Annotated in this window: 120 protein-coding genes and 1 tRNA gene (2 of these 121 cut by a window edge); 4 read left to right on the top strand and 117 right to left on the bottom strand. The window is 51.8% G+C overall.

Annotated features, from left to right (window positions below):
• The 42 genes from K0T92_RS01295 to K0T92_RS01500 all read right to left on the bottom strand — a co-directional run.
• On the bottom strand, positions 1-178 hold the start of the coding sequence (locus K0T92_RS01295) for a TatD family hydrolase (protein ID WP_219870609.1). The gene continues 668 nt to the left of window position 1, outside the view; 178 of the gene's 846 nt are visible here — the first part of the coding sequence; the start codon lies at positions 176-178; the stop codon falls past the left edge of the window.
• Positions 144-977, bottom strand: coding sequence for an ABC transporter ATP-binding protein (locus K0T92_RS01300; protein ID WP_219870610.1), 834 nt, complete (start codon positions 975-977; stop codon positions 144-146). Before K0T92_RS01300 ends, K0T92_RS01295 begins: the two co-directional genes overlap by 35 nt.
• 5 nt (positions 978-982) lie before the next feature.
• Entirely contained in the window at positions 983-1747 is a 765-nt protein-coding gene (locus K0T92_RS01305) for an ABC transporter permease (protein ID WP_219870611.1), read from the bottom strand.
• Positions 1737-2039 carry a thiamine-binding protein gene (locus K0T92_RS01310; protein WP_219870612.1) on the bottom strand — a complete coding sequence of 101 codons (303 nt, stop codon included), beginning with the start codon at positions 2037-2039 and terminating at the stop codon, positions 1737-1739. Before K0T92_RS01310 ends, K0T92_RS01305 begins: the two co-directional genes overlap by 11 nt.
• A gap of 44 nt (positions 2040-2083) precedes the next feature.
• Positions 2084-3124 (bottom strand): ABC transporter substrate-binding protein, encoded by a 1041-nt coding sequence (locus K0T92_RS01315; RefSeq protein ID WP_219871160.1) that lies wholly within the window; start codon positions 3122-3124, stop codon positions 2084-2086.
• A gap of 394 nt (positions 3125-3518) precedes the next feature.
• On the bottom strand, positions 3519-3833 hold the full coding sequence (locus K0T92_RS01320) for a hypothetical protein (RefSeq protein WP_219870613.1): 315 nt from the start codon (positions 3831-3833) through the stop codon (positions 3519-3521).
• A 203-nt stretch (positions 3834-4036) separates the two neighbouring features.
• Positions 4037-5545, bottom strand: a complete 1509-nt coding sequence (locus K0T92_RS01325) for a glycosyltransferase (RefSeq protein WP_219870614.1) — start codon at positions 5543-5545, stop codon at positions 4037-4039.
• A 6-nt stretch (positions 5546-5551) separates the two neighbouring features.
• Positions 5552-6313 carry a TylF/MycF/NovP-related O-methyltransferase gene (locus K0T92_RS01330; RefSeq protein WP_219870615.1) on the bottom strand — a complete coding sequence of 254 codons (762 nt, stop codon included), beginning with the start codon at positions 6311-6313 and terminating at the stop codon, positions 5552-5554.
• Positions 6310-7242 (bottom strand): transketolase family protein, encoded by a 933-nt coding sequence (locus K0T92_RS01335; protein ID WP_219870616.1) that lies wholly within the window; start codon positions 7240-7242, stop codon positions 6310-6312. The genes K0T92_RS01330 and K0T92_RS01335 overlap by 4 nt, the downstream gene beginning before the upstream one ends.
• Positions 7212-8999, bottom strand: a complete 1788-nt coding sequence (locus K0T92_RS24785) for an NAD-dependent epimerase/dehydratase family protein (RefSeq protein WP_246627785.1) — start codon at positions 8997-8999, stop codon at positions 7212-7214. The genes K0T92_RS01335 and K0T92_RS24785 overlap by 31 nt, the downstream gene beginning before the upstream one ends.
• Complete coding sequence (locus K0T92_RS01345; RefSeq protein WP_219870617.1) at positions 8996-10303, bottom strand: class I SAM-dependent methyltransferase; 1308 nt, start codon at positions 10301-10303, stop codon at positions 8996-8998. Before K0T92_RS01345 ends, K0T92_RS24785 begins: the two co-directional genes overlap by 4 nt.
• 1 nt (position 10304) lies before the next feature.
• Positions 10305-11510, bottom strand: coding sequence for a CDP-glucose 4,6-dehydratase (rfbG, locus tag K0T92_RS01350; protein WP_219870618.1), 1206 nt, complete (start codon positions 11508-11510; stop codon positions 10305-10307).
• A 74-nt stretch (positions 11511-11584) separates the two neighbouring features.
• Positions 11585-12376, bottom strand: a complete 792-nt coding sequence (gene rfbF, locus K0T92_RS01355) for a glucose-1-phosphate cytidylyltransferase (RefSeq protein WP_219870619.1) — start codon at positions 12374-12376, stop codon at positions 11585-11587.
• A 3-nt stretch (positions 12377-12379) separates the two neighbouring features.
• Positions 12380-14638: a methyltransferase domain-containing protein gene (locus K0T92_RS01360; protein ID WP_219870620.1), complete on the bottom strand. Its 2259-nt coding sequence runs from the start codon at positions 14636-14638 to the stop codon at positions 12380-12382.
• On the bottom strand, positions 14635-15792 hold the full coding sequence (locus K0T92_RS01365; RefSeq protein WP_246627786.1) for a glycosyltransferase family 2 protein: 1158 nt from the start codon (positions 15790-15792) through the stop codon (positions 14635-14637). The genes K0T92_RS01360 and K0T92_RS01365 overlap by 4 nt, the downstream gene beginning before the upstream one ends.
• A gap of 274 nt (positions 15793-16066) precedes the next feature.
• Positions 16067-16474: a hypothetical protein gene (locus K0T92_RS01370; RefSeq protein ID WP_219870622.1), complete on the bottom strand. Its 408-nt coding sequence runs from the start codon at positions 16472-16474 to the stop codon at positions 16067-16069.
• 182 nt (positions 16475-16656) lie between these two features.
• A complete protein-coding gene (locus K0T92_RS01375) occupies positions 16657-17091 on the bottom strand; it encodes a hypothetical protein (protein ID WP_219870623.1) in 435 nt (144 codons plus the stop codon).
• Positions 17092-17172: 81 nt separating this feature from the next.
• Entirely contained in the window at positions 17173-18288 is a 1116-nt protein-coding gene (locus K0T92_RS01380; protein ID WP_219870624.1) for a GerAB/ArcD/ProY family transporter, read from the bottom strand.
• Positions 18289-18304: 16 nt separating this feature from the next.
• On the bottom strand, positions 18305-19519 hold the full coding sequence (locus tag K0T92_RS01385; protein WP_219870625.1) for a Ger(x)C family spore germination protein: 1215 nt from the start codon (positions 19517-19519) through the stop codon (positions 18305-18307).
• A 14-nt stretch (positions 19520-19533) separates the two neighbouring features.
• A complete protein-coding gene (locus tag K0T92_RS01390) occupies positions 19534-21129 on the bottom strand; it encodes a spore germination protein (RefSeq protein WP_343223609.1) in 1596 nt (531 codons plus the stop codon).
• A 140-nt stretch (positions 21130-21269) separates the two neighbouring features.
• Positions 21270-21953: a DnaD domain-containing protein gene (locus K0T92_RS01395; RefSeq protein WP_219870627.1), complete on the bottom strand. Its 684-nt coding sequence runs from the start codon at positions 21951-21953 to the stop codon at positions 21270-21272.
• Between the two features lie 31 nt (positions 21954-21984).
• The gene (asnS, locus tag K0T92_RS01400) at positions 21985-23280 is read right to left on the bottom strand and encodes an asparagine--tRNA ligase (RefSeq protein WP_219870628.1); all 1296 of its coding nucleotides are present in this window, start codon (positions 23278-23280) and stop codon (positions 21985-21987) included.
• A gap of 22 nt (positions 23281-23302) precedes the next feature.
• Positions 23303-24508, bottom strand: coding sequence for an acetate/propionate family kinase (locus tag K0T92_RS01405; protein ID WP_219870629.1), 1206 nt, complete (start codon positions 24506-24508; stop codon positions 23303-23305).
• Entirely contained in the window at positions 24505-25377 is an 873-nt protein-coding gene (locus K0T92_RS01410) for a 3-hydroxyacyl-CoA dehydrogenase family protein (RefSeq protein ID WP_219870630.1), read from the bottom strand. The genes K0T92_RS01405 and K0T92_RS01410 overlap by 4 nt, the downstream gene beginning before the upstream one ends.
• A gap of 124 nt (positions 25378-25501) precedes the next feature.
• Positions 25502-27016, bottom strand: coding sequence for an AAA family ATPase (locus K0T92_RS01415; RefSeq protein WP_219870631.1), 1515 nt, complete (start codon positions 27014-27016; stop codon positions 25502-25504).
• Positions 27009-27545, bottom strand: coding sequence for a hypothetical protein (locus K0T92_RS01420; protein WP_219870632.1), 537 nt, complete (start codon positions 27543-27545; stop codon positions 27009-27011). The genes K0T92_RS01415 and K0T92_RS01420 overlap by 8 nt, the downstream gene beginning before the upstream one ends.
• A gap of 889 nt (positions 27546-28434) precedes the next feature.
• Positions 28435-28959 (bottom strand): cell wall elongation regulator TseB-like domain-containing protein, encoded by a 525-nt coding sequence (locus K0T92_RS01425; RefSeq protein WP_219870633.1) that lies wholly within the window; start codon positions 28957-28959, stop codon positions 28435-28437.
• The gene (locus K0T92_RS01430) at positions 28959-30260 is read right to left on the bottom strand and encodes an amidohydrolase (RefSeq protein ID WP_219870634.1); all 1302 of its coding nucleotides are present in this window, start codon (positions 30258-30260) and stop codon (positions 28959-28961) included. Before K0T92_RS01430 ends, K0T92_RS01425 begins: the two co-directional genes overlap by 1 nt.
• Entirely contained in the window at positions 30241-30897 is a 657-nt protein-coding gene (locus tag K0T92_RS01435; RefSeq protein ID WP_219870635.1) for a redox-sensing transcriptional repressor Rex, read from the bottom strand. Before K0T92_RS01435 ends, K0T92_RS01430 begins: the two co-directional genes overlap by 20 nt.
• Positions 30894-33776 (bottom strand): ATP-dependent DNA helicase DinG, encoded by a 2883-nt coding sequence (gene dinG / locus K0T92_RS01440; RefSeq protein ID WP_219870636.1) that lies wholly within the window; start codon positions 33774-33776, stop codon positions 30894-30896. Before dinG ends, K0T92_RS01435 begins: the two co-directional genes overlap by 4 nt.
• A 26-nt stretch (positions 33777-33802) precedes the next feature.
• Positions 33803-34555 (bottom strand): tetratricopeptide repeat protein, encoded by a 753-nt coding sequence (locus K0T92_RS01445; RefSeq protein ID WP_219870637.1) that lies wholly within the window; start codon positions 34553-34555, stop codon positions 33803-33805.
• 131 nt (positions 34556-34686) lie between these two features.
• Positions 34687-35070 (bottom strand): aspartate 1-decarboxylase, encoded by a 384-nt coding sequence (gene panD, locus K0T92_RS01450; protein ID WP_219870638.1) that lies wholly within the window; start codon positions 35068-35070, stop codon positions 34687-34689.
• Positions 35063-35953, bottom strand: coding sequence for a pantoate--beta-alanine ligase (gene panC, locus K0T92_RS01455; protein WP_219870639.1), 891 nt, complete (start codon positions 35951-35953; stop codon positions 35063-35065). The genes panD and panC overlap by 8 nt, the downstream gene beginning before the upstream one ends.
• A complete protein-coding gene (panB, locus tag K0T92_RS01460) occupies positions 35950-36870 on the bottom strand; it encodes a 3-methyl-2-oxobutanoate hydroxymethyltransferase (protein WP_219870640.1) in 921 nt (306 codons plus the stop codon). The genes panC and panB overlap by 4 nt, the downstream gene beginning before the upstream one ends.
• Before the next feature lie 297 nt (positions 36871-37167).
• Positions 37168-38157, bottom strand: coding sequence for a biotin--[acetyl-CoA-carboxylase] ligase (locus K0T92_RS01465; protein ID WP_425517601.1), 990 nt, complete (start codon positions 38155-38157; stop codon positions 37168-37170).
• Between the two features lie 2 nt (positions 38158-38159).
• Positions 38160-39539 (bottom strand): CCA tRNA nucleotidyltransferase, encoded by a 1380-nt coding sequence (locus K0T92_RS01470; protein ID WP_219870642.1) that lies wholly within the window; start codon positions 39537-39539, stop codon positions 38160-38162.
• 325 nt (positions 39540-39864) lie between these two features.
• Positions 39865-41025: an N-acetyl-alpha-D-glucosaminyl L-malate synthase BshA gene (gene bshA, locus K0T92_RS01475; protein ID WP_219870643.1), complete on the bottom strand. Its 1161-nt coding sequence runs from the start codon at positions 41023-41025 to the stop codon at positions 39865-39867.
• Between the two features lie 120 nt (positions 41026-41145).
• Complete coding sequence (bshB1, locus tag K0T92_RS01480; protein WP_219870644.1) at positions 41146-41856, bottom strand: bacillithiol biosynthesis deacetylase BshB1; 711 nt, start codon at positions 41854-41856, stop codon at positions 41146-41148.
• A gap of 3 nt (positions 41857-41859) precedes the next feature.
• Positions 41860-42273: a methylglyoxal synthase gene (locus K0T92_RS01485; protein ID WP_219870645.1), complete on the bottom strand. Its 414-nt coding sequence runs from the start codon at positions 42271-42273 to the stop codon at positions 41860-41862.
• Between the two features lie 46 nt (positions 42274-42319).
• A complete protein-coding gene (gene dapB, locus K0T92_RS01490) occupies positions 42320-43120 on the bottom strand; it encodes a 4-hydroxy-tetrahydrodipicolinate reductase (protein ID WP_219870646.1) in 801 nt (266 codons plus the stop codon).
• Positions 43121-43129: 9 nt separating this feature from the next.
• Positions 43130-43675, bottom strand: coding sequence for a tetratricopeptide repeat protein (locus K0T92_RS01495; protein ID WP_219870647.1), 546 nt, complete (start codon positions 43673-43675; stop codon positions 43130-43132).
• 54 nt (positions 43676-43729) lie between these two features.
• Entirely contained in the window at positions 43730-44065 is a 336-nt protein-coding gene (locus K0T92_RS01500; RefSeq protein WP_219870648.1) for a nucleotide pyrophosphohydrolase, read from the bottom strand.
• A 150-nt stretch (positions 44066-44215) separates the two neighbouring features.
• On the opposite strand from K0T92_RS01500, the gene K0T92_RS01505 reads away from it, so the two are divergent.
• Positions 44216-45082 carry a YitT family protein gene (locus K0T92_RS01505; protein ID WP_219870649.1) on the top strand — a complete coding sequence of 289 codons (867 nt, stop codon included), beginning with the start codon at positions 44216-44218 and terminating at the stop codon, positions 45080-45082.
• Positions 45083-45112: 30 nt separating this feature from the next.
• Here K0T92_RS01505 and K0T92_RS01510 read toward each other — a convergent pair whose 3' ends face one another.
• The 62 genes from K0T92_RS01510 to K0T92_RS01815 form a co-directional block, all read right to left on the bottom strand.
• Positions 45113-46045 carry a sporulation protein YpjB gene (locus tag K0T92_RS01510; protein ID WP_219870650.1) on the bottom strand — a complete coding sequence of 311 codons (933 nt, stop codon included), beginning with the start codon at positions 46043-46045 and terminating at the stop codon, positions 45113-45115.
• Between the two features lie 70 nt (positions 46046-46115).
• Complete coding sequence (locus K0T92_RS01515) at positions 46116-46712, bottom strand: DUF1405 domain-containing protein (RefSeq protein ID WP_219871162.1); 597 nt, start codon at positions 46710-46712, stop codon at positions 46116-46118.
• Positions 46713-46849: 137 nt separating this feature from the next.
• Positions 46850-47728 carry a menaquinol-cytochrome c reductase cytochrome b/c subunit gene (locus K0T92_RS01520; protein ID WP_219870651.1) on the bottom strand — a complete coding sequence of 293 codons (879 nt, stop codon included), beginning with the start codon at positions 47726-47728 and terminating at the stop codon, positions 46850-46852.
• Between the two features lie 21 nt (positions 47729-47749).
• Positions 47750-48421, bottom strand: a complete 672-nt coding sequence (qcrB, locus tag K0T92_RS01525) for a menaquinol-cytochrome c reductase cytochrome b subunit (protein ID WP_219870652.1) — start codon at positions 48419-48421, stop codon at positions 47750-47752.
• Positions 48422-48438: 17 nt separating this feature from the next.
• Positions 48439-48972, bottom strand: a complete 534-nt coding sequence (locus tag K0T92_RS01530; RefSeq protein ID WP_219870653.1) for a Rieske (2Fe-2S) protein — start codon at positions 48970-48972, stop codon at positions 48439-48441.
• Between the two features lie 246 nt (positions 48973-49218).
• A complete protein-coding gene (locus tag K0T92_RS01535) occupies positions 49219-49641 on the bottom strand; it encodes a DUF2487 family protein (protein ID WP_219870654.1) in 423 nt (140 codons plus the stop codon).
• A 166-nt stretch (positions 49642-49807) separates the two neighbouring features.
• On the bottom strand, positions 49808-49990 hold the full coding sequence (locus K0T92_RS01540; RefSeq protein WP_219870655.1) for an IDEAL domain-containing protein: 183 nt from the start codon (positions 49988-49990) through the stop codon (positions 49808-49810).
• Between the two features lie 263 nt (positions 49991-50253).
• Positions 50254-51498, bottom strand: a complete 1245-nt coding sequence (locus K0T92_RS01545) for a hypothetical protein (protein ID WP_219870656.1) — start codon at positions 51496-51498, stop codon at positions 50254-50256.
• A gap of 128 nt (positions 51499-51626) precedes the next feature.
• The gene (locus tag K0T92_RS01550; protein ID WP_219870657.1) at positions 51627-52226 is read right to left on the bottom strand and encodes a histidine phosphatase family protein; all 600 of its coding nucleotides are present in this window, start codon (positions 52224-52226) and stop codon (positions 51627-51629) included.
• Between the two features lie 41 nt (positions 52227-52267).
• Positions 52268-52870 carry an anti-sigma factor family protein gene (locus K0T92_RS01555; protein WP_219870658.1) on the bottom strand — a complete coding sequence of 201 codons (603 nt, stop codon included), beginning with the start codon at positions 52868-52870 and terminating at the stop codon, positions 52268-52270.
• Entirely contained in the window at positions 52867-53463 is a 597-nt protein-coding gene (locus K0T92_RS01560) for an RNA polymerase sigma factor (protein ID WP_219870659.1), read from the bottom strand. Before K0T92_RS01560 ends, K0T92_RS01555 begins: the two co-directional genes overlap by 4 nt.
• A gap of 1112 nt (positions 53464-54575) precedes the next feature.
• Positions 54576-55667 carry a prephenate dehydrogenase gene (locus K0T92_RS01565; RefSeq protein ID WP_219870660.1) on the bottom strand — a complete coding sequence of 364 codons (1092 nt, stop codon included), beginning with the start codon at positions 55665-55667 and terminating at the stop codon, positions 54576-54578.
• A 4-nt stretch (positions 55668-55671) separates the two neighbouring features.
• Positions 55672-56769: a histidinol-phosphate transaminase gene (gene hisC, locus K0T92_RS01570; protein ID WP_219870661.1), complete on the bottom strand. Its 1098-nt coding sequence runs from the start codon at positions 56767-56769 to the stop codon at positions 55672-55674.
• 187 nt (positions 56770-56956) lie between these two features.
• Positions 56957-57763, bottom strand: a complete 807-nt coding sequence (trpA, locus tag K0T92_RS01575; RefSeq protein ID WP_219870662.1) for a tryptophan synthase subunit alpha — start codon at positions 57761-57763, stop codon at positions 56957-56959.
• Positions 57750-58955 carry a tryptophan synthase subunit beta gene (gene trpB / locus K0T92_RS01580; RefSeq protein ID WP_219870663.1) on the bottom strand — a complete coding sequence of 402 codons (1206 nt, stop codon included), beginning with the start codon at positions 58953-58955 and terminating at the stop codon, positions 57750-57752. The genes trpA and trpB overlap by 14 nt, the downstream gene beginning before the upstream one ends.
• Positions 58952-59659: a phosphoribosylanthranilate isomerase gene (locus tag K0T92_RS01585; protein WP_219870664.1), complete on the bottom strand. Its 708-nt coding sequence runs from the start codon at positions 59657-59659 to the stop codon at positions 58952-58954. Before K0T92_RS01585 ends, trpB begins: the two co-directional genes overlap by 4 nt.
• Entirely contained in the window at positions 59659-60453 is a 795-nt protein-coding gene (gene trpC, locus K0T92_RS01590; protein ID WP_219870665.1) for an indole-3-glycerol phosphate synthase TrpC, read from the bottom strand. The genes K0T92_RS01585 and trpC overlap by 1 nt, the downstream gene beginning before the upstream one ends.
• The gene (trpD, locus tag K0T92_RS01595; RefSeq protein WP_219870666.1) at positions 60443-61489 is read right to left on the bottom strand and encodes an anthranilate phosphoribosyltransferase; all 1047 of its coding nucleotides are present in this window, start codon (positions 61487-61489) and stop codon (positions 60443-60445) included. The genes trpC and trpD overlap by 11 nt, the downstream gene beginning before the upstream one ends.
• Positions 61490-61495: 6 nt before the next feature.
• Positions 61496-63046 (bottom strand): anthranilate synthase component I, encoded by a 1551-nt coding sequence (gene trpE / locus K0T92_RS01600; protein ID WP_219870667.1) that lies wholly within the window; start codon positions 63044-63046, stop codon positions 61496-61498.
• 316 nt (positions 63047-63362) lie between these two features.
• Positions 63363-63731 (bottom strand): chorismate mutase, encoded by a 369-nt coding sequence (aroH, locus tag K0T92_RS01605; RefSeq protein ID WP_219870668.1) that lies wholly within the window; start codon positions 63729-63731, stop codon positions 63363-63365.
• A gap of 1 nt (position 63732) precedes the next feature.
• The gene (aroB, locus tag K0T92_RS01610; RefSeq protein ID WP_219870669.1) at positions 63733-64830 is read right to left on the bottom strand and encodes a 3-dehydroquinate synthase; all 1098 of its coding nucleotides are present in this window, start codon (positions 64828-64830) and stop codon (positions 63733-63735) included.
• Positions 64830-65999: a chorismate synthase gene (gene aroC / locus K0T92_RS01615; RefSeq protein WP_219870670.1), complete on the bottom strand. Its 1170-nt coding sequence runs from the start codon at positions 65997-65999 to the stop codon at positions 64830-64832. The genes aroB and aroC overlap by 1 nt, the downstream gene beginning before the upstream one ends.
• Positions 66000-66297: 298 nt before the next feature.
• A complete protein-coding gene (locus K0T92_RS01620; RefSeq protein ID WP_219870671.1) occupies positions 66298-66465 on the bottom strand; it encodes a hypothetical protein in 168 nt (55 codons plus the stop codon).
• A 67-nt stretch (positions 66466-66532) separates the two neighbouring features.
• Positions 66533-67315: a CheR family methyltransferase gene (locus K0T92_RS01625; protein WP_219870672.1), complete on the bottom strand. Its 783-nt coding sequence runs from the start codon at positions 67313-67315 to the stop codon at positions 66533-66535.
• 235 nt (positions 67316-67550) lie between these two features.
• The gene (ndk, locus tag K0T92_RS01630; RefSeq protein ID WP_219870673.1) at positions 67551-67994 is read right to left on the bottom strand and encodes a nucleoside-diphosphate kinase; all 444 of its coding nucleotides are present in this window, start codon (positions 67992-67994) and stop codon (positions 67551-67553) included.
• A 495-nt stretch (positions 67995-68489) separates the two neighbouring features.
• Positions 68490-69464 (bottom strand): heptaprenyl diphosphate synthase component II, encoded by a 975-nt coding sequence (gene hepT, locus K0T92_RS01635; RefSeq protein ID WP_219870674.1) that lies wholly within the window; start codon positions 69462-69464, stop codon positions 68490-68492.
• Positions 69461-70321, bottom strand: coding sequence for a menaquinone biosynthesis protein (locus K0T92_RS01640; protein ID WP_219870675.1), 861 nt, complete (start codon positions 70319-70321; stop codon positions 69461-69463). Before K0T92_RS01640 ends, hepT begins: the two co-directional genes overlap by 4 nt.
• Positions 70284-70946 (bottom strand): UbiX family flavin prenyltransferase, encoded by a 663-nt coding sequence (locus K0T92_RS01645; protein ID WP_219870676.1) that lies wholly within the window; start codon positions 70944-70946, stop codon positions 70284-70286. The genes K0T92_RS01640 and K0T92_RS01645 overlap by 38 nt, the downstream gene beginning before the upstream one ends.
• Positions 70940-71815, bottom strand: a complete 876-nt coding sequence (locus K0T92_RS01650; protein WP_219870677.1) for a UbiA-like polyprenyltransferase — start codon at positions 71813-71815, stop codon at positions 70940-70942. The genes K0T92_RS01645 and K0T92_RS01650 overlap by 7 nt, the downstream gene beginning before the upstream one ends.
• Positions 71812-72531, bottom strand: a complete 720-nt coding sequence (locus K0T92_RS01655; RefSeq protein ID WP_219870678.1) for a demethylmenaquinone methyltransferase — start codon at positions 72529-72531, stop codon at positions 71812-71814. The genes K0T92_RS01650 and K0T92_RS01655 overlap by 4 nt, the downstream gene beginning before the upstream one ends.
• Before the next feature lie 6 nt (positions 72532-72537).
• On the bottom strand, positions 72538-73407 hold the full coding sequence (locus tag K0T92_RS01660; protein WP_219870679.1) for a heptaprenyl diphosphate synthase component 1: 870 nt from the start codon (positions 73405-73407) through the stop codon (positions 72538-72540).
• Positions 73408-73497: 90 nt separating this feature from the next.
• Complete coding sequence (locus K0T92_RS01665; RefSeq protein WP_219870680.1) at positions 73498-74076, bottom strand: hypothetical protein; 579 nt, start codon at positions 74074-74076, stop codon at positions 73498-73500.
• An 81-nt stretch (positions 74077-74157) separates the two neighbouring features.
• Positions 74158-74379, bottom strand: a complete 222-nt coding sequence (gene mtrB, locus K0T92_RS01670; protein ID WP_219870681.1) for a trp RNA-binding attenuation protein MtrB — start codon at positions 74377-74379, stop codon at positions 74158-74160.
• Positions 74380-74466: 87 nt separating this feature from the next.
• Positions 74467-74543: transfer RNA gene (locus K0T92_RS01675), tRNA-Pro, on the bottom strand.
• A 166-nt stretch (positions 74544-74709) separates the two neighbouring features.
• The gene (locus K0T92_RS01680) at positions 74710-74985 is read right to left on the bottom strand and encodes an HU family DNA-binding protein (RefSeq protein WP_219870682.1); all 276 of its coding nucleotides are present in this window, start codon (positions 74983-74985) and stop codon (positions 74710-74712) included.
• Between the two features lie 259 nt (positions 74986-75244).
• A complete protein-coding gene (locus K0T92_RS01685; RefSeq protein WP_219870683.1) occupies positions 75245-76231 on the bottom strand; it encodes an ABC transporter permease in 987 nt (328 codons plus the stop codon).
• Positions 76228-77718, bottom strand: a complete 1491-nt coding sequence (locus K0T92_RS01690; protein WP_219871163.1) for a sugar ABC transporter ATP-binding protein — start codon at positions 77716-77718, stop codon at positions 76228-76230. The genes K0T92_RS01685 and K0T92_RS01690 overlap by 4 nt, the downstream gene beginning before the upstream one ends.
• Positions 77719-77838: 120 nt before the next feature.
• Positions 77839-78951 (bottom strand): sugar ABC transporter substrate-binding protein, encoded by a 1113-nt coding sequence (locus K0T92_RS01695; RefSeq protein WP_219870684.1) that lies wholly within the window; start codon positions 78949-78951, stop codon positions 77839-77841.
• Between the two features lie 1645 nt (positions 78952-80596).
• Entirely contained in the window at positions 80597-82075 is a 1479-nt protein-coding gene (spoIVA, locus tag K0T92_RS01700; protein WP_219870685.1) for a stage IV sporulation protein A, read from the bottom strand.
• A 346-nt stretch (positions 82076-82421) separates the two neighbouring features.
• Positions 82422-83153 carry a hypothetical protein gene (locus tag K0T92_RS01705; protein WP_219870686.1) on the bottom strand — a complete coding sequence of 244 codons (732 nt, stop codon included), beginning with the start codon at positions 83151-83153 and terminating at the stop codon, positions 82422-82424.
• A gap of 40 nt (positions 83154-83193) precedes the next feature.
• Entirely contained in the window at positions 83194-83538 is a 345-nt protein-coding gene (locus K0T92_RS01710; RefSeq protein WP_219870687.1) for a 2Fe-2S iron-sulfur cluster-binding protein, read from the bottom strand.
• A 2-nt stretch (positions 83539-83540) separates the two neighbouring features.
• Positions 83541-84134, bottom strand: coding sequence for a nucleotidyltransferase family protein (locus K0T92_RS01715; protein WP_219870688.1), 594 nt, complete (start codon positions 84132-84134; stop codon positions 83541-83543).
• Between the two features lie 17 nt (positions 84135-84151).
• Positions 84152-84448 carry a 2Fe-2S iron-sulfur cluster-binding protein gene (locus K0T92_RS01720; RefSeq protein WP_219870689.1) on the bottom strand — a complete coding sequence of 99 codons (297 nt, stop codon included), beginning with the start codon at positions 84446-84448 and terminating at the stop codon, positions 84152-84154.
• Positions 84449-84495: 47 nt separating this feature from the next.
• Entirely contained in the window at positions 84496-84675 is a 180-nt protein-coding gene (locus K0T92_RS01725) for a DUF2768 family protein (protein WP_219870690.1), read from the bottom strand.
• Between the two features lie 169 nt (positions 84676-84844).
• Positions 84845-85126, bottom strand: coding sequence for a stage VI sporulation protein F (locus K0T92_RS01730; RefSeq protein WP_219870691.1), 282 nt, complete (start codon positions 85124-85126; stop codon positions 84845-84847).
• Between the two features lie 131 nt (positions 85127-85257).
• Positions 85258-86295 (bottom strand): NAD(P)H-dependent glycerol-3-phosphate dehydrogenase, encoded by a 1038-nt coding sequence (locus K0T92_RS01735; RefSeq protein WP_219870692.1) that lies wholly within the window; start codon positions 86293-86295, stop codon positions 85258-85260.
• Positions 86296-86307: 12 nt separating this feature from the next.
• Complete coding sequence (gene plsY, locus K0T92_RS01740) at positions 86308-86901, bottom strand: glycerol-3-phosphate 1-O-acyltransferase PlsY (RefSeq protein ID WP_219870693.1); 594 nt, start codon at positions 86899-86901, stop codon at positions 86308-86310.
• A 209-nt stretch (positions 86902-87110) separates the two neighbouring features.
• Positions 87111-88433 (bottom strand): ribosome biogenesis GTPase Der, encoded by a 1323-nt coding sequence (der, locus tag K0T92_RS01745; RefSeq protein WP_219870694.1) that lies wholly within the window; start codon positions 88431-88433, stop codon positions 87111-87113.
• A gap of 139 nt (positions 88434-88572) precedes the next feature.
• Complete coding sequence (locus tag K0T92_RS01750; protein WP_219870695.1) at positions 88573-88752, bottom strand: capping complex subunit for YIEGIA; 180 nt, start codon at positions 88750-88752, stop codon at positions 88573-88575.
• A complete protein-coding gene (locus tag K0T92_RS01755; RefSeq protein ID WP_246627849.1) occupies positions 88745-89668 on the bottom strand; it encodes a YIEGIA family protein in 924 nt (307 codons plus the stop codon). The genes K0T92_RS01750 and K0T92_RS01755 overlap by 8 nt, the downstream gene beginning before the upstream one ends.
• Positions 89669-89676: 8 nt before the next feature.
• Positions 89677-90306 carry a YphA family membrane protein gene (locus K0T92_RS01760; RefSeq protein WP_219870696.1) on the bottom strand — a complete coding sequence of 210 codons (630 nt, stop codon included), beginning with the start codon at positions 90304-90306 and terminating at the stop codon, positions 89677-89679.
• Between the two features lie 140 nt (positions 90307-90446).
• Positions 90447-91676 carry a 30S ribosomal protein S1 gene (gene rpsA, locus K0T92_RS01765; protein WP_219870697.1) on the bottom strand — a complete coding sequence of 410 codons (1230 nt, stop codon included), beginning with the start codon at positions 91674-91676 and terminating at the stop codon, positions 90447-90449.
• 97 nt (positions 91677-91773) lie between these two features.
• Entirely contained in the window at positions 91774-92358 is a 585-nt protein-coding gene (locus tag K0T92_RS01770; RefSeq protein ID WP_219870698.1) for a lysophospholipid acyltransferase family protein, read from the bottom strand.
• A gap of 3 nt (positions 92359-92361) precedes the next feature.
• Positions 92362-93027 carry a (d)CMP kinase gene (cmk, locus tag K0T92_RS01775; RefSeq protein WP_219871165.1) on the bottom strand — a complete coding sequence of 222 codons (666 nt, stop codon included), beginning with the start codon at positions 93025-93027 and terminating at the stop codon, positions 92362-92364.
• A gap of 165 nt (positions 93028-93192) precedes the next feature.
• The gene (locus K0T92_RS01780) at positions 93193-93402 is read right to left on the bottom strand and encodes a hypothetical protein (RefSeq protein ID WP_219870699.1); all 210 of its coding nucleotides are present in this window, start codon (positions 93400-93402) and stop codon (positions 93193-93195) included.
• Between the two features lie 98 nt (positions 93403-93500).
• Entirely contained in the window at positions 93501-94154 is a 654-nt protein-coding gene (locus tag K0T92_RS01785) for a flagellar brake protein (protein ID WP_219870700.1), read from the bottom strand.
• Positions 94155-94260: 106 nt separating this feature from the next.
• Positions 94261-95598 (bottom strand): germination protein YpeB, encoded by a 1338-nt coding sequence (ypeB, locus tag K0T92_RS01790; RefSeq protein ID WP_219870701.1) that lies wholly within the window; start codon positions 95596-95598, stop codon positions 94261-94263.
• 95 nt (positions 95599-95693) lie between these two features.
• Entirely contained in the window at positions 95694-95846 is a 153-nt protein-coding gene (locus K0T92_RS01795; protein WP_219870702.1) for a hypothetical protein, read from the bottom strand.
• A gap of 177 nt (positions 95847-96023) precedes the next feature.
• A complete protein-coding gene (gene prsW / locus K0T92_RS01800; protein WP_219870703.1) occupies positions 96024-96719 on the bottom strand; it encodes a glutamic-type intramembrane protease PrsW in 696 nt (231 codons plus the stop codon).
• A 58-nt stretch (positions 96720-96777) separates the two neighbouring features.
• The gene (locus K0T92_RS01805; protein WP_343223610.1) at positions 96778-98025 is read right to left on the bottom strand and encodes a Glu/Leu/Phe/Val family dehydrogenase; all 1248 of its coding nucleotides are present in this window, start codon (positions 98023-98025) and stop codon (positions 96778-96780) included.
• Between the two features lie 147 nt (positions 98026-98172).
• Positions 98173-98781, bottom strand: coding sequence for a genetic competence negative regulator (locus K0T92_RS01810; RefSeq protein WP_219870705.1), 609 nt, complete (start codon positions 98779-98781; stop codon positions 98173-98175).
• A gap of 258 nt (positions 98782-99039) precedes the next feature.
• Entirely contained in the window at positions 99040-99369 is a 330-nt protein-coding gene (locus K0T92_RS01815) for a hypothetical protein (RefSeq protein ID WP_219870706.1), read from the bottom strand.
• A 165-nt stretch (positions 99370-99534) separates the two neighbouring features.
• Between K0T92_RS01815 and K0T92_RS01820 the strand changes: the two genes are divergently transcribed.
• Positions 99535-100449, top strand: a complete 915-nt coding sequence (locus tag K0T92_RS01820) for a polysaccharide deacetylase family protein (RefSeq protein ID WP_219871166.1) — start codon at positions 99535-99537, stop codon at positions 100447-100449.
• Here the strand turns inward: K0T92_RS01820 and K0T92_RS01825 are convergent.
• The 3 genes from K0T92_RS01825 to K0T92_RS01835 are packed head-to-tail and all read right to left on the bottom strand — an operon-like array spanning position 100394 to position 102139.
• Positions 100394-101260 (bottom strand): metallophosphoesterase, encoded by an 867-nt coding sequence (locus K0T92_RS01825; RefSeq protein WP_219870707.1) that lies wholly within the window; start codon positions 101258-101260, stop codon positions 100394-100396. The genes K0T92_RS01820 and K0T92_RS01825 overlap by 56 nt on opposite strands.
• A gap of 46 nt (positions 101261-101306) precedes the next feature.
• A complete protein-coding gene (locus K0T92_RS01830; RefSeq protein ID WP_219870708.1) occupies positions 101307-101549 on the bottom strand; it encodes a hypothetical protein in 243 nt (80 codons plus the stop codon).
• Entirely contained in the window at positions 101546-102139 is a 594-nt protein-coding gene (locus K0T92_RS01835) for a CPBP family intramembrane glutamic endopeptidase (protein WP_219870709.1), read from the bottom strand. Before K0T92_RS01835 ends, K0T92_RS01830 begins: the two co-directional genes overlap by 4 nt.
• A 161-nt stretch (positions 102140-102300) precedes the next feature.
• Between K0T92_RS01835 and K0T92_RS01840 the strand changes: the two genes are divergently transcribed.
• Positions 102301-103227, top strand: a complete 927-nt coding sequence (locus K0T92_RS01840) for a hypothetical protein (RefSeq protein ID WP_219870710.1) — start codon at positions 102301-102303, stop codon at positions 103225-103227.
• A 12-nt stretch (positions 103228-103239) separates the two neighbouring features.
• Here K0T92_RS01840 and K0T92_RS01845 read toward each other — a convergent pair whose 3' ends face one another.
• Positions 103240-103569, bottom strand: a complete 330-nt coding sequence (locus K0T92_RS01845; protein ID WP_219870711.1) for a rhodanese-like domain-containing protein — start codon at positions 103567-103569, stop codon at positions 103240-103242.
• 240 nt (positions 103570-103809) lie between these two features.
• Between K0T92_RS01845 and serA the strand changes: the two genes are divergently transcribed.
• Complete coding sequence (serA, locus tag K0T92_RS01850; RefSeq protein WP_219870712.1) at positions 103810-105402, top strand: phosphoglycerate dehydrogenase; 1593 nt, start codon at positions 103810-103812, stop codon at positions 105400-105402.
• A gap of 769 nt (positions 105403-106171) precedes the next feature.
• On the opposite strand, the gene coaW is transcribed toward serA, so the two are convergent.
• From coaW to K0T92_RS01895, 9 genes are all read right to left on the bottom strand, one after another.
• Positions 106172-106993, bottom strand: coding sequence for a type II pantothenate kinase (coaW, locus tag K0T92_RS01855; RefSeq protein WP_219870713.1), 822 nt, complete (start codon positions 106991-106993; stop codon positions 106172-106174).
• Entirely contained in the window at positions 106993-107673 is a 681-nt protein-coding gene (rpiA, locus tag K0T92_RS01860; RefSeq protein WP_219870714.1) for a ribose-5-phosphate isomerase RpiA, read from the bottom strand. Before rpiA ends, coaW begins: the two co-directional genes overlap by 1 nt.
• 641 nt (positions 107674-108314) lie before the next feature.
• Entirely contained in the window at positions 108315-109754 is a 1440-nt protein-coding gene (locus tag K0T92_RS01865; protein WP_219870715.1) for a HAMP domain-containing sensor histidine kinase, read from the bottom strand.
• Positions 109755-110471, bottom strand: coding sequence for a response regulator transcription factor (locus K0T92_RS01870; RefSeq protein WP_219870716.1), 717 nt, complete (start codon positions 110469-110471; stop codon positions 109755-109757).
• Between the two features lie 39 nt (positions 110472-110510).
• Complete coding sequence (gene ccsA, locus K0T92_RS01875; RefSeq protein WP_219870717.1) at positions 110511-111770, bottom strand: cytochrome c biogenesis protein CcsA; 1260 nt, start codon at positions 111768-111770, stop codon at positions 110511-110513.
• Positions 111767-113434: a cytochrome c biogenesis protein ResB gene (resB, locus tag K0T92_RS01880; RefSeq protein WP_219870718.1), complete on the bottom strand. Its 1668-nt coding sequence runs from the start codon at positions 113432-113434 to the stop codon at positions 111767-111769. The genes ccsA and resB overlap by 4 nt, the downstream gene beginning before the upstream one ends.
• Before the next feature lie 21 nt (positions 113435-113455).
• On the bottom strand, positions 113456-113983 hold the full coding sequence (locus K0T92_RS01885) for a redoxin domain-containing protein (RefSeq protein ID WP_219870719.1): 528 nt from the start codon (positions 113981-113983) through the stop codon (positions 113456-113458).
• A gap of 90 nt (positions 113984-114073) precedes the next feature.
• Positions 114074-114814, bottom strand: a complete 741-nt coding sequence (locus tag K0T92_RS01890) for a pseudouridine synthase (RefSeq protein ID WP_219870720.1) — start codon at positions 114812-114814, stop codon at positions 114074-114076.
• Between the two features lie 117 nt (positions 114815-114931).
• On the bottom strand, positions 114932-115343 hold the 3' portion of the coding sequence (locus tag K0T92_RS01895) for a spore maturation protein (protein ID WP_219871167.1). Its footprint extends 77 nt past the window's final position; 412 of the gene's 489 nt are visible here — the last part of the coding sequence; the start codon falls outside the window, past its right edge; its stop codon occupies positions 114932-114934.

Consider the following 115343-nt stretch of genomic DNA (forward strand, 5'->3'; position numbering starts at 1 on the left):
AGCGAAAGGACAGCGCCCGGTTCACCTCGCTCGATGCAAGAGACATCGATACTGCCACTACAGCAGCGACACCATCATCGAATGCTTCCGCCAGCATTCTCTCACGAGCCGCTTCATCGTACAGATCAACATGAAGATGAGCGTCAACCCACCGGGGACGGCTCTTGGCAGATTCCATGAGCTTGTCCCTCCTTTCTCCCGCCAGAACCGGGCTCTTCGGGTCTTAGCAGCTCATAAATCTCCCGTTTCATGGCGTTGAATAACGGATCGCTCCAGATCATCTCTCCCCGCGGTCTTGGGAAAGGAACCTCAATCTCTCGTATAATGGTTGCCGGTGAGGCGGATAGCACAATAATCCGGTCGGACAAAAGCAGCGCTTCCTCGATGCTATGCGTGACGAACAAGACAGAACGCCGATTCTCCTCCCAGAGCGACAGCAGCCATGTCTGCATTTGCATTCTCGTCAATGCATCCAGAGCGCCGAACGGCTCATCCAGACACATGAGCGGCTGCGGCGACAGCAAGGCCCGCAGAAACGAGACGCGCTGCTGCATTCCGCCAGAAAGCACATGGGGATAAGCATCTCTTACTTCAGCAAGGCCGACACGCTCCAGCCACTCCCGGGATAATATTCGTGCTGCTTTGCGATCCACACCTGCAATATCGAGCGCCAGCTCAATATTGCGGGCAACCGTAAGCCATGGCATTAACGATGCCTGCTGCGGCATGTAGGCAATCTCGCCGCGCTTGCCAAGCGTACTCCTGCCATATAAGCGAACATCGCCTGATGAAGGCTTCTCAAGCCCCCCGATAATGTGGAACAGTGTCGTCTTCCCGCTGCCTGATGGCCCCAGCAGTGTAACAAACTCGCCGTCCTTAATGTGGAAGGTCAGATGATCAAGCACAGTCCTCGCTGCGCTGCTGCCATCTCCCGGGAATATTTTGGACACTCCAGCGACTTCCAATGCCAGCTCCATAATCATCACTCCCCTTTACTGCCGGCCGTTCCTCTTACAAACAACCGTTCCAAAACAAAAATAAGTCCGAACAGCACAAGGCTCAGCGTGATGACGACGGCGATCGCTGCGAACATATTCGCTGTCTGCCAGCCGCGCATGGACAGCCGCATGTAGACGCCCAATCCCTCGCTGCCGCCTATCGTTTCCGCATAGATGGCGCTAATAACACTGTATGACGCCGCGATCTTCAAGCCGGAGAACAAATACGGCACCGCATGCGGCAGCTCAAGCCGCCAAAACAATTGGGATTTGGATGCGCCGATCATGCTCATATAATTCAGCAGCTTGGGATCGCTCTTCGTCAGCCCCGTCAGCATGGCGACTGATATGGGAAAGAAGCAGACAATGGTAAGCAGAATGATTTTGGGCATAAGTCCGAACCCGAACCAGATGACAAGCAGCGGTCCCAGTGCCATTACCGGAACATTCTGCGTCAGTACAAGCAGCGGATAGAAGCCTGCTTTGGCCCCTGGAATAAGATGCAGCAAAGCGGCGAGCACAAAGCCCGCCGCAGAACCGATTATAAAACCGAGCATCGTAATGCCCAGCGTCGCTTTCGTATGTTCGAAGAGGCGAGGCGCTTCCTCATACGCTGTTGCACCGATTACGAGTGGTGAAGGAAGCTCGTACTCATTAATCCCGAGCAGAACGACAGCTCCCTGCCAGCCCGCCAATACGATAACCAGAACAGCCAGCGGCGGCCAGAGCCGACGGATTTTACTGGCCATCCGGGTATTTCTCCAGCAGACGGTCCATCGATGCCCCATTTACCGGATTATGATAGACCTTGATTTGAGAAATAACAGACGGACAGCCCATCTCACTCATCGCTTCATTCATTTCCTGCACAATGGCAAGCAGCTGGCCCAGCTCGCCTTCCATCGTCGTCTCGAGCGGCGCTACACGATAGGGTACGCCTGAAGCCTTAATAATATCAATGGCCCGGTCAACGTAAGGAATAACGCTGGAACCGTCCGGTGTATGAGGGATGATCTGTATACTTAGAAGTGTATTAGCCATTATGCTCGCTCCTTCAGCTTGTTCATTGCATGATTTCATTGGTTCTATTCTGCTGGCAGAAATTCGTTCGTAAATGCCTTCTCAGCTTCCAGTTCCTTGTCCAGCAGCTTATGCTCGAACATCCATGCCGCATAATTCGTCCATACTTCCAGCTTCTGCTCGCCCCAACGCTTCGCATCGTCCTGATAGCGAGGGCTTAGCCACTTCTGGCTTGCCTTCACCAGCTCCGCGTCCAGATCCGGCACAGCCTTGATCAGCACATCAGCCGCTTCCTCCGGCTTGTCGATTGCAAATTGATAGCCCTGCGCCGCGCCTGCCACGAATGCTTTGACAATATCGCTCTTCGTCGCAATCATATTCTCATTCGTTGCGAGCACCGGCGTATAATAATCGAGCTTGTCTGTGTAATCTGTCAAATACAGCATATCGATCTTCTCGCCGCGCAGCTCGGCCTCAATGCCTGTCCAGGCGTAATAGATCCAAGCGAAATCGATATCTCGCTTCACAGCAGTGAAGAAGTCCGCATCGCCGATGCTGGCGATTTCGACCTTGCTGACATCCGCCCCCTGCTCCTGCATTAACGAGCCGATAACTGCCTCTTCCACCGGCGAGCCCCAGCCGCCATAAGTTTTGCCTTCAAAATCCTTGGGCGATTTGATGTTTTTGTCTGCAGGTGCCGCAAAGCCGGAAGTGTTATGCTGAATAACTGCAGCAATCGATACGAGCGGAACACCTTGAATTCTCGCCTGTGTAATTCCCTCCTGATAGCTGACTCCGAAATCTGCCGCGCCTGTTGCGATCATCGTATCCGCTCCGGCATCCCCCGGCAAAATAATCTCGACATCAAGCCCTTGAGCCTTGAAGAAACCGTTGTCCCGCGCCACATACAGCCCGGTATGGTTCGTATTCGGCGTCCAATCCAGCACAACTTTCACTTTCGTCAGCGGCTTGTCCGCTGTTGGTTCATTATCAGCACTACCAGTGCTGTTGGTTCCGTTGTCCTTCGCCGTGTTCTCTTCCTTGTTCGATCCACAGCCTGACAAAGCAAGCAGGACGATCAGTCCGATTAGTCCCCAGCGTGCCATTGCCAAATGTTTGTTTCTTCTCATGATGCAAATGCTCCCCTCATTAATTACAAGATGAACGACAATGCTGATGATCCTCTGTCCACATCCATAAGAAAAAGCGTCTCCCGTATGGAAGACGCTTGGCATTGTGATAGCATACTGCGCCAATCAGCCACACAGAGGGGCAGACGGCATAGCTACAACGCGGATTCCTACGCTGGCATTATCCAGATTCAGGTCGACGGTCGGAAACGGATTCGGTTCCCCTCTCAGCCTGGAATATCCCCCAAGCTCCCGTGGTTCATATTCAATTGTCGAACATCTCACTTTATCAGAAATACTACACCTAATTGCGTATTATAGCAACAAGAGAGTTACATTAGAGATAGAGAGGAATCCTGCGTGTAACCGATCAGGCTCTGTATTTCATCTTCAAATAAGCTTGGCCAGCGGCGTCTTTCATCTTGTCCCATGTTGCAAAGGTCGAATTCTCCAGAACATATTGATCCAGAGTCTGTATGTTTATCCTATTTAATGCTTCTATAGTAGTCGCTTCAAAACACCCTCCCTCAAAAAATGATTCGATGTTATTGAATCCGGTATGTTTCTTCATAAATTCCGATGAGAACAAGTCCTTAAATGTTACACCCCCATTTAATTGTTCCTGGATACTTCTCTCGATGTATATGAGATGCTTGTCATAATTCCTCTTTCCTTTGATTTTCATTCATTGCCACCTCCTAAGATACATAGTTCCACATAAATATGCATTTACCTCTGCGACGTTGGATTAAAATACATATATTAGGAAATTTTAATTATTGGTAATTCATTCGTTGGCTTGCAGCTTATTGTCGTATAGAAAAGGCGCCGACATTATGTCAGGCGCCCGGATTCCGCTTTTTTGCATGTGATAAGTCCATCGTAATTCTACTCGGGCAGCGGAATGCTGCGTATCCACTTCAGAGCCTCCTCATAATAGGGCTCCGCCTTGTAATATTCCGTGAATATCTCCTCGAAGCCGCTCAGATCGGTGCCCAGACGCTCCTCGGCTATCTTCTTATACCAGGGCAGCAGAAAGTTGACAAGCATCGCCTTCATATCCTCACGAATATCGGCCTCCAATAGGCCGGAGCCGCGGAAATGATTCAGAATGGACAAATAGCCCGCAATGCAGTACTCGGCCAAATTATATCCGGAGGGCGGATTGTTCCCGTAGTTGAACATCGCTTTATTAATGACAGCAAAACGAGGCTGCTGGCGCAAAATCTCATATTGCAAATAAATATGATTGAAGCCGCTGCCTAGAAACTTAGTCTTGTCAGCTATTCTGCTGTACAGATCACGCCGCAGCATGTTCGCCGAGAGGAAGCCCGCTGCAAACGACGCACTGCGAAGAAATTCAGCCATCCCTTCATGCTGCTCGACTCGCAGGCTGTTGTCCAGCACATTAATAAAGACGAGGCCGCAATCCATATTTGTCTGAATGACGTTCAGCAGTGACAAGACGGACAGATCGACGAAAAAATCATCATCACCCTGAAGCTTTACATAAATGCCACGCGCATGATCCAGCAGCTTCACAATGTTCCGCTCAGCGCCGATATTGGTATCGTTGCGCCAATATCGCAAATTGGCATGGCGCTGCCCGTACTTGCGAATGATCTCCTGTGTATCGTCGGGAGAAGCATTATCGGAGATGACCACCTCGATCAGCGAACAATCGCCAATCTGGCTGTAGATACTGGAGAGACAGCGCTCCAGGTCGGAAGCCCGATTATAGGTCGGGATGCAGATCGACAGCAGCGGCTGCTCCCGCCTCCTCCGCAGCACGTCCGCGACCTCCGCCGGACTGCGCACCTTGATCCAGTCGTTGGCCGCCGTATCATACATCTTCACGATACGGGCCGGGGAGCCCACAGCTACACAATAATCGGGAATATCCCTTGTGACAACGCTATTGGCGCCGATTACCGCGCCTTTGCCGATTGTAATGCCGCCGCCGGAAACGATGCAGTTCGCCCCGATCCATGCCCCTTCGCCGATTACCGTCGGCTTCCCTCCCGTAATCCCCTGGAATAGGAAGGGAAGGCCGAGCCTCTTATACTCATGGTTCGCATCCGATATATAGCTGTTGTGGCCGACGCCTGCAAACCTCTCGATAATAACGAGATTGAAGGCGGATATCGCCACTCCTTTGTTGAATTGACAGCCGTCTCCGATAATAATTTTCGGACGCTCGCCGGTTATTTCCGAAGCAATATTGAACCATGCCCCTGTACGCACGAACACATGCGCCCCGATGCTCATCTCTTTGGCTCCGTGAAGCTGACAGCCGCCTTCAATGATCGTATGGTCGCCAATATGATAAAACTGCAGATTGCCGGATTCCGCGGGAATTGTCGGCTCCAATGCGCCGTCTTGCTCCTGTTCGCTCATAATGCTTCACAACCTGATGTACGATATCCAAGGATCGGTCGGGAACCGTTCAATGGACACGTCTCGGATCGGCAGCATCTCCAGAAGGGCTGTCGTTTCTCCCGGAAAGGAAGCGCAGTTCAGCTCATCAAAGCAAATGATCGAGCCTCTGCCCATACGCGGCAGGAATAGCTCCAGCGCTTTGCGTGTCGGCTCGTACAGATCGAAATCCAGGTACAGCAGCGCTACCAGCATATGCTTGTTGCGTTCGATAAACTCAGCGCCCGTCTGCATAAAATCACCCTGGACCAGCTCGATATTCGGAATATGCGACAAGTAGCGCTCCGCATTGTATTTGGCCGCTGACAGCTTCAAATTATCCAATGTCTCCCCTTGCAAATCTCCAGCCTTGAATTCATTGTCAGGCTCCTGATCCTCATCTGCTACAGACGGGAATCCCGCGAAGGTATCAAAACCGATAATTTTGCGCGTATGATTGGCCGGCTCGAAAATATTGGCAAGCTGGGCCCATGTAAACAAGCCGCCGCCATTGAATACGCCGCATTCGATGATCGAACCGTTAATGCCGGCCACTCCTTTATAAATTTCATAGCGGCATAAGAAGCGGGACAGGCTCCGTTTGGTCGCAAACCGGGGAAATGCCTCCAGCTTGTTGAAGATGGACAGACCGGAGGACTGGAACGCCTCCTCTGTCAGGCGATAAGCCTCAAAATCGCTTTCGCGGTGGTGCTTGCTGATCATTCCCATCGGGCGGAACGATTCCGTCATCCCGACATCACTCCTTTGGCCATTTGATAGAAGGCATCGTAGGTCAATCCCGCCCGTCCTCGCAAATATGCCTGGCTCCCTACATCATGGATAAACGAATCCGGCAACCCCATACGTCTGAACCGAACCGTTGCCCCGCTCTCAGCAACCAGTTCGGCAACAGCGCTGCCCAGGCCGCCGATGATGCTGTGCTCTTCAATCGTAATGAGAGGGCGACCCAGCCGAATCTGCGCACGCAACGCTTCCTCGTCGAGCGGCTTGATTGTCGGCACGCTGTACAGCGCTGCACGCAGAGGCACGTCTTCCTCCCGCAATCGCTGCACCCATTCATGTGCCAGCGCAAGCGCGGGACCTGTGGCGAGAACGGTCAACTGGTCTCCCTCGATCATCGGGATCATCGTTCCGATCATAACAGGGTTCTCCTGCTCATCATGATGGAGTATGCGCTCCCCGTTCTTGCCCAGCCGAATATAGACAGGACCGGGGATATCAAAGCTTGCAGTCGTCACATGCCTGGTCTCGACGGGATCGCCGGGACTGTAGACCGTCATATTCGGCAATGCGCGCATAAGAGCAACATCCTCCAGCGCATGATGTGTCGCCCCTTGTGCGCCGTAAGTAAGCCCGGCGCCTACGCCGACGATGCGAACAGGCAGCTTCATATAGGCGGCATCGACGCGAATCTGCTCATAGCAGCGCATAACAGCGAAGGGAATAATGCTGTAGATATAAGGAATGAATCCGCCAAGCGCCAGACCGGACGCAACGCCGACAGCGCTCTGCTCAGCGATGCCGACATTCATGAACCGCTCCGGATACGCCTCCTTAAACGGCTCCAGCACAGAGAATCCGAGGTCAGGCGTAATGACATAAATTCGTTGGTCAGTCCGCGCCCGTTCTAAGAGCGCTCCGAGAAAGGCGCTTCGCATGCTGTAGCTCCTCCAAGCTGCCGTAGGGCGAGCTCCCACTGCTCCCGGCTCGGTGATTTGTAGTGCCATTCCAGACGGCCCTCCATGAAATCAACGCCGCAGCCTTTGATCGTGCGGGCAAGCAGCACGGTTGGCTTCCCCCCCGCTGCGGGCTGCAGCGCCCGGATGAGCGAGCCGGGATCATGGCCGTTCACCTCGGAGGCGTCCCAGCCGAAAGCTGTCCAACGGGCCAGCAGACTGCTCTGGGGCATCAGCCCCTCCGTGGCGTCAAAGCCCTGCAGGCCGTTGCAATCCACGATGACGGTCAAATGGGATAGATGGCGAGCTGCTGCCAGCATCGCCGCTTCCCATACAGCGCCTTCATTGCATTCCCCGTCACCGAGGATAGCGAATACCCGATTGGATCTGCCTGCCAGCCGATCCGCCAGCGCCATTCCTACAGCGATAGGGAGGCCATGCCCCAGCGAGCCTGCAGACACATCGATGCCGGGGGCGCAGGTCCGATCGAGATGTCCGGGCAGCAGTCCGCCGTCCACACAGTAACGGCCCAGATGCTGCTGCGGGAAGAACCCCTGCTTGGCAAGCACCGCGTAGAGAGCGGAGCTGCCGTGCGCTTTGCTGAACACGAGCTTGTCGCGCTCCGGCCAATCCGGCCGCCTCGGATCAACACGCATAATAAACGCATACAACGTGTACACAATATCCGCCACAGACAGGGCAGCGCCTACATGCGATACACCGCTCTTATAGGCCATCGTTACAATCGCCCGCTTCACAGAGAGATACCGCTCATGTTCCCGGCGCCTGCGCTCCGCCTGCACCGTGGACGCGATGCCCTGGCGAAGCGATATGTGCGGACGCCAGCCTGCAACAGCTGCCAGCAGCGTAATATCCGCCTCCAGATGCATCACCTGATCATCACGATAGGGCAGCTCGCCGAATACCAGCTCCAGCCCGCTGGCTGCCTCATCCCTGATCATCGCAACGATCTCCTTCACAGTACGGCTTTCGCCGGAGCCAAGATTGTATACGCCCGGCGCCCGTCCCCCGCCGTGGTCGGCGATTGCGATCAGCGCCCTGGCCGCATCATCCACATAGAGATAATCCCATCGCTGCTCTCCGGCTGTCAGCTGCGGACGATCGCCATCCAGCAGTTGGCGGATGCAATCTGTCATCAGCCAGCCTTCATTATCACCGGGGCCGTAGATGCTGAATACCCGCAGCCAATAAGCCGGAATCCCAAGGGCTGCCGATAGCTCAATTGCTCTTCGCCCTGCTGACAGCTTTGCCAGTCCGTAGGCCGTCGTAGGCTGCTCCGGATGCGTCTCGTCCGCGCGTCCTTCCAGCCTTCCGTATTCAGCCTGCGAGCCGGTACCTATCCATGCCGAGCAGTTCAGCTCGCTGGCAAGCCGCACCGTGGCGAGAGCCAGCTCAATATTATCCGCCTGCTCCTCGTCATTGCGCCTGTCTCTGCCAACACCGTCCCAGGCAAGATGATAAAAGGCAGTGAAATGCGCCCTCTCCCCGGCGAGCTGCGGGCCCCATGCTGCAATTGTGCGGAGATCTCCCTCAATCCGCGCAAGCCGGGAATGCTCCGGCAGGCGGGCGATATGGGGTGAAGTTGAACGGACGATCGCATAGACACGCCAGCCCCGCTCAAGCAGCATGCGGCATAGGACAGAACCGATAAATCCGGTTGCTCCGGTTACAATTGCTGTTTTCGTTTGCTGGCCAGATCGCTCTGATAATGCCGTCATCCCTTGAGCACCTCCAGCATGGAGATGATCGTAGCCGGGGCATTCCTCCGGGAACGGACGTCCGCAACAATCTCCTCCATATAGCCATAGCTGAATACGAGAAGCGTATCAACCGGCTGCTCCTCAAGCCTTTCAATACCGGCGATCGGAACAAAGGATTTCGGCGCCGCTCTGCCGTGCAGCCCCTTGTTGGCATCACAGGCATAGGCCAGCAGGCGTGCGCTTCGCATGGCGGCCATCGTCATGACGCCCCGGCCTCCGGCGCCGTATCCCGCAATGGTTCGGCCAGCGGCGATCTCCCCCTCGACGAACCGGTCGAGCGAAGCGATGCCACGCTCCAGCTCCCCCTGAAAGCTGTCGTAGTCAATGGCATATGATGACTCTCCGGCAGCACTCGCGGATGAATCGGGTTGATAAGCGGCTGCGGCAGGCGCGGCAACGATGAGCAAGGAATTGCCTCTTCGCTCCCTCTCCGGCAGCAGCTCTGTCGTGAGCAGCTTGAACCCGCTGCGTTCCAGCATTCCTTTCATCGTGCGGGCAGTCCAATAAGTAAAATGCTCATGCTCGAATAAACAATATTCACGCCGCCTCACAATATGCTCCAAATCATGCACTTCCAGCACCAGCAATCCGCGCTCCTGATGAAGCGCCTCTCTGGCCACGGCGAGCCCGCCTGCCGGATGGGGCAGATGATCGAAGGTATATGTCATGAGCAGCACATCCGCCTGCCGGAAGGTATCCGGTATCCGGCTGACGCTGTCCTCTTCGAACAATCCTTCCACAACGGGAATACCCCTTGCGCGGCTGATCCCGCAGAGCAGCGCCGACGGCTCGAAGCCGAGCACCTCTCCCCCGCGCTTGCGGAACGCTTCAAGCTGGGCGCCGTCCCCGGACCCTACTTCAAGTATGCGGCAGCCGGGAGGCAGCTTGAAACGGGTGAACAGCATCTCTGCCAGCCGCTCCATGAACCGGCTCGCCAAGCCGGAGGAGGAGGTTGTATAGCTGTAATCCGCATAGTATCCACCCAGTTCCAGCTCGTGAATCGTCTGGGAAACGCCGCAGTCCGCACATCGATAGACATCGATATCGGCAAGAAAGGCGGGCACAGGATCGCCGGGCTGACGCAGCTCCTCCGTGAACGGCATTGCCGGCAGATGCACCCAGCGGTGAAGCTCCCTGCTCGCGCATATTCGGCATGGCGAGGGTTCCACTTCGCGCGCTGTCAGGTTCGTAGCGGTATCGAGGTCGGTATTAGAGTCGGTATTAGAGTCGGTATCGAAATCGGCACAGGTATCGCCATCCATTCTATGTCCCTCCTTTGCCTGCCTGCACATCGTCAGGCACAGCCGCACTGCCCCCGGCAAGTCCGGCGCTCGCCTCTGCCGGCTGCGCGGCCCCGTCTGATGGCTCCTCTTGCAGGGCCGTCTCGTATTGTGCGATTTGCACGGCGGTGAGGTCGCGCATCGGCGCCCCCTTCATCCAGTGCAAATACCAATCGGCCGTGTGCGCGACCGCTTGCGCCGCATCCCAGCGCGGCCGCCAGCCGAGGCTCGACTGCGCCTTGCTGCTGTCGAGCCGGAGCATCCCCGCTTCGCGCTTCGCCGAAGCGGTTCCGGCCCCGGCGGCGGCCGCTGGCCCTTGCGCAGCGGCCGCCGCCGGCAGGGGGCTGCCGAGGCGGGCGCACAGCGCCTCGGCCAGCCACCCTGCGGTCCGCGCATCATCGGCGCGCGGACCGAAGTTCCACGCAGCGGCGTAATCGCCGCCGATTGCGTACAGCTTTTCCGCCAGCGCGAGGTATCCCGCCAGCGGCTCCAGCACGTGCTGCCACGGCCGGATCGCCTCCGGCCGCCGCAGCACCGGAGCGTGCCTTCCGATTGCGGCGCGCACGCAATCGGGCACGATCCGGTCGGCGGCGAAATCCCCGCCGCCGATCACATTGCCCGCCCGCACTGAAGCAAGTGCGGGCGCCCCCGGCATTCCGGCAGCATAATAGGACTGCCGGAATGCCGATACAACAAGCTCCGCGCAAGCCTTGCTGGCGGAGTAGGGATCATCGCCGCCGAGCGGGTCGGACTCGCGGTAGCCCTGGGGCCGTTCATCGTTCGCGTAGCATTTGTCCGATGTGACGGCAATGACCGCCCGTACGCTGTCCAGGCCGCGAACCGCCTCCAGCAGCGCAGCCGTTCCGATCACATTGACAGCAAGCGTGCCTACCGGATCATCATACGAAGCCAGCACGAGCGGCTGCGCAGCCAGATGAAAGACAATATCCGGCTTCGCTTGCCGCAGCGCGGCTTTCAGTCTGGCGGCATCGCGGATGTCGCCGCGCAGCCACGGAATATCCAGCTCCAAACCGCATAAGCGGTGCATCGCTGGAGAGGTGGGCAGGCCGTCGCTGTAGCCCTTTACTTCTGCGCCGAGCCTTCGGAGCCACATGCACAGCCACGTTCCTTTAAATCCGGTATGGCCGGTGACGAAAACATTCTTTCCCTGCCAGAATGCCGCATTCATGGTGGGGCGTCATCCTCCCTGTATATCAACCCGCAATCACCCTGCTGCTGCAGCCAGTTCACAGCAGCTCCCGTCTAATTTCCACTGTGGTTATCCCATACCTTCCACGGCGCACGCCCTGTCTTCCAATACTCCTCAAGCGTGTGCCTATCCCGCATCGTATCCATCGACTGCCAGAAGCCCCCATGCGAAAAAGCCATCAGCTCTCCGTCCGCAGCCAATCCTTCCAGCGGCTCCTTCTCCAGCACAGTGGCATCACCTTCGATGCGATCCAGCACATCCGGCTGGAATACGAAGAAGCCGCCGTTCACCCAGGAGCCGTCTCCTTTTGGCTTCTCGACAAAACCGTTCACAACAGCCGCTTCGCCGATCATAAGCGCTCCGAACCGTCCCCTTGGCTGAACAGCCGTAACCGTCGCTTTTTTGCCATGCGATTGATGGAAGGCGAGCAGCTCCTTAATGTTGATATCCGACACTCCATCTCCATAGGTAAGCATGAAGGGACCGCCATCCAGATAAGAAGCCGCGCGCTTCAGCCGTCCGCCAGTCATCGTATCTACTCCTGTGCCAACCAGCGTAACCCGCCACGGCTCGGCAGCATGCTGATGAATAATCGTCTTGTCTCCATCTCTGAAGTCGAAAGTAACGTCAGACTCATGAAGCATATAGTGGGCAAAATATTCCTTCACTACATACCCCTTGTAGCCGAGACAAATAACGAACTCATAGAAGCCGTAATGGGCAAAAGCTTTCATAATATGCCAGATGATCGGCCGCCCGCCGATCTCGATCATCGGTTTGGGACGCAGATGCGATTCCTCGCTGATTCGCGTGCCCAGACCACCGGCCAGTATGACGACCTTCACGGCTCATCCCCCCGCTCTCTTCTTCCGGCAAACCGCCAGCACATACATCGGCTCCCCGCTTTTGAGCTCGGACAGCGGTACGAGCGCATGCCCCCGGCTCTGTACCCGGTGCGCTTCCTCGCGATCCTCGGGCAGCTGGTTAGCCGCCCGCAGCCAGCGCATCGCCGCGAATTGCGAGTCGTCATAGACATTCTGTCCATACAGCGCCTCGATGTCATAGAACTGCAGCAGCTCGCCGACCAATTCCTCTGTCCGGTATTCGAAGCGATGATGCGGATTGAAGGGCTGTTCTTCATAGTAGTTCGCCGCGTTCGTAAGCGCGCGATTCGGTGTGGAAACAATAAATCGTCCGCCTTCCCTAAGAACGCGGGCCGATTCACGAATCCAGGCTCTTCCCTCGCTCACATGCTCAATCGTCTCAAAAGATACGACAGCATCGAATGCACCATTGTCAAAAGGCAGCTTCAGCACATCTCCCGCAACAAAAGAAATTCCGTCGCCGCCGTAATCCAGCTTCGCCCGTTCGACGGACTGCTCATCGATGTCAATGCCGGTTACATGCACAGCTCCAGCCGCTTTCAGCATGCCGGTTCCATAACCTGTGCCGCAGGCCGCATCCAGCACCTGCAAGCCAGCTGCCAGCTTGCCCGCCAGCTCGTAGCGAAGCATATGCTCCTCATATACCTCGCGGCACTGCTCCTTCACCTCTCTGCTTACAACAAGCCGTTCACCGGTAAACCGGATATCGTTCTGCTCCTTGGAAGGGCGGATATCGGCTGCAACTGCGTCATTCCCTGTGCCTGCTATATCCCCATCTTCCCCATCCGCTTGGCAGGCCATATCGGGAATTCCCACTGGAATAACAGCATTCGTAGTTTCCGCAATCTCCGCAGCAGGCAGCCTGGCCAGACTGATGAAATAAACAGCCGTGAACTGCTCTGATAGTGATTGTCCCATCAAATCCGCCAGCCCTTTAATGAATCGTTCATCCTCTGAAGTCAGCGAATCCGCTGCGTAAGCAAGCTTGAGGACATCCAGTCCGGCCTTGCTCATCAGTCCCTTCACTTGATCTGAGGTATACAGCATGCTCGTCTCCAAATGTTCTGAAGGGGACATAAACTGTTTCACAAACCGGAAGCAGAGCCGGTTCGCGAAGGAACAGAGCAGCCAGCCTTCTGGCTTCAATAGAGCTGCAAGCCCCTTCATGCCGCCGCTCTGTGAGGCAAACTCATGCGCATTGCCGATAATGATGGCATCAAGCGAGCCTGCCTCGATCCCCCAGCGCGCTGTTCCCAAGGCATCCTTGGCAGTGCCTTGGCCCACAATTGCCACGCCCGCCGCCTGAGCGATCCGTGAAGCTTGCGGATCACGCTCCAGTCCATATAGCGTCGAATCCGGGTGATCTCGCTTTAGCTTGAGCAGCGTGCCGCCGCAGCCGCAGCCAATCTCCAATACCGCAATAGGCTGGCCGCGCTTGTAATCCGGCAGTTCTTGCTCAACCACGGAGAGCAAATCCAGTCGCACGTTCATGGCGCTGCCCGGCTCGAAGCCCCATTTTTGCACAAAATGAACGTGATTGTCTGTCACAATTGCTTGGAACTTCTTCTGATCCGCACCGAAAGATATGCTGCCAAAATGATGGATGAATGTATCGCCGCACAGCAGCAGCTTGTAGCCCTTCAGAAGCAGCCGAAGGGAGTAATCATCGTCCTCATAGTTGCCGATCCCGAACCGTTCATCGAACAGCCCTACAGCCTCGCAAGCCTCCCGCTTCATGAGAAGGCAATAGCCGATCAGCTTCAGGCGCTCCTCCCATTTGGCAGAATCATGGACATTATGCCGATCCGCGAACTGCTCCATCTCTTCCAGTGTTTCATAGTTAGTCGGAATTTGTGTCATATACGAGGCATAGTTCGTCACCGGCCCGACCGCACCCACCTTCGGATCGCTATGAAGGCCGCGCAGCAGTCCCTCCAGCCACCGGGGTGTTACGACCGTATCATTGTTGAGCAGCATAATTCCCTCGCCGCTGGCAAGCGCGATCCCCTGATTGCATGCTTTTGGAAATCCTTCATTCCGGCTGTTAAGCTGGCAAATAACGTCCGGCTGTTCCTCCAGCCATAGGGGCGTTCCATCTGTCGACCCGTTATCAATTACGATGATCTCGTAGCTTCCAGCCGCCGTATAGCGACGGATGCTCTCTATGCAGAGCTGTGTATACTCCAGCTTGTTGTAAGTCACCAGAATAATGCTCGTTATCATTGGTTACCGCCATCCTGCTCTTGCTCCGGCATTTGCTCAGGCTCTCCCTCTTGCAGCTGCCCACCTGCCTGTTGAATTTGCAATATCTCCTCCAACCTTCGCTTGTTGTCTCTCAGGTTGGCATCATCGGGCAAATGGCGGAGCGCCTTCTCGTTATGCTCATAAGCCTGTTGCAGCTGGCCTGCTTTGGCATAGCAAATGCAGAGCTGCACATGCGGAAGCCATGTCCAGCACACCAAATTAAGAAGTCCCATGCTGAAGGCCGGCTTTTCCAGTCCGAGCGCCATATTGTACCAATGAATGGCAAGATGCCACGCCTCAAGCTCTTCGAAGCAGAAAGCAATCGAACAGCAGAAGTCTGCTCGCGGTGCTTCATATTTGAATGCCATGAGCAAGCTTTCGAGCTTTTTATCCTTTTGGCCCAGATGATGATAGCACTCAGCCAGCTTGCTGCAAGCAAGCATATGATCCTCGGAATATTCAACCGGCCCCTGCAAAAACCGGGTATAGCTCTGCACAGCCTCCGCATATTGCTTCTGATCCACGAGCTCATTCGCAAAATAATACAGATCCCGTCCCTGCAGCTCCCTGCCATCCGCGATCTGCTTCTTGAATATTCGCATGTTGCGGTCGGAATGATCTCCTACCCGCTTGTGAGATACAGCGATATCCGTAAGCATGACATTCCCTTCGGATACCTCCAAATACTCGTGTATCGGATTATGCCAGCGGTACCCCCTGCTCCGCTTTACAAGCCGATTCCGGCGTGAACCGGCGGCCGCATTGCCTGCCATATCAAAGGTCAGATGGTATTCCATAACGACGGAATCCACCTCCTGTGGAAGTGATGCCTTCAGCTTGAGGAATTTCTCTCGATCCTTCTCCTGCAGGACATCATCTGCATCAAGCCACATAATGTAGGATTGGGTAGCCTGTGCGAACGAGAAATTCCGCGCCGCCGCGAAATCCTCTACCCACTCAAAATCAATGATACGTGCGTTATATGCCGATGCGATTTCTTTTGTCCGATCCACGGAGCCTGTATCTACAATTACGATCTCATCGACCAGATCCGCAACCGAATCTAGACAGCGGGCGAGTACCTCCTCTTCATCCCTGACGATCATGCATAAGCTGACCGTAATCACAGGCATTCTCCTTCCCGAATGTAAGACATGTGTGATTAGCGTATGACATTATGACCCGAGACGATTGGACACTATGCCCGGCAGAATAACAAAAAATCATCATCAGTCCCCAAAATTAGCGCCCTACTCAGCTCTGACGGCACGTAAAAAGATCGCCGCCACCTGGCTATTACTGCCGGGTGAGGCGATCTTTTTTCACCAAACTATCTTGGTCATAACATAACAATCCTCATTGCCGCTGAACACAAGAACAGAATCCGGTGTCATTATTACAACGCCTCTAGGGATACAGTTTCTTCCCGCAGTTATAATGTTTCGGGATGACGCTAATTTGAATATTTTTAGAAATAAAAACTCCTTGCGGGTTATCATTTTCTAGTGTCATGGTTACTAACTTCCATTCATTGATTACTTTAGCACGCATTTGCACTGTAAGTTTGAAAGCATGTCCATCTGATAAATAATTACTTCCTGATGGCAACCTAATTAGCTCGATATCGGTAATTTTACTGCAATCATATTGTACAATTTCTGCGTTAAGTTTTTTTCCAAGCGCAGAACTTGCCTCGTGATGGATATTCATCAATATTGCATTTTCTATTAATAATTCTTTTTCTGGACTGGCTTTTGCGCTAAACGGCAATGAACATACAAGTAAAATTATAATTAGGTTGATTTTCCTTATCATAAGTACTCCTCCTTGAAATGTGTTATTTTTTAATATCTGCGAAGTATTTTTAATTATGTATTTTACATGTATATTGCTCGCAGCCTACAGATCAATAGTGATAGTTTTATTGTAACCTGCAAGACCCCATAACAAAAAAAAAGCTATGCAGCAATGAATCGCATAGCTTTTCCAGAACTGTATTAAACTGAGTTGGAAGCAACTCCGTAGAACACTTCCGGACCATTGCGTGTACCAGTCAGTACAGCCAGCGGGCCGCCTGTAATAAATGCGGAGTAGATTGTTTCTGCGGCTGCCGGAGCCAGCAGATCCTGTGCATTGAAGGAATAGATGTCAGAAGAGTTAGCAACACTTAGCGCAATCGCCATTTGAGCTGTGTAGATGACATTGGCTGGAACAAAGGTTGTGCTGCCGCGCACGATCTGGATCGTGAACGTATTGCCGATCAAACCGCCGCTAATGCCTACAGTTCCTGCAAGTGTCACGATCGGGTTGGCAACGTTTTTCGTCTGCAGACCGATGACGCCGAACAAAGCCGGAGTTAAGGAGAGGCTTACCCCCGGGGCGCCGGAAGTATTGGAGTTCATGGAACTTCTCATATCCAAGAAAGTACCCATTCGAATCACCTCCTATTATCAAGATACTATAGGATATGAATTCTACCATCCGGCGGATTGGACAACTTCTTAGTTAAATGCTCATTTTTCACCAACTGGCTCTGCATTAGGAGGCGCTCCCTTCGTTCCAAGACCTCTGGCTGCACCGACGACAAGCACTAGAATTGGCACTGCAATTTGGAAGAGTGTATACAGCTTCACCATTACAGTCAGTCCGATCCATAGACGAACCGTATTATTCGGCTCCAGGAACGAGAGCCCGCATATGATCAGCACCACAATCGTTGACCATGCAACATGCGAGCCCTTGAACAGATTCTTCATCATCATAACCGCCGCCATGTAGAATAAGGTCATTTTCACATACAATCCAATGTAGAGCAGTACGGTAACAAACACATCGAGCCGTTCGAGAATATTAGCGATTTGAATGAGCTGTACAACCTCCAGCAGCGGGAGTGAAGACAAGGCGGAGATGTCAGGTCCGAGGACAGCCATGGATAATGCATTCATTAGAATAAGCAGAATGGCTACGATCATGTAGCCCATTGCCGCCGTCCTTCCCAGGTTCTTGCCTGGCGCCAATCGGTGCCAGAACATCAGGAACACTATCATTTGGCCGAATGGGAAGGAGAGAATATCTGGAAATGCAGCGTGGGCGACTGGCCCTATGCCATTCTCAAGCATCGGCAGAAGTTTGTGAAAATTCGGCAGCCGCGCGACAAACAGAAGGAAGACGATGATGCCATAGCTCACAATAACGACAGGAAACAGCATCTCCACAACCCGAAAAAAGACCGCAGGTCCTTTGTATACACCATACAGCGAGATCAATGCAGCCGTAAAAATAATCACCCATTGCGGTGTCTGCTGCAGAATGGTCATCACCGTTAGTTCACTGAAGTCACGCGCATTTCGCGATGCTTCATAAGTGAAATAGATGCCGAACAGCACCCCTGTAAAGGTGCCCAATAATTTGCCAAAATGTACGCGAAGCAGGTCGGCAAGCCCCATCTCAGGGAACCGGTTCTGGATACGCAGGTAGATCCACAGGAGCAGCAGCCCCGCACAAGCGGCAAGCGTCATGGCAAGCCATGAATCCTGCTTTGCCTTGACACCAAGCTGGAACAGGGGCGTGCTGCCAAGCTCAAACATAATGATCATGACAACAATCTGGTATTTGCTGAGCTTGTCCAAAGGTTCACCCCCACTCTTATCCTCCCTGCTTGTCTTGCTTGGAATGAAAAGAATTGCTGCTCATCCCCGTCTGCTCCACACTTACTTTCACATCGTAATTGACCTCTACCTGATCCAGCTGTTCATTCCAGTTAGCAGCAAGCGACCGCCACTGCTTAGGGAACTTCTCATGAACCGCCCCGCCGAAGCCGACAATGTCCGCTTGCTGCCGCTGCAGTGATTTCCAGCCTGTCTGCATAACTCGCTTCACTTCTTCTGCGATGGCCTGCTGGACTTTGACAATCGTTGCGGGCTTGGTCATATCATCATCACAGCTGTATTCATATAAGGTGCCGCTTACCTTGGTGTGAACATCCATCACAAAGCGGTTTCCTTTGCGCACTGGCTTGACATGTGTATCCGTATCAATGATTCGGAGCGAGGAATCCTTCTTTCTTGAAGGCGCGCACGGGAAGGGAAGTACTGTTCTTTGGATCCGATTGGCAAGCCACATCGCTCCCATGCTCTCCTCCGCATCGAGCCATCCAACAAGCTTGTCTCCCTTAATAATGCCTAGTCTGCCAAGCTTGATCTTAATATCCGAATGTGTTTTCTGCATCAGATTAAGCGAATCAAAGGAACTTCCCTTGCCCGCCAGCATAAGGCTCGGAATCCCTGTGGCATGCGTGCCTCCGAGCAGCTCCTGCTGTACTCGAAAGACCGATGTCTGCGGGAAGCTCCCTCCATTGGCCGCCTCATTCTGTATCATATGCTGGATGGCCGCGCCAGGAATTTTCTCCATCGATACGAGCTGCTCCAGCGTATTGCGGGCGCTCTCCCGAGTAAGAAAGACGGCCACCGTCTCTCTCGCATCGGCATTGCGCATATAAGCTTCCATCAACGTACCGATACCGTAGCGTGCCGCCTTTTCGCTAATAACAACCATCTGATTGTGGGAGAAATACAGCTTTCGCGACAGCTCCAGACTGGATTTGCGGACTGCGCCGCGCATGCTTTCATCCTCTGTTGAGAATACATAGACAGGAGCTGCATTGGTAGAAACGCCTGTTGTACTGGAGATCGCCTGCGGGATTACAAGTTGAAATGAAAGCCGCCATCTCCCTTTGTCATCGATATCAATCCCGGTTGCGGATATTATACTTAGCTCATTCAATTCAACTCGATTCCAGCAGCCGCTCTGTACAATCAGGATGGCAATAGCCAGAACGATCTGCACCCATCGCTTACGCATACTCGCGCCTCCGTTCATTCAGGCTTTTTCTGCCGCTGCCAGTCTGGCATCGATGCATTCGCCTTCCGCTTGCCGCCACCCAGCACCTCAGGACGAGATTTCATTGCCCATCTCGGAGCACGAATAAGGATATCCTTCCAGCTGCTCTTGATAAATGGCGCAATAGGCGTCATATAGGGAACGCCGAATGACTGCAAGCCAGCCAGATGAGTCAATAGAACGATAATGCCAGTCATTATGCCAAAGAAACCGAGCAATCCCGCGCATAACATGAGCGAGAAGCGAATGAGCCGCGCCGCGATCGCGATGTTGATATGCGGTGTAACGAAGTTGGAGATAGCGGTGAAGGCGACGACGATGACCATCGCAGGCGATACAAGACCGGCTTGAACGGCAGCTTGTCCGAGTACAAGCGCTCCGACAATGGAGATTGCGGGACCAATCGCTCGCGGCATTCGCACACCGGCTTCCCTCAGCACCTCGAATGTGATCTCCATCAGGAATGCTTCCAGGAGCGCCGGGAACGGAATCCCTTCCCGCTGCGCAGCCAAGCTGATAAGCAGCGTAGTTGGCAGCATCTCCTGATGGTAGGTGGTAACCGCTATATATAATGCCGGAAGCAGCATGGAGGCGAAGAATGTAATATGTCTAAGCAATCTCAAGAAGCTGGCAATGTCAAAGCGTTGATAATAATCCTCGGCAGATTGAAAAAACTTAAAAAATGTAACCGGAGCAATCAGCACAAATGGCGTACCATCAACAATGATCGCCACTTGTCCTTCAAGCAGGGATGCTGCCACAACATCGGGCCGTTCATTATTCATGACTGTAGGGAAAGGGGTGAAGGTTCGATCCTGTATGAATTCTTCTATGTAGCTGCTCTCGATTATGCCGTCAATATCAATGGCATCCAATCTGCGCTGAACCTCATCCACAACGCTCTGCTGCGCTATTCCATCGATATATGCAACGAATACGTTGGTCTGTGTTCTTCTCCCAATGCGTTTTCCTGTGAGTCGAAGGTCAGGTGATCTGATGATGCGCCGAATCAGTCCCAAATTGGTATAGATATCCTCCGTGAAACCATGCTGGGGACCGCGAATGACCGTCTGGGTGATCGGCACATTAACTGACCGCTGCTCACCTCCGGCAGTTACAGTAATCAGCGCTTCCTCTATGCCGTCAACGAATATAACGCAGAAGCCGTTAAGCAGCGCTTCCAGCGCCTCTTCCTCCGTCTTGATCGCCATCATTGATCCTGTCGCAATGATATTCCTGGATAGCAGCTCCAGCATTTTCAGTCCAGAGCTCTGTTCCTTGTTCGCATGCAGGGCAATCATAACAGGCTGTATGACATTATCATGGATCATTTGCTGATCGATCAAGCTGCCGATATATACAATGACAACAGCGGCCGCTTCCGGACTATTGCCGCCGATCGTTCGGGATACGACATCCAGACTGTCGCCAAGCCTGCTGCTTATTGAAGCGGCGTTGTCACCTGTCTTCCTGCTTAGAGGCGTAGCAGCAGAGCTTTTCTTTGAACCATGCGATGAGTCATGAATGGGGGGAGTGGAAGTGTTCGTATTCCGGCCTGATAATAATGCCACTGGTTCCACCTTCCTCATGGGCGAAGAGCATTCCCCGGCACAGCGGCCTGTTCGTTCATTCCAAATCGTTCATCATGTGTAGTATAGCTGGAGGGGCTATTAATTATGTATTCTGGGGAAAGCAAAGCGGCGGCATCGGATCATGAGGATCCTCTGCCGCCGCGAAATTTATTCGTATAAGCTCTTGCTTCGTCCGCATTCGTTACCCGATTGCGGCTCCACTCTATCAGAATTCGGTCGATGTACCGGAAGTGCAGCTTGCCTGCGAACACCGATTCCTTCAATGCAAAACGAATCAGTTCTTCCCCATACTTGTCCTGGTCCATCCATGCACTGATCGTCTCACATTCAATAGGCGACAACAGCCGCCCGAATTCCTGCTCGAACACGGTGAACAGATCGGCTGCTTTCGTCTCCGCCGGCCGCTGCTCACGCTCCGGCTGCATCGAGGTTCGCGCCTCTTCCGCCAGCCATTCCGCACTGCGAATGATCAACCCATTCCAGTTGTAGCGCTCGGATTGAACACCGGATCTGGCATCGAATTCCTCGTCGATTGCAAGCAGCTCCTCCTTCATCAGACGGCCGAGCAGTTGTCCAACCGCCTTGGCCGTCAAGCCCATTCGCTCCGCAAGCTGCTCCGGCGTCGGGAATTCCACCTGCTCCAGCTGCCGGAACAGCATAAGCTGGACGAACAGCAGCATGTCTGTATCCGATAAGCCAATCCCGCGATAAGCGCGAAGCAGACCTGCAGGAACAACAACACTTCCGCTGTTCATTGCTGCCGCCATACCGCGGGCATATGCCTTCCACATCTCTGTTTTCATAATTGTACTTGCCCTCCTGCTTGCCTGACAGCTACGGGTACAGACGATACAGCATCCTCGGGAAAGGAATGGTCTCGCGAACATGATCCAGACCGCATAGCCAGGCTACCGTACGCTCCAAGCCTAATCCGAAGCCGGAATGCGGAACGCTCCCGTATCTGCGCAGGTCGAGATACCATTGATAGGCTTCCTCGGACAGCTCATGCTCCGAGAATCGCTGTGCGAGTAGCTCCGGATCATCGATCCTCTGGGAGCCGCCGATAATTTCGCCATAGCCTTCCGGAGCGATCATATCTGCACAAAGCACCACTTCAGGCCTGTTCGGATCCGGCTTCATGTAGAATGCCTTAATAGCTGCCGGATAATGTGTAATAAATACCGGACGATCATATTTCTCTGCTATCGCTGTCTCATGCGGAGCTCCGAAATCCTCGCCCCACTGAATTTCAAATCCTTGCTCCTGCAGCATCCTTATCGCTTCGTCATACGAGATGCGCGGGAACGGAGCGGCGATATTGGCCAGCTTGGCGACATCCCTGCCGATCGTCTCCAGCTCCTTGCTGCAGTTCACAAGCACATTGTGGACGATCGAAGTGATCAGCTGCTCCTGAACAAGCAGGCTCTCCTGATGATCGACAAACGCCATCTCGGGCTCAATCATCCAGAATTCGATCAGGTGACGGCGTGTCTTCGACTTCTCCGCACGGAAGGTCGGACCGAAGGAATAGACTCTTCCCAGAGCCATCGCCGCAGCTTCCATATACAATTGGCCGCTCTGTGTCAAATAAGCATCCTCGTCAAAATATTTGGTATGGAACAGGTTCGTCGTTCCTTCACAGGAAGAAGGCGTAAGAATCGGCGGATCAACCAGCGTAAAGTTCCTCTCATCGAAGAAAGCTCTGATCGTCCGAATGATCTCTGCACGAATGACCAGTATAGCCCGCTGCTTCGGAGCCCGCAGCCATAAATGCCGGCGATCCATCAAGAAGTCAACGCCATGCTCCTTGGGCGTTATCGGATATTCCTGCGTGAGCTGAATAATTTCCACCTCATGGACGGTCAGCTCGTAGCCGGATGGACTGCGCGGCTCCTCCCGCACCGTTCCGCGAACATAGAGCGAACTCTCCTGCGTCAGCTTTTGCGCCGCTTCCCAGGTTGACTCGGACACCTCGCTTTTCACGACAACGCCTTGAATGTAGCCGGTTCCATCCCGAAGCTGCAGGAATTGAATTTTGCCGCTTGAACGCTTGCCGTGCAGCCAGCACCCGATCCACACGGATTGCTCCGCATGCCTGTTCACTTGCCCGATTATAGTCAAGTCCTTCATCGCGAACCCCACCTTTTCTAACTTAGACTTGTTCCCGCACCAATGTATAGGTGTCCCTCGCAATGAGCAGTTCCTCATTCGTCGGCACAACCATAACAGTAACGCGTGATTCAGCAGACGATATCACTCTTGCTTCCTTCGATCTCTCCCCGTTGCGCTCCTCATCAAGCTCAATACCGAGGAAGGTCAGCCCATCACAGACCGTCTTGCGCAGAACGACGGAATTCTCGCCCACTCCTGCCGTGAACACAAGCACATCAATGCCGTTCATTGCAGCAGCATAGGCTCCTATATATTTACGCAGCCGATACGTATACATGTCGAAAGCAAGCTTCGCCTGCTTGTCGCCCTCCTGCATCGCTTCTGTAATTTCGCGCATATCACTGCTAATGCCGCTGATCGCGAGCATGCCGCTATGCTTGTTCAGCATGGAGTTGACCTCATTGAGCGTCAGCTCCTCCTTGTTCATCGTAAAGGGTACAATCGCCGGGTCAAGATCCCCGCTCCTCGTTCCCATCATCAAGCCTTCCAGCGGCGTCAGACCCATGCTTGTGTCATAAGACTTGCCATTCAGGATGGCTGTGCAGCTTGCACCGTTTCCGATATGGCAGGATACCATTTTGAGTGATTCCAGCGGCTTGTTAAGCACCTTTGCCGCCTTGCGGCTGACATAGTTGTGCGAAGTGCCGTGAAAGCCGTAACGGCGAATTTTGTGGCGGCGGTAAAGCACCATCGGTATCGGATACAGGAACGTCTCCTGGGGCATCGATTGATGAAAGGCTGTATCGAACACAACGACCTGCTTCACATCGCCCATATTCGCTTCCACAGCGGCAATGCCCATCAGAGCCGGCGGATTATGCAGCGGCGCCAAATCGAACAGCTTGCGGATCTCCAGCTTAACCTCGTCCGTTACGATCGTTGACTGCTTGAAAATTTCTCCGCCGTGAACAACGCGATGTCCCACCGCCTTAATCTCATCGATAGAGCCCAGAACGCCGTGTTCAGGATGCATAAGCAGATCAATGACGCGCTTCACTGCCGTATTATGATCGAGAATTTCCCGCACGAGGCTCACTTCCTGCTTGCCCGTCGGTTCATGAATGACGATTGACGAATCCATCCCGATCCGCTCAACCCGGCCGTTCGCAATAACCGACTCCCCGTTCATATTGTAGAGCTGGTATTTCAGCGACGAGCTGCCGGCATTAATGACAAGTATGATCATATACGATCCCCATCCTTATCGTATTTGAAAAATCCGATGCCGCTCTTCGCGCCCAAATGGCCGGCACGCACCATTTTTTTCAGCACAATGGACGGTCTGTACTTCAGCTCGCCATACTCGCGGAACATTCGCTCAAGCGCGGCAAGTACGGCATCCAGCCCGAAGCGATCCGCCATTTCGAACGGCCCGTTCTGGAAGGAATAGCCGATTCGCATGGCAGTATCGATGTCTTCCGCTGTTGCGACGCCTTCCTCCAGCACATGGAGGGCTTCATTTATGAGTAAACAGATCAAGCGCGTCGTGACGAATCCCGGAGATTCGAAAACCATGACGCCCTTCTTATGTATAATGTTCTCGACAAAATGCTTTGTCTTCACGAAAGTTTCTTCCGATGTTTTGAGGCCGCGAACAAGCTCTACAAGGCCTGTCTTCATTACCGGGTAGACAAAATGCATGCCGATGACACGCTCCGGATTAGCCGTGACGCTTGCGAGTTCCGTCATGCTGAGTGTAGACGTATTGCTGGCCAGAATAATGCTTGAATCACATATGCGGTCCAACTGCTCGAAGATCTCTCTTTTGCTGTCAATATCCTCTGTTATGGTTTCGATAACGAGCTGGCATTCCGAGAAGGCGGACAGCCGCTTCACCGGATGAATCCGATTCATGACCAGCTTCTTCTCCGCCAGTGTAAGCGCCCATTTCTCGATTTGTTTATCCAGGCTTTGCTCTATCATTGCCATTGAAGCTGACAATTTCTCGTCATTCTGTTCGATTACGAATACATCAAGACCGTTGAACGCAAGCAGCTCTGCTATTCCCTGCCCCATTGTGCCAACGCCGATTACGCCTACACTGCGAACTGTCATCCCGTCATTCCCCCATCTGTTCCAGCGAAGTATGTTCCCTTTTTCTCCCGTACGCCATCGTTCTTATTATACCTTTTTTATAACAAAAAAGAAGACGGACCACCGTCCGCCTTCAAATTGTAACTTATGCATAATTCTCCTGACTGGAATGGCTGCCGGATTGAAGCAAATCACGGAATTGGTGGCCGCTTAACGTTTCTTCTGCTGTAAGCACATCCAGTGATTGCATAAACACTGCTCTTCTTTCCTGCAGCAGCTGCTTGACGCGCCCCATCAGCTCCTCCAGGATGCTGTTGTTTACACCAGCCCATTTGTCTGGCGTCATCATGGATTCATTGACGATGCCGAGCTCAGTCAAGCCTGATTCCACCATCGTGCGGACAATATTGATCGCCTGATCGAAATCACCTCGTGATCCCGTACTGCGGTCGCCATAGAATTGCTCCTCCGCAGCCGCCCCTCCGAGAGCGATCATAATCTGACCTTCCAGAAACTCCTGCGTGTACAAGTAACGATCCTGCTGCGGATTGTGACGGACATAGCCGAGCGCTTGACCACGCGGCGACAGCGCTACCTGTGATACGCTGCCCGGTCTGACAATTTCGGCTATGATGGCGTGCCCAAGCTCATGAAGCGCAACACGCTCCCGCTCCTCCTTCGTCGATTCCCGATCCGTCTTCTCGCCCATCATCACCTTGTCGATCGCCATGGAGAAATGATGCTGCATGATCGACTCGCTCTTCTCACGCATCGCATAGATAGCTGATTCATTCATCACGCTCTCCAATTGCGCGCCTGAGAAGCCGAACGACTCCTCAGCGATTTTGTCCACACTTACGTCATTGTGAAGCGGTTTGTTCCGGGCATGAATACGCAATATATGAGCACGGCCCTTCCTGTCCGGCAAATCCACCCCGATATGGCGGTCGAACCGTCCGGGACGAAGCAGCGCGCTATCCAGCATTTCCTTGCGGTTCGTGGCGCCGATCAACAGAATGCGCGGAGAATCCGAAGTATGAATGCCATCCAGCTCTGTGAGCAGTTGGTTCAGTGTCTGATCGTATTCCCGCTGCTGTCCGCCATCCCGCTTGCCGCCGATGACATCAATCTCATCGATGAAGATAACAGCGCTGTTTTTACCCGCCTTAGCCGCTTTTTGACGCGCATCCTTGAACATGTCACGAATTCGGCTTGCGCCAACACCAACATACATCTCCACGAATTCCGAGCCCGAAGCGGCAATATAGATCGAATCTGTGTAGGCGGAGGCAGCCTTCGCCAGCAGCGTCTTGCCTGTTCCCGGAGGACCGGTTAACAGGATTCCCTTCAACGGACGAATACCGAACTTCGAGATTTGCTCCTCATGCACGAGAAAATCGAGCGCTTCGATCAGTTCCTGCTTGGCACGATCCTGACCGCCGATCTCATCGAAGGAAAGCGGAACTGCAGGACGGGCCTTCGTCTTCTGTCCTCCGCCCATTGTAGCGAAGGTGCCGCGTGTTTTTGCCACGTACAGCAGGCCGCCAACCACACCCGCCATAAACACCAGCGGCAATGTATTGACCCCGACTACAAACTGCAGGAATAAAATGAAGACCGGCACAAAGCCGATCGCAATCTCTTTTGTATAACTACGCATTCGGCCACACCCCCAGCTTCTCGGACGTTCTCGGCAGCACGATGTGCTTCGCCGTTTCGCCGTTTTTCAGTGTAATGTAGACGTTCACTTCATCAATCTCGGATGAGGCTTCTATTCCGCTGAATTGCTTCTCCAACCGGCTCATAGCAGCCGGAATCGCTGTGTAATGGCGATTCTCCATCGCTTCCGCTATATCAAACAGGACGGTTGACCAAACCTTGTCAAGCTCCTGCTGCTTGCCATCCTCTTGAATGTCAAACTTAAGCTCCTTGCCGCCAATGACGGATTCGCCTTCCCGTGCGATAGTCTCGTATATATCCTTCACATTGGCATCCCGATCCAGCGTAATTTCCATCGTGACGGAATCCCGGCCAATCACGGGAGCAGCCGATGACACGCCCGGCATATCTGCCACAATGCTTTCAAGCGGGCCCAGTGTCGCCACATTTCTATACGTATACCAGCCTCCGACAAGCAAGCCAGCCGACAACACAGCAGTAAGAACAGCAGGTAATACTCGTATTTTCACGGCAAATAGCCCCCCTTATCTCAGTTAGTGTCAGTTAGTATATATACAATCGATATATCAATCTCTCTACACGAAAGTATATCACACCTTCCTGCACCAAAGGGCGTGTAATAAAAGGGAGCCTTGGAGCAAACTGCCGCCGCCGGCGAGCTTCCCGTCAACTAGGCTTCAAACGTGCACCAGCAACTGCTGGCAATAGCTCCAGTGAGTTAGAGTGAGTTAGAGTGAGTGGAGTGAGTTAGAGTGAATGGAGTGAGTGGAGTGAGTGAAGTAAGAGGAGTTAGTGGAAGCCTGCGTAAGAGCAGGAATTCCCGCTAAAAGTAGCCCGTGAGGGCAGAATGCCTGCGATTAGGCAGGAATATATGGCGGATTGGGCTGCTATCGGGACAATATGATGAAATGCCTGCGCTTTGGCAGGCATTCGGTCTTCAGCACGCTGAAACAAGTAAAAGCATGCCTGTTCGCAGGAATGTTCGCCGCCGACGGCGAGCTTCCTGTCAACTAGGCTTCAAACGTGCACCAGCGACTGCTGGCAACAGCTCCAGTTAGAGGAGTTAGTGGAAGCCTGCGTAAGAGCAGGAATTCCCGCTAAAAGTAGCCCGTAAGGACAGAATGCCTGCGATTAGGAGGAATATATGGCGGATTGGGCTGCTATCGGGGAAACATGACGAAATGCCTGCGCTTTGACAGGCATTCGCTCTTCTGCACGCTGAAACAAGTAAAAGCATGCCTGTTCGCAGGAATGCTCGCCGCCGCTCTGCTTACAGATTCTAAATTTCAAGCACGGCGTTAACGAGAAAAATGAACAATAGAACGAAGCGAGGGGAATGATTATGAAGAAGCGCGAGCGCTCTTCAGATCATTCCCCTGCGTAGCCTGTTCATTCATTTTATTGTGAGGGCAGCGTATACGTCGTCACTGCACTGCCATCGCCGAAACGATAGAAATCATAGTAGTAGTTCCCTTTACCATCCAGCTTCCTGTAGTAGAAAGCTTCCCAGACTGGTTCGCCGTTGAGACTGCCGAGCGTCAGCCGCTCCAGATCAGCGTCCGGCCTGGATTGCAGGAACCGCTCCTCCATAGCTTCTTCGGTCAAGCCCTCCCTGGCTTTGAGTACAATCGGCTCGCTGCCTTCTCTCAGCCATGCATATGCCTCGTCGCCATCCTTATCCTTGCCTTCGACAACCCATACCGTCTCATCCCATACGAACTTATGCGAATCAATCGTTTCGGTAAAGCCCGCTGTTTCCCTCGCTTGCTTCTCAGCGGCACGCTCCTCTTCCCATGAAGGGGATTGCACATACCGGTAATAGCCGTTGGCAGCGATCAGTAATATGAGTATGGCAGCAGCAGCCAGCAGCGTCCATTTGAGCGGTGTCATCCTGGATTCGCGTTTGCGACTTTTGGCGCGCATTAATGATTCAGCAGCCTTTCGAAGCAGCGCTGTGACTCTGCCAGCACCTTCTCTTCATCCAGCAATAGACATACACCATTCTTCACCACTTGGCGACCGTCGATCCATACATGCTTCACATCACGCCCGGAGCCGGAATAGACAAGATGGGATACAATTTCAGTCTGCGGATAGAAATGCGGCTGTTCAGCGTCAATGGCGATAAAATCCGCCTTCATGCCTTCCTTCAGCATCCCGTATTGCTCCTCTCTCCAGATCGCACGCGCGCCGCCGACCGTAGCAAGCTTCAACGCTTCCCATGCAGGAACTGCGGTTGGATCGCCAGACACACCCTTATGTATGAGAGCAGCCAGCCGAATTTCATCGAAAAGATCCAAATTATTATTGCTTGCTGCGCTATCTGTCCCTAAAGATACAGTAACACCGGCCTTCAACAGCTCCGGCACACGCGCCACACCGCTGGCCAGCTTCAGATTGCTAGCAGGGTTGTGCGATATGGCAGCCCCGCGCTCTGCAAGCAGAGCAATCTCATCATCGGTCAGATGCACCGCATGAGCCAGCAGCGCCGGACGGGAGAAGAAGCCGAGCTTATCCAGATGCTCAACAGGACGGCAGCCGTAATCATTCACGTTCTGCTGCACCTCGGCTGCAGATTCGGACATATGAGTATGAAGCGGAACGTTCAGCTCATGTGCAGCCTCTACAATGCGGGCAATATAATCAGGCGGGCATGTATATGGAGCGTGCGGGGAGAGCATGGTCGTTATGCGCCCATCAGCCTTGCCGTTCCAATCCGTTACAAATTGCTTGGCTTCCGCCAGCTTGGCATCCTGCACCTCAGGCGGACACAATCCGATAACGCCACGGGTAAGCAGTCCTCTTATGCCTGATTGCTCTACAACCTCGGCTACAATGTGCATCCGGTCATACATGTCGACGAACGTTGTCGTGCCTGATTTGAGCATTTCGGCAACAGCAAGCGATGTTCCCCAGCGAACGTCATCATCCGTGAACTTCGCTTCCATCGGCCACATCTTCTCTTCCAGCCACAATTGCAGGGATTGATCGTCCGAATAGCCGCGAAGCAGCGACATCGCCGCATGGCCATGTGTGTTGATGAGGCCTGGCATGAATACAAGACCTTTGCCGTCTACACGCTCCGCACCCTCCGCAAGCGGCCCAGGCGCCTGCTCGCCGATATACGTAATTTGTCCCTGTTCAATGACCATATGCCCCTTTACTACTGGCCGGCTCTCGTCCATCGTTACGAAAGTTCCATTCTCAATCCATAGACGGTTCATTCAATTCGTCCCCTTCTTTGTCCAAATAATAAGCCAAGCTGAGTAATTCCGTTGTAAAATCAGCATGATGAATTCGAATTTCATCCGGCACACGAAGAATAGTCGGCGCGAAATTCAGAATGCCCTCGATTCCTGCCTCCACGAACCGGTCTGCTACGTTTTGCGCTTCCGCTGCCGGAACCGTTATAATTCCGACGCGGATATTCAGCTCTGCAACGGTAGCCTTGAGCGCTTCGATCGGCAGAACAGTCAGGCTGTTGATCTGTGTTCCGACGATGCTCGGATGCGCGTCGAAGATCGCCGTTATTTTCATATTATCCTTGAGATACGTACTATAATTACTGAGCGCGCGTCCCAAATTGCCTGCTCCCACAAGGGCAACGAAGAGCGGCTGATCGAGCTTCAGAATTTGTCTGATCTTCTCAATCAGATAGGAGACATCATATCCGATCCCCTTGCGGCCAAAATCACCGAAATAAGCAAGATCCTTGCGAATTTGCGCCGGATTCAAATCCAGCTTGTTCCCAAGCTCCTGCGACGATACGGTCTGCACATCCCGTTTACGCAAATCATTCAACACTTGCAAATAAACCGGAAGCCTTCGTACGACGGCCTCGGAAATTTTCAACGCTTTCATGACTCCGCACTCCCTTCGCCATCCGATAACCATTCTCTGATCCGCGGTACGATCTGCTCTAGATGCATATGCTCAATTTTGGGACCTGGCAGCGAATATAGAAAATATTTGCCGTAGTACGAATCGATAACGCGTGTATCGTAAATCAGTACGATTCCACGATCCTTGCCTGTCCTCACGAGACGGCCGAAGCCCTGCTTGAAACGGATAACAGCTTGCGGGATCGACAGCTTCATAAAAGGATTCTGCTTCTGCTCCTGCAGCATCTCCGACTTCGCCTCGACAAGCGGGTGATTCGGCGGCTGGAACGGCAGCCTTACGATCGCCAGACAAGTGAGCGCCTCGCCGGGAATATCGACGCCTTCCCAGAAGCTGCTCGTTCCAAGCAGCACAGAAGCTGCCTGCTGCTGGAATCGCCTCGTCAGCTTGCTGCGGTTCCCGCTGTCGATCCCTTGACCCAGAAGCTGAATGCCGCTTGGTGCAAGCAGCTCCTTGAGCGGTTCATACACCTGCTTCAGCATTCGGTAAGAGGTGAACAGGACGAGCATCCGGCCCTTGGTCTCAATGGCCGCCTGTGCAAGTGATTCCACAAGCATTTCATTGAATAACGGATCTCCCGCCGCTCCCTTCAATACAGGGAAATTGCGCGGAATACAGACGAGCGCTTGATCGCGGTAATTGAATGGCGAAGGGAGCTGAACCGTCTTCAGACGCCCGTTGGCCTCATCCTCCAGCAAACCCAGCTGCTCGCAGGCATACTGGAATGACTTCTGCACCGATAACGTCGCAGAGGTCATAACGACGCTTTTTTTCGTCTCGAAAAAATAAGTGCGGAGCTGCGGGCTGACATCGGCCGGCACAGCGAAGAGATGAACCGATTTGGCCCTTGAGACACTGTTCGCTTCCAGCCAATAAACAAGCTCTGTTTTGTCCGCTTTCATGAACTGGCGGATTTCATCTCTTGCTCTGGCCATATCCTTGACCGTTCCGCTCAGATCAGTTACAAGCGCCACGATGCCTGGATCATCGACATGCTCCTTAATCTCGGAGAAAAGCTTGTCCAGCGGACGAATAATCCCGCTAAGCTCCCCATGTACCCTTTCCTCCACAAGCTGCGCATCCTCCCAATGGTGGGGCAGTTTGCCGCTGCGCAGGCGCAGCACGAATTGTCCTCCTTCGCCGCCCGATTCCCCGGAGCCGCTGCCAGCCGTACCGCCAAGCGCATACAGCATTTCGAATAATCGGTCCCAATCATCGCGAAGCTCGCCGAAGATCGGCACAATTTCATCAATGATCTCTCTCCATTTGTCCGATTTATCAGTATCCTCATTGGCTAGTCTTGCCTTGAGAACAATAAGCTGGCCGTTGCGGGCATCCTTGCACAATCGAATGACAGGATGAGGGATGGAATAATAGGATAATTGCGTACCGAGATGCTTGCCTGCAACCTCCTCCAGATGATGCGCCTCATCGACGATGAGATGCTCATAGCTAGGAAGCAGGCGGTGGTCTGCACGAATATCGGTGAACAGCATGGAGTGGTTCGTAATGACAACATCCGCGATGTTCGCCTCTTGCTTTGCTCTATGATAATAGCACCGTTTGAACCAGGGACAGCTGCGGTTGAGGCAGGAATCCGCATCGCTTGCCACTGTACCCCAGAAATCGGCTCCTTTATTGCCGAAATTAAGCTCTTCCTGGTCGCCATGCTCCGTCTCACTAAGCCATACAATCATTTGCGAGGCTGTGATCCGGTCCTCGACCGGAGAGGTGAAATCCCTTGCATGGACTCTGCCTTCGAACTTGCGCAAACATAAATAATTGCCGCGCCCTTTGAAGATCGCAGCCTTGTAGGGATAAGGAAGAACGGAATGAAGCAGAGGAAGATCACGTTGTCTAAGCTGCTCTTGAAGATTGATTGTGTGGGTACTGACGACTATCTTCTTATTATGTTGGACACCATAATAGAGTGCCGGAATGAGATAGCCTAATGACTTCCCGGTTCCCGTGCCGGCCTCAATCAATAGATGGCGGTTCTGCTCCAGTGCCTCAAGTACTTCCTGAAACATCATATTCTGCGGCTCGCGTTCCTCATAGCCGGGTATGATAGAGCGAATGCCATCCTTAATATGCGCCATATAGCTCTGGAAAGTCCAATCACTTACCGCTTCAGCCTGGCCGACCTCGCTTCTTGGCGGCTCTTCATCTGTCCAATCGCCTGCTTTCATAGCGAATTGGCGAAAATACACGTAAGCGTTCGGATCGATAGCGGATGCTGTTTCCTTTTGCAGCGCAATGCCTCCGATAAACCAGCCCAGATCATCGATATCGTCACCGAGCAGCTGAGCCAGCCGCTGGAGCGTCAGAAGCGGCAGCTGCTGAAGCTTGTTGAAGCACTCGACGAGCAATTCGGCAGTCGCCATAGCGTCGCTATCCGCTCTGTGCTGCTGTTCATGCAGGATGCCGAACTGCTCCGTCACAGCCCCGAGCTGATAAGAGGTTAGTGTGGGGAACAAGATGCGCAGCAGATCGATGGTATCCAGCCGGCGCCCGGCGAACGGCATATAGCCGCATCGATCGAGCGCTGAGCTGAGAAACCCGGCATCGAAGCCGACATTATGGGCGACCAGCACGGCATCGTCCAGCAATGGAATAAGCTCCAACAGCACATCTTCAATAACCGGCGCATCCTCAACCATGGACTCATCTATTCCAGTTAACTGTGTAATAAATGGCGGTATCGGTATTGTCGGCTTTACGAATGTATGATAAGTCCGGATGACTTGCATCGTTTCATCGAGCAGTACGAGTCCGACCTGTATAATTTCATCGCCGGCTCCATGACCGGTCGTCTCCAAATCCAGTACTGCGTAATTCATCCGGTTCGATCCTCTCGCATTTGTTACTAAAGCTGTCCACTCCCAAAAAATAACGATAGTTGCCCTTCGTGCTGCTGACACGATTGCAAATTGGAGAGCGGCTCCGTAAAATCCGGGTCTGTCTCATGTGCTTTCAAAAAATAATGCTCGGCCTGCTCCAAATTCATTCGAACCGCTTGAATACAGCCAAGTGCGTTATATCCAAGCGCCCGCCATCTAGGGTGGTCGGTAAGTTCAACCAACAGCTGAAAGTGGCGCTGCGCCTCATGCCATTCCTGCAAATGCATGCAAGTCATAGCCAGAAACATTCTGGCCAAATTGTCTTCCGGTGCGTACTTGACCGCCTCGCGAAAATATTGGGCAGCATCACGAAACATGAACAGCTTGAAATAGCCTTGTCCCTTGACCATAGCCAGCTCCCGCTGCTCATCCGTATAAGCTGAGCATTCAGAAGCTGCGCTGCCGAAGTCAGCGGCAGCCTCCAGAGAGGCCAGGCCCGTGGCAGCAGGTGCGGCCGGATACAGAACCCCAGGCTTGGTACCTGCTTCCACTTGCCCTTCCCCGGAGTGGCCCGCCTCCCCCAGAGGATGCTGCATATCGCGAAAATCAGCCATCTTTTCCTCGAATTGAAGCCACTCCTCGATAAACGCATCGCTGAACTGCTTCAATACGGCGAGTTGTTGCGTCAACTGTTCCTTTTGCTCGGCATTGGCATTGGAATAATGAATCATAATGTCATCAAGCATTTCGTTCATTGTCGCGAATACATGCTTTATCATCGCCCGCATCCCACCTTCACGCCACGTTGTAATGTAGTGAATTTGTTATGCTCATTCTTTGCTGGGACGACCTGTTTCATACTCTGTCCCAGACGTTACACAAGTCTGGAATAAGACTTGCCCCTTGGCATTTATAGAATGGTGGCGTGAATTTCTTCCGACAAGGTATCAACCGGACGATTGTTTGCATCCATAATAACAACCTTGGGCTTATACGAGCGAGCTTCCTCTTCCGTCATAAGTCCGTAGGAGATAATAATAACATTATCGCCGGGCTGAACCAAGCGCGCAGCTGCTCCATTGAGACAAATCACGCCGGAACCGCGCGGCCCTGTAATGACATAAGTTTCTAACCGCGCGCCATTATTGTTATTCACGATCTGAACCTTCTCGTTGGCCCAGAGATCAGCCAGCTCCATCAGATCCTCATCAATGGTTATGCTGCCTACATAGTTCAAGTTCGCTTCCGTTACGGTTGCCCGGTGAATCTTGGATTTCATCATTGTTCTAAACATGCTGAACACCTCCACGAGGTAAAATTAGTCGATTATCGATCAGACGTGTCCGTCCGAACTTCACTGCCAGAGCCACGATTAGCGTGGAGCGGCAGTCTGACAATTGGACCCCCGCTTCCAGCGGCGACAAGTCCGGATAAGACAGCAGCTCGGCATAATCAATTTCCGCAAGCGGAGCACTCGTTATCGCATCCCGGATTTGCCCTTCGAGCTTCGCAGCCGTCATCCCCGGCTCCATCACCCAGCTCTCGGCTGAGCGCAGCGTCTGTGACAAGACGACAGCTTGTCTGCGCTCCTCCTCGCTCAGATACACATTGCGCGAGCTCATAGCCAGACCGTCGGCTTCACGCACAGTATCGCATGGCACAATTGCAACCGGAATATTGAGGTCATCGACCATCCGCTGAATAACGGCAACCTGCTGCGCATCCTTCATTCCGAAGAATGCCCGGTGGGGCTCAATAATATGAAACAATTTGCTCACAACGATTCCTACGCCGTCAAAATGTCCCGGCCTCGACGCTCCGCACAAACGATCCGTTACCGAATCAATGACCACTCTGGTCAGCGGCTTCACAGGATACATCTCGGACACTGTCGGCATGAACAGAAGATCGATGCCATTGGCCTCAGCCAATGCGATATCATTCTCTGCGCTGCGCGGGTACCGGTCAAAATCCTCATTGGGACCAAACTGCAGCGGGTTGACGAATATCGACAGCACAGCATAACCGCATTCTGCCTTGGCGCGCTGCATCAGACTGGCATGACCCTCATGCAGGTAGCCCATCGTCGGCACGAAGCCGATCTGCTCTTGAGGAGCTTGAAGGCGCTGCTTCGCCAGCACTTCTCTCGCTTCTTGTATCGTTGTACAGACGATCATCGGGTGTCACTCTCCTTCCTGTCAATCAAGCCAGGCGAGCTCTGCTGTTCAGCCGCATCGGCCGCCTTGTTCCCGCTTCCGCCGTACAAGCCTTGAATGACCTCTTGGTTCATTGGAAACACATGCTCCTCAGCGGGGAAAGCTCTCGATTTCACATCCGCAACATAGGCGCCAATCGCGCCCCGGATTGTCGTTCCGATATCCGCATACGTTTTCACCATGCGCTTTTCCTTGTAATCATGCGTATATTGCAAAATATCGTGATAAACAAGCACCTGTCCATCACACCCGCGGCCTGCCCCGATTCCGATAGTCGGGATGGTCAGCACGGAAGAAATATATTCCGCAAGCGGCTCTGCTACAAGCTCCAGCACGATGCCGAATGCCCCCGCCGCTTCCAGCGCCTTGGCATCTTCAATCAGTTGCTTCGCTTCTCTCTCCAGCTTGCCCTGCACCCTGTACCCGCCGAGCTGATGCACGGACTGGGGAGTGAGGCCAATATGCCCGAGCACCGGTATGCCTGCCCGCACACATGCGGCCACCTCGTCTGCAATGTCGGCTCCGCCCTCCAGCTTCACCGCATGGGCATGGCCTTCCTGCATGAGCCGGGCCGCATTGCGCAATGTTGTTTCAATGCCGAGCCGATAGGTCATAAAGGGCAGGTCTGCTACAATAAAGGTGCTTGTCGCACCGCGGGCAACCGCCCGTGTATGATAAACCATATCATCCAAAGTTACAGGTATTGTCGTATCATAGCCAAGCACAACATTGCCAAGCGAGTCGCCGACAAGAATGACGTCAACGCCGGCCTCCTCTGCCAGCTTGGCGGATGGATAATCGTATGCGGTCAGCACTGAAATTGGCTCGCCGCTCTGCTTCATTTTTTTCATCTTCGTAATAGTCAACGGTTGTTTCATTGCTCCGTCCTCCTTAGATTGGATTTAGCTTAAAACGCAAAAAAACCTTCTAGCCTCCGCTAAAAAGGTCCCAATACTAAAAGGAACGTCACTTTAATTGCGAGTTTCCTTCTGTCTCGGTCCCTAACGGCTCAGAGCAGAGTACACTTCCATGCAAATGACATTGAATCATCCCGTATTCCTGAAGCTAAAAGCAACAGATGACCGGTGCAGTTCGCACGATGCGATACCGCCCTGTCATGCTAACCTTCGCTCAGTCCCAGTATAACAAATATGCAAGACTCCGTCTATGAGCGGTTAACCTCCGCTGTTTGCCTCCGGGAATCGCATTTCCGCCGAGAATACGGGCACGACAGAGCCGTCGGCCTTCTCCACCAGCAGCGCCCCCCGCTCATCAAGTCCAATCGGCGTACCCTCGAATACCTCCGTCGGGGCGTACAGCTTGGTCGGCTTGTGCAGCGTTACAGACAAGGCTTCCCATAACGTTCGAATCGGCCCGAAGCCTTCACGTTGGTAAACCGCGTACAGATGCTCCAATTGGCGGATAAAGGCTGCCACAACCGCACCTCTGTCGATATGCTCGCCACCTGCAATAAGCAGCGATGTTGCGACATCCAGAAGCTCCTTGGGGTAATCCTCCGGCTCCAGATTGACGCTGACGCCGACTCCGGCAATGACGTAGCGCAGACGCTCGTCCTCAGCCGTTGATTCCAGCAGAATTCCGCTTATCTTCTTGCCTCCGATTAACAGGTCATTGGGCCATTTAATCCCGATTTCAAGCGGAACGACCGACTTTAACGCGCGGCAGAGCGCCACCGCTGTCAGCAGCGTAAGCTGCGGAGCGAATTGCAGCGGAATGCCCGGTCTGAGCACAAGGCTCATCCATACTCCTTTGCCTGCTGGCGATACCCAGCTGCGGCCTAATCTGCCGCGGCCATTGGTCTGCTGGTCTGCTATAACAAGCGTCCCCTCAGGCGCTCCTTCTTCGGCCATCTGCTGTGCAATATTTTGCGTAGAATCAACAGAATCCAACAGCTTGATGGAGCGCACCAATGTGGTGCCTTCAAGCTTTACAAGCAGCTCAGGCAACGTCAGCTTGGATGGCTTGCCCATCAGACGGTATCCCAGTCTCCGGGACGCCTCGATCCTGTAGCCCTGTGACTCCAGCTTCTTCATCTGCTTCCATACTGCCGTCCGGCTGATGTTGAGCTCACGGCTAAGCGCTTCTCCAGATACATACTGCTCCGGCTGGCCTTCTAATAACTCAATAATCCGATTGTAGTTCAAGTTCATGGAGACTCCTTATCCGCCCGATTGGCCCTTACAGCCTCATTCATACTTGCAGCATAAGCCAGCAGTTGATCCCTGTCATTAGGGATTCGGCGCTCGGCGACAGCTCGAACCAGATCGTTCAACAAGCCGCTCATCCAGGGACCTGCAGGCCTGCCAAGCACCTGCAATAGATCTCTTCCGCCGACCGCCAAGTCCTTCACTGACCAAACCGGCATTTCGCCAAGCCACAGCGCCAGCTTGTCCAGCCGAGCCTCCAACTCCACAGGCAGGCCATTATCCTGGGAATCCGCTTCTTGCCGCGCCAGGAGCAGAGCTGGAATTACTCGCATGATGCCAAGCCATGCTAGTGATGCTTGTTTGCCTTCACTCAATAATGTGCTCGTCCACAACAAGCGCAGCTGCCCGTCGGCTTCTCCCTCCGTTGCTTTGCACCTCATGCGAAAATGCACCCGAACTACCGCACTGACATGCTGCATGCGGGCAAGGGAGTATCTTAATTGATGGAACAGCTCTGCAGTCTCTTCATCAGTCAGTGAGCATGCCAGGCAAAGAGCTGACCAGCGGTTATCGACTTCTGGTAATGCGTCCACTGTATTCAGAATACAGAATGACCGATCCGAGACATTCACTTCATCAGAAGCAGAAGCATCATTAAGGAGAGTATCCGCTCGGAGAAGCCGAGGCGGCAGCTCACGCTTCGTGTGGGCAAGCAATCCGCTGGCTGCCATCCAGCGCATGGCAAGCAGCGGATTCTTCCCGCCCATCATCTTGTCCGCTTCCGCTCCGACACGTTCCATAGCAACATAAGAGAGCAGCGTCCTGTGCCGAATGAGCGCCCTCCATGTGTCGGAGGCGATGCTCATCCCGAATTCGGCTGCGAACCGGATGGCGCGAACCATGCGGAGCGCATCCTCTTGAAATCTCGCATCACTGTCGCCAACGCACCGAAGCGTTCTTCTCTCCATGTCCTGCATGCCGCCGAAAGGATCAACAATCGTTCCATCCGGTCTCATAGCCATGGCGTTAATCGTAAAGTCCCGCCGCTCCAGATCCGCTTCGAGACTCGTTACGAACGCAACCTCTTTCGGTCTACGGAATTGCTCATAGCCTGATTCTGTCCGGTATGTCGTAATCTCATAGGCTTCGCCATCCTGAATAACCGTCACCGTACCATGCTTGAGGCCTGTCGGAATGGTGTGCGGGAACACCTCCATTACTTGCTGCGGTGTTGCAGAAGTCGCTATATCCACATCCTTCAGCTCGCGCCCTATCCATGTATCCCGGACACATCCGCCTACAAACACAGCTTCATAGCCATGAGATTCCAGCAATTGAAGTACCGGAAGTGCCCCTTGCAATGCCTTGTTCCAGTCCACAACGCTTCCCTCCCTAAGCTTTGAAGTTCTTGAACTTCTTGAACTTCATGAATTTCTTGAATTTCTTGAATTTCTTGAACATCGAATTTAGCACTTCGAACTTTTTTGAACTTCTTCAACGATATAAGTTGAACGAGAGAAAGAACAACAGAGCGGAGCTGGGGAATGATTCTGGAGAAGCGCCAGCGTTCGCCTTTGTTCCCGGAATATCACCATAATCCAGCTAAATTCAGCAATTCCGGGAACAACAGCGATCGTAAGAGCATTCCCCGGCGCAGCGGCCTGTCAGTTCATTTCAAACGCTCACCATATATCGCCTCCTCCTCTACTCCTTGCAGATCGGAATCGGAACATCCATCTCAATGCCGAGCACCCGATAATAGATACGCTCATATTCAGCCGTCACCAGATCATTGCAAAATTGCGTGCGTGCTCGCGTGAGACAGGCTTCACGGAACTGGCGATACAACGCCTCGTCCTGAAGCAGCCGAATCGCATGGAACGCCATATCCTCCGTATCGCCGATCGGAGACAGATAGCCTGTCTCCCCATGGGTGACAAGCTCGGGAATACCGCCTGCGAATGAACCGATTGTCGGTACGCCGCATGCCATCGCTTCCAGAGCAACAAGTCCGAAGCTCTCCTTCTCCGAAGGAAGCAGCATCAGATCGGCAATGGAGATCACATGCGCCACATCATCCTGCTTGCCCAGAAAATGCACCTTGTCCTCCAAGCCCATATTGCGAATTTTGTGCTGAATTTTAGGCAGATCCGGCCCTTCGCCTACAAGAAGAAGACGGCTTGGCACCTGCTCCTGCACTTTCGCGAATATATCGACAACATCACTGACCCGCTTTACCGGTCTGAAATTGGAAATATGCATCAATATTTTCTCATTATTGCTCACAAAATCATTGCGAAGCGACGCGCAGTCCCGGGGATAATAGATCCGCTTGTCAACAAAATTATAGGTCAGATCAATCGGCTTCACGATGTCCAGCATATCCCGCGTTTCTTGAATAAGATCATTGGATACCGCTGTAACGGCATCGCTCCTATTGATTGCGAGACGGATCAAATCCTTGAGTGATTCATCCTGCGCCAGCACCGTAATATCTGTGCCGTGAAGGGTTGTAACTGTCCTCAGGTTTTCTCCAACCATCTGCTTCGCCAGATAAGCGCATATCGCATGTGGAACCGCATAATGCACATGGAGCAGATCAAGCTGCTGCATCTTCGCTACTTGAGCCATCTTGCTGGCGAGCGATAAGTCATAGGGCGGATAACGGAACACATAATAGTCGTTGACTTCCACTTCATGATAAAAAATATTTTTATGAAATTGTCCCAATCTGAACGGAACGCTATGCGTTATAAAATGAATTTCATGGCCTTTTTCAGCCAGCAGCTTGCCAAGCTCCGTTGCTACAACTCCGGATCCCCCGAGTGTCGGGTAGCAAGTGATTCCGATCTTCAGTTGCTTCATCGCCAGAAGTCCCCCTCGTAGTACACAGCTTTAGTACTGACATCGAATAATTGTACATTGTGACCAACCTCTAGATGAAACGACTTCCGCTTTCAAAGAAAGGCAGTGAAGCCAAGCCGGTTACTCCTGCCTCTCGCCAAACAAGGCTACCGGATGCGGACGCTTGATCGCGAATCCTTCCGCATAGCTCCACTGGCGCGTCTGGCCCAGCAGCATGTCACGCGCTTCGACCCTCTCGATATAACGGTCTGTTAAAGGCGTCTGTACGCTGTCTGCTCCAACAGGCGCGAATTGCGACTGATACGCCCGCAGAGCCTCGCGCTTCTTGTCATAGCAATTACTGACATCGACTATCAAAGAGACATCATTGCTGTCGTTTATGTAATAATAATATAGCTGATCGACTGCTGCAGCTGGCAGCTCCGGCATATAATTGCGCAGCTTGGCATTAAACACTGCCTCTTCAACCAGATGACTGCACGCGATATGGTCAGGATGGCGGTCTACCCAATAGGGTGCAAAAACAATCCGCGGACGCAATGTCCGGATCTCTCTCACGATAGCCGCAATCTGCTCCGCTGAGCCCGTAAGCCCTCGATCAGGAAGTCCCAGACAAGAACGGGCGGATAAACCAAGCACCGCGGACGCTGCGGCAGCTTCCTGCCCCCTCGTTTCCACGGTGCCGTTCGAAGACATCTCTGCTCTTGTCAGATCGCATATTGCAACGCGATAGCCGTGCTCCACATGCTTGGCAATCGTCCCGCCCATCCCGATCTCTACATCGTCAGGATGGGCGCCAAATGCAAGAATATCAACGGTTACATTATTCATTGATCATTCACCCGGTTTATATTTATGAACGAGCTCGCGCCATGCGAAATCTCCGCGCTCAAGCGCCTTGACAAGCAGCTCGCCTGTAGCAATATTCGTCGCGACTGGAATGCCTTGTACGTCGCAAAGTCTGAGCAGAGCGATGATATCGGGCTCATGCGGCTGAGCCATAAGCGGATCACGCAAGAAGATGATCAGATCCATCTCGTTCTCCGCCACTAGCGCGCCGATCTGCTGATCTCCGCCTAGCGGTCCGGACATGAACCGGTGGATCGACAAGTTTGTCTGCTCCATTATTCTCGTGCCTGTCGTACCTGTCGAGTAAAGTGTGTGGCCATGAAATACTGATTCATACGCAAGAACGAAATTAACCATCTCTTCCTTCTTGCGGTCATGCGCAATAAACGCGATGTTCATTATGATCTGTCCCCTCTCCCGTATATCCCGCAGATAACCTCTCGTATTAGTCCATCACATGCTCAAAACCATAAATAAGCCCGGTATAAGTCATAACCTTCTTAACCGCAACATTGACACCCGGCATATAGCCGGCACGATCATAGGAATCATGGCGGATCTTGAGTGTCTGGCCATAACCGCCGAAGATGACTTCCTGCTGGGCGAATACGCCCGGCAGCCTTACACTATGTATTCGGAATCCGTCATAATAACCGCCGCGAGCGCCTTCAATCGTCTCTTTCTCATTCGGATTTCCTTGACGCAGCTCCTGGCGCACCTCAGAGATCAGCTCAGCCGTCTTGATAGAGGTGCCGGATGGAGCATCCAGCTTCTGGTCACCATGATATTCGATGATTTCGACATGCGGCATATATTTGGACGCTTGCGCGGCGAATTTCATCATTAGAATTGCGCCGATGGAGAAATTCGGGGCGATGAGGCCGCCTATGCCTTGACTTCTGCACAGCTCGTCCAATTCTTTCATCTGCTCCGGCGTAAAGCCCGTCGTTCCGATCACCGGGCGCACACCGTGCTGAATCGCTGTCCGCGTAATCTCATAAACGGCATGAGGCACTGTAAAATCAACCAGCACATCGGCTTTCGCATTCGACAGCGCCGTCTCCAAATCCGGCATCACGGTTACGCCGCACGCCTGCAGTCCGACGAGCGTCCCCGCATCGACCGGCCCTGCAGACGGGCTGACCGCCGCTACCAGCTTCAACTGCTCATCTTGCAAAACCATCTTTACAACCTCGCGTCCCATCCGTCCGCCTGCTCCGGTAACCGCTACTTTAATTGGATTCATTGTCACCTATCACCTGTTCCTTTTTCGTTGTCTTCTTTGTTTGTAGGTCCTAAGGGCAAGCCTGCTTCGTCTCACATCCGCCAGCAGCCGACGGGCTGCCGAATGCTCGGGATCAAGACGCAGCGCATCCTTGGCACATACCGCCGCCTCTTCAAACCGGTTGCGCGCGGCATATGCCGCCCCCAGAATGAGAAGGGCATCCAGATTCAGCGGATCCAGACGTATCGCATCACAGAGCATGGCGATCGCCTTCTCGCCCTCCGTCCCTTCCCGGGACAGAAGCGCCTCCGCTTCTATTACCCGCCATCTGGACTGAACCGTCTGCAGATGAAATCTATACTCCTCTTGCGCGGGTTCAAGCGCAACCGCTTGTTCCGCATAATGAAGCGCCTTCTGCCATTTGCCGCTGCGCGCACATGTAATGGAGCATTTATAGTAATGAACCCCTTGATCCGGCTCCAATGCAATCGCTTCTTCGAACCGGGCAAGCGCCTGCTCGAAATCGCCGCTCAGGATAGCCTCGTAAGCCTTCCTTATGCTGCTCTCTCCATCCATCCGCCCATCCTCCTTGTACACAGGGTGATGGTACAGCATATGTAGCAGTCCGAGTTACGGTTCGACGTTTTTTCGAGTCCAGCGGTTCGCGTCTCTCGTGTTGAATTTATTCATAACGCCGTTATGCGCTTCCGTCAGATCAATGCCTAGCGAATTGGCAAAGCACATGACGATAAACATAATATCGCCAAGCTCCATCTCGATTGAATTATCGGCTTCGTCCGGCTTCTTGGGCTTCTCCCCATAATGGTGATTAACCTCCCGCGCCAGCTCTCCAACCTCTTCGCTCATTCGGGCCAGCATGGATAAAGGGCTGAAGTACCCTTCCTTAAATTGCGAAATATAGCGGTCCACCTCGCGCTGCATTTCCGCAAGCGACTTCTCCGACATATTCAATTTTCCTCTCTGCCTTCTGATGTTCACTCCATATGTTATCGCAAAGAGCATCTGAAAACAATGCTTTTGATTCGGAGCAAAAATGCCATACTAATATTATAATAAAAGATATAAAGAACAGTATGCCGAGAGGAGCACGATTCCATGAACAACCGTCTGTCCAACCTGCTGCGAACCCTTCCGCTCGTTATGCTTGGAACCGCAATATATGCTTTCGGCCTCCAATACTTCATCGTTCCGAATCAGTTAATGGAAGGTGGAGTCACCGGAATCGCGATTCTGTTCAACTATGCGCTGGGATGGCCCTTGTCAATATCCACGATCGTGCTCAACATTCCGCTTTTTATCGTCGGCTGGCTCGTACTCGGCCGGACGCAGACCGGATACTCTATCTTTGGCACCCTCTCGCTTGCCTTCTTCCTCGCTTTAATTGAGAAAATGATCGAAGCGGGCTGGATTGTTCCCTTCCGAACATCCAATGATTACATTCTTGCGGCTCTCTATGCCGGCGTAACGCTGGGCACGGGGCTCGGCATCGTATTCCGGTTCGGCGGAACGACCGGAGGAGCCGACATTGTTGCGCGCATCGCATCGAAGATGAAGGGCTGGAGCATGGGGCAGATCATACTGACACTGGATGCGATAATTATCGGCGTGTCACTCCTTTACATTCCCAAGGAAAAGGTGCTGTATACGCTGGTCGCCGTTTATATCGCCTCCAGAATGATCGATTTCATCCAGGACGGCGCCTATGCGGCCAAAGCCTTCTCCATCATTACAGATGATGGCGAGCAGATGGCAGCGATTATAACGCGCGAGATGGATCGTGGTGTTACATTGCTTCCTGCCAAGGGCGGCTATTCCGGCAAACAAAAACAGATCGTCTACTGCGTCGTCGCCCGCCATGAGATCAGACGGTTAAAGACGATTGTGCGCAGCAACGACCCGCTTGCTTTTATTGTTATATCAGATGTTCATGATGTGCTTGGCGAAGGCTTCAAGGCGGAATAAACATCCCGCCCCTTCTGCTCTATTCCACGCTTACTTCCGTCCAGCCGTATGATTCCCCTTGCCTGGAGCGGGTGATCCATGCTCCAGCTCATAGGCATATTTACGCCATACGGTATAGCCCAGAATGAGAAGAACAAATGCGGCAATGAACAGCAGCGTCAGCCGTTCTCCATTCGAGCTGACCGGTGGAACGGGGATGGCAGCCTGCACCTTGGAATCAGCATCAATTGCATGGTCGAACAGCGCATTCACCGACTCCTCCAGCGCTGAGAATACGGCATCGATACGGGCCGGTTCCAAACCGGCAGCGCCATCATCTGCCGCTTCAAGCAATTGCCCCATATGCCGCACATGCGCTTGCAGCTCTCTGACCTGCTCATCCCGCTGCCCCATAAGCGCCGCAATCTCCAGGCGCTCCACGCGCATGCGGTACACCGACAGCGATGCCCCGGCAGCACCTATACGGCTGCTGGATGACGACTTCCAGGCTTGTCTCATCCGTGTCCAGTCTTCCCTAAGCAGCCTGTCATACTGCATCCAGAGCGGTGCTTCCGGTCTATAGAGCGCGTCCACCGCAAGCTTCAGCCTCGCCGCGTCCATATAACCGTTCATTCCAGCACCCTTGTGCTCCAATGTCCGCTTCAGCTTGGCCACGCTATGATCAAATTCGCGCCAGCCCTCGACGGTTCCGAGCTTGCGGAGAACTTTCTGTACGGAAGTCTGCTGTAATCGGTTAGCGTAAGTATAGGCAAGCTGACGATTGCCTTCCTGAGCGGCAGCATACAGCTGCTCTGATAAGCCGCTTAATTGATTCAGTGCTGCCGCAGGAGGCTTGTCTGCCGTCACAACAGCAGCCGCAGATCTCATTGCCGCAGACTCCCGCTCTTCCATATTGCCGCAGCCTGTCAGAACAATTAGAAAAATGACCAGACTAACAATAGTACAGCTTGATGACTTAGACATAATCATCCCCTCCAATACACTTTATGGGGGGATGTCCCAATTTAGACCTTGACCAGGAAGAAAGCCATAACTACATCTTCGTTTTCTTGTTTCTATAATGCAGCGACAGCAATGCTCCTATGTAGCTGAAGATCGACAAGCCAAAGGTAAAGGCCGCCACTGCCGCCAGATCATCCTCCAGCTCTTCCGGGAGCCATGGGAAAACCATGCATGTATAATCGACCGTATCATTCAATATTAACCAATATGTAGCCAGACGGGCAGCCATTCGTTTGAAGATCATAAATCTGACGTACAGCAGCGCTTCGATCGCCATGCCAAGATGAGAGGCAATAAGCATATAATGCTGCCACTCCAGTGTATCCCCCTGCGCAGCACCTCCCACAATCATCGCCACGGCCCAAATGCCGTACTTCATCGATGTCACGACCGCAAGCGCTTCGATCCCCATTCGAATGGCTGTGAAGGCTTTGGATGGCTTGCCCGCATGCGGGAAAAGCAGGTAGAGCAGCGACAGCGTAAAAAACAAGCTGGCAGTCGGACTGTCCGGTACAAATATCAATTGCCACAGCGGATGATGATTCCATGTATATTCCAATTGATTTCCGTACCACATGTAGCCATACACCGTTCCGGCCGCGTTTACGAGAAACAACAGCCACAGCATCGGACGGCTCAATAGAAATGTTTTGCTCCAATAAAAAGAAATTGATGGCAAATGATGACACCCTTTCCATGTTCAATCCGTACAGAACTTTCAAAAAAACCTGATCGCATATAAATACGATCAGGCTGGTTGGTGAATTATTCAGCTTTCTTTTGCTTGGCAAGCCAGGTTGTCACCTGGTCGATTTCTTCAGCGCTCAGCATCTCTTTGAAAGAAGGCATTGCGCCGCCGCCCTTACCGTTCGTTACGATTTCGACGAGTTCTTCCTTCGTATGCGTGTCGCCTACACCGCGAAGCGCAGGGGCCTTCATACTTTCATTCCCCTTCAGATCCGGGTTATGACATGCGATACAGCGTGCTTTAAGAATTTCCATTGCCGGATCGTCCTCATCGACAATTGGAATGCTGGCAACGGGCTGCTGTTCTTCTCCGCCCTTGCCGCTCATTGCAGCCTCGCGCGCCTTCTCTTCACGAAGGTGATGCTCAGGAATCGTATTCGTCTTGGCCAGCTCGTGTTGGTAATGATCCCACGATACTTTAGTCAAGTAGAAGAGCGAGATAAGAGACAAAACCATCAGTGCAGTCGTAACTGGACGTCTGTAGAATCTGCGTTCCTTGCCCGTATCAAGAAAAGGAGCAAGCAGCAGTGCGCCGAACGCTACGCCTGGAATACCTACTGTACCGAGGACGATATAATCTCCGGCAACATAAGGATACTTCAGGAATTGATAGAGGAACAAGAAGTACCAGTCCGGCATTGGAATAAATGCCGCATTCGTTGGATCTGCCGGATAGCCGAGTGGAGCCGGTTCAGCAATTGTCAGTACGAGGAACCCGACAAGAACTACGACACCTACCATCCACTCCTTGAGCAGAAAGTTCGGAATAAAGGCTTCCGACTTGCCAGGGTAAGAAGAGTAGTCCGGCGGAACCGTATTGGGAGCGCCCGAACGCTTGCGAACCCGCGAATCTCCGACGAAAACTACTTTTTCGTTCGATTTGTGACCATGTGCCATCGCAAATGACCTCCTTTCGGCTTATAGTGGTCCCGAAATGCCTTGTTTCCGGATCATGAAGAAATGCGCCGCTAGAAGCGCTAGGAGTGCGCCTGGCAAGAAGAAAACGTGAATCGCGAAGAAGCGCGTCAACGTCTCTGCACCGACGATCTCTCCGCCTTGCATCAACTCTTTAATGTAGACTCCGATATACGGTACGGATTCAGCAATCTGAATACCAACCTTGGTTGCAAAGTAAGCTTTGTTATCCCAAGGAAGCAGGTAGCCCGTAAAGCCGAGGCCCAGCATAATGAAGAAAATCAGCATGCCGACAACCCAGTTCATTTCACGAGGCGCCTTGTAGGAGCCTGTGAAAAATACGCGAAGCGTATGAAGGAACATCATAACGATAACCAAGCTGGCGCCCCAGTGGTGCATACCGCGCACGATTCCGCCGAAGGCGACTTTATGCTGCAAGTAATCGACACTCTTGTAGGCGTTGATGATGTCCGGCACAAAATACATCGTCAGGAACATACCCGACAAAATTTGGATGACTGTGATAAAGAAAGTCAGACCGCCAAAGCAATACACGAATGCGGAGAAGTGGTGCGCAGGGTTGACGTGCTCAGGCACCTCATGATCCGCCACGTCCCTCCACATTGGCGTAATATCGAGACGTTCATCGATCCAGTTGTATACACCTTTTAACATCTGAGCTTACACCCTCCTTATACCCGTGTATTTGCTTTAATAGGTCCGAGATAAACCCAGCCTTTGTCGATCTTCAATTCGTATTCGTCAAGCGGTTTAGGAGCAACGGTCAAGTTCTTGCCGTCTTTGGTGTAGTGCGCATTGTGACACGGACAAACATACTCATTGTTTTTCTCCGTGTTCCAGCTGATCGTGCAGCCGAGATGCTTGCACACTGGCGACAGTGCAAAGAAATTGCCAGAGCTATCCTTGGAAATCCATGCTGAGAGCTCAGGGTCGCTCACATACCATCCGTCTACCTGATGAATGTTGAATTTGAACTCTTGGGGATCGTTTGTTATTTTGTTTTCCTCGACGACTTTGATCCACGTGCCGCCGGCTTTCTTCTTTAGGATTGGATCTACCGCGAAACGAATCATCGGCAGCGACATACCGGCAGCCATGAATGCTCCAGCGCCGCCAAGTGTATACGACAAAAACTGCCGTCTTGACATTCCGCTGCGTTTCACAGGCTTATGTGCGGTATTTTCGTGATGTTCGTGGTTACTCATCTTCTATTCTACCCCCTTTGCGAGCCATATCTTGCGTCTTGCCGGAGAAGGCAATACGTACGACGAACTAGGACATTACCTATAATAGCCTAGGTGTTATGGAGCGTCAAGAATATGGCGACTAATTTGCTTATCGGAACAAAAAGCGTGGCACTATTTGTTATCATTTTGTCACAATTGACCTTGTCTGGCTTTTGTTTTTCCCTAAGATCCGCCTAGTTATGCAGAGATCGTCATCTGATGTCATTATCGCCCAAGCCACAACCTCCGCACAGCTTCGCTAACAGCCGCTGCTTCTGGCAGCGCACCGTCCTGCTCCAGGCCGATCATCAGATCCGCATGCACCGCCTCAGCCCTTGTCGCATCTGCATAGAAAGCAGCAGCAAGCACAACATATTTGAAGCCCGATTGCTTCAGCTTGCGGCATAGAGCCGCAGCATGCTGCTCTCCTCCATCGTTCCATGTACCATAGTGGCATGCCGGATATGTAACCGTTCTTCCCTTGAAGGGGCCTTCAATCAGATCCAGCACATCGCGCAGCCGCTCAAGCGCTTCTGTCGCTTCATACGGCAGTTCTCCGCCCGACAATCCGGTTACGGGAACAACCGCCGTGTCCAGGTAGGGCTGCAGCTCTGCCCACTGGTCTGCCGTTAGTTCGCTAAATTTCATCTTCCCACCTGTCCTTGTTCATCAACTGATTGCATTGCATTTGCAATGACACTATTTATCCTATCACATTCTCTCCTATATCCGCACAAAAAAACGGCCTCAACCACTTTCGGATTCTCATCCGAGCAGCAGTCGGGCCGTTTTATAAGCCGCTTTTCCAAGCTGGTTATGCATGCAAGGTTTTCAGTTCCTCCGTTAACCGGCGGAACGTATCCTTGTCCCCGGCAGCGAGCGCATTGTCAATCGCGAGATAGAGCTTGTCGGAACGATACTTGAATACCGCCTCGTCGAGCACCATCTCTGCTGCCAGCCCAAGCATGACCTCGTAAGTCACTTTCATTTTATCCATAGGATAGATACACCTCCAGGCGCGATGATTAAGAGATCCATATCCGTTTCCTTATCCCCTACAGCTCTCAATCGTCCTTCTTAGCGCAATCGTTCATCTTCGGGCGTACTTCTCTGACGACATCGGCAAGCGAGTCAAGTGAAGCGCATAGGTCAATATTTATATTGATAGGTAACACGCGAACCGGCTCCTACTAAAGCATATTCATCCAAGCAACCACCGCACAAGACGATAGCCTTCTATAAAGATGAATATGTTTACGCCTAATTTTCATACTCGCTGATTGGGGTATGAAGAACGATCGCATCATCATCAATATTGAAGCCGGCAACAATGCTGCGTCCAAGCGGAGTCATCCGAATGACCCCTCCCTGCTCCGCATGCTCCCCGATCCGCAGCAGGCCGAGATGCATCATCATTGCAATTAACCGCTGATCGAAGATCGTTTCGGGCTGATCATAGTAGAATGGCTTAATATAGGGAAGCAGAGCGCCCTTCAACGTATCGCTGCTGACCCAATGCTGCGAAAGCCTGCCTACCCAGTGAGTAATCGCTCTAATATTGGGCATCGCTCCCTTGTACAAACGCAGCCAAAAGCGGTACAGCTTGTCCGGCGCCTCTGCCACTCTCACGGCCTGACGCTCCATCCCTGCCGCAGTCAAAGTAAGCATAGCGCCCGATTCTGACAGCCAGCCGTTGTAGAAGCAATAGTCATAGAGCAGCGACATCCGGTTGGGATACTCATTGATATGCCTGCCGTAGCCAAACCTCCACTCGCCCCTCCCTGGCAGCTGCTCCTGCACGCCGAGACGTTCCAGCAGCTGCTGAACATTCCGCTTGTACATAATACCTTCAGCTGTCAGCTGAATTTCATTATGATGGACATACGTAAGCAGCTCTGCCACATCTTCGCCAAGCAGCCCTTGCTCATCACGGTAAGCATCCGGCTCATCGCGGATAATGGCCACTTGGGCAGCCAGCTTGCGCTCCAGCGTCTCCTTGAAACGGTCCTTCAGATCCTTGGGGATCTGAAACAAATATCTGTCGGATCCGGCATAGCCGTTAAACAGCCAGCCATATTGCTTGAAGCGGGAAATTGTCGCGCGTGGCCCGGATTCCGGCATTGCATGCTCTTTAGCCGTCTTGGCTCGTTTGGCATTCCGCTTGACCACAGGCGCCGCAGCAGCATTCGTCATTTGCCCATTGTCTGCGGATTGTGAAGAGGAGGCTTGCTCCGGGCTGCTGAACTTGCTTTGCTGAACACGCGCCAGAAGCTCCTCCAGGCTGAATGAATCCCTTGGGTCAAACAGCAGGGAGTTCATAAACCTTAAATCCTCAAGCCCCATAGCGCCTACTTGCGACTCGAATACATCCCTGCGTGTGATCGTGGACAAAATGGACTGTATCAAATCATTCTTCGAGTTGCCATTACATTCACAACGGTATGCCGTAGCGATTCGACTTAATTGCCCTATATCTGTGTAACTAAGCATATCCGCCAAATTCATCGTTCACCCTCCGTTCCCGTTCATCTCTAGCAGGTTTACTACCATTATGGGAACATTGAGGAATTTTATAACCTGTTGCACAGAAAAAGCCGTCGGTCGCTTGATCAGCAACCAACGGCTTTCAATATTTATGTGGATGGAATGTTGTGAAAATGGTCCAGATGGAGTGTGCAATTATGCAGCAGAGGCTTCCAGCCCCCTCCGTCCCGCTCCATAATGGAGAATGACATATTCATTATCGGTTTGTCCTCCAGATCTGCACACATACCGCGCAGAAGCTGTGCAAGCAGACTTCCATGCGAGACGACCAGCAGGCGGCGTCCTGGCTGCTGCTCTGCCATCTCATCTACGAAAGCAAGCGCACGGTCCCGCACCTCTTCGTCGGACTCCTGTCCGCTGTCGCTTCTCCGCCAATCCGGCCCCCAGCGTGCCAGCCGTTCCTCTTCCGTCGTTCCTTCAATCTCGCCAAAATAACGTTCCCTCAGCCTAGAATCGCTGGGCAGGAGCGGAATATGCAGCGTGTCCGCAATGATGCGGGCCGTTTCGTGCGCCCTGGACAAGTCGCTGGAAATGACAGCATCCCATCTCATCTCCTCACGGCTTAATCGCTGCGCCAACGCTTCCGCCTGCAGAATTCCTTCCGCATTCAGCGGAGTGTCCGTCTGGCCCTGAATCTTGCCTAGCGCGTTCCAATCCGTCTTGCCGTGCCGTATAAGTCCGATCTGCACATGATTACCCTCTTTCTTATGTACATAGCTTATGGTTCAGCCTAGCTTCGTGTGCGGGTAAACCAATTAAGGATAAGCAGCGTCATAATCATGCCCAGCAGCGACAGCGCAACCCAATATTGCGGTATAGTCGGCACGACATTGAGCACAAGCGGATCACTGATGCTCGCTACCGGTACATCCGCGTAGAAATCGGCACTAATCAATGCATTGTCACCCGTTGCATTCGCTGTCTCGAGAAGTCCTGTCAGCTTCACAACCTGGGATGACGATCCATCATTACTGCTTGTTATTATATAGAATAGTCCGCAAACAAACATCGCCATACAACAGGCAATGACCGCGGTAATGTTGCGACGGAATGATTTGGTGAACTGATAGCTGCGGCTTGCAACCGGCATGAACCAGGCTTGCTCAGCATAGATGCGATCCATCACATCACGGTTCAATTCATCAACAGGAGCGATGTCATCCCCATCGAACGAAAAACCGCGTATAAGGAGCTCGCTTTCTTCCCAAATCCGGAATTCCTCCCTGCATGATTCACAGGTTTCAAGATGTTGATCTATCTCTTGCCGTTCAGCATCGTCCGGGGACATATCCCAGTAGACACCGAGCGATTGTTGAACCTCGAGGCATTTCATCGCGTTTTCATCTCCTCGTATTCTTCCAGCACCGGCGAATCGCCAAAATACGGTTCAAGCTGCAGCTTTACACTGCTGCGCGCGCGAAACAGGAGCGACTTGACAGAACTGACCGTCTGGCCAAGAATGCTAGCGATCTCTTGGTAATCCAACTGGTCATACTCTCTAAGTATAAGCGCTGATCGCTGCTTCTCAGGCAAGCTATTGATCGCTTCCCTGACCATCGACATCCGCTCATTCCGCAGCAATGTTTGCTCGGGAGTAGTGTCTGACGGAGCAACCGGGACAAAGCCGGCTTCTTCCAGCGATACATGTCCTGCCTTTTGCTTGCGCAGCTCGCTAAGTACCGTATTGCGGGCGATTGTATACAGCCATGTGGAGAAGGAAGCATCGACTTCCCGGAACGAGTGCAGACTGCGATACGTCTTGTAAAACGTCTCCGAGCATAAATCCTCTGCCAAGAGCTCCAGCTTCGCGCTCTTCAGCATGTGATAGATAAAGGCTAGGATTTTACGTTGGTAGCGCCGCATCAGTTCCGAATAAAGCTGTACGTTACCGTCTTTAATTTCACGTATTAACTGAGAATCGGTCATCGCGGGCGACCCTCCTGGCCTTCGGAGTGTACCCGGTTCGTATACTATTGTACCGAGCCGGGTGAAAAAAGTTGCGCGATCGATTAAAAAAAACGAAAGCATCTATTGGATCACTAAATTAAATTCGATAATTACGACCATATTCCTGCTTCTTTCGACATGGTTTTGCTTTCTAAGCATCAACGTTATTGTAACACAGCAGTGAATGGAGAGGGTTAAATTATTTCCAAAGATAAAACAGCCTTGGAAACGAACAACAAAAAATCAGGTGCATAATTTCACCAGTCTTGATTAGACGATTCACAGCTCCTTTTAGTTGCATCCTAAACGATAAAAATAGATGACCCCAGCGAGATCTCAGCCGTTTCGGCTTCGTCAACTCTGCCCGCATCGCTTGTCTGTTTGCATCACTCGGCTGTTCGCATCACTCGTCTGCCCGCATCGCTCGGCTGTTCGCACCACTCGTCTGTTCGCATCACTCGTCTGTCTGCATCGCTCGCTTAAAGAGCTTATGCCGGCTGTTTTAGCTGATGACGATCATATGAGAGAACATTCCTGCGCTAATGCATCTTTTCTTCTCTTGATCATCTTATTTGTTGAAGATACCTGCGATTCCGCATCTTTTGTTGCTGTTGGAGCTATATTATTGAACAAAGGGGCGAATTACCTGCGCTATCGCAGGCTTTTGCTCTAAAAGCCCATTTTTACCGGAAATTGATGCGCATTAGCAGGTTTTCTTCAAGAACCTCTCCCGCTGAAATAGACGAGTGCCAACGCTACCCTCTGCGCAGAGCTCTTCACGCTGCCAGCACACATACAAGAACACATACAAGAACACTACAAGAACACTACAAGAACACTACAAGAACACTACAAGAACACTACAAGAACACTACAAGAACACTACAAGAACACTACAAGAACACTACAAGAACACATATAAGAGCACAAAAAAAAACCGCCTATAAGGGCGGTTCGCACAAAAGTGCGAATAGATTTGGATAGGAGTGGAGAGAAACCATACTGTACTTTTATTATATGTATACGTTTTCATTTTGTCAATAAGCGTTTACATTTTTCCGATTGAATATTTAAAATTTTGGATTTTCCGCTCAATAATGAACAGAAAATCCGATCTCTCCTAGCTTAACAACCGCCAGATCCAGATCCTCCTGGGTACGGAAGGAAAGCCTCAGCACCCCAGGAACATCTTCCCGGCTCCCGATAACGTGAATGTTGCTCAGATTGATACGGCTGTTGCCAAGCTCTGTCGCAATCCGCCCGATTATGCCCGGATGATCCGGCACATCGATATAGCATTCGTAGATGGAATGAATCATTCCTTTGCGCCGCTCAGGCAGCTGGCTGCGGAATTGGCCGGATTCCAGAAAGGCCTGCTCGATGCCTTCGCCATCCTCTTGCTCCAACAGCTCAACGAAACGGGCCGTCTCTTCATTCCAGTCCTTCAGAAGCCTGAGCAGCACGCCGCGATTATTCACAAGAATGTCGCGCCATACGACGGGATCGCTCGAAGCGATTCTCGTAATGTCGCGAAAGCCGCCCGCAGCCAATGTGCCGTATAGCTCATTCGTCTCGTTGTAGCGGCGAATCTGATTAACCAGCGTTACCGCGATAATATGCGGCAGATGGCTGATCGCCCCGACGATCTCATCATGCTCATCGGGATGGACATGAACAATATTCGCCTTTGTCAGCTTCAGCAGCTCTGTGAGCTTGCTGATATCCGACTCGGCAGTTCCTTCCTCCGGCGTCAGAACATAGAAAGCATTCTCGAATAGATGGGAGGACGCCGCTTCCACACCTGAGCGCTCCGACCCTGCCATGGGGTGACCGCCAATGAAGGTCGTTCCATTCAGATTGAGTTCTCTCGCACAAGCTGCTACAGAGGCTTTCGTACTCCCTACATCCGTAATAATGCATCCCGGCTTTAAATTCAGCTCGCTGAGCTCACGCACGTATTGCTCCAGATTTCCTACAGGCACGCACAGAAAAATAAAATCCGCACCCTCTGCCGCTTCGCGCAGAGATGTCGTCGCATAATCGACAACACCTCTGTCCACATATTTGGCCGCGGATGATTCACGGATGGAATGACCGACCACCGTAAGTCCCGGCTTGCCTTTGAAGCAGAGCGCGAGAGAGCCGCCGATTAATCCAACACCGAATATCGCAATTTTTGTCATAGGATTAACCAAGCACCGCCGCTTCGTCCAGCACTTCTTCCAGCGCCTGTATAAACTTCTCGTTCTGTTCCTGGCTTCCTACAGTTATGCGAAGATGAGTCGGGTAGTAGGACCATCTCGCTCTGGCGATGATCCCCTTGCGAAGCAAAGCATCAAACACCTGCTTGGAAGGCAGCTTCGTATCGACCATAACAAAATTGCCGTGGGGCTCAAAGTATTGGAGTCCCAGACGGTCGAATGCTGCGCACAAGTAAAGCCTTCCTTCGCTGTTGCGGTCCCTGCAGCTCTGCAAGAAGGCCCCATCTCCTATTGACGCTGCCGCTGCCGCTTGCCCGAATCGGGTCGTATTGAACGGCTCGCGCACCTGATTCACATAGTGAATCAGGTCAGCGTGGCCTACGCCATAGCCGACACGGAGCGCAGCAAGACCATGGATTTTGGAGAATGTTCTCAGCACGATGACATTGTTGAACTCCTTGATGAGGGCAATGCTGTCCGGATAAGCGGCATCCGTAACATATTCGTAATACGCTTCATCCAACGCTACAATGACGTTCGAAGGCACCTGACGCAGAAATGCGGTCAATTCCTCCTGACGGACAATTGTACCCGTCGGATTGTTGGGATTGCAGATCCAGATGATTTTCGTCTTGTCCGTTACTTTGGCAAGCATGGCTTCCAGATCATGAGTTCCGTCCTTGAGAGGCACTTCAATAATTACAGCGCCCTCAATCTCTGAATTATGCTTATATTGCGGGAATGTCTCATCCGCCATTATCGTTTCGTCGCCAGGCGTAATGTATGCACGGGCAAGCATCAGAATAACCTCATCCGATCCCGCTCCGAAAATTAACTGTTTGCGCTCAACACCCAGCTGCTCCGCTAACGCAGAGGTCAGCACTGTACTAAAGCTGTCCGGATAAATGCTTGCATGGGCAATTTCATTCACGATAGCAAGCTTGGCCTGCTCCGAGCATCCGAACGGGTTCTCGTTGGAAGCAAGCTTGATGACATCCTTCAAGCCAAGCTCGCGTTTCACTTCTTCTACCGGTTTACCGGGCTGATAAACAGGCAGGTGAATTATACTTTGTTTCGGTTGCATCTGTATTCACCTCATGACAATAAACTTTTCTTCTATAAAATGCTCTGCTCTTAATTGTCTCATAACTCACAGACATTGGAAAGTTGTTTTTCGCTTATTACTGCAAGCGAGCATGCAGCAAGAAAGCTCTTTATTGACGGCCTGTGCCGAACAAAGAGCTTTCCTTGAATTAAGTATGGATAATGAATCAGCCTCTCAATGCGCTGACAAAGGCTCTGATTCCTTCAAGCCCTTCCTGCTTCGTAGCAGGTGACTGAAGAAGCGGAACCATCTCTTCGATCTTACGAACGATAGCGCTGCCGACAATGACGCCGTCCGCTTGCCCTTCGAAACGCTCGACCTGCTCCCGGCTCGATATTCCGAAGCCGACAGCGATCGGAGTTGTCGTCGCCTCGCGAACCGCTGACAGAAAAGCTTCAATCCCCTTATGAAAATCGGAACGCTCCCCCGTAACACCAAGGGAAGATACGCAGTAAACGAACCCGCGAGCCTTGCTCGCAATATGGGTTACACGATCATGCGAGGTTGGCGCGACCAGCGGTATGAGATGGATGTTGGCCTCTTCCGCTTTGGCCCGAACCTCGCCATCCTCTTCGATAGGGAGATCCGGAATAATGAGACCGCTTATCCCTTTCTCAACTATAAGCGAGAAGAACCGCTCCAAGCCGAATTGAAGCACAGGATTGTAGTAAGAGAACAGTATGAACGGCAGCTTGACACCTGCTTGGCGCGCATTCTCGGCCGTTTGAATACAATCAATAAGGGTTACATTATGTTTCAGAGCACGCTCAGAAGCACGCTGGATGACAGGACCATCCGCAAGCGGATCGGAATAGGGCACACCGAGTTCGATCATATGGGCGCCAGCTTGTTCAAGCGCTTGTATAATCTCAACCGAGGTTCCAAGATCAGGATCGCCAACCGTTATGAATGGAATTAGCGCCGTTTCGCCCTCTTCACGCAGCTCTTGAAATACCGCATCAATGTGATTCATTAGCAGTGCCTCCCAAATAGCCCATAATCGATTGCACATCTTTATCGCCGCGTCCTGACAAGCTGACTACGATCGTTTGATCAGAGTCCAGCGTAGGAGCAAGCTTCATCACTTGTGCAATCGCATGCGATGATTCCAACGCAGGTATAATCCCCTCCGTACGGGAAAGCAGCTGCAATGCTTCCAGCGCTTCGGCATCTGTAATCGGGAAGTAATCCGCACGCCCCGTATCTTTCAAATAGGCATGCTCAGGCCCGATCCCCGGGTAATCCAGACCAGCAGAGATCGAATGAGCAGGCAGCACTTGTCCATACTCGTCCTGAAGCACATAGCTGAGCGAGCCTTGGAATACACCATGGCGACCCTTGGTCATTGTTGCCGCATGTTCCTCTGTGTCAATGCCGCTGCCCGCAGCTTCAACGCCAATAAGCTTAACCGATTCGTCATTCACGAACGGGTAGAAAATACCGATCGCATTGCTTCCCCCGCCGACCGCAGCTACTACATAATCCGGCAGACGTCCCGCTTCCTTCTGAATTTGCTCGCGTGCCTCATCGCCAATTATGCGCTGAAAGTCACGGACAATCATCGGATATGGATGCGGACCGGTGACCGAGCCAAGAATATAGTACGTATCCTCTACATGGCTGACCCAGTAGCGAAGCGTTTCGTTGCAGGCATCCTTGAGTGTGCGGGTACCCGACATAACCGGAACGACCTCTGCGCCGAGAAGCTTCATCCGAAATACATTGAGCTCCTGACGCTTCGTATCCTCCTCGCCCATAAACACCTTGCATTCCATGCCGAGCAGAGCAGCTACCGTTGCAGAAGCAACACCATGCTGGCCCGCTCCGGTTTCCGCGATAATTTTTGTTTTGCCCATACGCTTGGCCAGCAGTCCCTGACCGAGTGTATTATTGATCTTATGCGCACCGGTGTGGTTCAAATCTTCGCGCTTGAGATAGATCTTCGCTCCGCCAAGATGCTTCGACAATCGTTCCGCATAGTAAAGCGATGTAGGACGGCCTGAATATTGGTTGAGCAAATAATTGAGCTCGGCAATGAATTCAGGATCCTTCGAATAATGCTTATAGGCCTCTTCTAATTCTAGCAGTGCATTCATGAGCGTTTCCGGTACGTAACGACCGCCGAATTTGCCGAAGCGCCCGTTGATATCTGGAACTTGATTCATGTGCGTTTCACCCTTTCAACAAAAAGTCGAATTTTATCCGTATCCTTCCACCCGTCACTCTCCACACCGCTGGATACGTCCACGCCATCGGGCGCGTATCCTTCCAGCAGCTCGGCTACATTGTCCGGATGAAGGCCGCCTGCTACATACAGCGGCACACCAATTGCCCTTGCCGCTTCTACATAGCTGTCAATAACAGACCAATCGAAGGCTTGGCCTGTACCGCCGCCGGCTGTATCAATGAGAACAGCATCTACTGTCCCGCGATAGCGTTCCAGACGTGCGGGACCGGCAAGAAGGATTCTCCGCCCGTCGGATGCGATGGCTTCTTCCTCGCCTGTTACTGAAAAAACCTTCCATACATCTATACCCAATTCGGATCTGATAGCTCCGCAGATCTCCGGCGTCTCCTCGCCATGAAGCTGAATAACATCAAGCGGCGCCGTCTTCAGCAGCTCCCGCAGCTCCTCCAGTACGCCATTGACGAATACGCCTACAACACGCGGTGCACCGCCAGATGGCGACCGCAGCTTGCGCGCTTCAAGAATCAGCTCACCTGCAAGAGAAGGAGATACCTGACGCTTGCTCTTCGCAAAAAGCAAGCCAATCTCATCGACAGCCAGTCCATCCATCGCACGAATCGTATCGGCGTCGCGAAGCCCGCAGATTTTCACCCGCGTGTCGCGTAACTTCTCTGCACACATCAGCCCTTCACCGGACCCATCAAATGTCCGACAGCTTCAGCCACATTATCCTGGCGCATGAAATGCTCTCCGATGAGTACACCCTTCGCGCCAACGGATTGCAGATAAGTAATATCCGCAGGCGTAGAAATTGCGCTTTCGCTAATAACCGTAATACCCGGCGGAACGAGATCGATCAGCTTCTCGGTCGTCGCCAGATCCGTCTCGAAGGTTTGCAGATTGCGATTGTTAATGCCAATCAGCGTTGACTTGCCAAGTCCAAGCACAGTCTCCATTTCTTCGCGGTCATGCACCTCGATCAGCACATCCAGTCCTAGCGACTTGGCCAGATCATACAGCTCAGAGAGCTTGGACTGGCGAAGAATCGCAGCAATGAGCAGCACCGCATCCGCACCGATGACACGGGCCTCATACACCTGCCTGTAGTCAATAATGAAATCCTTGCGAAGCAGCGGCAAGTCAACTGCCTCATGGATCGCTGTCAAATATTCATTTTTCCCTTGAAAATAGTCCACATCCGTCAGCACAGAAATACAATCCGCTCCTGCTGCCTGGTAGGTCTTCGCAAGCTCTACCGGATGAAAATCAGCACGAATCAGCCCTTTGGAAGGGGAGGCCTTCTTCACTTCGGCAATCAAGCCAAGCGAACGATTCGGATTATTCGTCAAGGCGCGTTCGAACCCTCTGCATGGCGCCATCTCCGCAATTCTGCGCTCATATTCATTCATCGAGAATTGCTCAGCGAGGTCATCTACTTCTTTGCGTTTGGAAGCTACAATCTTATCAAGAAACATGGGCTACCTCTCCTGTCGTCGCAATCAATTGCTGCAGTTTGGCTGCAGCCTGGCCTGAATCAATAACAGCAGCAGCTGTCTCCACTCCTTCACGAAGCGAGTCAGCGGCACCTCCAACGTAGATGCAAGCGCCTGCGTTAGCAAGCACAATCTCGCGATATGCTCCCCGTTCATTGCCGGCGAAAATATTGCGTATAATAGACGCGTTTACGGCAGCATCGCCACCGGTAACTTCTTCAATCGGCTTAACCGTCAATCCCAGCTCTTCCGGCGTAATATCGAAAGTGTGGACAGCACCGTTGCGCAGCTCGGAAATTTGGGTCGGGGCAGAGATGCTGATCTCGTCCAAGCCGTCATGGCTGCTGACAACCATTGCCCGCTTGAGTCCAAGATCGCGAAGCACCTGAGCGACAACCTCCGTGCGTGAACGGTCATAGAGGCCAAGAAGCTGCCGGTCGGCACCTGCCGGATTCGTCAGCGGTCCAAGCATATTGAAGATCGTCCGGATGCCAAGCTCGCGGCGCGGTCCTGCGGCATACTTCATCGATGGATGATAGAGCTGCGCGAACATAAAGCAAATACCGATAGATTCCAGGCATCTTGCAGCCTGCTCTGATGTCAGCGTTATATTGACACCCAGAGCTTCCAGCACGTCTGCACTGCCTGCCTTTCCCGACATAGCCCGGTTGCCATGCTTGGCTACCCGTACACCGGCTGCGGCGGCAATCATTGAAGATGCCGTTGAAATATTGAATTTATGAATACCCGAGCCGCCTGTGCCGCAAGTGTCGAGCAGTCCCTGCTGCTCGGTATGCACATGTGCGGAACGGGCACGCATCGTTTCGGCGAAGCCGGTAATTTCGTCCTTCGTCTCGCCTTTCATGCGAAGCGCCGTAATAATTGCACCCATCTGCGCGCCAGTCGCTTCGCCATTCAGAATAACCTCCATAACATGCCTTGCTTCATCCCGGGTCAAGTCCTGACCGCTAATAATGGTTGCAAGCGCGCGCTGCAAGGTCAGTGTTTCTGTTGTCATCACGGCTCATCCCTTCGCTCCAGCATAATAATCTGTATTGATCATAGTTGCTTTGCGCTCCGGCGCAGCGAATATGGCCTCTGCGGCACGTATCGCTTTAAGACTGGCCTTCGCTTTATTGACTGTCTCCGTATACTCGCTCTCCGGCACAGAATCCCATACAATTCCAGCCCCCGCTTGCACGTAGGCTCTTCCATTCTTGAATACAATCGTCCGAATCGTAATGCACGTATTCAGGCTTCCGGCAAAGCCGAGATAGCCAATCGCACCCGCATAGGGGCCGCGCGCCTCATTCTCAAGCTCTGCGATAATTTCCATTGCCCGCAGCTTGGGAGCGCCGGATACCGTGCCGGCAGGCATGCAGGAAACGAAGGCATCAAAGAAATCCTTATCCTTGCGCAGCTTGCCGGAGACATTGGAGACGATATGCATAACATGCGAGTAGCGCTCAATGTCCATATAAGAATCACAACGAACGGTGCCGAATTCCGATACGCGGCCGATATCATTCCGTCCGAGATCGACAAGCATCAGATGCTCCGCGCGTTCCTTCTCATCGGCCAGCAGTTCCCTCTCCAGCGCCAGATCCTCTTCCTCTGTCGCTCCGCGCGGACGCGTTCCTGCGATGGGCCGTGTCTCCACCACATCTCCATCCACCTTGACCAGCGCTTCCGGGGAGGTGCCGACAATAACCTCGTCCCCCATCTTCAAATAATACATATACGGAGAGGGGTTCATCGTCCTCAGCACCCGATAGACATGGAGCGGATCGACCGTCGTCTCAATGCTGAAGCGCTGGGACAACACCACCTGAAAAATATCGCCTGCGCGAATGTATTCCTTGGCCTTGTCCACATTGGCAATAAACTGCTCTTTGGTCAAATTCGACTGTACCTCGCCCAGTTCCGGATCCCTCGGTATCGACCCGCCAGCCATAAGAGCTGTAGGGAGCGGCTGTTGAATCCGTTCAATCGTCGCCTCGATCTTGGCCAGCGCTTCTCCGTAAGCGGCCGCAATGTCGCTGTCGGCCGCGCCTTCTCCAATATGCACATTGCCGATAATTTGAATCTGCTGCTTGAAATGGTCAAATACGATAATCTGATCGCAGAACATGAACTGCATATCATTCATATTCAAGTCGTCTATGCGATGGGCTGGCAGCTTCTCGTAATACTGCAGCAGATCGTAGCCGAAGAAGCCGATGGCTCCGCCTGTGAATGGCGGCAAATCCGGTATCGATGGGCTGCGGAACGAACGCAGATGCGCCTTCAGCAGCTCTAGCGGCTTCTCGCTGAGCTTCGTTACTTTGCCCTGCTGCTCAATATGCATCTCGCCGTTCTTGCCCTGAATGAGCATGAACGGATCTGTGCCGATGAAGGAATACCGTGCCCATTTGACACCACCCTCAACACTTTCCAGCAGAAAAGCACGGCGTTCGCGGTAGAAATGCTGGAACAGCCGGATCGGCGTCTCCGTGTCCGCCATAACGTGACGCACGATAGGAATTAGGTTGTACGTTTCCGCAAGCTTGATGACTTGCTGCAGCTCTTGATTCATGCTCACTCGCTCCTCATTGTCGGAAATAAAAAAACTCCTGCCGCAGCAGGAGTGTTCGTGTGTGTCAGAAGATAAACATGAGTGCTGAAACACAAATTCAATACATGACGGAATGAGAGCAGCACCTTCAAGATGCAGCAACAAACCGATTCATGATCAATGAATCTGGTCAATCTTCACTTATACTCAGCTCTACTCATCTCATCTCAAGTTACACATAACGCTAACTCGCTCGGCTCTACTTTGCTCTTACTTCTTAATTACTCATTACTATACATCAGGTCCTTATATCCGTCAACCTGACAACGCGACTCTTTTATGCTTTTGTCAGATCCGGGCGCAGTGCCTGTGCACCGCCCAAATAAATATGCTCAATCTCCTGCTGCGATTTGTCCGTATTGACAAGAACCATCAGCCGGATGCATTTCTCCAGACTTCCTTTAACCGGCACTTCAAGGGCGCACATAAGCGGAACAAGCTCCCAGCCTTCCATCTGGCGAATGGCCCGCGCAGGGAAGGTAGCATCCAGATCGCCCGTTACCGTCACGAATACACTGCATATATCGTGAGGGACAATGCCGTTCGCCTTGACGATATCATTCAACATTTCTACAGTTGCCTGCAGAATCGGGCCTTCCTCATTAACATCTACCGTTATCGCGCCGCGTATTCCCCGAACACTCATCTTAGACGGCCTCCTGTTTCAGTTGCTCCACAATTTCCCTTACAAGCTCTGTAGATACGGAATGGTCAATGATGACCTCGCCGATTGCCGTCGGCACGACGAATACCATCGTTCCCTCCGAGAACTTCTTATCGTGCAGCATTGCTTCCATGATGGCATCAATATCCAGATGCTCCGGCAATCCCACCGGCAATCCCATGCGGGACAACACCCGCTTCGTGACGGTGTAGATCTCCTCCGATCCTCCAAGCTTAACCCCAAGCCTGGCGGAACCGATCATGCCGATCGAAATCGCTTCGCCATGAAGCAGCTCATTATAGCCAGCGACCGCTTCAAGCGCGTGCCCAATTGTATGACCGAGATTGAGAATCATGCGAAGGCTGTTCTCGCGTTCATCCTGCGATACAACCTGTGCCTTAATGTTGCAGCCCATGTACAGAGCATATCCCAGCGCTTCCTCATCAAGAGCAAGCAGCCGCTCGGCATTGTTGTCAATCCAGTCTACGAATTCCGCGTCCCAGATCAGACCGCTCTTGATCACCTCGGACAGCCCTGCCTTAACATCGCGCAGCGGCAATGTTTGCAGTGTGCTGAGGTCATATAGCACAAGCTCCGGCTGATGGAATGCGCCGATAATATTTTTGGCCAGCGGGTGGTTTACGGCTACCTTGCCCCCCACGCTGCTGTCATGCGCAAGAATCGTTGTCGGCACTTGAATGAACTTGATTCCGCGCATATAAGAAGCTGCGACATAGCCTGCAAGGTCGCCTACTACACCGCCGCCAAGAGCAACGATTGTTGATTTGCGATCCAATCCTGCCTCAAGCGCTTTCGTGATCAAATCCTCGAAGACCGACAGCGACTTGGACTTCTCCCCTGGCTTCACAATGGTGCTTACAACTTGAAAGCCCGCTCCTTGGAGCGCTACCTCAAGCTTGGAGAGATGCCGCGATGCTACATTCTCGTCCGTGACAATCATGAGCGGCGATTTTTTGCTGATCTCATGCTTGGTGAAATACTCGCCAGCTTGCTCGATCAGTCCTTCGCCAATATATATCGGATAAGAGCGCTCTCCTAATTCAACTGTTACCTCGCGCACTAGTATCGCCCCATTTGTGTCAGATAGTTATCGTAATTCGCACGGATCTCCTCCATGGAATCACCGCCAAACTTCTCAAGGAAGGCTTTCGCCACTTCCCAAGCTACGACATGCTCCATCACGACACTCGCCGCAGGCACAGCACAGCTGTCGGAACGTTCAACCTGAGCGGTGAACGGCTCCTTGCTATCGATATCCACACTGCGCAATGGCTTGTAGAGTGTTGGAATCGGCTTCATAACGCCTCTTACAACGATTTGCTCGCCATTGGTCATGCCGCCTTCAAAGCCGCCCAGACGATTGCTTGCACGATAAAAGCCGCGCTCCTCCGAATACATGATCTCGTCATGAACCTGAGAGCCGCGCAGAATGCCGGCTTCGAAGCCGATTCCGATCTCGCAGCCTTTGAACGCATTGATGGAGACGACTGCCTGTGCGATCCGGCCATCCAGCTTGCGGTCATATTGCACGTGGCTGCCCAGACCAACCGGAACACCTTCAACAATACATTCCACGACGCCGCCGATCGAATCGCCATCCGCTTTGATCTGATCGATATAGGCGGTCATCTTCTCTTCCGTCGCCTTGTCTACAACGCGCACAGAAGATTCCTCCGTCAGACGGATCAATTCATCTACTGGCAAATCGTTGGCAGGCGCTTCAATGTCACCGATTCGAATAACTTGTCCAGCCACTTTGATGCCGAACTGTGCCAGAAATTGACGTGCAACTGCGCCTACCGCTACACGGGCTGCGGTCTCACGGGCGCTTGAGCGCTCCAGCACATTCCGCAAATCCTTCAGATTATACTTTAAACCGCCGTTCAAATCCGCATGTCCGGGACGCGGGCGGTGAACTCTTCGCTTGTCTTCATCACTGCCTTCGATAGGCTCGATGTTCATAACGGTCGTCCAATGCTTCCAGTCGTTGTTCTCAACAACGAGCGCTACAGGCGCACCGGTCGTTTTGCCATGACGGACGCCGCCCACAATGTTCGCCGTATCCTTCTCGATTTGCATCCGGCGCCCACGGCCATGGCCCTTCTGGCGGCGATGCAGTTGAAAATTCAATTCCTCAAAATCCAATTGCAAATTGCTAGGCAGCCCCTCAATAATGGCCGTCAATTGCGGGCCGTGCGTCTCTCCTGCTGTCAAATAACGTAAACTCACGTTAAAGCTCCTCCCAAGCGTAAACAGGTCCGCTCCTTCCGGAACGTTCTCTGTCTCGTAATTTAAAGTGAAGCAAGCACCGGCACCGGGCAGGCTTGCCCTTGTATTTGGTCTATACCGAGTACTGCCATTGGTATTCCGAGTATGTATATCTGCCAAATGTCTTTGCTCATTATAGTATAGCCTTGCTTGTTTGACAAGAAATACAACAGGCTTCTCCACCCTTGGACCTATAAAAAAGAAACTGCCCTATGCACCCTGTTGCAGGCATGCAGCGGACAGTTTCACTGACAGAGCGCTAACCATTCACAGATTGCTTGCTCCGCAGAGCCTGTGGATCGACAGTTAGGTACGGATCATTAATTAAGCCGGATATCTGGCCCATGTCTATGCCGAGAATTTGCGCGCATTCGTGGACATTGATGAACCCCCGCCGATATGCCGCAATTACTTTACGCTTGTCCATTATGCACCTCCATACATCATTAATACCTTTAGTATTGGAGAAGTTGGAAAACGATATACATCTCAGATTAAGCGCGGCGGCGGTAGAAGAACGTTTCTACGGATTCAAAATTGTATTGCGAGGGAGAGAATATCTGCTCTGTACTGCCTACGAAGAGCAATCCGCCCGGACGCAGCGCATCAGAAAATTTCTGATACAGCACATGCTTCGCTTCCTCGGTGAAATAGATCATGACATTGCGGCAAATAATAATATCAAACTGGCTGTCGAAGGAATCATGCAGCAGATTTTGCTGTTTGAACGTTATCATTTTTTTGAGTCCGTCGGCAACCGCTATTTGGTCATGATCCTTCTTCACAAGATATTTACGGCTGTAAGCCCCAGGCACATCACGCACAGAGCGCTCTTGATACAACCCTTGGGCCGCTTTCTCAAGAACAATATTATCGAGATCTGTAGCCAAAATAGAGGTTCGATCCTGGGCTCCCAGCTCGGAGGCAATCATCGCTAGCGTATAGGGCTCTTCCCCCGTAGAACAGGCGGCGCTCCACAGCTTAATCCGGCCGCCGCCAGCAAGCACCTCCGGAAGAAACCGCTTCTCCATCGCCTCCCAGCGGCTCGGATTGCGCCAGAACTCGGACACATTAATGGTCATGCGATCCAGAAACTCATTCATAAGATTGCGGTCACGATCTATCGCTTCCCAGTAAGCGGCGAAGGTATCGTAGCCGTGTTTGAGACGGAGTGTCGTAAGGCGCCGCTTCATCTGGGCCTCTTTATACTGCGAGAGATCGATAGCAGTCTTCTCTTTAATCCGTTTCACAAAAAGCGTGAAGTCTGTGTCTTCCATCAGTGGCTCCTCCGATGATGATACTATATAAGTTGAACGATACAAATGATCAACCCGCCCGCTGCGCAAGGGGAATGCTCTTACGATCGCTGTTGTTCCCGGAATTCTTGAATTAAGGTGTTTATGATGTGGAATTCCGGGAACAAAGGCGAGCGCTGACGCTTCTCCAGAATCATTCCCTTGCTCCGCTCCGTTGTTCTTTCTTACGTTCAACTTATACTAGATTGGATTGTAATTAGATCCAGCGTTGAATCGTTTGAACATATTGAATCAGTTCATGCTCGGAGAAGAAAATGCCGATTTCCCGCTGTGCGCTCTCTGGAGAATCCGAGCCATGAATGAGATTAAAATTCGTATGTACCGCATAATCGGAGCGGATCGTGCCAGGAGCAGCGTCGATCGCGTTCGTCTTGCCGATTAGTGCACGAGCTAATGCGATTACATTATCCCCCTGCCACACCATGGCGAATACCGGGCCGGAGGTAATGAAATCAACAAGCGGCGGATAGAACGGTTTGCCTACATGTTCCGCGTAATGCTTCTCGGCCAGTTCAGGCGTAATTTGCAGCAGCTTGGCCGCTACCAGTTGCAGCCCTTTGCGCTCAAACCGCGACAAAATCTCCCCGATCAACCCACGCTGCACACCATCCGGCTTCACCATCAAAAACGTTCTTTCCATTGAAGTTACCTCCTTAAGAGTTTTGCGAGCCTTGCTGATATGACAGCTAGACGTCATATCAAGAAAAACTCACTACGCAAGCATAAGCCAAGTTTTTGCGAGCCTTGCTGATCATCGTAAGCATAGGCTTACAATTGACGATCCACGCACTTGCGAGAATGAGCAGCATTCGAGCAAGTGACATTCCATAAGCGTCCGCGAAGAAAAAGGCAAGCTAAAATATTGTAAACCTAGATATGACAAATAATCCGAAAGTCATATCCAAACATTACCCCAAAAATAAGCGGGGTGGAAGAGAGGACAGCGGAGCGGGTGGAATCGTTCTGGAGAAGCGTTAGCGTTCGCCTTTGTCACTGGATTTCCACAGCTAGATCATTTATACAATGAAGAAATCCAGGGACAACAGCGATCGGAAGAATGATCCACGCGCGCAGCGTTGTCTTTTCCTCCAAGAAGAATGATCCACGCCCGCAGCGTCATCTTTCTCTCTCCCGCTTAATAGCTCCGCTTAGACACAAACCGCGCAATATCCGTCAAGCTTTTCTTAGCGGGAATGTTTGGCAGTTGATTCAGCGCGGCAATCGCCTTGGCGATATAGCGGCTAACCAAATCTTCAGCAATAGCGATGCCGCCGCTCTTACGTATTATGTTCAACACCGTATTCGTTTCCCCTGCTCCATCCGACTCGCGAATTTTATTAATTTCGTTTAAGAGCCCGTCGCGGAGGGCGGGTTCTTGAAGAGCGAGGAGCACAGGCAATGTTATATTGCCTTGGCGGATATCTGAGCCTGGAGGCTTGCCGATCTGCTTCTCCGTGCCAAGCAGGTCAAGCAGGTCATCGCCAATCTGATAGGCCATGCCCACATTATAACCGAACCGGTACAATTGATTCGCGATTGTGCGATTCGCATCGGAAGCGACTGCTCCTAGCTGGCAGCTGATCGCGATCAGCAGAGCCGTCTTGCGCCGAATCCGCCGCAAATAATTGCGGATTGACTGCTCTGTATTAAAGAAATCGCGGATCTGCTCCATTTCGCCAACGCACATTTGCACCATCGCCTTGGACAAGATCTGATGAACAAGCGGATTGCGCAGCTCCGTTGCTACTGTGAGCGCTTTACCGTATATGTAGTCACCGGTGTACATAGCGATCCGGTTGTCCCACTTGGACTTGACTGTGAGCTGGCCGCGGCGCGTCTGCGCATTGTCGATCACATCGTCATGCACAAGCGAAGCCATATGAATGAGCTCCAGCGGAACCGCGATGCGCTCCAGCACATCCAGACGGTAATCGCCGAATTTGCCGGCAAGCAGCACAAAAACAGGACGAATCCGTTTTCCTCCTGCTTTCAGCAAATGAGTCGACGTTTCGCTCAGAAGCGCATGATCCGATGTGACACTGCGTGCCAGCTCACGCTCGATGACATCAAGGTCACCTTTCATTTTCGCATATAAATCGAGTAGTTTCATTCGTTCACCCGTATGGCCGTATTCTCTATAAAAAATTGCATGCGAACTTCATGACGAAGCAACCGCAGCTGCTGCGCATAGTCAAAGTAAAGCTTCAAGCCTGCTTGCTCCTCTGAACCGAAATCATAGGACAGCTCTTGAAAATAACGATCCCAATAGCCGCTCTCGCCGCCAAGCTGACGGCAGGCCTGATCGATAAGCGGCCCGCGGTCCTTCAAGCTCTTCCGTTTGCTCTCGCTCAATGCACGCAGTACGGCTGCAACCTCTTGGGGCCGCTCCGCCGCCGTTTCCCTGCGCACAGCGAATAGGGCGAATGTCATGCCATAGCCTGTCCAACGCTGCCACAGCTCGCCGAGGTCAATAACCGTGAGACCCCTGTCCTGCCATGAGGCCTGAATCGCAGGATCGCCTATAAGAAGCGCCCCATCAGCATGCTGAAGCATGGAATCAAGATCCGGCTCCATCGTTACATAGGAAGGATTCGCGCCATAATGGAGCGACATAATTATTTTCAATAAATTAATAGATGTGGCGGAAGTGGCCGTTAAAGCAATTGTGCCTTGCAGCACCCGTTCTAACGGCTCCTTCATAAATAATAAAATGGAATTCACACGCCCCTTGGCGCTTACGGACAAATCCGGCAGGAGCAAATAGTCATCTGCATGTTCCGCATAGGCGAATGAAGACATCGCTGTGATATCCACTTCTCCCCGCTTCATTGCTCCATTAAGCGCCGACGGCACCCGTTTATCTATAATAAAGCGGTCGCCAGGCAGCATCTGTTCTGCGTAATGAAAAATCGGCCAAACGTTAGCGTAATCAATTCGTCCGATGGTGATCGGGCGGTGTAGCCCCATCCTGCTCATCTCCCCATCTTCTGTACAAATCATGATCGAGCGGCAATTGATCCAGCACCTTGCCCACAAGAAAATTAACAATATCATTCAGCGATTGAGGCCCATAGTAAAAGGCTGGCATTGCCGGAACCAGCTTTACTCCGAGCCTTGCAAGTGTCAGCATATTCTCCAAATGAATCGCATGCAGCGGTGTTTCGCGCGGGACAAGCACCAGCTTGCGCCCTTCTTTTAGCATAACATCAGCGGCACGAGTCATCAAATCATCAGAGATTCCATGCGCGATTGAAGCCAATGTTCCCATGGAGCAAGGCATGACAATCATCCCTTCCACCCGGAACGAACCGCTTGCGATAGACGCCCCGATATCCGCATTGGGATGGAAGATCAGTCTGCCTGAAGATAGATGATCCTTAAACTCCGCTTCGAGAGCAGCCTGACGCCGGGAGGTCTCCCAGCCAAGCTCCTCCTTCAGCACCCGCCAGCCCGCTTCTGTAACAATAAGGTGGACATCGATATCCATAGCCAACAGCACATGTATGAGCCGAGTGCCATATACGGAGCCGCTCGCTCCTGTAATTCCTACAACCCAACGCTTCCGGACTGCAGCTCCCGTCGAGTCTACCATTGGCGCAGCACCACCAAATCCAGCAGCGAGCTGGCGAAGATTACCATACTAAGAACGCCGTTCATTGTAAAAAAGGCCGTCTGAACCCGCGTCATATCCGCTTTCTTCACAAGCCAATGCTCATAGAATAGAATCACTGCCGCCGCTGCTGTTCCGAGCAGATAGCCCCAGCTCAGATCCGTCATCCAGAACAAGGCCAGGAATCCCACTGCCGTAACCGCGTGGAAACAGCGAGCAATCCAGAGCGCTCCCATCAGCCCGAAGCGGGCTGGAATGGAGTAAACGCCTTCCTTGCGGTCAAATTCGAAATCCTGGCAAGCATAGATAATGTCGAAGCCCGCAATCCAGAGCGCTACCGAACCATACAGCAGCCATGCCGAGAGGTCAAAAGCACCGGTAATGGCTACCCACCCGCCAAGCGGAGCAAGTCCGATCGTCAGACCAAGAAAAACATGGCATAGCCATGTAAACCGCTTCGTGTAGGAATAAAGCACAAGCATAATGACAGCGACCGGCATCAGCTTCATGCAGATCGGATCCAGTCTGGAAGAAGCAACGAACAGAAGAACGAAGGATACCGCAATGAACAAGAACACTTCACCAGCGCGAAGCAGCCCGGCAGGAATCGCCCGTTTCTCTGTGCGCGGGTTCTTCTTGTCAATGGCACTGTCGATGACCCGGTTCAATCCCATTGCAGCGCTTCTTGCGCCAACCATGGCCAGTATAATCCAACCGATCTCGCCCCATTGCGGCAGACGCTTCTCCATGACGACTGCACCAAGCAGTGCGCCCATGAAGGCAAATGGAAGCGCAAAAATCGTATGTTCAAATTTGATCATTTCCAGAAAAATTTTAATTTTGCGAATCATGCTCCGTCCGTTCCCTTCGTCCCGATATGCAAGGCGGCAATTCCACCTGTTAGCGGATAAGCGCATACATTGCGTAATCCGATCTCCCGGTATATTTCTGCCAGCTGGTTCAAATCCGGAAACGTCTTGAGCGATTCAGGAAGCCACTTGTACTGCTCGTGGCGTTTGGCGAACAATTTGCCAAGCAGCGGCAGTATGCGTTCAAAATAGAAATAATAAACCGCTTTGAACGGCTGCCACATCGGCTTGGACAGCTCCAGACAGACAACTTGTCCGCCAGGCTTGACTACGCGCATCATCTCCTGCAATACCTGCTTCAGATCCGGCACATTGCGCAGTGCGAAGCCAATCGTCGCATAGTCGAAGCGATTGTCCTCGAACGGCAGAGCCATGGCGTTGCCTTGCACAAGCGTAATTTGCTCCTGCAGCTTCTCTTTGTCTACCTTCTGCTTGCCGTAGTTCAGCATGTTCTGGCTGAAATCCAGCCCGACCATCTCCCCTGTGCCGCTGGAACGCGCGAGCGCAATCGTCCAATCGCATGTGCCGCAGCAAATATCGATGGCCGTTGCGCCCGGTTTGACGTCCATTTTGTTCATTGCAAATTTTCGCCATGCTTTATGTCTGCGCATACTGAGCAGATTATTCATCATATCATATTTGGGAGCTACGCTCTCGAACACCTCGTGGACAAACTGCTCCTTGGATTTGGCATTCATTGGATGTCACCTTCTCTCGTTAAGGACCGAAGCCGCAGGAATTAGAGGGCGCAGAAATACGTCCCCGATTTGCATGAGCTCGCGCACGAGCTTGTCTGATTCAAGTCTCGAAGCGACTGCTTGAACGTGGTCAACCGACTTCTTCAGCTGATCAGCGAGCTGGCTGCGAATATTGTACTTGACCAGCAGGGAGGGAATGAACGCCGGCTCGCCGCTCTTCTCGGCCAGCTTGCGCTTCTCCTCATCACTACCCTCATGGAGAACATGCCAAAAACCCCAGCTGCCGTCGAAGCGCTCTGGCATATCGGTGCGGCTAAGCTCGTCCGCAACAACCTCGCATCTGCCTATTCCCTGCAGCAGCTCTGACCAAATACGCGCCACCCCGTCGTCCAGTATGCCGGTGAAGGCCTGGAACAATTCCGTCCTGAGCTGCACGCATTGATTCAGATAATCTTCTGCTGTCACCTTGAGCTGCTGCATCCGCGTGTACAAGTTCATTTTCAACCGGTTGACCTCGCAAATGCTGCTGCTGAGCCTGCGGATCATATCAACCTCGCCTGCCTGCGACAGCAGTTGGTAGAAGCGGCTGCTGAAGTAATCGCCTGCCAGCACCTTGAGCTGCCGGGACCGCATTTCGCGCTCCGACACATGGCCGGACTCGGAATCAATCATCTCATGCGTATCCATGCCCAATTGAACAAGTGAGGCTGCCAGCGAATATAGCTCTATGCTGGGCTGCGGTGTCCGCTGATTGGCCAAAAAAGCGAAGAGCAGCCGAATCCTTGAATCAGGGAAGGCCGGCAGCTCTGTGTACGTTTGTATCATATCGTATTCCACGTACTTCTTAGCAATCTCTGGTATTCTATAAGATTTCATTAGGTCAAGCCTCCGGACGGATCAGCGAAAGTCTAGCTGTTCTACAATCTAAATTATTATAGCATTTTGTTTACCGTTTCGCTACAGATCTCATTGCAATCGGCTGCTTCCGATATCTGAGAATAACAGCCTCAGACGCCCTCGCCAAAGAGGATCTGTAAAGGGATTTTCGTCATTCAGACCCATCACTCCCTCTGCAAGCCATTGATCTGAACGCCTCGCATCTGCCGCCGCGAGCATGCGCAAATCCGCTGACCGGCTTGCTCTTTCATCCTCTGCGTGAGCGCTTCCCTGCAAGGTATCGATAGTCTCCATGTAACGAATGAGCACCCTGTTCACATTGCTTGTTCGCATGAACGCCAGATGCAGGAGTCGCTGCATATCGCCAGCCCATACGCGTGAATTGTCCCGCGCGGCGTCAACGGACAAATCTACTGACAGCACCGCCTGCTTCCAGTCGACTTTTATGATTTTGAGCTGAAGCTGCAAGCCGAGCATATGATCAACCAGATTATCCGAGCTGAGTCTGATAAGCGGCGCAGAACGAAAGACCGCCAGATCGCTATCCACCGCTGCATCGCGGCCCTTCATATGCGGCAGCACCGATAAGGAAACTGTAATTGCCGCTGTCACTGCCGAAGCAAGGAGAATCCTCCTCCAAACGGACATCAAGCATCTCCTCCGCAAGAAGAATGTCCTACTTCTAACAGTGTATATAAAAAAAAGCAGGCTATGCCTGCTTTCGATCAATTAGTCTTCGGTATCGATGACACCGTGCTTGGTCATAACCGTAGCTTTGCCGCGAATCTTGATAGCTGAGGTATGATCGGTGAATTGCGCAATGAGCACTTCGCCCTTGTCGAGCTTCTCGGTATGGTGGAACTTGGTATCCTGTCCGCGAGTCAGACCGATTACTTGCACACCTTGCGACTTGGCTTTAACTACGATGTATTCATTCTGAGCGTCCTTCATATGTTGTCATCTCCCTTCGCTATCGTTGATGAAAAAACTGCCTCCCGAACGGCTATGCTCAGGACGGCAGTTATGCTGGCCATATAATGGTCGGGTGTACCGGATTTGAACTGGCGACCTCTACCACCCCAAGGTAGCGCTCTACCAAGCTGAGCTAACACCCGATATCATTCGTTCTCCTGCTGCCTCTTCATGATAATAATGACAATTGCCCGAGAACCGCAATGACCAGTCTACTGGATTTCCATAGTGATGTCAATACAGATTTGTTATGAAAAACGCCCGAATGCGCAGAGGCATCCGGACGTTATCGGCGGCATATGCCGTGACTTATTTGGAGCAAAGGTCTTTCAGCGATTTACCCGCTTTAAACGTAGGGATTTTGCTCGCTGGGATGTCGATCTCCTGACCCGTTTGCGGATTGCGTCCTTTACGAGCTTCGCGGCTCTTCACCTCGAAGTTTCCGAATCCGACCAGTTGCACTTTATCACCGCTTTGCAGCGCGTCGGAGACGGCGTCAAAAACGGCATCAACCGCTTTCGATGCGTCTTTCTTGGAAAGGTCAGTCAATTCGGCTACTTTCGCAATCAGTTCCGTTTTGTTCAATTCTTTCACCTCCCCTGACAGCATCTCATGAGTACATCATTATCATTCTGTTTTACCGAAACCTGAGAATTTATACCTGCAGGCTCTGCGTAAACGATATCGCCTCATAGTCAGGACAACGAGTGTTTGCCGCTCTCGTTCATCAGAATGTGGATAAGTTTGTAACTCCTTCATGCTGAACATGAACAGATTTATAGTAATACAGTGAAAATAGAATTTCAAGGGCCTTAGGAAGTTTTAAAGCGCTGCAGCCCGGTTTTTATTGTTTTTTGCGGTTCAAATGAATGAAAGTAACCGCTAAAGCGAGCACCAGCACGCTTCCCTTGACAATATCGTTTGTATAGTATTGCAGGTTCATCATCGTCATTCCGTTCAACAGAACACCGATCAGAACCGCGCCGAAGAACGTCCCGATCACGTTCGGCTTGCCCGCACCCAGCACCGAATATCCGACAAAAACAGCGGCAACGGACTCCATGAGCAGCGAGGCTCCTGCATCGACCTGCCCTGTCCCTACCCGGGCCGCGAACAGAATGCCGCCAATAGCAGCAAACACTCCAGATGCCACATAGGCCGCTGTGCGGATTCTTTTTACACGTACGCCGGATAATCTTGCTGCTTCTTCATTGCCGCCTGTCATCGCCATCTGACGGCCATATTTCGTATAGGTGAAGAACAGATGCACGAGAACAACGGCAATGATCATCAGAATGACCGGAACGGGTATCCCGAGCCATTTGCCTTGTCCCAGCCACAGGAATGATTCATCGAAGGTTCCCGGCGCTGTCGTGCCATCAGTCAGCTGCATATTATTATAGATGGAATAGCCTTTTGTAAACGTTTTGTGAACACCTGCCACAATATACATAATTGCCAGTGTAGCTAACAGATCTGGAATGCGTATGCGGACGATGAGAAGCGAGTTGATAAGCCCGACGATCGCCCCCAGTACAAGCGGTAAAATAATAACGACATACAGCGGCTGCTCATACCATACCATTAACGCCGCAGCTACGACCGTAGTCAGCGATACTGTCGAGCCCACTGACAAATCGAAGCCATCCACCGTCAAAGAGAATGTCACGCCGATAGCAACAAACGTCACAATCGAGATCGACCGCAATATATCCGTCAGATTGCCGTAGGTGAAGAAATTTTCATTCCATAGTGAGAAAAATAGTATAACAAAAGCAATAATCATCAAGGATCCATATCTGAATGTAAAGTCCATCGCCTTGCTCTTCATCCGTTAACCTCCCCGCCACCGCTGGCATATAAAAGCAGCTGCTCTTGCGTCGCTTCCTCGCGCAGGAATGAACCCGCAAGCCGGCCATCGCACATAACCAATATGCGGTCGGCAATGCCCATCGCCTCTGTAAATTCACAGGTCAGGTAGACGATCGCTTTCCCCTGCTCTGCCAACTGGCCTATAATGCGAAAAATATCGCTTTTTGCTCCAATATCGACACCTTTTGTCGGTTCATCGAACACAAATACAGCAACATCCGTTGACAGCCATTTGCCAATAGATACTTTCTGCTGGTTGCCTCCGCTTAGGTACATCGTCTGCAGCGCGGGAGAAGAGGTCTTAATGCCAAGCCGCTCAATGATAGAGGCTGCATTCCTGGTTTCTCTCTGCTTGGAGATAAATCCGAGCCGCGTCAGCGTCTTGAGAATCGGCAGGCTCAGGTTGCGCCCTACAGATTCCGATACAAGAATGCCCTGCTTGCGCCGCTCCTCAGGAACAAGCGCAATTCCGCCTGCTATCGCGCTCGCAGGATCGGATAAATCCAACTGGCGACCGTAAACACGGACGTCCCCGGAATCCTTCTTGTCCGCCCCGAACAGCAGCCGGGACAGCTCCGTCTTGCCGGCTCCCACGAGCCCTACAATTGCGACAATTTCTCCGGCTCTCACCTCAAAGCTTACATCACGGACGTAGCGGGCGCGGGACAGCTTGGATACGGTAAGCACCGTACTGCCGATGACCGCATCCGTTTTCGGATATTCCTCAGCAAAGCTGCGGCCTAGCATCTCCCTGACAACCTCTTCGATATCCGTGTGCTGCGTCTCCGCAGTCATTACACGCCGCCCATCGCGCATCACAGTTATACGGTCACACATTCTAAACACTTCAGGCAGCCGATGAGTAATGAAAATACAGCCGATGCCGTTATTCTTCAACTGCTGCATGACACCGAACAACCGCTCGGCCTCATCAAGGCTGAGCGGTGCAGTCGGCTCGTCAAATATGACATACCTCGCTTGCTCCGTCAGAAGACGGGCAATGAGGACAAGCTGCTTCTCAGCAAGTGTGAGCTCGCTGACACGCTTGCGCACCGGAATATGGGCTCCAAGCTGTGATAGAACAGACTCCGCTTCCCGGTGCAGACTGCCCCAACGCAGCCATCCCTTGCCGCCAGGCGCTGAGATGCGGTCCAGCATCACATTCTCCGTCACGGTAAGCTGAGGCACCAAGGCAGTATCAACTTCCTGATAGACGCAGTGAATGCCGTTTGCCTTGGCATCAGCCGGCGTGCGTATCGCCGCCGTTCCGCCGTCGATTACAATGTCGCCAGAATCATTGGTATACGCGCCGGATAATATTTTCATCAATGTGCTCTTGCCTGCCCCATTAGCACCCAGAAGAGCATGAATCTCACCTGGCCGAACTTCAAAATCAACTCCGCTAAGCGCAGGAACTCCGGCGAAAGACTTGCCAATGTTGCGCATATTCAGCCCTTTGCTGGCCTTTGCCACTCGCGCACCTCCTACAGTAATGCGTCATGCGAAACTTAGGATGCGGGCAATCACATGAAGTGATTGCCCGCATCCTGTTCCTGTGCGTTATTATTATTTGGCAGCTTCTAGCTCTTTCAGCCAATCCGTGTAACCCTGCTCGCTGTTGCCCCAACCTTCGACATATTCATTCAGCTTCGTCGTGCTTACCGTTTCCGGCGGCTTAGGCAGCGCATCTCTGTGAACAAACACAGGATTCAGAACAACAACATCATCGGTTTTGTCACCGTGGAATTTCTGGTATAGATAACGAACCTGCACACGGCCGATATCCTTAGGATCAACAGCTGCGGATGCAACCCATGGATTCGCCGGATCTTGAATCATTTGCAAGTCCTCATCGCTCATGTCGATTCCGTATACTTTAATTTCTGTGCGGCCTGCTTGCTGAATGGCACGTGCTGCACCCTTGGCAAATTCATCCCATGCGGTCCATACTGCAGTAATGTCACCTTTGTTCGGATATTTGGTCAGAATAGCTTCCATTTGAGCTTGTGTATCCAATGCCGGATTGTTCGCATTGCCGAATGCGGCAATTTCTTTAATGTCCGGATATTTCGCTTGGAATGCGTTGTACGCAAGCTGACGGCGCTCCATCGGTGCGAAGCCGGCTACCCATACTTTAACGATAGACCCTTTGCCGCCCGCATCCTTGGCAAGCTCTTCAAGCGTCATTTCTGCCATCTTCTGATCATCCTGCTGCAGAACAGTTACGCCAGGCACTTTAATATCAGCATCGAAGACGACGACAGGAATATTTTTCTCCACAGCGCGCTTCACGCCTGGTTCCAATGCCCCTGCTTGTCCATGGTCGATCAGAATGCCGTCAAAGCCCTGATTGATCGCAGCGTCAAGATTGGACACCATCTTGCCGAGATCGTTGTCAGAAGCGAAAACTTGCACCTCTCCGCCCAGCTTGCCGGCCTGCTCCTTAACCCCTTCAATATATTGAGCCGAGAATGTTCCCGTATTAAATTGCATAATAAGTGCGATTTTCTTCCCCTTGAGCGAAGTCAGTCCGGCTTGAGCATCATCGTTCGTCTCTGCCGCACTTCCAGTGTTTCCTTCCCCACTCTTGTTCTCAGATTGCTTATTGCCACAAGCAGCAACGACTAGCAATACAGCTGCAAGCACAAAAATAAGCGATAGTTTTCCCCATTGTTTCATCGTGTTGTTCCCCCTGTATCAATTATAAGTGAATGATCTATGATAATAGTATCATCTTTTCCTAGTATGTCAATCGGAATTAATTTATTAATGTCGATTTTAGTCGAAATTAATAGTATTATGTCGAACAAACATAACTGCCATTATAAAAGTCCGCCCCCACAATTGCAACCTCTTTACGCGGGTTTCCAAGTTGTGGCATACTTGCAGACACGCTGTTCCGCCGCATTTATAGGTTACGGATCTCCCGGCACTCATTTCAGCTAGCTAGCTTGGCAGCAGACTTGGTTATCAAACCGCAAACAGCTACACAGTACTGTGACTCCACGAGAGAGTATCTGAATCCAGACAATTATCTCCTCATATTCATATTCACATTCACCCATACTCATACTCACGCTCTTGCTCTTGCTCTTGCTCTTGCTCTTGCTCTTGCTCATCTCATACTGGCGTTCCCCGCATACACACTGTCAAAACAATGCCAACCTCAAAGCTACCTTACCCTTACAAAAGAACGTCGAAGCATCATAAACGCTTCAAGCGCTGCTTACGCAAACTGCATGAGCTGTCCTCCTCCTCTAGCAAGCAAACTACCACCATCATTACAGCATATTTCACTTATCCAGCTCACACCTGCTCTCCTACCAATAATGAAATCATTTCACAATAGTGAAATCTTAACGCGGATGCTGTCCATAACAACGGCTGCCATGTTCTGCGTTCCGCCTGGCTACTCACTCGCGGCTGGCATTGTCTCGACTAGCAGTATGCGGTGTGCAGCGTGCGGTATGCTTTGTGCGGTGTAATAAAGGTATTGCTGCTGGTCTCATTGCTGCAGGAAAAAAGGAAGCCTGCGCAAGTGCAGGAATTCTGGTTAAAAGTAGCTGTAGAAGGTAGAATTCCTGCATTTGCGCAGGCATATTAGGCAGAATTGGCCTATAGGGGGCTAATACGGCGAAAAGCCTACACTTTGGCAGGCACTTCATCTTCAGCAGGCTAAAACGCGAAAAAAAACGGCCTTTGCGCAGGCTTCTTATCTGATTATGGTATCACCCTTGGATAGAATAGACATATCGCTGTTTGCTGCATCTTTATCTGCTATTCGCACGAGGCAGGCAATGTCTCAACTAGCGGTGTGCGGTGTATAAAGGTATTGCTGCTGGTCTCATTGCTGCAGGAAAAAAGGAAGCCTGCGCAAGTGCAGGAATTCTGGTTAAAAGTAGCTGTAGAAGGTAGAATTCCTGCATTTGCGCAGGCATATTAGGCAGAATTGGCCTATAGGGGGCTAATACGGTGAAAAGCCTGCACTTTGGCAGGCACTTCGTCTGCAGCAGGCTGAAATGCGAAAAAAACTGCATTTGCGCAGGCTTTCTCTGTTTATCGAATCACCCTTGGCATATCAGCTTGAGTACTACAACTCTGTAAGCGCGCTAGCTCAGCCGAATGTTTCATGCTGGGCATTGCAACAACACGCATACTGTGCAAGGGCCGCTCAGCTTCTTGCTGCATGCTGCGAGCAGCTAACGCGGCTTCTTGCTGCATGCAGCATGCATGCGGCACAACCAAGATCACAGTATGCAGGGGTATCGCAATAACCCTCACACTACAAGCGAGAGACACGCCTTTCGGCGTGTCTCTCCTCTTCTTACAATATAATGGCGATTAATCCGCCGGAGCCTTCGTTGATGATGCGTCCAAGCGTCTCCTGCAGCTTGTAGCGCGCATTATCCGGCATCATGGCGATTTTGCCTTGAATACCTTCGCGTACGATGGAGTGGAGTGATCTGCCGAAAATATCGGACTCCCATATCTTGATAGGGTCATTCTCGAAGTCCTGCATCAAGTAGCGGACAAGCTCCTCGCTTTGCTTCTCCGTGCCAATGATCGGCGCGAATTCGGATTCCACATCAACGCGGATCATGTGAATCGATGGCGCAGTCGCCTTGAGACGCACGCCGAATCGCGAGCCTTGGCGTATCAGCTCCGGTTCGTCTAGCGCCATCTCTGCAAGGGAAGGCGCCGCTATGCCGTAGCCGGTCGTCTTGACCATCTCAAGCGCTTCTGCGAATCGGTCATACTCCCGCTTGGCATGCGAGAACTCCTGCATCAGTTGCAGCAGATGATCTTTGCCCCGTATTTCTACACCGACCACTTCCATCAGAATCTGGTCGTATAGCTCATCCGGTGCATAGAGATCAATCTCCGCGACTCCCTGCCCCATATTCATTCCGCTAAGACCAGCCCGGACGATAAATTCATATTCCATAAACTGTGCAACGACACGGTCAACATCGCGAAGACGACGAATATCCTTCACGGTGTCGCGCACGGAATTCTCATAATTGCTTCTAAGCCAGTGCTGGTCGTTCAGCACCATCACCCAGCTCGGCAGATTGACGTTCACTTCGTGCACCGGGAACTCATAGAGCACCTCGCGAAGGACAGACATCACATCTTCCTCGCCCATTGTAGCGACGCTCAGCGTCATAACCGGGATATCATATTTGGCCTGCAGCTCACTGCGAAGCTGAAGCGCCTCTTCACTGCGCGGCCGTGTTGAATTGACGATCAGCACAAAGGGCTTGCCGACTTCCTTCAGCTCATCGATGACGCGCTCTTCCGCCTCCACATAAGAGCTGCGCGGAATTTCCGCAATTGTGCCATCGGTTGTGACCACAACACCCAGCGTGGAATGCTCCTGTATTACCTTGCGTGTCCCGATCTCAGCCGCTTCCTGGAACGGAATCGGCTCCTCAAACCACGGGGTCGTTATCATGCGCGGGCCATTCTCATCCTCATATCCTTTGGCCCCGTTAACCGCGTAGCCAACACAGTCTACCAACCGGATGTTGACATCCAGACCTTCTGCTACACGCAGCTGCACCGCTTGGTTCGGTACAAATTTCGGCTCTGTTGTCATAATGGTTTTGCCTGCCGCGCTTTGCGGCAGCTCATCAATGGCTCTCACCCGATCGGCGTCATTCGTAATGTTCGGCAGAACAACCGTCTCCATGAACCGTTTGATGAAGGTTGATTTGCCTGTGCGGACCGCACCGACAACGCCGAGGTAAATATCCCCACCGGTACGTTCGGCTATGTCCTTGAAAATGTCCACTTTCTCCACTGAATATCCCCTCCCAATCGAAATTCGCCAGTACATGGACGTACCGTTACTGCCGTGTTCCTCATGCTGCGATAGTCGTCAGGGTTCGCCGCCAGCCGTGTTGCTGATGCATACCAGCGTGCGCAACTCGTACATGATTTTGGACTAGTAATAGCTTATTGCGCTTTCCACCCAAATATGACCACTTTCACAGGAAATCTTTCGATTCATGCCCATCCTCCGGCTCCGCCCTTCCAAGATTGAGATATATGAGAGAAGAGTCCTTCGTATGCCAACAAAAAAAGCTATCCCGCAAGTGGACATAACCACTTAACGAAATAGCTTCAACAGCGCGAACTGCCCGCAATTATTCAAGAAAGGCCTGCGGCTCGCCATCGACCAGCCGGTACACGGTAGATTTAACAGGTACAAATTCTGACTGCTCCACAAGCAATGTACGCAGATCAGCCGAGCTGTCCGGCTTGCTGCCCGCATCCAGCTTGTTGACCGCTCCCATCACATCAATGCCATAATCAAGATAGACATTCCCCTTGGCATCCATCATCGCAGACAAGGTCTGTCCGGAGAAAAGGCTGCTAATATTAGGGTCTTTCATATTCAGCTTTCCGTAATCTATCCGCCAGAAATCCGGATATGCTGTCTCGCCTTTAGGCAGCTGGCCATTGCTCGCATCGGCATATTTCTTCACTGCGGCCTGAATATCGTTCACCCGCTGATAGATTACAAGGTTCATCAGCTTGACAACGGGATCGGTCTCCTCGTTAATAATTAAAAAATAATTGTTGCCGCCCATCTCATAAGCAGCAGCAGGAATGTCTGACAAATAGTTCATACGCTGCAGCTTGGCGAAATCGATCACATATTTCTCGTAAAGCGGTGTATCCGCCTCGCTGTTCTTAATGGGGAGCAGACCCGTTTCCTTATAATACTGATCAACTACGCTCTGAATATTGATAATGACATCCTTGGGCGGCTTCTGGTTCTGCGCCATCTGCTCCTCCGGATACAAGCATCCGGTTAGCACGACCGCCATAACTGCAAGCACCAGCATTACGGTACTGTTCTTCAATCCTCTCATTGCCACAAAGTCCTCCTGTCGGTATGGATGAGACTGGCTCCTACCAAAGCTCATCTTCCTCCGCCTGTCTCATCAATTGTCGCCGGACAGCTGCACGCAGCGGATCCTCCGGCACTTCAACAACCGCTTTGCCAGTAACCTTCGTCTGGCAGGCGAGTCTCGTTCCTTGCCCTTCAAGTCCCGCGAGCTTCCGCCGCTCATTGTCGCTTAGAGGAGAAAGCCCTTGCCCGCTTGCCGTCGTCACTTTGCACATCAAGCAAGCGGCTTTGCCGTCACATCTGGTACGAATGGGCACACCTGCCTTGCGGGCAGCATCCAGCACTGTCGTACCCGCTCGAACAGAAGCACTGCGTCCGGAAGGAAGAAACGTGATATCAACATTCACTATTAACCCCTCGTTTCCCCAAGTCCAATTCGTTCATGAGTCTGCTTGACCAATTCCATAGAGAGAGCATTGCGTCCTTCAATCGCACCGAAGGCATCCAGATGAAGCCCAGGTTGCGCTCGCACTTCCTCAACGATAAGATCAACGCGGTCAGCCCGGCTGCGAAGGATGTTAAACCACATCTCATGTGCCAGCGGCACAACGCCGACCCTGCGTCCATCACATTCTACCGGCAGTTGAAAGGGTGCAAGCACCCCTCTAATGTCAACCTCATACCTGTTATTCCCGCTGGACACAACAAATCCGCCGACCAGCTCGACATGAACTCCCTCGATGATATAGTGGCTTAGAAGCGAGCGATAGATCGGGCTAACACTCTCTTGCTGCACATCCGTTGCATAGTTGCGCAGCGCCACATGAAGATTCACCGCATCCTGCTCATCCGCATAGATATCCAGATCACGCGGCGGCTGCTCCAGATTCAATCCGCGAAGCTGCAGTCCTGCGCTTCCTCCGACCAGCCATGCCGCATCCATCCCGGCAGCAGCATCCGCAATTATGGCAAGGGCTCTTATGACATGCTCATTTCGGTCCATCGGACCACTTCCTTTAGTTAGAAATACGGTTGATTGACCGCTTTAATGGCACCGGCGCCTTCCTTGACAATGGCTTGACAGCCCAGTCTGTAGCCTTGATCGAATTCCTCCGGATCCATCCGGTCCCATTCCGCATCCGTAACCTCTTCCAGATACTGAGCGCCCTCTACGATCAAGCAGCGGCAGCGTGCACATGTTCCGCGGGTACAGGAGAACGCCCAGTCAAGATTGTGCTTCACAGCCAGATCCAATAATGACATTCCTGCTTCCGCTTCAACTTGAATTGATTTGGTCCTGCTCTTGAGCTCCAACATATTCTACTGCGCCTTCCTCTCTTAGCAGCTTGCAGCATAGATTGCGATTAAGCGATAGACATAAATCCGAGAATGCCGCCTACCACTAGAAACATAAAGGCAATAAGCGACAGAACAAACTTCAAGACACCCTTCGTCTTATAACGTGCGAATGAAATAAGAAACGCGGCAAGCGCCATCAATCCGATTCCTATAAGTGATACCCACATTTTTGTCATTGCATCCATAATATGAATTCATCCACCCCATACGACAAATATTCGTTCTATTATACCATTAGTGAAGACCCAGAGGCTAGTTAATGCCAAGGAGCGAGCCGCTATGTAAAAAAGACATCAAAGCGGAAAGCGGCCGCCCCGCTAACAGCGCGGCCTCCTTCGCTTGATGTCCTCATGGTTACTTCTTGAGCATCAGCTTCATCAGCATTTCCATGTTAGTCGTATTCATGCCGCTCTTCTTGACCGCTCCGACGATATCATTCACCGTCTTATCCGTTACCGGCACCTTCGCCATAGCCGAGACCTGCTTAATCAGCTTGCGAAGCTCATCCTCATCCTGCATCGTCGTCTCCGTTACACTGCTGGCCAGCTTTTTGACTGCATTCTCAGATATTGTTTTGCCGGTCTTCTTGCTTACGGCACCTAGTACATCCTTGGATATATTGCCCTTGCCGTTCATGTTTCCCCTCCTAGATGCGTTTGTGCGCACAAACCGGACCCGCTCCATAGCCTATCGAGCAAGGGGTCTTGCGCTAATGCCGCTCCATAGCACAAGCCATGGCGCATACAGCATCATATGAGGGGAATTCATTAATGGTGTAGGCCCCAGTCCTCTGAGAGCTCTTCCATTTCGTGCGTTCGTCCACGGCCCATCAGATCCTCAACTGCCGTTCGCGGCGATTGATTCTCGAACAGAACTTTGTAGAGCTGCTCCGTAATCGGCATAACAACGCCGAATTGGGCTGAAAGCGCATGAGCAGCCTTCGTGGTGCGTACACCCTCTACAACCATGCCCATCCGATCCAGAACGACATCAAGCGCCAGCCCTTCAGCCAGCATAGAGCCTGCCCGCCAATTGCGGCTGTGCCTGCTCGTACACGTCACGACGAGATCGCCGACACCGGCCAGACCCGAGAAGGTAAGCGGATTGGCTCCCATCGCCATGCCAAGACGGCTGATCTCGGCCAGTCCCCTGGTCAGCAGCGCCGCCTTGGCATTATCACCGAAGCCGAGTCCATCGCTTAACCCGGCTCCCAGCGCAATAATGTTCTTAATGGCGCCAGCCACTTCCACACCGACAACATCGGTATTCGTATAAACGCGGAAATGCGGTGTAATAAAAGCATCCTGAGCGCGCTCTGCCGCTTCCTGCGAAGCTGAGGCAACAACAACCGTCGTCGGCTGCCTGCGTACAACCTCCTCCGCGTGGCTCGGACCTGAAAGTACGACAAGGCGATTGGGATCACATGCCAATTCCTCTGCCAATACAGTCGTCATCCGCTTCAAGCTCTCGGATTCGAAGCCTTTCGTTGCATGAATGCAAAGCGTTGCTTCGTCAATATAGGGAGCGGCTTGTCTGGCCACGGCACGCATAGCTGAAGAAGGTGCTGCGAACAGCACCAACTCCGCTCCCGTCACCGCTTCCGCCATGTCCGTTGTTGCTCTAATCAAATCAGGAAGTACAGCATCCGTAAGAAATTTGCTATTGCGATGCTCATGATTGATTTCATTCGCTTGCTGTTCGTTCCGGGTCCATAATGTAACATCATAGTTGTTGTCCGCAAGTACGGCTGCCAGTGCTGTGCCCCAACTGCCAGCGACAAGTACGGTTGCTTTTTTGCTTGTCATATGTAGTCCCCTTTACCTTCTTTTTGCACCCAGCTTGTTCTCGCGACCCTGTAACAGCTTGACTATGTTACTCCGGTGACGTACGAAAGCAAAGATACAGAGGATAAGGCTTGCCCAGAAGAACGCTTGCGGCTTCTGCCATATGAGAATAAGAAGGGGTGTTGACAGGGCAAACAGCAATGAGCCCAGGGAGACGTAGCGTGTTATCGCAATGGCGACTATCGCAATAGCTCCCGCAATAAGAGTTGGCCACAAGGCCAGGCTTGCCATAACACCCACTGTAGTCGCGATGCCCTTGCCGCCCTTGAACCCGAACCAGATCGGCCAATTATGGCCGATGATGGCGGCAAGACCGCATAGAACAGCTGTCCATTCGCCATATGAGAGCAGGTAGCCCAGCACAACAGCCACCACACCCTTCACGATATCGAGCAGAAAGACAGCTGTTCCAGGCCCTTTTCCGAGCACTCTCAGCGTATTCGTGGCACCGGCATTGCCGCTCCCGTGGTTTCGGATATCAATACCCTTTACCCATTTGGCAATTAAGATGCTGAATGAGACGGAGCCTAATAAATAACTGATGATTACCGCGATGACTGTAAGCAACTTTCCTCTCTCCTTTTAAACCCCTCTTTAGTCCCTGCCGCTTCTGAAGCAGCTTGCTCCGGCAGCTTATAAGGAACTTGAGAAGGTCTCGCCCTCCGGAAACGCTATATCTTTATCTGTCATGTACGCAAGGGTGCGCCATCGCCAAGCTCTGGCCATCCTTGACGATTTACTTTTACGCCGTGAGATAAGCAATTAGAACGCGTTTTCTAGTCTTCATCGGATTTCTTCCGGGTGAAAATGCGAATCGGAGTGCCTTCAAAGTCGAAGGCTGCCCGAATCTTGTTCTCCAAATACCGCTCATAAGAGAAATGCATCATATCAGGGTCGTTGGCGAACAGCACAATCGTCGGAGGCTTGACAGCCACCTGTGTGACATAGTTGATGCGCAGCCGTCTGCCCTTATCGGTCGGAGGCGGATTAATGGCAATCGCATCGGAGATGATATCATTCAGGATATGCGTCTGAATACGAAGAGCATGCTGCTCCGATACCCGGCAAACGACAGGCAGCAGCTTATGCAGGCGCGATCTAGTTTTGGCCGACAGAAATACAACAGGCGCATAGGTCATGAATAGAAAATGATCGCGTATGTTTTGTTCAAAATACTGCATCGTCTTCTCGTCTTTCTCAACCGTATCCCACTTGTTGACGACAAAGATAGACGCCTTGCCCGCTTCATGCGCATAGCCGGCAATATGCTTGTCCTGCTCGATAATGCCCTCTTCACCGTTGATCAGCACTAATACAACATCCGCACGCTCGATCGCTTTCAAGGCACGCATAACACTGTATTTCTCAGTCGATTCATATACCTTGCCGCGCTTGCGCATGCCCGCCGTATCGATCAGCACGTATTTCTGCCCGTCACGCTCGAAGGGCGTATCTATCGCATCCCTCGTCGTTCCTGCTACGTCACTGACAATAACACGCTCCTCGCCGAGCAGCGCATTCACAAGCGAAGACTTCCCGACATTCGGTCTGCCAATTAGCGCAACCCGAATAACATCGTCATCGTAATGCTCCTCCACCAGTTCAGGCAGTCTCTCAACCGCAGCATCCAGCAGATCGCCGATACCGATGCCATGTGCGCCGGAGATTGGAACCGGATCACCGAATCCCAGGCTGTAAAATTCATAAATATCATCATGTCGATTAAAGTTATCCACTTTATTGACAGCTACTACAATTGGCTTGCGCGAACGCAGCAACATCTGCGCCACTTCGTCATCCGCGTGGGTCAATCCGGCTTTGGCATCTACCATGAAAATGATGACGTCCGCTTCTTCAATCGCCAGCTCCGCTTGCATGCGGACCGACTTCATGATCTCGTCTTCACCATCAATTTCAATTCCTCCAGTATCCACAATACTAAAGGCTCGTCCATTCCACTCCCCGGTACCATAAATACGGTCCCGCGTAATACCCGGCTTGTCCTCCACAATCGCTAACCGATCGCCAATGATACGGTTAAAGATCGTAGACTTCCCCACATTGGGTCGCCCTACGATGGCGATGATGGGTTTAGACATAGTTTCACTCCTCGAACTTAAACGGCTTGGCCGTATTATTTATCATTAATGAGTGTACATCGCATAAAAAATGCTTCTCTGAAAATACTCACGCCTTACATCATAGCAAAAAACAGCGGGAATGGCTAACTTTTCATTGTTAATGGCGATCAACCAAAATGAATGTTCCATTCTTCAAATCATGGGCGCTCGCATCCAAAATTTTTTCGAGCAAGAACGCTGTCGTTTCCCGTCTTTCCTTATCCGGTTCTACAAAAATCGGGGCGCCGCCGCCGACAGCATCCCCCTTGATTGTCACAATTGCTACGATCTTAGCCACTTGGCTCCCCCTCCCCCTTGTTCACACTAGCCTCAGTCGGCATGCGCACAGCAGATTCCAGAATCGGCACCCGCTGCACGACCACCCTCGCTTTCTCCGCATTTAATTCCTGGGGCAATAGAAAAATGCCAAGCCTCCCATCCTTCATGTCCAGCTTGGCCATCGGCACAAGAGCAGGCTCCCCGTCATCGCGGTACACGCCCAGTATGGTGGACAAGTCAAACAATATTGCCTGCCGCTGCCCGAGATTGCCCAGCGTTGCCTTGCCATTGGCATTGTAAGGAGTCAGAATAACACCGATCCCGCGCTCGGCAACAAGCTCCCGGTTCGATGCCAGGCCGACGTTCATCATATAGATATCGCCTACGAACAGATCAGGCCCGTCAATACGCACCGGAGCTACAGCAGCTTCTGCGATATGGGACAATGTTTTGCCTGACTTCAATATATATACAATAATCAGCGTAAGGCAGCCTGCGACAATCCCCCATAACAGGCCAAGCGCGGTAGAAGCGAAGCTGGTCATTAGCGCCGTAAAAATAACGAGATAATTCCGGCCCTCGAATACCATCGCGATCCCTTCAATATACGTTGTTCCGCGGGGAACAAGCTCCATACTGTCGATTTTGGACAGCGTTTCCCGTTCCATCTTGCGCACATCACGGAACTGCTGGGCGGCCAGCGTCAGGAATGTGATCGCCGTATAATCCTTCTTGTACATCGCAGGCACGGCGACCGCGCCTAGTGCCGCAGCGATTACACCAAGCGAAATATGAATAATTCTGCCATGCGGATAAGTTGGATACTGCCGGTAATCCGTTCGGAGCATCAGCAGCCTTGCAATAATTCCGAATGCCACACCTAGCAAGATGCCATACAGCACCTGGTGCGGCTGTCCCCATTCCATACCAGCCATCAAGTCCTTCAGCTCCCTTCGTGATCCGCCCGGCTTCGGACACGGACTGCCCATACACCAAGCCGTTTCAGCGCTCTTTTCAAGCCTCCTGTCAACCGCCCCGTCACTAGAGCAATCGCCAGGCCATCCCACCATGCGAAAGACCCTAATACGAAGGGCCCATCATTACTGAACGGTCTTATTAATTCACCCGCGATTGCAGCAGATGCCGCAAGGGAGACAATCATCAGCTGTGAGCGAAAGCGGTCCACTAGCATACCTGCAAGCATACCGGCGGCAAGCGCCCCGTCCCATGCGGGCTCCAGCACAGTAAATACCGGATCAACCGCATACATGAATCGAATCCAGAGCCATACCAATCCTGCAAGAAAAGAACAAGCGAGCGTATATACGAATTGGTTGGCAGGCTTGTCCATGATGACACCCACGACACTGACAACGAGGAGCAGCACCACACTTAGCTTCACCTCCAGCATCACGCCAGCCTCCAGGTGAAAGGGAGTCAACAGCAGCATGCCTCCCATTACAATAGCCAGCGTCCGGCGTGAAACACCGTCTGCAAGCTGCTGCTCCCAGCCTGTCGCGTACAGAATGATGCCGATTGTCAGCAGCCATACCGCAATGAATCCATCGTTCACCACAATCACCTCTCGATGGATGTATTATGCGCTTCTTGGGCTATTTGCAATCACCGCAGAGATTCGTGAAACGCAAAAAAGCCGCCCATCAAGCAGAGATCTGCCAGATAGACGGCTTTCAGATAGACCGTGATGACGGTCTATTTCAGTTTACTCAGTTTGTCGCCAAAACGTTCTGCAAGCGAGTAGCTCATGCTTTGGTTGCTAAGGCTTACATTCGGATTGTCGATCGCTTCAATCTTCTGTTGACGAGGCGCTCTCTCCGGTCTTGGAGCTTGCTCTGGCGCTTCTTCCGTTTCCTTGATGCTGAGGCTTACGCGCTTCTCGGCAGGGTTGAAGTCAAGCACCTTCGCTTTAACCTCTTGGCCCTCTTGCACAACCTCATGAGGAGTTGCCACATGACGGTGCGCAAGCTGCGAGATATGAACAAGGCCTTCAACGCCTGGTGCAATTTCAACGAATACGCCGAAGGTAACGATACGGCGAACAGTACCTGTTACGATATCGCCAGCGTTGAATTTGCTGCCTGCAGTATCCCATGGTCCTGGCTCTGCCGCTTTCATGCTCAGGCTGATCTTGCCAGCAGCCGGATCAACCTTAAGCACCTTAACACGAACCGATTGGCCTTCAGTTACGATGTCTTTAGGGTGTGCAACATGCTGCCACGAAAGCTCGGATACGTGGACAAGTCCATCGATGCCGCCGATATCAACAAATGCGCCGAATGGCGTCAAGCGTTGAACCGTTCCTTCAAGCTCTTGGCCCACTTCAAGGGCGCCAATTACTTGCTGCTTGTTCTGTTCGAATTCCTGATCCAGAACTTCTTTCTGGGAAAGGATAACTTTGTTGTTCTCACGGTCGATTTCCTTCACCTTAACGCGAAGCGTACGACCCTTGTAATCGCTGAAATCCTCTACAAAGTGACGCTCTACCATGGAAGCGGGGATGAATCCGCGAACGCCAACATCGGCAACAAGGCCGCCCTTAACAACATCGGCAACCGAAACCTCGAAAACTTCGCCGTTGTCGAAGCGTGCTTGCAGCACATCCCATGCGCGTTCACCGTCGATAATTTTCTTCGAGAGGACAAGCTTCTCTTTCTCATCGTCAATGCTGACAACCTTCAGCTCTACTTCTTGACCGATTGCAACAGCATCGGCAGCATTTTCAAGCTGAACCGAGGAAAGCTCGCGAAGCGGAATGACGCCGTCATATTTATATCCAAGGCTCACATAAGCTTGGTTATCCTCAATTTTGACGATCGTGCCTTTCACGGTGTCGCCTTTTTTCAAGGAGACGAAATTATCCATAGCCTCCTGGCTAATCGTTTCCGCAGGAACGGATTCTTGAACGTTTGTTTCTTCTGACATTTAAAATACCTCCTCAATTCATACCCCAACTTTATTTAAACGTGCATACTGCGGATTGAAACAACAACCTGCAGCGCACCGCCTAAAACAATCCCAGTCACTTGCCTTTTCTCTGATGTACCATTGTACGAATTTCATTCATGATGGCATCTGTCAATCTCTCAAGCACATCGGAAGAAGAATCTTGAATAAATGCAGTCATATCAATCGGTTTGCCATAATAAATTCTCATCTTGCGGAATAGGCCATACTGACCGATAATCGCGCACGGCACAACCGTTGACTTGCTTCTTAGCGCAATCATCGCTGCGCCCTTCTTGCCCATGCCATCTCCGGCGCCGCGTGTTCCTTCAGGGAAAATCCCCATTATTCCGCCAGCTTCGAGCAAGCTGATGGCAGATCTGATCGCGTCCTTGCTGACTCCCCCGCGCTTCACGGGAAAGGCCCCTACATTCCGGATCAATGGACCGAATAGAGGGATCTTGAACAGCTCCGCCTTCGCCATGAACTGCACCTTGCGGTCCAGCTTGATGCCGACTGTCGGCGGGTCGAACACGCTGATATGGTTAGAGGCCAGAACGACTGGACCCGTTGCCGGAATGTTCTCAATGCCATGTGCTTCAAAACGGAAAAATATTGCGTATAGGAAACGGAGCAAGCCACGGCAAACTTTATATAACATAGTTTACTTCGCCTCCGCCATTTTGGTTCGGCTCAAGTCTACAATAAGTGCGACAACTTGGTCGATTGTTAGCTCAGAGCTGTCTACGACGATAGCATCCTGCGCACGTATGAGCGGTGATATCGATCGTTTCTCGTCACTGGCATCGCGCTCGGCGATCTCTTGCTCCAACTGCTCCAATGTAATACTGTCATCCTTAAGTTCCTTGAAGCGGCGCAGCGCCCTGATTCCCACGCTTGCTGTCAGGAATACCTTCAGCTCGGCGTCCGGAAGCACATGCGAGCCAATATCTCGCCCGTCCATAACAATTCCCTTGCTCGCAGCAAGCTCCCTCTGCAGCTCGACCAGACGAATCCGTACCGGCTCATGAGAAGCGATCTGCGACACCTGAAGCGTAACCGCGCGTGTCCGGATTCCCTCCGTGACATCCTCGCCATTCAATAACACGGTCTGTCCCTGCTCACCAGGCATCAACCGGATGTGAAGATCAGCGACGAGAGCGCTAAGCGCCTCCGTATCATCGCTTGTAATACCTGCACGATTCGCAGCGAGTGTAACCGCGCGATACATAGCTCCGGTATCGATGTAAACATAGCCGAGTTGCTCGGCGACTTTGCGGGCTACGGTGCTCTTCCCCGCGCCGGCAGGTCCGTCAATCGCCACATTCATGCGATTGCTGTCCTGTCCCCCATCCTTGCTCAACGGTGACTAACCTCCTTGAATGATGCCATTGCACCCAGCCCTGAATAATCTTCAAGAAAAAAGCAGGCTCTGCCTGCATGTATAAAAAAATTATAACACAGCGCAAAAGGAGATGCAAAGAACGCAAACAAGCTAGAAGGGGACTCCCTCTAGCCGGTCAACGCCTGTTACCCAGTTTCTCACAGCAGGAATTTGCAATGCCAGCTGGCTCAGCATGACGGCCAAGAGCAGCATGAATATAATTTTTTTGAGAATATTCGTTACTTCATCAGACAGCTCCAGCAGACGCCTCGCCCCGCTCTTCGAGTGTTTGCTGCGGCTTAGCAGTTCGCGCACTTTCATGGAAACGACCCTTTCTTCATGATTCGATCGGGGTTAGTTTTTTCCATGAATGACTGGTTTATGCATCTTATTAATCGGCTTGCGCAAGCAGCCGCACATTAATTTTTACGGTAATCAAGCTGCCGCTCGAAGCAGAATCGAATAATCTTTTGGCGTTCGAGATCCGAGATGGTGACAAACTTCGCCATAATTTGGTTGCGTCCTGTCTCTGTTGCCTTGACCCGTACAATCTCTGCTTTGAACTGGGCATGCTCCAGCGAACCGTTCCGGTAAGGTATCAGCAGCCAGCAGTCCAGCTCTTGCCCTGCTTTGACCGGCCACCGGCCATCGCACAGAAACGAGATGCCTCCTCCGCCGACATCGTCTGTCATCCCGATAAACCGAACATGAGCCGACATCTTTACCGCAATTTCCAGCTCAGCCTCCACACGAAGAAAGGAGCGCCGCTGCACGCTTGTTATTGCGCTCAGCTCCGGCTTGCGAATGCGGATCAGCTTAACGACTTCTTCCTTGAATCCGAGCACATGGGAGTTGAAATAATGCTTGACGCCTTCGCCGGAAACAAAATAAAGGGAAAGCTCGTCACCGAGAAAAAGCCGCTTGTACTTACCAGTACCCTCAATTATTGGAACATCGATCAGAAGCTCGCCTTCGTCCTCGTCTTCCACTCGCGATTTATATTCTATAGCTGCTTCTTCTTCATCGGATGAGGCCACTTGTATGAATAATAATTGTTTCACCTTAGGCAACATAGTCTCTTTCCCTCCCGTCTTTTCGATTATAGCACAGCATGTCGAAATTTGGGGAGAGGGTATGAGAAAAGGACGAGCAATAGTTCTCTCGTCCCTTTTTTTCATGCTATTCAGTCGACATTTGCTCAATAGATTCTTCCAGACCCGACTCGGCGTTAATGAAGATCCGGTACTTGCCGCCGTTGATCCGGCCCGTAAATTCATAGCACAGCACTTCCTCGCCTGTGTCTCCAAGAATAAGAGCCAGTCCCTCGGAGACGGACTTGAACTCAGGATTCAGCGACTTGCGCGCTTCCGCGATTTTCAGTTTTGCTTTAGGAATGCTGCGCTTGTGATGCTCGTAAACGTAATCGTTCGCCTGCAGCCCGACGGCCTCGCCATTGTCGAGCGCTACCTTGACAGTCAGCTTCTCGGGATAGATGAGCACGCCGTTCTGGGACGCTACACAAGTAAAGACCGCGATATTGGAGAATTCATCATAATTCACGGCCTTCATCCCTTTATAGCCATGCCGTGCGAGAAATTCGATTCCTTTACGCTCAGCCTCGCCGATCTTCATCGTTGCTTTACCGACATCCCGCGGGTTCATAAACCAGATCAATTGCCCGCCCTGCTGTGTGAAATCCATTTGAAGCGGCTTATCGGAATGCGGGCCTTTGGCAGTGACGGAGTAAGAAGCATACTCTGTGCCCTTTCCATTCTCCACAACCTTTATATTGCTTGTATCACTCGTATCCAGAAAATGAGCAGCCAGCTTCTTAATATCATCGGGAGACTTCTTTCCTCCGGCCAGCATCTTGATCGTTCGCTTCTGATACATGCTGCTTACAGACGGGCCCCAGTTGATCTCCGGATATTCGCTGACTTTCTTGTCGACCGTCTTGAAACCATCGATGATGGTGTTGTCCATAGTCGATTTCTCAGAGGCAAGCGCAATCTCCACATCCATCCAGTGCAAATTGTTTCCGATAACTTTATCCTGGACATCGTAAAGATCCTTCGCGATTTCCTTGGAGCTTGCATAAAGTGTTTTGAGTGTCTTGTATTCGTCCTTGGACAGCGGGTGCTTCGTCAAATCACGAACCGAGGTTTTGTAAGAGAAATTCGCTATTCGGGACAGAAACTCCTCTGTTTTGCTGAAGGGCAGAAGGGTCAGCGGAAGCTGGTTGATTTCATTCTGCGCCTCGCTGGTGAGCCGCCACACGTTGACTAATCCCTTGCGGTGAAACCCTTGCGATGTTGAATTTACAGCCAATGTATTGCCGAGCTCCCGGTGAAGCTGCTCGACGTGGTAGCTCAGATCATGGAATGCCCGTTGATATTGATTCTCGGCCTTGATCAGTATGGAGTTCTTCTCCTGATGCTCTTGATATCCCCAATAGATAGAACCGATAAAAAACAAGGTCATAACGGGAAACAATACAGCGCTTAGTCGTCGGTACATAAGGCAAAAGCTCCTTTCGTGTGCAAAACCTGGTGTTAGTTTGGTTTGCCGAAAGGAGCTTTATGCATGTTTTGTTGCAATTGTGATTACCCGCGCTAAAGCGCGACTTCCTGAATTTCGAAATCCGCCACATTGTTGCACAGGCATTGCTTGAAGCCCGTATCAACCTTGCCCTTCTCCCGACGGCCGCGAAGAACAAACTTCTCCCCGCAGACGTTGCATCGAATAGCTACCTTCACACGCGACAAACGAATCGGTCCTCCTAAAAGTTTTGCGAAGCAAAACTCGCTTCGTAAGCATCTGCTTTAAGTTTTGCGGAGCAAAACTCGCTTCGTAAGCATCTGCTTTAAGTTTTGCGGAGCAAAACCTGCTTCGTAAGCATCTGCTTGCCCATTAGCATTTATTACCTATTATAGGCAGAAGCGCTAGAGATTAACCTCTTCCTCGCGAAGAAGCATACGAAAGGGAGACCTGTTGTTGGCCCGATTCATTTTGCGAAGTCCCTTCACCCACAGATAGATCATAAGCGGGATCATAAACCAAATCCAATAGGTCGTGCCCGATCCGATAATCCAGTCGTATACGCCATGCTCGAGAAGAGGCACGGTGAGCGACATCAGCAGGAACAGGCGGGTGCGCGAACGCTCCGCGAACTTGGCTTTGCCCAGATAGTACCCCATCGTCACACCGAACAGTGCATGTCCGGACACCGGAAGCAGCGCTCGGCCGAGCAAGGTAGCGAATGAAGCCGGCTGATATATGGCATACAGCACATTCTCGACCGTTGCGAAGCCAAGCGATATGGCAACAGCATAGACGATGCCGTCATAGGGCTCGTCGAATTCCGTATGGTTGTAAATAATATGATAAAGCACAAACCACTTCACGATTTCTTCCACGCCCGAGGAGATTGCAAAAGCAAACACGATGGGATGATCCCCCCACCACAATGTAAGTCCTCTCTGAATGATCATAATGGGCAGAACGATCAGCACCCCGAGCAGAAACACACGAACAACCATATGCACCGGCTCTGTATCATACCTGTCCTTGAGATAAAAATAAGTTAGCAATGATATTCCAGGCGCAATCGCTGCGGTTAATATGGATAGAATCAGCATCGTTTCTCTCGTCACCTCCCAGGCTGCCTTGTCATCTGCCCTGTTTATTATTCAACTATTACACCCAGCCGCGAAGCCTGGAGGCCTCGGCTACTTTCCTGACGCCTACCATATAGGCTGCAAGCCGCATATTCACTTTGCGCGACTGGTGCAATTCATATACTTGATTGAAACCGCGAATCATCATGGCTCTGAGCTTCGTATCCACTTCCTCTTCGGACCAATAGTAGCCTTGATTGTTCTGCACCCACTCAAAGTAAGAGACGATAACGCCTCCACTGCTTGCAAGCACATCCGGAACTATTAGTATACCACGATCGGTAAGGATGCGGGTTGCTTCCAGCGTTGTAGGACCATTGGCAGCTTCAACGACGATTCGGGCACGAATCCGGTCTGCGTTGTCTGCCGTAATTTGATTCTCAATAGCTGCTGGTACAAGTATATCGCAATCCAGCGTAAGAAGCTCGTCATTCGATATCGTATTTTTGAACAAATTGGTCACTGTGCCGAAGGAATCTCTCCGATCCAGCAAATATTCAATATCGAGCCCATTCTCATTATACAACGCTCCGTTCACATCGGAAATAGCGATTACTTTGGCGCCTGCTTCATGCATGAACTTCGCCAGGTAGCTTCCTGCATTTCCAAAGCCCTGAATGACAACCCGCGCATCGGGCAGGGCAATATTCCGCTTCTTGAGCGCTTCGTCGATCATGATGGCCACACCGCGCGCAGTGGCGCTCTCTCGGCCCAATGAGCCGCCAAGCACAATAGGCTTGCCCGTTATAAACCCCGGCGAGTCAAATTCGCGAATTCTGCTGTACTCGTCCAGCATCCAAGCCATAATTTGAGCGTTCGTCATGACATCAGGCGCGGGAATATCTTTGGTCGGGCCTACGATCTGGCTAATCGCCCGAACATAACCCCGGCTGAGCCGCTCCAGCTCGCTGAATGACATTTTGCGCGGATCACATATGATGCCGCCCTTGCCGCCGCCATACGGCAAATCTGCAATGCCGCATTTCAGACTCATCCAGATCGAGAGCGCCTTCACTTCATCCTCATTCACATCAGGGTGAAACCGGACGCCGCCCTTGGTCGGGCCGACCGCATCATTGTGCTGCGCGCGATATCCGAGGAACACGCGAGTCTTCCCGTCATCCATGCGAACCGGTATTCTAACCGTCAGCATACGAATCGGCTCTTTCAACAATTCAATCATATCATCACCGTAACCAAGCTTTCTGAGCGCTTCCTCAATTACAATTTGTGTCGATGCAAGCACATCATTATTATTTTTATTCACTGTCAACGTCCCCACCTTTTCTTGTCTAATAATATGAGCGCTATGATGCCCAACTATGCGGATTCCATCAACCGTCCCTTCGCAACTGTACCAAATAAAAAAGCATCCGCATACGGCTATAATACCGCAGCTGATGCTCTGGATTAATTAAAAATGAGTGCAAATCTCCCGAACGGCTTGAGCTGGAATGATGACTTTACCGTATTCATCAAGAATAGCGGTCGTAACGGAGGTCGCCTCTCCGTACTCGGCAAGCAGCGCAATGATGGCATGATATCGCGGCAACTCTACTCCCACCGGCTCAAAAGCAAGCATATATTTGCCATTATAGGCGTATAAACGTCCATCATCTGTCAGCTCCGCAGCATGCAGCATCTTGCTGACTGAAATGACATCCTCGATATCGCGAAACGCGTACAACACGACATCGCTCTGCTCCAGAGTCACTTCAAGCTCGTAGACGTCTTCATCGTTATCTTCTTCTTCAAGAGCTCTGTCCTCATGCTTTCCGTTCACTTTACCCCGCGTGACAATGACAACCATGCCTTGGGCCGGAAGGGCAAATACTTCAACAGCAAGTGGACCGCTTGCATCAAACCCGAGCTCATTGTAGGCCTGATCCATCATCTCACTGAATAACTCATGCACTTTCGGTATTTCACGCCACATATCTTCCTTCTGGATCCCACGCTCCAGCAGGTCGTCGAACGTCAGGAAAATTCGTATTTTGTCTTGATTGAGTCGTTCGATTTTCATGATAGGATCCTCCTTTTCGAGGGCATCTGCTTCGTTTGTTCCGGAGCAAAACAATCTTCGAAAGCGCACCAACGTGGCAGTTTCTGTTATTACAGCGTATGAAACTGCAAGCAAATTGTGATTAAATCGTGCTATGTAACTATGTTATCATGTATGTCCCCCGAATGCACTAGGGTGGAATGAAAAAAGAATCGTTTGAACCGTTTGTTTCTATACGCAAAAAAACGGTCAAACGATTCATTTTTTTGATGCGCTTTTTTAATGCGCTTTTCCTTCAGCCGCAATACGCTCCGCTTCCCGCTTCACAGTTGGATCGCTGTTCATCAGCATTTCAATCTGTCCCCAGGCCGCTGCTGAATCCTCTGGAGCAGCACCCTTCTCTTTAGCTGAAGTTGAAGCAGAAGCAGAAGAGCTCTTGCTGCCGAGCTTCCTGCTAATGACAGCATCGATTGTACGTCCCTTCAAACCCGTCGCCATGCTCGTACAGGCTGCGGTCGCCCATGCGAACATGCCGGGCCGCTTCTTCGCCACATAGGCTGCAGCAGCCATACCCGCCAGACTACCGAGCAGAAACCCCGTCCATCTCATGTGCCATCCTCCTTATTTCTATTGGGTTGCGCGCTTAGTTTTGCCCTTGCCTCCACACCTCATTCCAGCATAAAAAAAGGAAGGGTGACGCATTGCATCGCTTCAGTCTTTCGGAAATATGATACAATAAGGGCGATTTACGAAAGGAGGATGATCATGCTTACCATGCAGACAACAAGAACAATTGCGGCGCTGCTCCTTGCGATTGCGCTTACTGCCGGATGCGGAGCTTCAGAGAAGGAAGCCGGCAATGGCAAGCAGCCCGCTGCTGCTGAACTATCTCCAGAGGTGGTACAGCCCGGCCAGAAGCCTCCTGCCCATGAGCCGAAGCCTCCTTCAACGGGCGCGACGAACAACGGCCAAGCTCCTTCCGAAGGAACCGGAGCCGCCAATGAAGAGCAGACGCCTGAGGTCAAGCCGAAGGAAAAGCTTTACCGCATGGATGCTGCGTACCGGTTTAAACCGATCAATAAAGATACGCCTAATAAAGTGGTGCTCCTAACGTTCGATGACGGGCCTAAAGAAGATGAGATGCTGACATCCATGCTGGATACGCTCGACAAACATAAAGCCAAAGCCATCTTCTTCGTGAATGGCTACCGGGTTAAACAGCATCCGGAGCTGCTGACAAAAATTTCTGATCGCGGACAGACTGTCGGCAATCATTCCTGGGATCATATTGATTTGAAGAAGCAAGATCTGGAGGAGGTAGAGAAGCAAATCGGGGATGTACAAGCTATAGTCAAGGAAACAATCGGAACCTCACCGCTCTTCTTCCGTCCTCCCTTTGGCTCTGGGGGCGATAAAGTGAAGAGCATCGCCCACAAGTACGGCATGCTGTACATGACTTGGTCGAACGGATCATTGGACTGGGATAAAAGCACGAAAAACAAGCCGGAGCTGGTCATCAGCAATGTGCTGGAACAGCTCCATCCCGGCGCAAATATTCTCATGCACGAGCTTCCCTGGACCAATGAGGCGCTGGATACGCTGCTCACCAAGCTGGAGGAGAAGGGCTACGGCTTCATCGATCCGGAGACGATTGATTCCGGTCTTGATGAGGCTGCGAGCGCAAAGTAAACAGATGAAGCTCTGCGGGTACATTCAAGCGCATCGGAATCTTCGAGGTGCCAAAACCGCAGCTGACGAACAACCGGGGCGACACTGCTCCGGTTGTTCTTTGGTTGGAGTCGTTATACCAGCCATCGCTGAACGACCGCACCGATACCGTCTTGAGCAGCGGTCCGAACAGCGGAAGCACAATCTGGCCTCCGTGGGTATGGCCGGTCAGGATCAGATCAACAGCTGTATCGCCTTTGAACTTCCTGACGATGATAGGGTCATGTGCCAGCAGCAGTGTGAACATATCTCCTGTTGCCCCATGCTCGCTGAGAGCGAGCTCCAGATTGGCACGGCCGGTTCGCGGATCATCGACACCGGCGAGTCTGATGATACTGCCGTCCTTTTCCTCCAGCAACACCGCTTCATTCACGAGAACCCGCACTCTTTCTTCTTGAAGCATCACTTCAAGGGGACGAATATCCTCGTCATAATCATGATTGCCGTACACCATATACAGCGGCGCGATGGATGACAGCTTGCGGATATTGCTCCTGCAACGTTCCAGCGGAACTCGCTTCTCCCGCAGATCGCCTCCGACCAGTACAAGATCTATCCGGCCTGCTGCCTTGCATTGCTGAATGATGGCATCAGGGATGCCGCGGCGATGGATGTCAGAGATAAATAACAGCCTCGTACCGTCGAATGATTCCGGCAGACGGGCCAGCGCGACCTCTTGGCAGTCCAGTTGATAGTTGTAAGCTTCGCGTATCATATACAGAATTATGATGACGGCAGCGGCCGTCAATATGAATAGAATAATTACCATCATCGGCTGCTCAGCCCCCTATTGTGCCGCTCTAGCGGCGCTCAGTCCATCACTTGAGAGGCAACTCCCCCGAATTGTGCTTCCCCCATAACAGCAGGCCTCCAAGCAGCATCAGGAACAGGACGATCAGAAAGCGATAGAACCATTTGGTCATCTGCCCTTTATTAGAAGGGTGCGTCTTTCTCCTGGAAGGAATACCCGCATCCGCGACTCTGGTCTGGACTGCCGGCTCACCGCTGCCCTGAGATTGCACATTGCGGTGCCGGCTGCCGAATTTCTCCATTCTGCTCATTGTTCCCTCCGAAATCGGATCAGTAATCCCATAATCATGTCAATCAAGAAATGGGCTATGACTGGCGCCCACAGCGTCCCGGTCTCTATGTAAATCCAGCCTAGCGCATAGCTGATTGAGAATACCAGTCCTGTCGGTATCCAGTGTCGCAAATACCGCACATGTATGGTTGCGAACAGAATACTCGTCCAGTAAGGGCCGATATGCTGCTGAATCGCCCCGCGGAACAAGGTTTCTTCGCACACTGCAATAATGAAAGACAACACGATAATATGCCATACCGGACGGCCTCGGAAAATCCGGTCATTAACCCCGCCGTCATCGCTAACATCTTCAGGGACAAAACGGGATATAAGCAGATCGACAACAATTACAAGTCCTGCCAAACCAATGCCCCATAAGGCAAACGACCATCCTTCTGGAATCCCGAATAACAAAAGTGGATTTCTATGCTGAAAAAAAATCCATATTAAACCGATAATAAGAGTGATGGCTTGCGTAGCATACAAATTAATTAGTAATAGACGGTCATCGATTTGGTCAATTGTAACTTTTTTGAACCTAATTTTGCGCATGTCGAATTTTTTCATCGTTTACCGCCTATCATGAAGGTTCATATTTCAATTTATAACATTTTCCCCTATACTTATAGGACAATCGGTTCATGCAAGTTTCATAAGATGACGCATTTCTACATATAGCAGCATCATCCCTATTATAAGTCGACAATATAGAATGAAGGGGTTTTAACATGGAGAAACGACTTACACGTACTGAAATGCTCTTTAGTTTTGGCTTTCTATTCATGCTTGTAGTTGCGGTCGGCGCCTTCTTCTACGGCGTTCAGATCGGTTCAGACAAGACAGAATCGAAGCTGATCGAGCAAACGAAGCATCTGAGCTCCACTAAGGGAGGCGCAGTAACAGCCTACCAGCAGCAGGATCTCGTTTCTTTCTATCATACCGTATTTCTGCCTTATCGTGAATTTCAAACCGAATGGTTTCAAAGCTTGCATAAAATGTCCTCTCAGCAGCTGGCCGATACGTCTTCAGCTCTGAAGGAATTATCCAGTCTGGCTAAGCAGAAGTATAAAGAAGCCGAAACCGCTTCCGTACCTAAAACGTCACCATTGCTCGAACAAGCGCAGCTTCAGTTCCTGAAAGGACTCAAAATGTTCCAGGAAGCAGCTGACCGCGGAGCGGTATCCGCGAAGGAGCTGTCTAACGCTGAACTGCTCTCGGCCTTGAAGCAGGATGCTTATTATGTTGAAGGGGTCAAGCATGCGATGGGCGGCCAACAGAACTATTATGATGCGATGCTGCAGTGGGCTTCATCGGTTAATCCCAACATCCCCAATGTAATCGCAACGTCTGACGTGCTTGAGATCAATCAGTGGAAGTCGCTCCCTCTTGTTGTGAAGAACAAGCTGATGGCCCAGCAGCTGAACACGCGCAAGCAGCTTGCCTCCTTCTACCCGCAGGATCTGACATCACGTGTGGACGAATTTATTCTGGCAGGCCAAGCGAACAAGATGAAGATGAAAACGATTGATGCGATCGTAGATCTGCTTATTAGTACAGAAGCGGTGCGCTCTGGCGATTTCAGCGGGAGCAAAGCGCAGCTGTATACGAAAGAACTGCTGCCGCAGCTCCCTTTCTTCTATCCCGAGAAAGAATAGCTGACTCTTATCCTAATCATATTGAAAGCCATCATAAATCGAGGCTACAGAAGCCATTCCACCCGCAACATTGTGGAGGCTCCCGTAGCCTTTTTCTTGCAAATAATTGCAGACGGCCGCACTGCGAACACCGTGAGCGCATATAATATAAAGCGGTTTGTCCGAGGCAAGCTCATTCAGACGATCCGGAATTGTGTTCATCGGTATAAGCAGTGATTGCTCCAAATGATAATAGTCCCATTCCATTCCTTCACGAACATCAATAATCTGACGGGATTCGAGCTTTCCTGAACGCAGCAGCTCAACGAACAACTCCGGCTCCAAATCAACCCAATGGCTCATCCATACTCCCCCATTTTTTAGGCTCCAGCCTTATCTTCTTGCGGTTGATCATAACGAAATTTTCACAAATGAGCAAGTTTCGGCATTGCTTTTGTCTACATTCTTGCTATAAAATAGTAGAGGCTAATGCATAACCTTTCTGAGGGGATGCATGCATTGAAAAACGAGTTTCTACTTGGAGACGTGACTGGATGTACGTTTCTACTTTTTTTTACATATGCTTGTAGGAGGCAATTCGACATGTTTAAAGTATTAGTCTCAGACCCAATCAGCGATCTTGGCATACAGAAGCTTGCCGACGCTGAGGATGTAATCATCGACAAGAAGCCCGGACTTAGCGAGGACGAGCTTGTCGCAATTATCGGTGAGTACGACGCACTGCTCGTTCGCAGCCAAACGCGCGTAACACCACGCATTATGGAAGCGGGCAAACAGCTCAAAGTAGTTGGACGTGCGGGTGTAGGCGTGGACAACATTGACCTGAATGCAGCAACACAGCGCGGTATCATTGTTATTAATGCACCTGACGGCAACACGATTACAACTTGTGAGCATACATTCGCCATGATTATGGCTGTTGCGCGCCACATTCCACAGGCTTATCAGAAGACAGTAAGCGGTGTATGGGATCGCAAATCCTTCCTCGGCGTTGAACTCCGCAACAAAGTGCTTGGCGTTATGGGCATGGGACGGATCGGCAGCGAGGTAGCGAAGCGCGCCAAAGCATTCGGTATGGAAATTTGGGGCTACGACCCATTCCTGACGGAAGAGCGCGCTGAAGCACTCGGCATTCGTCTTTCTACTGTCGATGATATCGTGCGCAACGCTGACTTCATGACAGTGCATACGCCATTGACGCCTGAGACGCGCCATATGATTGGCCGCAATCAGTTTGAAGTGATGAAGAAGGGCATGCGCATCGTTAACTGTGCGCGTGGCGGCATTATTGACGAGCTTGCTCTTGTTGAGGCAATCGAGCAAGGTATCGTTGCAGGAGCAGCTTTCGACGTGTTCGAAGTCGAGCCTCCGGCTGCAGATCACCCGTTCCTCAAGCTGCCGCAAGTTATCGTAACGCCTCACCTTGGCGCTTCCACTGTTGAAGCACAAGAGAATGTTGCGATTGACGTGTCGGAGCAAGTGTTGAACATCCTGCGCGGCAAGCCGTTCATCAATGCGGTTAACATGCCTCCGATTCCGGCGAATCTGCTGAACATTATTCAGCCGTACTTCCCTCTCGTAGAGAAGCTGGGCAACTTCGCGGCACAATTGGTAGAAGGTGCAGTTGAAGAGATTACGGTCAACTACTCCGGTGAATTGGCTGATCTTGATACCCAGCCGTTGACCCGCCACGTCGTTCGCGGTGTATTGTCTCACCATCTTGGTTCCGAGCAGGTCAATGTCGTTAACTCGCTCCATCTTGCCAAAGAGCGCAATGTTAATATCGTCGTTCAGAAATCGCCACTATCCCGCGACTTCACGAACCTCGTTACCGTAACGCTTCGCTCTAAGAAAGAAGAGCGTCTCGTAGCCGGCACACTGCTGTCCGGTTATGGCCCGCGTGTTGTACAGATTGACAAGTTCCCGGTTGATGTTGCTCCTGAGGGCAATCTTATTCTGGTATCCCATAACGATAAGCCTGGTATTATCGGCCGTGTCGGTACGCTTCTTGGCAACAATGATGTCAACATCGCAACGATGCAGGTTGGACGCAAAATTATTGGCGGAGCTGCTATTATGGTTCTCTCCGTTGATAAAGGAGCTTCCAAAGAAGTACTCGCCGAGCTTGCCAGCTTGGCTGATCTGAACAATGCGAAAGAAATCAATTTGCTGTAAGAGCACCTTCCATTGTGCGGAGCCCGTCTTCTTAGCGGCAGGCTCACACTTAACTTATACGAAGAAATGGTTGAGCAGTGATTCACAACTGCTCAACCATTTTTCTTTTCATACTATATGTGTGCTGAACACACTCCTCACCAGAGGACGATCCTGCTATCCCCTCTTGACGCCGAGACATATGAGACATATGCGACATATGCGACATGTGTGACATATGCGACATGTGCGACATCCGAAATATGTGAGGTATGCGAAACATGTGAGAAACGCGATAGTCAAAACATGCGAAACTGCAGGCTTTCTCTCGTTTCCGGCCTGATGAAGAGCTAATGCCTGCCAGAGTGCAGGCATTTCATCATATCTTCCTCTTATCGGCCAGTTTTTTCTAAAATACCTGCTTGGCTGCAGGAATTATATCATTGAAGCGTTTTTTAACCGAAATTCATGCGCATTTGCAGGCTTCTTATTGTTCTGGACATCCCTCTGCATTCTGCCCCCTACTCTCCTGCCATCTATTGGCTTCTCAAGCAGAGATGTCAATCACCGTTCTTCGATTCGCGCTCCTGCTTATTGTTCCGAACCTGAAGCAGAACAGAAAATGGCCGGGATCGCTGACGGCAACGGCTTTGTTCAACAGCGTGCATAATCGCAGGAGGGACTCTACCACGCACCGCACTTATCCACCGAAATTCCTGCATTTACGCATTTACGCATTTACGCAGGATTCTCGCTCTGCCAGGACCCCTCCGTCCAAAATGGGGCCAACTCACCATGCCGAATCTGCAAGATCGCTTAATAGGGCTCCCAATGCGCCGGAATACTCGCCTTTATCGAGAAAGACCGGTTTGCCACCCCTCAGCTCTGTGTAGCTCTCTACCGCTCTCTTGAGCGGATCATTGCCAATAAAGGACGACCCGATAAATACGATCGTCGAGACGCCGCAGGATTGTGCCGCAAGCACGCTTACCGTTGCGACAGTCTCTCCCACCATTCCAATGACCGAAGCGGCCAGCTCGGGCTCCCTGTATCGTCTCTCGGCGGCTGATCTTGCAACGCTGCCAAAATTACTAGCTGTCAAATGGCCCGGAATCGGCGGCTCTCCACCTTCATAGATATGGCCCACTGTCAAATCTATCCGATCACGCAAGCCGCCAGCAGCCGCTTCAACTATAGCTCCATATTCCGACAAGCCGGTAAGAAGCCGGGAGAGGCCAACCATAGTCCCTCCGCCAATGCCGGTGCCGCCTACCCGCCGCTGAACGCCTCTGTCCACATAATGGATGGAAGTTCCGGTGCCGACATTAGTCAATATGTATGATTCCTCTGCAATATGATTTTGTTCGAGCAAATACTGTGCGCCGCGGCAGGATGCTTGAAACTCGACGATCTCCCTGGCCTCCTGCTTCAGATGCCTCTGCAGTAATGACGCTTTCCCGCCTGTTATACAAATATCAGCATTCTGCATTTCGTTCAACCAAGAAGCCACATGCACCAGCTCCGCAATTGGAAAGGTGACAAGCTCCAGCGAATCCTCATGTCGATAAGCAGCTTTAATAAGCGTGCCGCCTGCATCAATGCCGATGTTCATTACTCGCTGCCCCTTCTTTCAAGCTGCTTGACGGTGCCGTCCCCGTAGCCCACAATCACTTGCCCTGCCATGCCAACAAACAGTCCGTTATCTACTACGCCGGGAATCGCATTGATTCTGATCGCAAGCTGCGACGGATGCAGGATATCCCCATAATCGCAATCCACGATATAATTCCCGTTGTCAGTCCAATATGGCTTGCCTTCCAGCATGCGCAGAACAGGCGTGCAGCCAGTAGCACTCAACTGTCTCATTGTGATTTCATAGCCGAACGGGATGACCTCCACTGGCAACGCGAAGCCGCCTAAGCGCTCCTTCACCTTGCTTTCATCAACAATGATGATGAGCTGCTTGCTGATGGAAGCAACTATTTTTTCCCGCAATAGCGCTCCACCGCCGCCTTTGATCAAACTCCAACTCCTGTCAACCTCATCCGCCCCATCAATTGTCAGGTCGAGCTCCACCGCCTCTGAGGATGACATCATTGCAATACCAAGCTCTACAGCTAATTCCTCGGATGCACGAGAGGTCGCAATCGCTCGGATATTCAGCCCTTCCTGCACTCTCTCTCCGATTCTGCGGATCGCCCAATACGCAGTTGATCCCGTGCCCAAGCCAACCGTCATACCATCTTTAATGTATTCTACTGCTTTTTCAGCAGCCGTCTTTTTGGCATTCACTGCACTCTCTCCCCTTCAATCGTCGAAAATATAACTGTCATCACGATCCTGTTTTTTAACGCTCCACCCTAATTATACCCTAACGATTGCCGCAGATGAGAGGGGCTTATTCAACTTTCCGTCATTTTTCTCCGAATCAAAGCTCAAAGCAGCTCCCTTGTCCGGGAAACCCATTTTTTCAACCATATTTCTGATTTGGAACCCCGCTTTAATCGATTTCCTATCTGTGCATCCCCATGCTAATCCGTAGATTCCTGCAAAAGTGCAGTTTTTGCCTCGTTCCGCCCTGCTGACGACCAAATACCTGCCAGAGTGCAGGCATTTCGCCGAAAATTCCGCTTATCGATCATTTCCACCTTATAATCATGAATAATCGCAGGCATTCTACCATTTGCGGCTTTTTTCCAAATGAATCCCTGCACTTACGCAGGCTTCCTTCTCTGTCTGCCGAATTGAAGTCATCAACAGCGCCGCAAAATTGACATTGTCCAGAACACTCCGGCTTTACGCCAAGCCCTATCGGTCTCCTCTACATGACAAACAATTTATATGAACAAATTGTAAATTGTTTCACGACCAACAAGATTAGTCTTCCTGAATCAACAAAAAAAGCGCTCCGATTCGGAGCGCTTTGCTAAATGCTACTCTGCTTCGACAGGAAGCAGCAGTGTGAACGTCGTCCCTGTGCCCACTGTGCTTTCCGCCTGTATATGGCCCCTGTGGGACTCTACAATGCTCTTCACAATGGCCAGTCCAAGACCAGTCCCACCGGAGGCTGCGCCGCGCGTCCGCGCTTTGTCAGCCTTGTAGAATCGCTCGAAGATATAAGGCAAATCACCTTCAGGGATGCCTTGACCCTCGTCCTTAACCTTCACTTCGATATATCGCTTCTGTTCCAGCGTGACATGCCTCGCCGACAATATAATCTCAGCATCGCTGTGTGTATGGCGCAGCGCATTATCGAGCAGATTAGTCAGCACCTGCTCCAGCCGGTCTTCATCCGCCGCTGCAACGCGAAGCGGCACCTCCGGCAGCATGCACTGAAGACGAATTCCCCGTTCCTTGGCGTAGACGAGAAACTTGCGATGAACCCGTCTTAGGAGGCTCTCCAGATCCGCTTCGATGAGATTCATCTCCATATGTCCGGCTTCCATCCGCGCCAAATCCAGCAAATCCTTCACAAGACGGCTCATGCGCAGCGATTCGTCATGAATGACCTGCACCAGCTCCTGCCGCTCTTCCGGAGAGGCCGCAATATCGTCCATCAGCGCTTCGCTGTAGCCCTGAAGCATGGACAGCGGCGTTCGAATCTCATGAGAGACGTTGGCGACAAAATCCCTTCTCAGCTTCTCCAGCTTCGTCTCCTCTGTCACATCACGTATAACGGCAACAGCACCGCGTACGGTATCATTGGATTTGAGCGGCGCCATAACAACCGACCAGACACCGCTCTGAACATGAACCTTGTCCGTCATATCCCGTCCTTCACGAAGCACGGTACGGTAAAGCTCGAACAGCGGTCCAGGCACTTGACTGCGATTGCGGCCCCGATTGCCCTTCTCCCGTTCCTCTTCAAGCCATTCCAGCTCATTCCAGCGGCCCAGCAGCTGCTGGCCATGCGGGTTAGCCAGGATGACCTGCCCTTCCGCATCGAAGGTAACTACCGCGTCCGCCATGCTTCTAAGCACACTGGCCAAATGATCCTTCTCATGATTCAGATCGCGGATCAGCGTATCGAGATCCTCCGCCATATGGTTGAATGTATTGGCAAGATCGCCAAGCTCATCATTGGAGCGAATCGGAACTCGCGTGCGATATTCGCCCTGCGAGATCAGATCCGCTGCTTTCTTCAATTGCAGGAGCGGCTGTGTAATCTTGGTAGACAAGAAGAATGCAAAAAAGGTGGACAGCAAAAATCCGATAACCGCCGTGTAGACGAACAATACTTTGACATCACCTGAATTGGTAAATGCGCTGTCGATATATTGCAGCAGGAACATTCCGAGTATAATCAGAACGACCGCCACAAGCAGCATGATCGTCAGCCACAGCTTACCGACTACACTTCTCCATATCATCACTTACTTAGGCACCTCAAGCTTGTATCCGACGCCCCATACTGTCGTGATCATGGCAGCTGCCTCCGGCGATACTTTGTTCAGCTTCTCGCGCAGCCGCTTCACATGCGTATCGACTGTGCGCAGATCGCCGAAAAATTCATAGTTCCAAACATCCTTGAGCAGCTCTTCCCGCGAGAACACCTTGTCCGGCGAAATAGCCAAATAATGAAGCAGCTCATACTCCTTCGGAGTCAAGCTGACCTCCTGGCCGCCAGCCATAACGCGATGGGCATCATGCTCGATAATGAGATGCGGGAATACGATATTGTTATTCGTTAATGTTTCTTTGGTCAGATACGCCGTTGCCGACGAGCGGCGAAGAATCGCCTTCACCCGGTAGATTACCTCGCGCGGGCTGAAAGGCTTGACCACATAATCATCAGCGCCTACCTCGAACCCTTGAACCCGGTTCATCTCCTCGCCCTTGGCAGTAAGCATAATAACAGGTGTAGCCTTAACCTGGCGCAACCTTGTACATACCTCGATGCCATCGATTCCAGGAAGCATAACATCAAGCAGAATGAGGTCGAAATCGCTGCTTGTTGCAAGGCGCAGCGCTGTCTCGCCATCCTCCGCCTCCTCGATCTCATAGCCTTCCTTCTCCAAATACATCTTCAACAGCCTGCGGATTCTTTCTTCGTCATCCACGACCAGAATACGGTGCAATTGTTCAGACATGCGGATCAGACTCCTCTCCATCCATTAATTCGTGTCTCATTAAACACCGGCATAAGAATGAAGGCCGACCAGAACGAGATTAACGCCAATGAGCGTGAACATGACAACTACAAAGCCGATAACGGCAAGCCATGCGGACTTCTTTCCATGCCAACCGCGTGACAGGCGCAGATGCAGATAGGCGGTGTAGTACAGCCAGGTTATAAGCGCCCATACTTCCTTAGGGTCCCAGCCCCAGAAGCGGGACCATGCGATGTACGCCCAGATCATAGCAAATATTAATGCGCCGAGTGTAAAGATCGGATACCCGATGGCAATGGCGCGGTAGCTGATTTCATCCAGATCTTCCTCGTCAATGCCGTCCATGAGCGGGTTGATCGCCGCTCCAAGACGTCTGCGAAGCGCCAGACGAAGGATTCCGTACAAGATCGAGCCCGTCAGAATGGACCATACAATAGTGTTCAGCTTGCGTGCCGCATTGACGCCATGCATCCATGACGGTGTCTCGAATAGCGGCTCCTTCATGCCAAGGAAAGATTGCACCTCGATATTCTGGCTGTTGTAGGGCTTGAAGATCGGCGGCATGGAATATTCAACCGTCTCCGTAGTTGTACTCTCAATCCCTTTGCTGTCAATCGACACAATCTCCTGAATGAAGGATGCCTTGTAGTCAACGCCGCGAAAGGCGAATACAGTACCGATGAACGCTACAATAATGACGATCACATAAAGGGTAAATTCGACCCAGCGCTGGTCGCGCCGAGATTGGGCATCGGTTTTCTTGAAATCAACAGTGCGAAGCAAATACATCAGGCCAGCCGCAAAGCCAACCGCGAAGAATGCTTCACCAAGCGCTGCTGTCGTAACATGAATGCGGAGCCAGTAGGAATTAAGCGCTGGTATAAGCGGCTGAACCTCCTGTGGGAATACCGACGCATAAGCGACGATAATGACCGTCAGCGGAAGTGTGAACATGCCAAGCAGCGGCTTCCGGTAAATCGCATAAACGACGACAAAAGCGAACATAATCGCCATCGCCAGAAACATCATAAACTCATACATGTTGCTGGTCGGGATATGTCCCCCGCCAATCCAGCGGGTAATGAAGAACGTCAGATGTGCGGCGAATCCCAGCACAGAGACGATAAAGGCAATGCGCCCCCAGCGCCGGAGATGATCCTCCGGCTTGCGGTTGCTCCAATTGCGGCCTGCTACAGCAACCGCATAGAACAGAAATCCAAAGCAGTATAGAAAGAAGGCGACTAGAAAGGCGTCGCTGCTGAAATCAAGCAAACTCACGATTTGTTCCCTCCGTTATCGAGCGACTTGGGCTCTATGTCGATGCCGATTCCGCGCAGAGCGGATGCGACGTCGGCACGCATGCCGTAATTGTTCTTGTTCGTATGTGCGCCCAGCAGTAGACGTCCCTCGTCTATGCGAAGCCAGATACGGCGGTGCTGCCAATAAGTTCCGATCAGAACTCCGAACATAAAGATGCCTGCGCCTACCCAAATATAAGGCATCGCATAGTCAGTCCGAACGTTGAGCGAAGTAATCGCACCAGTGAAGGCTACACCTTCCATTGACGGAACTTTAATCTCAAAGCGCTTTCCAGTCTCGCCGTTGATGGTATCCTGGCTGAACCGTTCTTTGTCATTTTGCTTAGGGAAATACATGTAGGGAACGCCCTCGGCCGGCAAATCCGCGCCTTTCAGCAGAAAAATAAATGCGGGCGCATTCGGTTCGCGCGACTTGGTCGTCGGATTGCCGGAGGAATCCAGCGTAAAATCCATATACTTCTGTCTAAGCTCAAGCGTATAATCCCCCAGCGTATAGATCAGCTTGGGATTGCGCATATCCAGCTCGAAGGGGCCGTATGTCTTGCCAGACTCTTTATCTATCAGCACGGGATTGACTGCCTTAAGCCTGGGCGTATCATCAAAGCCGAACTGATAAGCCTTGAGCCCCTTATAGGAAAGCGGATCATTCACAATGATATTATGGCGCTTCACCTCTTCCAGCTCTGGCTGGACGGATGGATCATCGCAATTCGCTGTGCATTCGTACAGGACAGCCTTTGTTTCGTACAGCTTGGCGCGCGCTGTTCCTTTGAGCCCTTCTGGAAGCTCTTCATCCGTGTAGTAATCAACGGTAAACTTCTCATTCTTCAAGTAATAGGAGGTGTCGGGAATTTGCACAACCTCGCCTTCAGGCACCGATATATAATTATCCATCGACCAGCCCGGAATAGAGCGAAGCAGCACAGCCAGCAGAAATATAATCAGGCCGATATGGTTGATATAAGGGCCCCAGCGGCTGAAGCGGTTCTTCTCCGCAAGCAAGGCCGTACCATCCGTCTTCACCCGGTAGCGTTTGCGCTTCAACTGCTCTGCCAGCCCTCCGATCCATGCTGCCTCATCACCCTTTATATCAGCAGTATAGACCGTTTTCTGTCTGGATAGAAATTCTCCATGCTTGCGCACCTGCTGTTTGCTAAGCGCCCGATAAAGAGGCAGCACCCGGTCAAGACTGCATATAACAAGCGAAGTTCCGATCATGACAAGAAGACCGATGAACCACCAGGATTCATAGGTATTGGACAAGCCAAGCTCGTAATAGACTTTGCCGATCCAGCCGTACTTCTCTTCATAGTAGGTGGAAGGATCAAAGGAGACAAAGGCATTCTCCTGCGTAAATATCGTACCGACTATAGCAGCAAGCAATGTGATAACGATTAGACGAACCGCTATTTTGACCGATGAGAAGAAATTCCATACCCGGTCGATAATGCCCGGATTGCTCTTCTGCGAGCGGCGGGCAATGCCATCATAACGCATTTCGAGCGGGGTATCCTTACCGGCTTCTTCCGCTTCCTCCAGCGGCTTGCCGCAGTTCTCGCACAGCACAGTGCCGATCGGGTTCTGGTGGCCGCATTCGCATTTCGTATTCTGAAAAGACAGCAAAGTAGAATAGACCTCCTTCGACTAGGACTGCAGCAGCTCTGTGACGCGCTCATCGATGTCCTTCTCCGTCATAGGTCCGACGAAAATGTCCATTATCGTGCCATCCGGTCTAACAAAAAACGTCGTTGGATACGACCTCAGGCCATACTTGCGTTCCACGTTTCGATTATTATCAAACAGGATTGTGTAGCTCACATCGTACTGCTTAACAAAATTGTTGACTGTAAACTCATCTTCACCCAAATTAATGCCTACGATCTCAAAGGGCTTGTCCTTATGCTTCGCATATTGGCGCTGCAGATCAGGTGTTTCATACACGCAGCCCGGACAGAAAGTTCCCCAGAAGTTGATGATTAGCGCCTTTCCTTTGTAGTCGGCAAGCCTGTGTGTCTTGCCGTCAAGGCCAAGCAAGGCAAAATCCGGCGGGGTATCTCCCTTCTGCGGCAGGCTGTCATTGGATGAGAACAATGCATTGCCTATCGCATAGCCGCCCAGTAACACGACGCCAAGCAGAATAATAATTTGAATGGTTCTGCGGTTCTTTTTCACCGGTTTATCGTCACCGCCCCTTTTGTCGCTGCACCGTGAATAGTATCATTATAACGAAAATCGGGCGGCATTAAAGCTCGCCGCCACGTGTTATTTTTGAATTTTATGTGTCTTGAGCGCCTTGTCCAGCAGCTCCTTTACCTCTTTGGGCGTCAAATGACGGAACTTGCCGCGCTGCAGATTCTCCAAGTGCAGCTCGCCGAATCTGACGCGCTTCAACCGGATGACCGGATGCGATATCGCCTCGAACATTCTCCGCACTTGGCGATTGCGCCCCTCATAGATCGTAATGCTGATCGTCGCCTGTTTCTTGTCGGGATCCACATCCTGATATTCTACTTCCGCAGGGGCAGTCATGCCGTCCTTCAGCTTGATTCCCTTCTGCAGCTTCTCCAGCTCTGTGCCGTGGGGCACGCCCTTGACTGTCGCCAGGTACGTCTTGGGCACATGATGGCTTGGATGGGTAAGCAGGTTAGCGAATTCGCCGTCATTCGTAAGCAGCAGCAGGCCTTCCGTATCATAATCCAGGCGGCCGACCGGGTAGAGCCTTTCCTTAATCCCATGCAGGAAGTCCGACACGATCTTGCGGCCCTGCGGATCGCTGGCGCTCGTAATGACACCTTTCGGTTTATTCAGCATCACATAGAGCTTGCTCTCGCTCTTGATCGGCTTGCCCTTCACTGTAATGACGTCGGCAGCTGGATCAGCCTTCACGCCCAGCGTTGTTACGACCTCGCCATTGACTTGAACTTGTCCGGAAGTAATAAGTTCCTCGCATTTGCGGCGTGATGCGACACCCGCCTGCGCCAATATTTTCTGTAAACGTTCCAATGCTTTCACCTCACCCTTCATCATACCCTAAAAGCGGCAGCAAAGGGAAGTTCCACATGAAGAAGCCTGTCGAAGCGGGGACCTTCCTCAGGCCTTCCCACCCAACAGGCTTCCAAATCATCCAAATACCAATAAACAAATCATAATCGCTGCAGCAAAGCCTACCATATCCGAGAACAGCCCGACTTTCAGCGCGTAGCGGCTGCGCCTGATTCCTACTGCGCCGAAGTATACAGTTAACACATACAGCGTCGTATCCGTGCTGCCCTGTATAGTGGAGGCGATCCGGCCGATCATAGAATCCGGGCCATACGTCTTGATCAGCTCGGTCGTGAAGGCAAGCGAGCCTGCTCCGGTAAGCGGCCTCAGCATGCCAAGCGGCAGAACCTCGGCAGGAATATGGAGCCAATGAAAAAGCGGCTCGAACAGGGAGGCCAGCATGTCCATTGCGCCAGAAGCGCGGAACATGCTGATCGCCACCATCATCCCTACAAGATGGGGAATAATATTGATCGCTGTCCCGAAGCCT

It is taken from the genome of Paenibacillus oenotherae (genome assembly GCF_019443105.1).
Lineage (GTDB): Bacteria > Bacillota > Bacilli > Paenibacillales > Paenibacillaceae > Paenibacillus_Z > Paenibacillus_Z oenotherae.

Coding starts and splice junctions, on each gene's coding strand:
- K0T92_RS01825 (WP_219870707.1), bottom strand. CDS start 101,260: ATGATGGTAATTATTCTATTCATATTGACGGCCGCTGCCGTCATCATA.
- K0T92_RS01870 (WP_219870716.1), bottom strand. CDS start 110,471: ATGTCTGAACAATTGCACCGTATTCTGGTCGTGGATGACGAAGAAAGA.
- K0T92_RS01820 (WP_219871166.1), top strand. CDS start 99,535: ATGCAGACAACAAGAACAATTGCGGCGCTGCTCCTTGCGATTGCGCTT.
- K0T92_RS01445 (WP_219870637.1), bottom strand. CDS start 34,555: ATGATAAAGCATGTATTCGCGACAATGAACGAAATGCTTGATGACATT.
- hepT (WP_219870674.1), bottom strand. CDS start 69,464: ATGAAACTACTCGATTTATATGCGAAAATGAAAGGTGACCTTGATGTC.
- qcrB (WP_219870652.1), bottom strand. CDS start 48,421: ATGTTAAAAGGTGTATACAACTGGATCGATGAACGTCTCGATATTACG.
- K0T92_RS01365 (WP_246627786.1), bottom strand. CDS start 15,792: ATGCCTGTGATTACGGTCAGCTTATGCATGATCGTCAGGGATGAAGAG.
- K0T92_RS01320 (WP_219870613.1), bottom strand. CDS start 3,833: ATGAAAATCAAAGGAAAGAGGAATTATGACAAGCATCTCATATACATC.
- dinG (WP_219870636.1), bottom strand. CDS start 33,776: ATGAATTACGCAGTACTGGATTTGGAGACGACCGGTCATGGAGCCGGC.
- trpD (WP_219870666.1), bottom strand. CDS start 61,489: ATGACAACAGAAACACTGACCTTGCAGCGCGCGCTTGCAACCATTATT.
- panC (WP_219870639.1), bottom strand. CDS start 35,953: ATGATCGTCTGTACAACGATACAAGAAGCGAGAGAAGTGCTGGCGAAG.
- K0T92_RS01300 (WP_219870610.1), bottom strand. CDS start 977: ATGGAGCTGGCATTGGAAGTCGCTGGAGTGTCCAAAATATTCCCGGGA.
- ndk (WP_219870673.1), bottom strand. CDS start 67,994: ATGGAAAGAACGTTTTTGATGGTGAAGCCGGATGGTGTGCAGCGTGGG.
- trpA (WP_219870662.1), bottom strand. CDS start 57,763: ATGAATCACATTGATGCGGTATTTCAAGAGCTGCGTGAAGAGGGCGAA.
- K0T92_RS01330 (WP_219870615.1), bottom strand. CDS start 6,313: ATGACGGAATCGTTCCGCCCGATGGGAATGATCAGCAAGCACCACCGC.
- hisC (WP_219870661.1), bottom strand. CDS start 56,769: ATGCAACCGAAACAAAGTATAATTCACCTGCCTGTTTATCAGCCCGGT.
- mtrB (WP_219870681.1), bottom strand. CDS start 74,379: ATGAAGGACGCTCAGAATGAATACATCGTAGTTAAAGCCAAGTCGCAA.
- K0T92_RS01725 (WP_219870690.1), bottom strand. CDS start 84,675: ATGGATGCAATGACAAAAATGTGGGTATCACTTATAGGAATCGGATTG.
- prsW (WP_219870703.1), bottom strand. CDS start 96,719: ATGCTGATTCTATCCATATTAACCGCAGCGATTGCGCCTGGAATATCA.
- K0T92_RS01430 (WP_219870634.1), bottom strand. CDS start 30,260: ATGAACCGTCTATGGATTGAGAATGGAACTTTCGTAACGATGGACGAG.
- trpE (WP_219870667.1), bottom strand. CDS start 63,046: ATGAATCAAGAGCTGCAGCAAGTCATCAAGCTTGCGGAAACGTACAAC.
- rpsA (WP_219870697.1), bottom strand. CDS start 91,676: ATGTCAGAAGAAACAAACGTTCAAGAATCCGTTCCTGCGGAAACGATT.
- K0T92_RS01375 (WP_219870623.1), bottom strand. CDS start 17,091: ATGGGTACTTTCTTGGATATGAGAAGTTCCATGAACTCCAATACTTCC.
- K0T92_RS01650 (WP_219870677.1), bottom strand. CDS start 71,815: ATGATTCGCAAAATTAAAATTTTTCTGGAAATGATCAAATTTGAACAT.
- trpB (WP_219870663.1), bottom strand. CDS start 58,955: ATGAATCAAGTTCCAGATATCAACGGGCGCTTCGGCAAATTCGGCGGT.
- K0T92_RS01565 (WP_219870660.1), bottom strand. CDS start 55,667: ATGACAAAAATTGCGATATTCGGTGTTGGATTAATCGGCGGCTCTCTC.
- K0T92_RS01345 (WP_219870617.1), bottom strand. CDS start 10,303: ATGGATGGCGATACCTGTGCCGATTTCGATACCGACTCTAATACCGAC.
- K0T92_RS01540 (WP_219870655.1), bottom strand. CDS start 49,990: ATGGATAAAATGAAAGTGACTTACGAGGTCATGCTTGGGCTGGCAGCA.
- K0T92_RS01560 (WP_219870659.1), bottom strand. CDS start 53,463: ATGACCGATTCTCAGTTAATACGTGAAATTAAAGACGGTAACGTACAG.
- K0T92_RS01370 (WP_219870622.1), bottom strand. CDS start 16,474: ATGATAAGGAAAATCAACCTAATTATAATTTTACTTGTATGTTCATTG.
- K0T92_RS01755 (WP_246627849.1), bottom strand. CDS start 89,668: ATGGCTGGTATGGAATGGGGACAGCCGCACCAGGTGCTGTATGGCATC.
- rfbG (WP_219870618.1), bottom strand. CDS start 11,510: ATGAATGCGGCATTCTGGCAGGGAAAGAATGTTTTCGTCACCGGCCAT.
- K0T92_RS01705 (WP_219870686.1), bottom strand. CDS start 83,153: ATGAGAGGATTGAAGAACAGTACCGTAATGCTGGTGCTTGCAGTTATG.
- K0T92_RS01645 (WP_219870676.1), bottom strand. CDS start 70,946: ATGGTAGACTCGACGGGAGCTGCAGTCCGGAAGCGTTGGGTTGTAGGA.
- der (WP_219870694.1), bottom strand. CDS start 88,433: ATGTCTAAACCCATCATCGCCATCGTAGGGCGACCCAATGTGGGGAAG.
- K0T92_RS01715 (WP_219870688.1), bottom strand. CDS start 84,134: ATGGACCGAAATGAGCATGTCATAAGAGCCCTTGCCATAATTGCGGAT.
- K0T92_RS01785 (WP_219870700.1), bottom strand. CDS start 94,154: ATGTTGCCTAAGGTGAAACAATTATTATTCATACAAGTGGCCTCATCC.
- K0T92_RS01535 (WP_219870654.1), bottom strand. CDS start 49,641: ATGAAATTTAGCGAACTAACGGCAGACCAGTGGGCAGAGCTGCAGCCC.
- K0T92_RS01315 (WP_219871160.1), bottom strand. CDS start 3,124: ATGGCACGCTGGGGACTAATCGGACTGATCGTCCTGCTTGCTTTGTCA.
- serA (WP_219870712.1), top strand. CDS start 103,810: ATGTTTAAAGTATTAGTCTCAGACCCAATCAGCGATCTTGGCATACAG.
- trpC (WP_219870665.1), bottom strand. CDS start 60,453: ATGTTTCTTGATAAGATTGTAGCTTCCAAACGCAAAGAAGTAGATGAC.
- coaW (WP_219870713.1), bottom strand. CDS start 106,993: ATGAACATCGGCATTGATGCAGGCGGCACGCTTATTAAAGCTGCTTAT.
- K0T92_RS01325 (WP_219870614.1), bottom strand. CDS start 5,545: ATGAGCGAACAGGAGCAAGACGGCGCATTGGAGCCGACAATTCCCGCG.
- K0T92_RS01780 (WP_219870699.1), bottom strand. CDS start 93,402: ATGAAAGTGCGCGAACTGCTAAGCCGCAGCAAACACTCGAAGAGCGGG.
- K0T92_RS01720 (WP_219870689.1), bottom strand. CDS start 84,448: ATGTTGGAGCTCAAGAGCAGGACCAAATCAATTCAAGTTGAAGCGGAA.
- K0T92_RS01690 (WP_219871163.1), bottom strand. CDS start 77,718: ATGCGCAACATTGGCAAGTCTTTCGCCGGAGTTCCTGCGCTTAGCGGA.
- K0T92_RS01815 (WP_219870706.1), bottom strand. CDS start 99,369: ATGAGATGGACGGGGTTTCTGCTCGGTAGTCTGGCGGGTATGGCTGCT.
- K0T92_RS01770 (WP_219870698.1), bottom strand. CDS start 92,358: ATGTTATATAAAGTTTGCCGTGGCTTGCTCCGTTTCCTATACGCAATA.
- K0T92_RS01515 (WP_219871162.1), bottom strand. CDS start 46,712: ATGCTGTGGCTGTTGTTTCTCGTAAACGCGGCCGGAACGGTGTATGGC.
- K0T92_RS01495 (WP_219870647.1), bottom strand. CDS start 43,675: ATGGATGGAGAGAGCAGCATAAGGAAGGCTTACGAGGCTATCCTGAGC.
- panB (WP_219870640.1), bottom strand. CDS start 36,870: ATGAAACAACCGTTGACTATTACGAAGATGAAAAAAATGAAGCAGAGC.
- K0T92_RS01585 (WP_219870664.1), bottom strand. CDS start 59,659: ATGTGTGCAGAGAAGTTACGCGACACGCGGGTGAAAATCTGCGGGCTT.
- bshA (WP_219870643.1), bottom strand. CDS start 41,025: ATGAAGCAACTGAAGATCGGAATCACTTGCTACCCGACACTCGGGGGA.
- K0T92_RS01415 (WP_219870631.1), bottom strand. CDS start 27,016: ATGCGTAGTTATACAAAAGAGATTGCGATCGGCTTTGTGCCGGTCTTC.
- K0T92_RS01655 (WP_219870678.1), bottom strand. CDS start 72,531: ATGAATGCCAAATCCAAGGAGCAGTTTGTCCACGAGGTGTTCGAGAGC.
- ypeB (WP_219870701.1), bottom strand. CDS start 95,598: ATGTACCGACGACTAAGCGCTGTATTGTTTCCCGTTATGACCTTGTTT.
- K0T92_RS01625 (WP_219870672.1), bottom strand. CDS start 67,315: ATGGAAGACACAGACTTCACGCTTTTTGTGAAACGGATTAAAGAGAAG.
- K0T92_RS01310 (WP_219870612.1), bottom strand. CDS start 2,039: ATGGCTAATACACTTCTAAGTATACAGATCATCCCTCATACACCGGAC.
- K0T92_RS01620 (WP_219870671.1), bottom strand. CDS start 66,465: ATGGACAAGCGTAAAGTAATTGCGGCATATCGGCGGGGGTTCATCAAT.
- K0T92_RS01810 (WP_219870705.1), bottom strand. CDS start 98,781: ATGAAAATCGAACGACTCAATCAAGACAAAATACGAATTTTCCTGACG.
- K0T92_RS01410 (WP_219870630.1), bottom strand. CDS start 25,377: ATGACAGTTCGCAGTGTAGGCGTAATCGGCGTTGGCACAATGGGGCAG.
- K0T92_RS01830 (WP_219870708.1), bottom strand. CDS start 101,549: ATGAGCAGAATGGAGAAATTCGGCAGCCGGCACCGCAATGTGCAATCT.
- K0T92_RS01360 (WP_219870620.1), bottom strand. CDS start 14,638: ATGATAACGAGCATTATTCTGGTGACTTACAACAAGCTGGAGTATACA.
- aroH (WP_219870668.1), bottom strand. CDS start 63,731: ATGAGTGTTCGGGGAATACGCGGCGCGATAACGGTAGATGTTAATGAG.
- K0T92_RS01530 (WP_219870653.1), bottom strand. CDS start 48,972: ATGAGTAACCACGAACATCACGAAAATACCGCACATAAGCCTGTGAAA.
- K0T92_RS01730 (WP_219870691.1), bottom strand. CDS start 85,126: ATGAACGGCAAGGGCAATATATCCAAGGATGTACTAGGTGCCGTAAGC.
- K0T92_RS01835 (WP_219870709.1), bottom strand. CDS start 102,139: ATGAAAAAATTCGACATGCGCAAAATTAGGTTCAAAAAAGTTACAATT.
- dapB (WP_219870646.1), bottom strand. CDS start 43,120: ATGAATCCAATTAAAGTAGCGGTTACCGGAGCAGGCGGACGGATGGGA.
- K0T92_RS24785 (WP_246627785.1), bottom strand. CDS start 8,999: ATGACGGCATTATCAGAGCGATCTGGCCAGCAAACGAAAACAGCAATT.
- K0T92_RS01640 (WP_219870675.1), bottom strand. CDS start 70,321: ATGGGGCTACACCGCCCGATCACCATCGGACGAATTGATTACGCTAAC.
- cmk (WP_219871165.1), bottom strand. CDS start 93,027: ATGAATGTGGCGATTGACGGACCTGCCGGCGCGGGGAAGAGCACCGTA.
- K0T92_RS01395 (WP_219870627.1), bottom strand. CDS start 21,953: ATGAAAACAGAGATGTGGAAGGCATATGCCCGCGGTATGGCGGCAGCA.
- panD (WP_219870638.1), bottom strand. CDS start 35,070: ATGTTTAGAACAATGATGAAATCCAAGATTCACCGGGCAACCGTAACG.
- K0T92_RS01485 (WP_219870645.1), bottom strand. CDS start 42,273: ATGAACATCGCGTTTATTGCGCATGACCGCAAGAAGGAAGAGATGGTT.
- K0T92_RS01845 (WP_219870711.1), bottom strand. CDS start 103,569: ATGAGCCATTGGGTTGATTTGGAGCCGGAGTTGTTCGTTGAGCTGCTG.
- K0T92_RS01405 (WP_219870629.1), bottom strand. CDS start 24,508: ATGATCATACTTGTCATTAATGCCGGCAGCTCGTCGCTGAAATACCAG.
- K0T92_RS01665 (WP_219870680.1), bottom strand. CDS start 74,076: ATGTCCGTTTGGAGGAGGATTCTCCTTGCTTCGGCAGTGACAGCGGCA.
- K0T92_RS01840 (WP_219870710.1), top strand. CDS start 102,301: ATGGAGAAACGACTTACACGTACTGAAATGCTCTTTAGTTTTGGCTTT.
- asnS (WP_219870628.1), bottom strand. CDS start 23,280: ATGAAGGACTTGACTATAATCGGGCAAGTGAACAGGCATGCGGAGCAA.
- K0T92_RS01685 (WP_219870683.1), bottom strand. CDS start 76,231: ATGAAGAGCAAGGCGATGGACTTTACATTCAGATATGGATCCTTGATG.
- K0T92_RS01735 (WP_219870692.1), bottom strand. CDS start 86,295: ATGACAAGCAAAAAAGCAACCGTACTTGTCGCTGGCAGTTGGGGCACA.
- K0T92_RS01305 (WP_219870611.1), bottom strand. CDS start 1,747: ATGGCCAGTAAAATCCGTCGGCTCTGGCCGCCGCTGGCTGTTCTGGTT.
- K0T92_RS01435 (WP_219870635.1), bottom strand. CDS start 30,897: ATGAAAGCGTTGAAAATTTCCGAGGCCGTCGTACGAAGGCTTCCGGTT.
- K0T92_RS01695 (WP_219870684.1), bottom strand. CDS start 78,951: ATGAAACAATGGGGAAAACTATCGCTTATTTTTGTGCTTGCAGCTGTA.
- bshB1 (WP_219870644.1), bottom strand. CDS start 41,856: ATGAATAATGTAACCGTTGATATTCTTGCATTTGGCGCCCATCCTGAC.
- K0T92_RS01335 (WP_219870616.1), bottom strand. CDS start 7,242: ATGCGAAGCGCCTTTCTCGGAGCGCTCTTAGAACGGGCGCGGACTGAC.
- K0T92_RS01510 (WP_219870650.1), bottom strand. CDS start 46,045: ATGTCTAAGTCATCAAGCTGTACTATTGTTAGTCTGGTCATTTTTCTA.
- K0T92_RS01385 (WP_219870625.1), bottom strand. CDS start 19,519: ATGCGTAAGCGATGGGTGCAGATCGTTCTGGCTATTGCCATCCTGATT.
- K0T92_RS01520 (WP_219870651.1), bottom strand. CDS start 47,728: ATGGCACATGGTCACAAATCGAACGAAAAAGTAGTTTTCGTCGGAGAT.
- K0T92_RS01500 (WP_219870648.1), bottom strand. CDS start 44,065: ATGTCGGAGAAGTCGCTTGCGGAAATGCAGCGCGAGGTGGACCGCTAT.
- K0T92_RS01545 (WP_219870656.1), bottom strand. CDS start 51,498: ATGAATTTGGCGGATATGCTTAGTTACACAGATATAGGGCAATTAAGT.
- K0T92_RS01660 (WP_219870679.1), bottom strand. CDS start 73,407: ATGAAATCTTATAGAATACCAGAGATTGCTAAGAAGTACGTGGAATAC.
- K0T92_RS01425 (WP_219870633.1), bottom strand. CDS start 28,959: ATGCGCGCCAAAAGTCGCAAACGCGAATCCAGGATGACACCGCTCAAA.
- K0T92_RS01555 (WP_219870658.1), bottom strand. CDS start 52,870: ATGAAATGCCTCGAGGTTCAACAATCGCTCGGTGTCTACTGGGATATG.
- K0T92_RS01505 (WP_219870649.1), top strand. CDS start 44,216: ATGAACAACCGTCTGTCCAACCTGCTGCGAACCCTTCCGCTCGTTATG.